The sequence below is a fragment of the Buttiauxella massiliensis genome, from assembly GCF_902500225.1.
GTDB lineage: Bacteria > Pseudomonadota > Gammaproteobacteria > Enterobacterales > Enterobacteriaceae > Buttiauxella > Buttiauxella massiliensis.
In genome coordinates this window covers 1-115343 of record NZ_LR722658.1, presented here as the reverse complement: position 1 = coordinate 115343, position 115343 = coordinate 1, and the positions used below count along the sequence as shown (strand labels likewise).

Here is a 115343-nt window from a genome sequence, read left to right as displayed (position 1 = left end):
AACATGTCTGCGGGCGTTGCGGTGGTTACCGCACCGAGAGGGCGTGGTAAATCTGCGCTGGCGGGAATGTTACTGCAAAGGATTCCAGGCAAAGGGCTGGTAACCGCTCCCGGAAAAGCGGCGACAGATGTGCTCGCTGAGCATGCTGGCGATCGCTTTAACTTTGTTGCGCCTGACGCACTGCTTGCCAACCCCGATGCATTTCAGGCCGACTGGCTCATCATTGATGAAGCCGCAGCTCTTCCGGCCCCCCAGCTACGCCAGCTAATTTCCCATTTTCCACGGGCTTTACTCACCACCACGGTTCAGGGTTACGAAGGAACAGGACGCGGGTTTGTACTCAAGTTCTGCGCAAGTCTCGACGAACTGACGCGCTACACCCTTTCAACTCCCATCCGTTGGGCTGCAAATGATCCGCTGGAAAAGTTAATTGACGCTGTTTTGCTATTTGATGAAATCGACATAACGACAGCCCCGCAAGGTATGATTTCTTTGCAGGTCATTGAACGAGCCAGCGAGTTACAACCATCGCAACAACTACAACAGATGTACCGCTTACTGTCTGGCGCACATTATCGTACTTCACCACTGGACTGGCGTCGGATGCTGGATGCTCCGGGGCAGCACTTTATTGCGGCAATCAGCCGTGGGGAAACGATTGGGGCGACCTGGCTTGTGGAGGAGGGTGGGCTTCATGAGGATCTCAGTCGGGCGGTGTGGGCTGGATTTCGGCGCCCACGTGGAAATTTAGTGGCGCAATCGCTGGCAGCCCATGGCGGTAGTCCATTAGCCGCAACGCTTAAAGGATTGCGCGTCAGCCGTATTGCTGTGCATCCACTACGCCAGCGTCAGCAAATCGGCCAACAGATGATTGCCAAAGTGAAAGCTCACGCAACGTTTGCTGCTGATTATCTTTCGGTGAGTTTTGGTTTTACCAACGAGTTATGGCGCTTTTGGGAAAGCTGTGGCTTTCGGTTGGTGCGCGTAGGAAGTCACCGGGAGGCCAGCAGTGGCTGCTATACGGCGATGGCGTTATTGCCGTTAACTAAGCAAGGTGAGGCTTTGACTGGTCACGAGCAGCAGCGGCTACAGCGCGATATTAGGTGGTTGCAACCGTGGATTGACCAATCCTTACCTGTTATCCCTGATGAAAAGGCTGCGCTAAACAGTGATGATTGGCTGGAGTTGGCAGGCTTCGCCTTTGGGCATCGCCCTGTGGAGGCCTGCCTGGGCTCTTTGAATCGTTTGTTGCTCACCAGTGATTTACCCCTTAACGCGCTACGTGGCCGAGTACAACAATGTCTAAGTGTGGAGTCACTTTGCCTGCAATTACGTATTTCCGGACGTAAAGCATTGTTAATTGTGATGCGGCAGGAAGTGCAAAAGGCGCTGGAAAAACTCGATGAGCAACAGTGTATTGAGCTGAAAAATACGCTTATGCAATTGCAATTTTTCCACTAACTCATTCAGTCAAACGGTATGGTCATCATGGAATCCCGGCGTATAGTCATCTCCAGAAACTAAAGGAGAACACCATGAAACACGACCATTTTGTAGTTCAAAGCCCAGCCAGCCCGGCTAAGCAACTGATTTTGTTATTTCATGGTGTTGGCGATAACCCGGTAGCAATGGGGGAAATTGGTAGCTGGTTTGCGCCACATTTCCCGGAAGCGCTGGTGGTCAGCATTGGTGGCCCGGCACCCAGCGGCCCGTATCAAGGCCGTGAGTGGTTTTCCGTTGCGGGAGTCACGGAAGAAAACCGCCAGGCACGAGTTGATGCCATCATGCCAATATTTGTCCAGGTGGTGCGTGACTTGCAAAAAGACAGTGGCGTGCCTGCGAATGCCACAGCTCTGATCGGTTTCTCGCAAGGGGCAATCATGGCGCTTGAGGGTGTGAAAGCACAGTCAGAACTGGCCTCTCGCGTGGTGGCTTTTAATGGCCGTTATGCGCAACTTCCGCAAAATGCCTCAACTTCAACCACTATTCATTTGATTCATGGCGACGTTGATAAAGTGATTGATGTGAAGCATGCCTTTGATGCTCATGAACAGTTAACGCAACTGGGTGGTGATGTGACGCTGGATGTGATTGACGATTTGGGCCATGCGATAGATGACCGCAGTATTCAGATTGCGCTCGATCACCTGCGTTATACCGTGCCGAAGCACTACTTCGATGAGGCGCTCAGCGGCGGTAAGCCAAACAACGATGATATTGTTGAGTTTCTTTGAAAACCCGGTCTTAGTGAAGTCCCTCCTGCCTATAGACTTCTTCTGGATTTTGAACACAGGGGGAGTCTAAAGGCACACCAGAACGTCACGTTCCTGCTGAGATAATTTATCCATGTTATGCTTCATGCAATGTTGTGTTTGATTGAGGTTTTTCGTGATCGATTATGATGCTTTCCCTGAGCAGCGGCAGGATCTTATTCATCAAATGCTTACTGAAACTGGCAGGGTGATTGGTGCCGATATTGCCCGCCAACTCGGTGTTTCAGAACATACCATTCGCCGTGATCTTCAGGTTCTGGCCCGCAAAGGTTTATGTAAAAAAGTCTACGGAGGGGCTGTCTGTCAGCTTCAGCAATCAGCGAGCTTTGAAACCCGTGTGGCACAGAGTGTTTCTGAGAAGTCAGATGTTGCCAGACGATGCGCTGAATTGATAAAGCCGGATACCTGTATTTTCATCGACGCTGGTTCAACGTATCTGGCGATGGTGGATTTTATCCCTGAGACTTTTGAACTCACCATCGTGACAAATTCGCCACAAATTGCCTCTGCATTAAGCAGTAGACAGTCAGGGGAGTTGATTCTGTTGGGAGGAAAGGTGAGTCCCAAAACAGGGAGCACTTTAGGTTTAGATACCGTAAACCAGGTCCGTAATATGATTTTTGACCAGACATTTATCGGTGTTTGTGGCCTCGACCCACAGGCTGGGCTCACAGCCGTATACTACGAAGATGCCTGTTTTAAAAAAGAAGTCATCGCTCAGAGTAATGAAGTTATTGCTGCGGTCATTGCAGATAAAATGTGTCAGGTGGCGAGATACAAAGTTGCTACCTGTGATGCTATTGATATTGTCGTGGTGAGCCGTGAAACCCGAGTGCAGGATTTCAGTAGCGAAAATCTTCGCATCGAGATTGTTGATTAGCCTCAAATCCACATCAGTGAAGGCTGGAGTGAACCTTCACTGATGGCTTGCGCAAGCAGATGTTAGGACTGAAGAGCCAACATTCGTTTGATCGTTTCCTGGACTGCATTTGCGTCATTATATCCAGTGATAAAATTTGCAACCGCCTTGGTTTCCTCGAAGGCATTGCGCATTGCAAAACTGTATTCGGCCATTGCGAGCAACTCAATATCGTTGTAGCCATCGCCGAAAGCCATGGTTTCGTGCTTACTGACACCAAGCAGTTCCTGGAGCTTTTGTATGGTGGTTCCTTTGTGAACACCATAGTCCGCAATATCAATCCACGCCGCTTCTGACACCACAATGTAAACTTCATTTTCGAAAGTGGACAGGTGAGGTCGAGTCTGTGGGCAATGACCTTCCTCGTCATACACTGTAATTTTAACAAAATCAGATGTCAGCGCACTCAGGTCGTCTACTTCAATCATACTGGAATACGAATTTCGTACCTTATCCTTCAGCCTTTGCGCAAGGTCGGCGCGGATCACTGCCCCCTCTGAAGTACAGGCGATGATGACATGTTGAGAATTAACTTCCTGAAGGGTATTAATGATGCGTAAGCCCATCAGTGACTGATAAACAAATTTCCCGTCATGTTTGATTCGGGTTGCGCTGTCTCCCACAATCCACAGGTTTCTGCTGTAGTCTCCAAACAACTCCTCAACCCTGTCGCACTGTTTTCCGGTACAGGCTGCGAAGTGAACACCCTTTTCGGCCATTAGTTCGCTGACCTCCATGAATAACGCCCTGTCATAATCGCCGTTACTATTCAGAAATGTGCCATCCAGGTCAGTAATAATAAGTTTAATCATTAGGTCAGAGCCTCTATGTGTTGGAGTTTTTGACGACGTCAGGTGATATTCGAATCTAACAAAGCATGGTGGGTTGTGCGACATTACGCACATGTTATGGTGGTTTAATTATGCTCGATGATGCTCGTTAGTGTATTTTTGTGCAATATTTAGATCTAAAAAATCGCCTCGGTGATAGTTTATGATAGATTTATTTTCAGAACATATGCTGTTAGAGGTATGCGCGGCAGGAGCTTGCCGGGGGTGACGAGTCTGGCCAGTAAGGGTTTTAACGAATTCTGAATCTGTTGATTACTCTGATAACTAAAGAGAAATTTCTATGAAACATGAACATGTTGGTGAAATCATAATTAGTGAATCGGCTATTGCTGAGGGCGTGACGAAGGTTGCTGCACAACTCAACCAGCATTTTAATGACGCTGTCATTATTACGGTTGTACCGGGCGGGATCCTCTTCACTGCGGACCTGACCCGGCAGTTAGAGTTTGATATTAATATGGATTATATTGCCTGCCCGCATACTCCAGGCGACAGAAATAATAATTCAGCGATAGTTTTCCATCAGAATATCGATATCAGCGGTCGGGATGTCATCATCATTGATGATGCCATTGAGTCAGGCGGAACGATGAAGCGCCTTGTTCAATTTATCTTAGAAAACTACACGCCAAAATCGGTCTGTGTTGCTGTTCTTTTTGTCAAACCGGGTCGGGTAGATATCCCCGTCAGACAATATTATGCATATGAGATGGAAAATGATGACTTATTAATTGGATATGGCATGCCATGGGAAAATAAGTACAGAAATCTGCCTTATGTAGCCAAATTAAAACGTTAAGTTTTGACTGCTTGCCTGTAGATACTGGCCTGAATGCCAGAAACGCGAAGGGTTCGGTAGTCTGAAAAGCGGGGATTTCCCCGCTCATTTGTTAATTAAGGCTTTTTCTTTGGGAAATCGTCTTCGTCATCCCACTTATCGTTAAAGTCACGATGAGGAGGAAGCTCAGGTTTATTCGCCATATATTTCTTCGGATCAATACGCTTCAGATCCTTAATCACATTAAGGAAAATGCCCAGAAGCAGCACCAGTACGATGATCCACCAATAATGCGATAGCCATTCCATGCGTATAACCTCTTTCGCCTTGTTACTTGACGTTGTGGCGGCGCTTGCTGCACTCATTTCCCCGAATCACTTACTCAAGTAAGCGCATCGGGAGAAGCTCCCTGGCTGCCTTGCCACAACGCCAATTAATCTGGCTATGATTGATGTTTATTGCGGCCTGTCAGGCGACAAGCTGCTCCATAATGCGTTGATACATACGGGCCAACATTTGCAGGTCAGCGGCGTTAACACACTCATTAATTTTATGAATAGTCGCGTTCACTGGTCCAAGTTCCACCACCTGCGCCCCCATCCGTGCGATAAAGCGCCCATCGGATGTGCCACCGGTGGTCAACAGTTGCGGTCTGATCTCATTATAGTGCTCAACTGCATTCACTACCGCATCGACCAGCTTCCCGCGTGACGTAAGGAACGGTTGGCCGGAAAGCCACCAGTCGAGGGTATAACGCAATTCATACTTATCGAGCAGGGCAATAACGCGTTGCTTGATGTCTTCATCAGTCAGTTCGGTGCTGAAGCGGAAGTTGAACTGTACATACAGATCGCCTGGAATTACGTTATTGCTGCCGGTGCCGGCCTGAACGTTGGCAATCTGCATGCTGGTGGCAGGGAAGAACTCGTTACCTTTGTCCCACTCAATATTGACCAGCTCATTCAGCATTGGTGCTGCACGATGAACAGGGTTATCAGCCAGATGCGGGTAAGCAACGTGCCCTTGCACACCGTGGACGGTCAGGTTACAGGTCAACGAGCCACGGCGGCCGTTTTTCACCACATCGCCTACAACTTCAGTGCTGGAAGGTTCACCAACCAGGCAGTAATCGAGCCTTTCATGGCGTGCCATTAATGTTTCGACTACTTTCACAGTGCCATTTTTGGCACTGGCTTCTTCATCAGACGTGATGAGAAATGCAAGGCGGCCTTTATGGCGCGGGTTCTGTGCCACAAAACGTTCTGCAGCAACCACCATCGCGGCAAGCGACCCTTTCATATCTGCAGCACCACGACCAAATAGCATGCCATCACGGATAGTCGGTTCAAACGGTGGGTTAATCCAACGGTCGGCATCACCTGAAGGCACGACGTCGGTATGGCCAGCAAACGCCAGCGTTTCGCCTTTTCCTCGCCATGCCCAGAAGTTTTGCGTGTCGCCAAAATCCATGTGCTCGATAGTAAAACCAATGGCACGTAGTCGCTCAATCATCAGCGCCTGGCAGCCAGCGTCGTCAGGGCTCAGAGAAGGGCGGCGGATAAGCTGTTGCGTCAGCTCAATAACCGGGCAAGACATAGCTCTATACCTCGTTGATAAATTTATTATAGTTCGATTCATTGAAACCCAGCAGCATAGGCTGACCGGGCACGTAGAGCAATGGGCGTTTGATGATTGCTGGCATTTTGAGCATTAGCGCTGCTGCAGTTTGGGCGTCAGTAATACTTGCGCGATGTGCTTCGTCGAGTTTGCGCCAGGTCGTTCCTCGCGTATTCAGCAGTGCTTCCCAACCTAATTCGGCAATAAAACTATTCAATAATTCGGCATCTAACCCATCTACACGATAGTCATGGAATTGATATTCCACGCCTTGAGTATCCAACCAGCGGCGCGCTTTCTTGATGGTGTCGCAGTTTTTAATACCGTAGAGAATTATCACGGGTTAAATCCTTATTTTTGGCAGTGATTATTTATGCAGGAATTTAGAATAAATAAAATGATAAAAAAGTTGCAAGGAAAAATATAACTCAATTGCTAATCTAAAAGTTAGGTAATAGAGATTTTTTTCTGCTTTGATTAATTTATCGCCGTTTGGCGTGTAGAGAGTTCAGAGTCTTTGGTTGCTACGAAAAGTCCGATTTTCGCGGCTTGCAGAGCTGCTGAGTAACTGAAACATTTTATTTCAAGTGTTTCGTCACATTATTAAATACCTATTGAGCTAATAATTAAGTCCATACGCAGTCGACTCTCAATATTTGATGATAGATAGCCAGTGAAGCTGCAAAGTAATGCCGCTTCACTCCATGGAAGGGATTACGTATAATTAAAGCAATTATAAGAGAGGCGGTTATGATTGAGCACGAACTAGGGAACTGGAAAGATTTCATTGAAGATATGCTTCGTAAATGATCTAACCGGGTAAAAAATACAATGGGAACATGATGTTCTTATTCTCAATATCCTTTGAGCCATACAAAAAGCGACCACTTAAGGTCGCTTTTTTGTTGGTTAGCTATCTGAATGTTCTTTGAGCGGGAATCGTCTGCGCACCAGCACGAAGAACAATGGCACGAAGAATATCGCCAGCACGGTCGCTGAAATCATCCCGCCCATCACCCCGGTACCCACTGCATGCTGGCTACCGGAACCCGCACCGCTGCTGGTTGCCATTGGCAACACGCCGAAGATAAACGCCAGGGATGTCATCAGTATCGGGCGTAAACGTTGGCGGCAGGCGTCAAGCGCTGCGGCAACCAGTTCGCGGCCCTGGGCATTCATATCGTTGGCGAACTCAACAATCAGAATGGCGTTCTTGGCCGCCAATCCTATAACCGTTAACAGCCCCACCTGGAAGTACACATCGTTTTCCAGCCCACGCATCCAGGTTGCCAGCAGTGCACCAACTACCCCCAACGGAACAACCAGCATCACCGAGAATGGCACTGACCAGCTTTCATAAAGTGCCGCCAGGCACAGGAACACCACTAATAGCGAGATGGCGTACAGCGCTGGAGCCTGCGCCCCTGATAGCCGTTCCTGATAAGACATACCGGTCCATTCCAGGCCAAAACCTGTTGGCAGCTTTTGCACCAAGGTTTCCATCACCTGCATCGCGGTCCCGGTACTTACACCAGGTGCTGCTTCACCGACAATTTCCAAAGCTGAATAACCGTTATAACGTTCGAGACGTGGTGACCCTGTTTCCCAGTGCGAGCTGGCAAAAGCAGAGAAAGGCACCATTCCACCGTCTTTGTTACGCACATACCACTGGTTAATGTCTTCCGGCAGCATGCGATATTTCGCTCCTGCCTGCACATATACCTTTTTCACACGGCCACGATCCATAAAATCGTTCACGTAGCTGGAACCCCAGGCGGTTTGCAGCGTGTTATTGATATCGTCAATGGATACGCCCAATGCTTGCGCTTTTCGTTGGTCGATATCGATCTGCATTTGCGGGCTATCGTCTAAACCGTTGTGACGCACGCGAGTCAGCAGTTTTTCATCGCTCGCCATATCCAGTAACTGATCGCGCGCCTGCATGAGCGCATCGTGCCCGGCACCTGCGTGGTCTTGCAATTCCATATCAAACCCAGCTGCGTTACCTAAACCGCTGATGGCCGGTGGGCTGCTGGCTATCACACGTGCTTCTTTAATATCACGGAAGGCTTTTGTTGCCCGCTCGATAATGGCAAAAGAACTGGCGGTATTCGGGTCACGTACATCCCAGTCTTTCAGGCGTACAAACATGCGCGCCACGTTTTGCCCGTTACCGCCGGGGCCGGAGCCTATAGTGGCAAACACCGACAGTACGTTATCTTTCTCTTTGGTCAGATAATACTGCTCAAGCTTTTCCACCACTTTGGTAGTTTGCTGCTGCGTAGAGCCGCTCGGCAATTGTATTGAAGTGGTGAATACACCCTGATCTTCCAGCGGCAGGAAAGAGGTTGGCAGGCGCAGGAACAGGAACACCATGCCGCCAATCAGCAGCACATAAATCAGGATCCAGCGCAGACTGTGCGCCAGAATTTTGCCGACAGCAGATTCATAGCGCAGTGCATTGCGGTTAAACATGCGGTTAAACCAGCCAAAGAAACCTTTCTGGCCGTGATGTTCACCTTTATGCAATGGCTTGAGAATGGTGGCACACAACGCGGGCGTCAGAATCATTGCCACTAATACTGATAGCACCATCGCGGAAACGATGGTTATCGAGAACTGGCGGTATATCGCCCCTGTGGTGCCGCCAAAAAATGCCATCGGTACAAACACCGCTGACAGCACCATTGCAATCCCAACCAACGCGCCTTGGATCTGGCCCATTGATTTTCGGGTCGCTTCTTTGGGTGATAACCCTTCCTCACTCATGATGCGTTCAACGTTTTCGACCACCACGATGGCGTCGTCAACTAACAAACCGATAGCCAGAACCATGGCAAACATCGTCAGGGTGTTAATGCTGTAGCCAAACGCATACAGGACGGAGAAGGTACCCAATAATACTACCGGCACGGCGATAGTCGGAATTAACGTCGCTCTGAAGTTCTGTAAGAAAAGATACATGACGAGGAATACCAGTAGGATGGCTTCCAGCAGAGTTTTCACTACATCAGTAATCGAGGCTTTCACAAAAGGCGTGGTTTCGTAAGCAATCTTCGCTTCCAGGCCATGAGGGAAGTACTGCGATAATTCTTCAATTTTTGCGCGGGCGAGTTTATCAGTTTCCATCTCGTTAGCGCCCGAGGCGAGTTTAATTCCCAGGCCTGACGCTGCTTGCCCGTTATAACGGCTCAGGAAGTCGTACTTCTCGGCACCTAGTTCAACTTCTGCAACATCGCCCAGCGAAACCAGAGATCCATCCTGATTTACACGCAGCGTAATGTCTTTGAATTGCTGCGGCGTTTGCAGCAGTGACTGAGAATTAACGGTGGCGTTCAGCGCCTGCATATCGACAGAAGGCGTTCCACCTAGCTGCCCGACCGCAATTTGTGCATTCTGCGATTTAATCGCATCCACCACATCCTGCGTGGTCATCTGGAAACTGGTGAGTTTGGTCGGGTCGAGCCAGATACGCATTGAATATTGCGAACCGTAGGCATCCACATCACCGACGCCGTTAATACGGCTTATAGGATCCTGAATATTACTGGCGACGTAGTCCGCGATATCTTGCTTATCCATGCTGCCGTCGGTAGACACAAACGCCACCATTAGAATGTTGGTATCGCCGGTTTTTCTAACCGTTACGCCCTGGGTTTGCACGGCCTGCGGCAATTTACGTAATGCAGATTGCAACTGGTTTTGCACCTGCTGCACGGCTTCATCTGGGTCGGTTCCGGCTTTAAAGCTCAGCGTGATCGTCGCCTGGCCTGCGCTGCTACTTTGGGACGACATATACATCATGTTGTCCAGCCCGGTCATATTCTGCTCGATAACCTGAGTGACCGTGTTTTCCAGCGTTTGTGCTGACGCACCAGGGTAGTTCGCAGTGATTCGCACATTTGGCGGAGCGAGGTCGGGATATTGCTCTACGGGCAATGAAAAAATAGCCAGTGCGCCGGTCAGGCACAAAATAATGGCCAGCACCCAGGCAAAAATGGGGCGATTAATAAAGAAATTCGCCATTCAGTCAGGACCTCGTCAGTACTTCAGATTGTGATTATTGATATCAGTTGTCACTGTAGCCTTAACAGCAAGCCCAAACGTGGAGGAAATAAGGAGATAATGTAAATTATTTTCGTGCTATGTAGGTGTTTTACCTGTTGAAATAGGGCTTAGAAGCCCCGATTTTCAAGGAAAAGTACTGTTGCCGCGACTCGCGAACGCACCTGAAGTTTGCGCAGCAAATTGCGTATATGCACTTTCACAGTCTCTTCTGATATATGCAGGCCAGAGGCAATCTGCTTGTTTGACAATCCTTTGGCAACTTCTTGCAACACATCTAGCTCACGTTCGGTTAATACTGCAAAAGGGTCATCACTGCGTTTATCTGTGCTGCGGGTTCGTAAGTATTCAGCAACTTGCTCACTGTAAGCTTCGCCTTCAGTTGCACCACGGTGTATATCTTCCAGCAGTACGTCCGGGTCGCTGTCTTTAAGCAAATAACCGTCTGCTCCGGCATCTATCAGGGTGAAAATATCGCTGCGCGAATCAGAAACTGTCAGCACGACGATACGGGCACTGACGCCATCACGGCGCAGGGCGTTTAACGTGTCCAACCCGCTCAAGCCTTTCATATTCAGATCGAGCAAAATCAGATCAGGGGTCAGGCGATTCGCAAGGCTAATGGCTTCTGCGCCGCTGCTTGCTTCACCCACCACACTAAAACTGTCATCCATTTCCAGCAACTGGCGGATGCCACGGCGCATTAACGGATGATCATCGACGATTAATACCTGGCAGACATTTTTCTCACTCATCACAACTCCCAATATTGTTCACATTATTATCGTTATAGGTTCACCGGCGTTTCGTTCGTTGCCTGGTCTGACGGCGGCGAACGAAAAGTCATCGTAATCAACGTCCCACCCTCTGCGGGGCGGGAAATAGCCAGCTCGCCACCTAAACGAGCTGCGCGTTCGTGCATAATGTTCAATCCGTAATGCCCTTCAGGCTCCGTCAGACTGGCAATTCCAGAACCATCATCAAGAATACTCACAGTATGAATCCCATTAGGGGATGTATTACAGCTTACGGATATTTTTTGTGCGTGCGCATGTTTAATAGCATTCAGCACACCCTCACGAATAATCTGCAGTAAATGTACCTGTTGCGAGGCATCCAGCGCCTGAGTGGGTATGTCGCAATCCATGGTAATAACGGCTTCAGTCTGGTTGCGCAGCGGGGCAATCATCTCCTGCAATGCGGAAGGTAAATCGGCTTGCTGAAGTGTCAGGCGGAAGGTCGTTAACAGTTCACGTAGCTGGCGGTAGGCGTCGTTCAGCGCTTGGGAAAAATCACCAATAATGCGCTGTGCAGGCTGGTTTTCTGCCGGTACCGCACGTTTGAGTAACGTGAGTTGGATACGTAAATAAGAGAGCACTTGCGCCAGCGAGTCGTGTAATTCCCGGGCAATTGTCGCGCGCTCTTCCATCAGCAGCAATTGTTGATAGTGCTTTTGCGCCTGGTTGAAGTAGAGACCACGGCCCAACATATTTGCCAGACTTTGCATTAATGGCAGTGGCGGAACACCTTCTGGAGCCTGCCAGCGGAGCAAACCTAATTCTTTATTCTCAAGCACAATCGGCAATATTTGCCATGCATCATTATCATGCTTAACACCTTCCTGTATTTTCCAGTTTTCACCCGTTTTCATCTCTAGATAATTGACCGGTGTTTTCTGACGTACCTGCTGCAATACTCTTTCAAAACAGTACTGGTCTATGGTGCTGACGGTCAGTGCCTGTGAGCAGGCATATAGCACTTCCAGCGTCTGATTGGCTTCCTGCAGGTGCAGCGTTTTTTCCTGCACGCTTTCTTCAAGTGAACGATAAAGTTTATGTAACTCGCCCGACATGCGCGTGAAAGTATGTGACAACAAGCCCAGCTCATTGGGTAGCTGTGTGTTTAGTGGTGGGTAATCAAACTCACCGCGTTCAATAGTGCGACTTGCTTCCATTAGTTTGTTCAGAGGTGCCACAACCTGGTGGCGAAAGCGGCGTAGGGTGAAAAAGACCAGCGTGAAAATGGCAATAAAGCCCACCACTGAAGCTATCACCACCTGCATCATTTTGCGTTCGGCATAATGTTGAAGGGCCAGGACAAACAGGTCAATTTGTGCCACATAGCCGGTAATGTTGGCCTTGTACCACTGCAAATCGCCCTGGCGAATATGGTTTTCCATATCGGACCAGGCATGGTTAATCACCGCGAAACGGTTACGGACTTCAGCAGGAACCCAGAATTTTTCAATTTTAAGCAGGGCTGGAGAGCGCAGCGACTGGCTGTACTGCTCAAGATGTTTGTCCAGATTGATGCGGTCGCCTTGCAAATCATATCCCAGGCGATAGCTCTGCATACGTAACGAACCTGCGACGTTAATCGCTTCGGCATCTCGCAAACTGCTGGCAAGGGTTAACATCGCGATGCCTGTGGAAAGCAGCGATAGCAGAATAATGTAAAAGAAAGCTCGGGCAAGGCTTGTGGAGAGCGAGCGTTTTACTATCACTTATAATAACCCATCGAAATAGTTGAGAGCGAAACGTATCAGAAACGTAAGATGTCAGAAATTCTTGTTGGCTATATTTCGGCATACCTTCCAAAACAAACTTACAGAATTAACCAGCACCCACCAGAAGCATAACCGTTGTATAACAAACCGGTGCAAAACGATGTTTCATTAAACACGAAAATAAATTGATCCTTACCAGGTTATTAGCAGATTTCGCATCAAACTGGGCAAATGACCATTGCCAGCGAAGACTTTGCCAGGTCATAACATACCCCCATAAAAAATAGCCTCCTGTTTGTGATAACGGGCAAAGGGGTAAAAATGAATCGTTTTGTTCTTGCCAATGCACAGCAATGTATCGGTTGTCATGCATGCGAAATCGCCTGCGTAATGGCTCACAATGATGAAAAGCATGTTCTGACCACCCAACAATTTCAGCCACGGATCTCTGTTATTAAACATCAGGGAAGGCGCAATGCGGTAACTTGCCGTCATTGCGAAGATGCTCCGTGTGCAAGCAGTTGCCCCAACGAAGCTATTTCACGCATTAATGACAGTGTTCAGGTTAATCAACACAAGTGTATTGGCTGTAAATCCTGTGTGGTAGCGTGCCCGTTTGGTGCGATGCAGGTTCTTACCACTCCGATTAATGATGGGCGCTCTGTTAAAGCGAATGCCCATAAATGCGACTTATGCCATGACCGTAAAAATGGCCCGGCTTGCGTGGAAAATTGTCCCAGCAAGGCGCTGAAATTAATTAATAGCGAGACGCTTGCCGCCCTGGCAAAAAACCGGCGTTTACGCTCGGCGGCTCAGGAATCTCAGCCGTGGCATACCACCGCGCAGCAAACAGCACCGCAGCTTTCTCTGAGTGCTGATTTAAGTAAAGTAGAAAAAATGCGCGCCACTCCTGCACGGCAGGACCCTGATAAAATTGACCTGGTTTTGCGCAAAACAGGTTTTGATGAAATCTATCTCACCTTTGATAAAAACCAGGCTGAAAACCAGGCTGACCGCTGCATGAAATGTGGCGAGCACAGCATTTGCGAGTGGACTTGCCCGCTGCATAACCATATCCCGCATTGGATTGAACTGGTCAAAGAGGGGCGCATTCTTGAAGCTGTGGAGCTTTCGCACCAGACAAACTGCCTGCCAGAAGTGACTGGGCGTGTGTGTCCACAAGACCGTTTATGTGAAAGTGCCTGTACCCTCAAAGATGAGTATGGTGCGGTCACTATCGGCAATATCGAGCGTTATATTTCCGATAAAGCCTTTGCCAGCGGCTGGACGCCGGATCTTTCTTATGTCAAACCAACTAGTCGCCGCGTGGCCGTGATTGGTGCTGGGCCTGCCGGCCTTGCCTGCGCGGATATTCTGGCGCGCAATGGGATTAAAGCCACAGTGTTCGACCGCCATCCTGAAATCGGCGGGCTGCTCACGTTTGGTATTCCCGCATTCAAGCTGGATAAATCGCTGTTAAGTCGTCGCCGTGAAATCTTCAGTTCGATGGGTATTGAATTCAAACTCAATACCGAGATTGGCCGCGACATTTCTCTACAACAGGTGTTGGCTGATTTTGACGCGGTGTTTGTTGGCGTTGGGACTTATCGTTCAATGAAAGCTGGATTGCCGAACGAAGATGCGCCGGGTGTTTACGATGCGCTGCCGTTCCTGATTGCTAACACTAAACAGGTGATGGGATTACCAGAGTTGTCTGACGAGCCGTATATCAATATGGCGGATAAACAAGTGGTGGTGCTCGGCGGCGGTGATACTGCGATGGACTGCGTGCGCACTTCTTTGCGACATGGCGCGCAGCAAGTCACTTGTGCCTATCGCCGTGATGAAGCCAACATGCCGGGTTCAAAAAAAGAGGTCAAAAACGCGCGGGAAGAAGGGGCGATGTTTGAGTTCAATGTGCAGCCGCTGAATATTGAACTGGATGACAGTGGGCAAGTGATGGGCATCCGTATGCTGCGCACCCAAATGGGCGAGCCAGACGAGCAAGGTCGCCGTCGTCCCGAACCGATTGAAGGCTCTGAATTTATCATGCCAGCCGATGCTGTAATTATGGCATTTGGCTTCCACCCTCATGGTATGCCATGGCTTGAAGAGCACGGTGTGAAGCTTGATAGCTGGGGGAGGATCCTTGCCAGAGTTGAAGATAAATTACGCTATCAGACCAGCAACTCAAAAATCTTTGCTGGTGGTGATGCGGTTCGTGGTGCAGATCTGGTTGTCACGGCGATGGCGGAAGGGCGTCATGCTGCTGCAGGGATCATGGAATATCTTGAAGTCCAACCCCAACGCCTTAATTAGACGTTAATCTCACCCCGTCTGTGAGTCGGGGTGAGTGTTTGTTTTACAAACCGAATTCCTTTTTGATCCTACCCCTGTATTTACCCCTAAAGGGTGATGCCTCTACTCCCCCTTTGTCACATAACGTATCACTCTATAAAAACCCGTAGAAAATTACGGAGATAACACAGGTGTGTTTGCCGGCTTCAGCACTGCTAAGGCGGCATTTGTGATGCAAGGATGTGCCTGATGGCTGATTTTTCCCGACGTGGATTATTGACCGGGAGCTTTCGACGCTCCGCAACTGCTTTCCGCCCACCCTGGAGCGGAGATGAAAACCATTTCCTTGTGGATTGCACTCGCTGCGATACCTGTTTGTCGGCCTGCGAAACTCGCGTTCTGAAACGCGGCCAGGGCGGCTATCCCGAAGTTAACTTTGATCACGGTGAATGCACTTTTTGCTACGCCTGCGCACAAGCTTGCCCGGAACAACTCTTCCTGGCGCGTGACGTTTCCCCGTGGGAACACACGCTGTCGATTGGCGATAACTGCCTGGCTAAAAACAGCATCGAATGCCGTAGCTGCCAGGACACCTGCGACATGCAGGCTATTTCATTTCACCCTTCTTTGCAGGGTATCGCACAACCTCTGCTCAATCACACCGATTGCACCGCTTGCGGGGCATGTATATCGGGTTGTCCGGTTTCAGCCATCAAGATGAGGCACGCAAATGCGAGCTAACTGGCATGTCGTAGGCCTGGTCGTTCAGGCGCAACCACACAATATTCTCGCGGTCAGTGCCGCATTAAACGAATTACCTGGCAGCGAAGTCGCGGCAAGTGATGCTGAACACGGCAAATTGGTCGTAGTTATGGAAGCAGAACGTAGTGACGTGCTGCTGAATCAAATCGAGTCGGCACGCAATATTGCGGGCGTGCTGGCGGTGTCGCTGGTTTATCACCAGCAGGATGAGCAAGGTGAGGAAACACCATGAAACTCAGTCGTCGTAGCTTTATGAAAGCGAACGCTATTGCAGCCGCGGCGGCCGCCGCTGGCCTTAGCGTACCGAGCGTTGCCCGTGCGGTTGTCGGGAAACAAGATGCTATCAAATGGGACAAAGCCCCATGCCGTTTCTGCGGCACCGGTTGTGGCGTATTAGTCGGTACCCAGGACGGGCGAGTTGTTGCAAGCCAGGGCGACCCGGATGCGCCGGTTAACCGTGGCCTGAACTGCATCAAAGGCTACTTCCTGCCAAAAATCATGTACGGAAAAGACCGCCTTACGCAGCCGCTGTTGCGCATGAAAGACGGGCAGTATGATAAAGAAGGTGAGTTCGCTCCCATCACCTGGGATCAGGCCTTCGACATCATGGAGCAAAAATTCAAGACCAGCCTGAAAGAGAAAGGGCCGGAAGCGGTCGGTATGTTTGGCTCCGGCCAGTGGACGGTATGGGAAGGTTATGCCGCCTCTAAATTATTCAAAGCCGGTTTCCGTTCCAACAACCTTGACCCGAACGCACGCCACTGCATGGCTTCAGCTGTTGTGGGTTTCATGCGTACTTTCGGCATGGACGAGCCGATGGGCTGCTACGACGATATCGAGCAGGGCGACGCGTTCGTGCTGTGGGGTTCGAACATGGCCGAGATGCACCCGGTTTTATGGTCGCGCATCACCAACCGCCGCCTGTCGAATGAAAACGTTGAAGTCGCCGTTCTTTCTACCTTCCAGCATCGTAGTTTTGAGTTGGCAGATAACGGCATGGTGTTCACGCCACAAACTGACCTGGCGATTTTGAACTATATCGCCAATTACATTATTCAGAACAACGCGATAAACGAATCCTTCTTTAAGCAGCATGTGAATCTGCGTAAAGGCGTGACGGATATTGGTTACGGTTTGCGCCCGACGCATCCACTGGAAAAAGCAGCGAAAAACCCAGGTTCAGATGCCTCTGAGCCAATGAGTTTTGAAGATTACAAAGCGTTCGTTGCCGAGTACACGTTGGAAAAAACCGCTGAGATGAGCGGTGTTCCGCAAGACCAGCTTGAAGCGCTGGCGAAGCTGTACGCCGACCCGAACAAAAAAGTGATCTCTTACTGGACAATGGGCTTCAACCAGCACTCGCGTGGTGTGTGGGCCAACAACCTGGTTTACAACATCCATTTGCTCACCGGAAAAATCTCTCAGCCGGGCTGCGGGCCATTCTCCTTAACCGGCCAACCATCGGCATGCGGTACAGCGCGTGAAGTCGGCACTTTCTCCCATCGTTTGCCAGCAGACATGGTGGTGACGAACGAGAAGCATCGCCAAATCACCGAAAACATGTGGCAGTTGCCGGCAGGCACCATCCCGGCAAAAGTGGGTTTACATGCCGTGGCCCAGGACCGCGCGCTGAAAGATGGCAAGCTCAATGTCTACTGGGTGATGTGTAACAACAACATGCAGGCCGGGCCGAACATTACCGAAGAGCGTATGCCGGGCTGGCGCGATCCGCGCAACTTCATCATCGTTTCCGATCCATATCCTACGATCAGTGCCCTGAGCGCGGATCTGATCCTGCCAACCGCAATGTGGGTGGAAAAAGAGGGCGCTTACGGCAACGCCGAACGCCGCACCCAGTTCTGGCGCCAGCAGGTCAAGGCACCGGGTGAGGCAAAATCGGATCTCTGGCAGCTCGTCCAGTTTGCGAAGCGCTTCAAAGTTGAAGAAGTGTGGCCTGTGGAACTTATCGATCAGAAACCAGAATACCGGGGCAAAACGCTATTTGACGTGCTGTTTGCTAACTCGAACGTCAGCAAATTCCCGGTCACTGAACTGGCTGAAGGGCAGTTGAATGACGAATCCCACGAGTTAGGTTTCTACCTGCAAAAAGGGTTGTTCGAGGAGTACGCCGCATTTGGCCGTGGTCACGGGCACGATCTCGCTCCGTTTGATGATTACCACAAAGCGCGCGGTTTGCGCTGGCCGGTGGTCGATGGCAAAGAAACACTCTGGCGTTACAGCGAAGGTCATGACCCTTACGTGAAAGCGGGCGAAGGCTTCAAGTTCTACGGCAAGCCGGACGGCAAAGCGGTGATTTTCGCACTGCCATTTGAGCCAGCGGCAGAATCCCCGGATGCAGAATACGACCTGTGGTTATCCACCGGACGCGTGCTGGAACACTGGCACACCGGCAGTATGACGCGCCGCGTACCGGAACTGCACCGTGCCTTCCCGGAAGCGCTGTTGTTTATCCATCCGCTTGATGCCAAAAAGCGTGATTTGCGCCGTGGCGACAAAGTGAAAGTGGTATCGCGCCGTGGCGAAGTGATTTCGATTGTTGAAACTCGCGGGCGCAACCGCCCACCGCAGGGTCTGGTGTACATGCCGTTCTTTGATGCCGCGCAACTGGTGAATAACCTGACGCTGGATGCGACCGATCCGCTCTCCAAAGAGACGGATTACAAGAAATGCGCAGTAAAACTGGCGAAGGTTTAAGGGGGATATCATGAACAAGAAAATGTTATTCAAATGGATGACGGCGTTGGTGTTTTTGGTCAGTGGCGCATTGTGGGCGGCGAACAGCGTTGATCTCACGCAGTCGCCAGAGGTTTCCGGCACGCCGGAAGGCTCTGTCAAAATGCCGAAACAGCAGGGGCGTATGGCGCTGAATTACGTAAACCAGCCGCCGATGATCCCACATAGCGTCGACGGCTATCAGGTTTCCAAAAACACCAACCGTTGTCTGCAATGCCACGGTGTCGAACATTACCGCACCACGGGAGCGCCGCGCGTTAGCCCGACGCACTTTATGGACAGCGACGGCAACGTGCTTTCTAATGTGGCACCGCGTCGTTACTTCTGCCTGCAATGCCATGTCCCTCAAACCGATGCAGCGCCGATTGTTGAAAACACATTCACGCCGTCTAAAGGTTTTGGGAACTAGAGGCCATTATGGATAAATCAACCCGTAAGCCCGGCATCATCCGCCGCATATGGCAGTGGTGGCGTCGCCCGAGCCGCCTGGCGCTCGGCACGTTGCTCCTGATTGGTTTCGCTGGTGGGATTATTTTCTGGGGCGGTTTTAACACCGGCATGGAGATGACCAACCGCGAAGAGTTTTGTATCGGTTGCCACGAAATGCGCGCCAACGTCTACGAAGAATATATGCAGACGGTGCACTACAATAACCGCAGCGGCGTGCGGGCTACCTGCCCGGACTGTCACGTTCCCCACGAATGGGGGCCCAAAATTTTACGTAAAATTCAGGCCAGCAAAGAGTTGTATGCCAAAGTGTTTGGCTTAATCGACACGCCGCAAAAGTTTGATGACCACCGCCTGGCGATGGCGCAAAACGAGTGGCGGCGAATGAAAAACAACAATTCGCAAGAGTGCCGAAACTGTCATAACTTTGATTTCATGGATTTCACCGCGCAGAAAACCGTCGCGGCAAAGATGCATGATAAAGCGGTCAAAGATGGGCAAACCTGCGTGGATTGCCACAAGGGGATTGCGCATAAGTTGCCCGACATGAGTGAAGTAAAAAACGGTTTTTGATTACCCGTCATACTTCGAGGTGCAGGTGTGTTGGCTGCACCCGTGCGTCCCAGTCACATAGTTATCTATGCTCCTGGGGACTTACGGCCTTGCCGCCTGCCTGCACCTCGAATTATTTAGGGTAATCTCGTTTCATAACCAGAAGACAAAAAGTATTTAGCGGAATATTATAATCGGCTCCCCTAACTCACTGTGGAGACGGTATGTCGATTAAAATCGAAGTCATCAAAGATAAAGTCCTCTCAGATAATTACTTCATCCTGCGCAATATCACCTACGATCTATACCGTAACGAAGCCGAAGCTATTCGCCACAAACGTGAAGTCTATGACCGGGGTAACGGCGCAACCATGCTGCTGTATAACCGCGATAAAAACACCGTGGTGCTGACGCGTCAGTTCCGCGTGGCTACGTGGGTTAACGGTAATGCTGACGGCATGTTGATTGAAACCTGTGCCGGTTTGCTGGATGCCGATGAACCGGAAGTTTGCGCCCGCAAAGAAGCTATCGAAGAAACCGGCTACGAAGTAGGGGAAGTCGAAAAAGTCTTTGAGCTATATATGTCGCCGGGCGGCGTGACGGAGCTGATTCACTTTTACATGGCCGAATACAGCGATGCCCAACGTGAAAACGCCGGTGGCGGCATTGATGATGAAGATATCGACGTGCTCGAATTGCCGTTTAGCCGCGCACTGGAAATGGTATCAACAGGTGAAATTCGTGACGGAAAAACAGTGATTCTGTTACAGCAGTTGCAGCTGCGCGGAATTATGGGCTAAAGGCGTTTGAGGGCATAACGCTATCCGACAAATCCGATTGAGCGTAAACGTTAACCAGACGAAGATATCGCCACATTTTGTATATCCGTCATACTTCAAGTTGCCTCTTTGTTGGCTGCGTGACCTCCCCCAGGTCACTTACTTATGTAAGCTCCCTGGGACTCGCTCCCTTGCCGCCGCGACGCAACTCGAATTATTTTGGGTATACGTTAGCTTATGTCTTCGTCTTATCAGGGTATGTGTCGCCAATGGGTCTCCGGATTACGTCGCTGTTTCTCTTTTTATTCTTTATAGCGAGCTCTGTTTTCGCGGCACCTGCACAAAAGTCTTTCTCCGACTGGCAAGTTACCTGCAACAACCAAAATTTTTGTGCGGCCCGTAACACTGGGCTGCATCAAGGATTAGTCATGACGCTGACCCGCAGTGCGGGTGCGCGTACTGATGCAACTCTGAGAATTGATTTCGGTAATATGACCATCGCAGAACCTAAAGCGCCGCCAATTGCGCCACGCCTGCTGGTTGATGGTGAACCGTTGACGCTGGACTTAGCGAAATGGCAGGAAACACCGCACCATCTCAAAACCAGTGATGCCGACGCGATTAACACTTTCCTCGAAAAAGTCGCCAACGCCGATGCGATTACGCTGGCGAAAGGGCAGGGAAATATTTCGCTTGCGGGCCTAAAAGCCTCAATGCTGTTTATTGATAGTCAACAGCAGCGCGTCGGGAGCGAAACCGCCTGGATTAAGAAAGGTGACGATCCGCCGCTGAGCGTGCCGCCAGCGCCAGCGCTTAAAGAAGTCGCGCTGACTAACCCTACCCCGACGCCACTCACGCAAATAGAACTCAGCGACCTGCTCGATTACGGCACCTGGCGCATGAACAACAGCCAGTGTTCGCTCGATCCCGCTCGCCGCGAAGTACGTGTGTTTGCGCTCAGTGATGACAAAGCCTTGCTGATGACCGGTTGTGAAGCGGGCGCTTACAACGTGGTGGATCTCGCCTGGGTTGTGTCGCGCCAGAAGCCCTTTGCCGCCCGGCAGATTCGCTTAAAACTGCCGTTTACACCGGGAAGCGGAACTACCGAACTTGAGCTGATGAACGCGGGTTATGACGAAACCAATAAAGAGCTGACGACGCTGGCCAAAGGGCGTGGAGTGGGCGATTGCGGCGTGGCGACGCGTTGGCGTTTTGACGGGCAGCGCTTCCGCCTGGTGCGTTATGCCGAGGAACCGACGTGTGATGCGTGGAATGGAAATGCGTCGTGGCCCACACTCTGGGTCACCAAATAATCCCCGTCATACTTCAAGCTGCAAAGGCGTTGGCTGCTTTCGTTCACCCCAGCCACTTACTTGTGTAAGCTCCTGGGGATTCACTCCTTTGCCGCCTTTCTGCAACTCGAATTATTTAGGGGATTACCGTCAATTTTCTCTAAGAAGATTAAACGCCCATCACCTTTTTCGCTTTCGCCACCACATTCTCGGTGGTAAAGCCAAAGAACGGGAATAGCTTGTCAGCAGGTGCCGATTCACCGTAAGTCGTCATGCCGACAATCGCGCCTTTCAAGCCGACATATTTGTACCAGTAATCCGCAATACCTGCCTCCACCGCTACACGTGCAGCAATATCTGAAGGTAATACTGACTCGCGATACTCTTCGTCCTGAGCATCAAAAATGTCGGTAGAAGGTAGTGAAACCACGCGTACTTTGTGGCCTTCGGCTGTGAGTTTATCTGCCGCCAGCACAGTGATTTCCATCTCCGAACCTGTGGCTATCAGAATCACATCCGGCGTACCGCCGCTGTCTTTCAGAATATACCCGCCACGGCTGATGGCGCTGACCTGTTCGGCAGTACGATCCATTTGCGCCAGGTTCTGCCGTGAAAGAATCAGCGCTGTTGGGCCGTTGTGTCGCTCGATTGCCGCTTTCCAGGCTACAGCAGCTTCAACCTGATCGCACGGGCGCCAGGTACTGAAGTTCGGTGTCATACGCAGGCTGGCGAGTTGTTCCACGGCCTGGTGTGTAGGGCCGTCTTCGCCAAGGCCGATAGAATCATGTGTATAGACCATGATTTGACGCGCTTTCATCAATGCTGCCATACGCGCCGCGTTACGGGCATATTCGACAAACATCAGGAAGGTCGCGGTATAGGGCACAAATCCGCCGTGATGGGCGATGCCATTGGCGATGGCCGTCATACCAAATTCGCGCACGCCGTAGTGAATATAATTCCCGGCGAGATCTTCTTTGATGGATTTAGACTCTTTCCAGATGGTCAGGTTACTTGGCGCTAAGTCAGCCGAGCCGCCGAGCAATTCAGGCAGACTTGGGCCATAGGCATTTAACGTGTTTTGTGAGGCCTTACGGGTGGCAATTTTCTCTGGGTTGGCCTGCAATTTTTCAATGTACTGCTGAGTGAGATCCTGCCAATCCTCCGGCATTTCACCGTGCATACGGCGGTTAAATTCAGCGGCGAGATCAGGGTGAGCTTTAGCGTAGGCGGCAAACTTATCGTTCCACGCCGTTTCTGCGTGCTCGCCTTTTTCTCTGGCATCCCAGGCCTGGTAAATGTCTCTTGGGATTTCAAATGCAGGGTATTTCCAGCCCAGTTGTTTACGGGCGAGAGCCACTTCCTGCTCGCCGAGTGCCGCGCCATGGGCCTCTTCTTTGCCCGCTTTGTTTGGCGAGCCAAAGCCAATGATGGTGCGGCAGATAATCAGTGACGGTTTATCTTTCACACTTTGCGCTTCTTGAATCGCTTTCTTCACTGCTTCCGGGTCGTGGCCATCAATTTCATGCACCACATGCCAGTGATAAGCCTCAAAACGTTTTGCTGTGTCGTCGGTAAACCAGCCTTTAGTTTCACCATCAATTGAGATGCCGTTGTGGTCGTAGAAGCCGATAAGCTTGCCAAGACCGAGGGTACCAGCAAGCGAGCAAACTTCATGAGAGATGCCTTCCATCAGGCAACCATCCCCCATAAATACGTAGGTAAAATGATCGACAATTTCATGGTCGGGACGGTTAAATTGCGCCCCTAACGTGCGTTCAGCAATCGCCATGCCGACCGCATTAGCTAACCCCTGGCCAAGCGGCCCGGTGGTGGTTTCAACTCCGGGTGTATAACCAATTTCCGGGTGGCCGGGGGTTTTGGAGTGAAGCTGACGGAAGTTTTTTAACTCTTCCATCGGCAAGTCATACCCGCTCAGATGCAACAGGCTGTATAGCAGCATCGAGGCGTGGCCGTTAGAGAGAATAAAGCGGTCACGGTCAGCCCATGTGGGGTTCGTCGGGTTATGGTGCAGGAATTCATTCCATAACACTTCGGCGATATCCGCCATCCCCATCGGTGCGCCAGGGTGGCCCGAATTCGCTTTTTGTACCGCGTCCATACTCAGGGCACGAATGGCATTAGCAAGCTCTTTACGAGATGACATGTTTCACTCCGTGGTTGTCGTTCAAAGTTTCGCGGCGAGTAAATCTTCCAGTTTTCGTTGATCAATGGCGAACAGGCGGATGCCTTCTGCCAGTTTTTCTACTGCCATTGGATCCTGGTTATGTTCCCAACGGAAATCCGCTTCGCTAATCGGTTCCGGACGGCGGAAGCCCTGTGACAGCGGCACTAGTTTGCGAACCACCGGCTCTTCGCTTTCCTGCAACTGTTGCAGCAGGTTAGGGGCGATAGTCAGGCGATCACAGCCTACCAGCGCAAGAATCTGTTCGGTGCGGCGGAAGCTCGCGCCCATCACGATGGTGCTGTAGTTGTGCTGCTTAAAGTAATCATAGATATTGCGCACCGATTTGACGCCCGGATCTTCTTCAACCACATACGGGTCCATCGGTTTGCGGGCCTGATACCAGTCGTAGATACGCCCGACGAACGGTGAGATCAGGAACACGCCAGCTTCCGCACAGGCTCGTGCCTGAGCAAAAGAGAACAGCAGCGTCAGGTTACAATCGATACCCTCTTTTTGCAGTTCTTCGGCGGCACGAATACCTTCCCAGGTTGAAGCAAGCTTGATAAGAACTCGCGACTTATCAATGCCCAGCTCTTCATAAAGAGCGATCAAATGGCGGGCTTTCGCTATGCTTTTTTCTTTATCAAACGAGAGACGGGCGTCCACTTCTGTTGAGACGCGTCCAGGAATGCTTTTCAGAATTTCCGCACCGAAATTGACCGCAAGTTTGTCACAGGCTTGAGCGACCTGGGCTTCTCGCGTGTCGCCGCGTTGTTTACCGTAAGCAATGGCATCATCAATGAGCGTTTGATAGTGCGCTAAACCTGCTGCCTTCAGTAATAGCGAGGGGTTGGTCGTCGCATCGATAGGCTGGTAATTGCGGATAGATTCAATATCACCGCTGTCTGCAACAACGGTGGTAAATTTCTTGATGCTATCTAACTGATTCATGACTATCTCCTTGAAATGCAAAGTCTAATTTGAGTGTTCCATGTCACTCGCGATGAAAGTTCATCGTTGGCATAACTAAAAAGCATAGCAGATAGGCATGGCATTGTTGTTAATGCCAGGTAACATAATGGCTCTGATTTTCTAACATTTTTGCAAGACGTTGCTGATAGTATGGCGATGTTCAAAGTTTAGAACGCGCGCAAGCGTGATACTACGTGGCCCTAAAGCGATCTTAACGTGACCTTACGACCCTTGAGAGTGATAAAAAAGGAACGAAGAAATGGACGAACAACTAAGACAAAGTGCCCTCGATTTTCATGAATTCCCAGTCCCCGGTAAAATTCAGGTTTCGCCAACCAAACCGCTGGCGACCCAGCGTGACTTAGCATTGGCCTACTCTCCGGGCGTTGCGGCACCTTGTCTTGAGATTGAAAAAGACCCACTTGCTGCTTACAAATACACCGCGCGTGGCAACCTGGTCGGCGTGATTTCCAACGGCACCGCGGTGCTGGGTCTGGGTAATATTGGCGCACTGGCGGGCAAGCCAGTGATGGAAGGTAAGGGCGTTCTATTTAAGAAATTTGCAGGTATTGATGTTTTCGATATCGAAATCGATGAAATGGACCCGGACAAACTGATTGAGGTGATTGCTGCACTTGAACCAACGTTTGGCGGCATTAACCTGGAAGACATCAAAGCGCCAGAGTGCTTCTACATCGAGAAAAAACTACGCGAGCGCATGAACATTCCTGTGTTCCATGACGATCAGCATGGTACGGCCATCATCTGTACTGCGGCGGTGCTTAACGGCCTGCGTGTAGTTGAGAAGAATATCTCTGATGTGCGTTTAGTGGTTTCTGGCGCGGGCGCATCGGCTATCGCCTGTATGAACCTGCTGGTACAACTGGGCATCCAGAAACACAACATCGTTGTGTGCGATTCGAAAGGCGTTATCTACAAGGGCCGTGAAGAGAACATGGCTGAAACCAAAGCGGCTTACGCGGTGGAAGATAACGGTAAGCGCACGCTCGACGAAGTGATTGAAGGCGCGGATATTTTCCTCGGCTGTTCTGGCCCGAAAGCCATGAGCCAGGAAATGGTCAAGAAGATGGCGCGAGCGCCCCTGATTCTTGCGCTGGCAAACCCTGAGCCGGAAATTCTGCCTCCGCTGGCAAAAGAAGTGCGCCCGGATGCAATTATCTGCACCGGTCGTTCTGACTTCCCTAACCAGGTTAACAACGTGCTGTGCTTCCCGTTCATCTTCCGCGGCGCGCTGGATGTTGGCGCAACGGCGATTAACGAAGAGATGAAACTGGCTGCGGTTCACGCGATTGCCGAACTGGCTCACGCCGAGCAGAGCGATGTTGTGGCTTCCGCCTACGGCGAAGAAGAGCTGACTTTCGGCCCTGATTACCTGATTCCAAAACCATTCGACCCGCGTCTGATCGTGCAAATCGCACCAGCTGTGGCGAAAGCGGCAATGGAAACCGGTGTGGCAACGCGTCCGATTCAGGATTTCGACGCTTATCGCGAAAAACTGACCGAGTTCGTCTACAAAACGAACCTGTTTATGAAGCCAATCTTCTCCCAGGCCCGCAAAGATCCAAAACGTGTGGTGCTGACGGAAGGTGAAGAGGCGCGTGTGCTACATGCGACTCAGGAGCTGATTACACTTGGTTTGGCGAAACCGATTCTGATTGGTCGCCCGGCGGTTATCGAAATGCGCCTGAAGAAACTCGGCCTGCAAATGCAAGCCGGGCGCGATTTTGAGATCGTGAATAACGAATCCGATCCGCGTTTCAAAGAGTACTGGAATGAGTACTACAACATCATGAAACGCCGTGGTATTACGCAAGAGCAGGCGCAACGTGCCGTGATCAGCAACACCACGGTGATCGGTGCAATTATGGTGCACCGTGGTGAAGCGGATGCCATGATTTGCGGTACCATCGGTGAGTATCACGAGCACTTCTCCGTAGTGGAAAAGTTGTTCGGGTATCGTGAAGGCGTGAAAGCGGCTGGGGCAATGAATGCGCTGTTGTTGCCAAGCGGTAACACCTTCATTGCTGATACCTATGTGAATGACGATCCGTCGCCGGAAGAGCTGACAGAAATAACCTTGTTAGCTGCGGAAACTGTGCGTCGCTTTGGTATCGAGCCAAAAGTCGCGTTGTTGTCGCATTCCAACTATGGTTCCTCCGATTCGAAAGCGGCATGCAAGATGCGTAAAACGCTGGAGATGGTACGCGAACGTGCACCAGAGCTGGAAATTGACGGTGAAATGCATGGTGATGCGGCGCTGGTGGAAAGCATTCGTAACGAGCGTATGCCTGACAGCCCACTGAAAGGTTCTGCAAATATCTTGATCATGCCAAACGTCGAAGCGGCACGCATTAGCTACAACTTGTTACGTGTTTCCAGTTCCGAAGGGGTGACAGTCGGGCCAGTATTGATGGGCGTGGCAAAACCGGTGCATGTGTTAACACCGATTGCGTCTGTTCGTCGTATTGTGAATATGGTGGCGCTGGCAGTGGTTGAGGCGCAGACCGTTCCGCTGTGATTTAAACCCAATCCTTAACTGGTAAGAAATCACGATACAAGGCAGCCTCCGGGCTGCCTTCTTCTGGCTGATAGTTATATTCAAAGCGAACCAATGGTGGCATCGACATTAAAATCGACTCTGTACGCCCGCCGGTCTGCAAACCAAACAGCGTTCCGCGATCCCACACCAGGTTAAATTCCACATAACGGCCACGGCGATAAAGCTGGAAGTCGCGCTCACGCTCGCCCCATGGCAGCGCTTTACGGCGTTCGACAATCGGCAGATATGCATCCAGGTAACCATTACCCACAGCTTGCATAAAGCTGAAGGAATGGTCGAAATCTGGGGTGTTCAGATCGTCGAAGAACAGGCCGCCAATACCACGTTGTTCATTCCGATGTTTAATAAAGAAATAATCATCACACCACTTTTTGTATCGTGGGAACACGTCATCGCCAAACGGCTGGCACAGCTCCTGCGCGGTTTTATGCCAGTGAACGGCATCTTCTTCAAAACCGTAAAACGGCGTTAGGTCAAAACCGCCGCCAAACCACCATACCGGGTCACAACCTGGCTTTTGCGCAATGAAAAAGCGCACGTTGGCATGGCTGGTGGGAATGTACGGGCTGAGCGGATGCACCACCAGAGAGACGCCCATTGCTTCAAAGCTACGCCCGGCGAGTTCCGGGCGATGCGCTGTAGCAGATGCAGGCATCGCATCGCCATGAACGTGGGAGAAGTTAACGCCCGCTTGCTCAAAGATATTCCCACCGCGTAACACCCGGCTGCGGCCGCCGCCACCGCCTTCGCGTTGCCAGCTGTCTTCTTCAAACGCAGCGCCATCAATATTGCTGAGCTGCTGGCAGATGGTGTCCTGCAATTGCAGCAGGAATTGTTTTACGGACTGAATATCTGGCAAGTTCATAGGGTTCAACGTTTCTTACTGTGGGCTTTTTGGTTATCAAACCAATTGAAGTAGCTAATGATGCCAGAGGCAATAGCATTAGCAATTTTCTGGCGAAACGCGGGAGTGCCCAGCAACTTCTCTTCACCAGGGTTGGTGATAAATGACGTTTCAACCAGTACGGAAGGAATCGACGGCGACTTCAACACCACAAACGCAGCTTGTTCCGTGTTACGGCTGTGCAGTTTGTGCACTGGCTTGATTTGCTTAAGAATGTGCGAGCCGAGCGTCAGGCTGTTTTTGATGGTGTCAGTTTGCACCAGGTCGAACAGTACCTGTTGTAGATACTGGTCTTTATGTTTGACCTTGCTACCTGCGACATCATCGGCGGCGTTTTCTTTATCCGAAAGGTATTTCGCCATCGCACTACTTGCGCCGCGATTGGAAAGGGCAAACACCGACGCACCGGCAGCAGACGGGTTCGTAAAACCATCAGCATGAATCGACATAAAGAGATCGGCCCCGTGTTTGTGGGCGATTTCTACGCGATCATACAGCGGAATAAATTCATCGCTGGTACGTGTGAGTTTGGCCTCTATCCCATTGCTTTTTAGGATGTTTCGTACATTTTTAGCAATGGCCAGTACGACATGTTTCTCTTTAGAACCATTATGGCCAATCGCGCCGGTATCAATACCGCCGTGGCCTGGGTCGAGCATCACTACCCGACGGCCACCCGATTTTTTGCTCGGTTTGCTGTGGTTTGTGGTGGTTTTAAGAGGTTTAGTCTCCGAGCTGGCCAAAGCCTTATTTACGCCCGTTAACGTTAAAGCAGCCAACCCAGTAAGCAGTAACTGGCGGCGGGTAGTCAGATGCGTCAGTGATTTAATTTTGCTCATGCGGCTAATATTTTTATCTTTAAAATTGCAGATAGGCATTTATAGCGTATCGGCAAAGGGTAAACGACAAGCATTTCTGGGATTTTCATTACCAAAAATGAATGAGTGGCTAGTATGTCATTTTTTGCCTCGTTTTGCGGCAGATATTGGCTAAACAGAAACTTAACGCCATAATCACTGTTTTAGACTTTCAGGTGGCTAATACCATGGAAATACGTGTTTTTCGCCAGGATGATTTCGAAGAAGTCATTACGCTTTGGGAACGTTGCGACTTACTGCGTCCATGGAACGATCCTGAGATGGACATTGAACGCAAACTCAATCATGACGCGGATCTGTTCTTAGTGGCAGAAGTGGGCGGCGAAGTCGTAGGCTCGCTGATGGGCGGTTACGACGGCCACCGTGGCTCAGCTTATTACCTTGGCGTGCACCCGGAATATCGTGGTCGCGGCATTGCTAATGCGCTACTTAGCCGACTGGAAAAGAAGCTAATCGCACGCGGTTGCCCAAAAATTCAAATCATGGTGCGTGAAGAAAACGACCTTGTGATTGGCATGTACGAGCGGCTCGAGTATGAGCAGCAAGATGTGATGCTACTCGGCAAGCGATTGATTGAAGACCAGGAATATTAATGCCTGTGCTGTATCCACCTTCGGATTACGATACCCACGGTAATCTGAAAACACCTTTTTTGTTCTGGTGTACCCTTCTTTTACAGGCGCGAACCTGGTTTGTCCTGGTGCTGGCGGCAGCGTCCCGTCAACAGGGTGATGCCATCCTTGGCGTCTTCTATCCTGACCGCGACAATTTCTGGTTCGGGCTATTGCCTGGCGTTCCTGCGGCTCTGGCATTTATGATTAGCGGCCGCCGCCATTTATACCCTCGATTATGGGCCGCCTGGCGCTGGATATTGATTGCCGCACAGCTCGTCGTTTTGGCCTGGCAACTCATATTGCTTTGGCAGGGCGAAGTGCTGACGGGCGTCACTTTAGCGCTGCTGGTTGCCGATATTTTTGCCCTCTGGTGGCTGTGTACCAGCCGCCGTTTACGGGATTACTTCACTATCAATCGTGAATAACCGGGCACTTTTGGGAAAGTTTGCACTCCAAAGCGCGTATCCATGCTTAATAAAGGAATTTCTGATGAAAAAACTGCGCCTGATGTTATTAGGGCTGCCGCTGGTATTAGCAGGCTGTTCGACGTTGTCATCCGTCAATTGGTCTGCGGCAAATCCGTGGAACTGGTTTGGTTCGTCAATTGAAGTCAGCGAGAAGGGCGTCGGGGAGCTAAATGCCAGTACGCCGATGGATGAAAAGGCCGTCAGCAGCGCGTTGAATGATAACTACCGTTTACGCAGCGGCATGAAAACCGATAACGGCGAGATTGTTCGCTTCTATGAAGCGATGGATGACAAAACCGTGATGGTTGCCGTCAACGGCGAAAAAGGCACAGTAAGCCGCGTTGATGTTATGGATAGCGACATCGAAACTGATAGCGGCGTGAAGATTGGCACCGCCTTCAGCGACCTGTACGACAAAGCATTTGGCGCGTGTGTCAAAGGGACTGGAGATGATAGTGACGGTGTCGAGTGTAAGGCCAAAGACAGCCAGCACATCAGCTACATTTTTAGCGGTGAATGGCATGGAGGGCAGGAGTTGATGCCGTCTGACGATACGCTCAAAGCCTGGAAGATCAGTAAAATTATCTGGCGTCGATAAAAATTAGCCTGGCCTTGCGCCTTCTCAAGAAGGTGTTGCCGGAATTGGGTATCATAAGGGAATAAACGCCACGTAGAGTGGCGTGTGTTTTTTAGGAGGATTCATGTCTCGTGTTCAAACTGGCATTTTGCCAGAACATTGTCGCGCCGCCGTTTGGCTGGAAGCGAGTATTCAGGGCGATTTCGATGCTATTCGCCAGGGCTGCAAAATCTTTAATCAATCGCTAACTGAGTTGCAGGGTAAATTCCCGGACGCAAACTTAGGCGCGGTGGTGGCGTTTGGTCACGATCTATGGCGTGATCTCAGCGGCGGTGTGGGTGCGACCGAGTTGAAAAACTTTGCTCCATTGGGCAAGGGTCTTGCTCCAGCAACGCAGCATGATGTGATGATCCATATTCTTTCTCTGCGCCATGACGTGAATTTCTCTGTGGCACAGGCGGCACTGGCGGCGTTCGGTGACGCGCTGAAAATTGAAGAAGAAATCCACGGTTTCCGTTGGGTTGAAGATCGCGATCTGAGCGGCTTTATTGATGGCACCGAAAACCCGCAGGGCGAAGAGACTCGCCGTGAAGTGGCGGTCATTAATGATGGCATCGATGCAGGTGGTAGCTACGTGTTCGTGCAGCGTTGGGAGCATAATCTCAAGCAGCTAAACCGCATGAGCGTTAACGAGCAGGAGATGATCATTGGCCGTACCAAAGAAGCCAATGAAGAGATTGACGGTGACGAGCGCCCGGACACATCTCACCTGACCCGTGTTGATTTAAAAGAAAACGGCAAAGGCCTGAAGATTGTGCGCCAGAGCCTGCCATACGGTACTGCCAGCGGGGCACACGGCCTGTATTTCATCGCTTATTGCGCGCGTTTGCATAACATCGAGCAGCAGTTGTTGAGCATGTTTGGCGAAACCGACGGCAAGCGTGATGGGATGCTGCGTTTTACCAAACCGGTTACGGGTGGTTATTATTTCGCGCCGTCTTTAGACAAGTTACTGAACCTGTAGAATTAAATGGTGGATGGCGCTGCGCTTATCCACCCTAAAAAGGCTTAAACCCTTCATATATCAAAACGATACCCTAAATAATTCGAGTTGCCCAAAGGCGACAAGTCTGTAAGTCCCCAGGAGCATAGATAACTATGTGACTGGGGCGAACGGACGCAGTCAACGCATGTGCAACTTGAAGTATGACGGGTATATATCCCTTTCTTATTGCAAATCACCAAACGATATATAAAACCGTTACAGCTTTGACACTCGTTATAAATACACTGGTCACAATTAAGCAGACCGTAATACCCAAAATATTTCAAGATGCAGGAAGGCGGCAAACGAGCGAATCCCGATGAGCTTACACAAGTAAGTGATTCGGGTGAACGAGAGCAGCCAACGCATCTGCAACTTGAAAGATGATGGGTATATAACATTTATAAGGGTGCCCAATGGCAATGACATCGGTTAAAAAAGTCTGGAGTGCTTTGGTTGTTTCTGCGTTGCTGGCAGGTTCAGCTCATGCCACGGAACTGCTGAACAGCTCTTATGATGTGTCTCGCGAGCTTTTTGCCGCGCTCAATCCTGCCTTCCAGAAGCAGTGGGCTGAGGAAAATAACGGCGACAAGCTGGTGATTAAACAATCTCATGCCGGGTCATCAAAACAGGCACTGGCGATTTTGCAGGGCTTAAAAGCAGACGTTGTAACTTATAACCAGGTTTCTGATGTGCAGATCCTGCATGACAAAGGCAACCTGATTCCCGCCGACTGGCAGACCCGTTTGCCAAACAACAGTTCGCCGTTCTATTCCACCATGGCGTTCCTGGTACGCAAGGGCAACCCTAAAAATATTCACGACTGGAGCGACCTGGTTCGCCCGGACGTAAAACTCATTTTCCCTAACCCAAAAACTTCCGGTAACGCCCGTTACACCTACTTAGGCGCATGGGGTGCGGCAAACAAAGCTGACGGTGGCGATAAAGCCAAAACCGAACAGTATATGACGCAGTTCCTGAAAAACGTCGAAGTGTTTGATACCGGTGGCCGTGGCGCAACCACGACATTTGTTGAGCGTAACCTGGGTGATGTGCTGATTAGCTTTGAGTCTGAAGTTAACAACATTAGCAAACAGTACGAGAAAGATGGCTACGAAGTGGTGGTGCCTAAGGTCAACATTCTTGCTGAATTCCCGGTGGCCTGGGTGGATAAAAACGTTAAAGCCAACGGCACTGAAAAAGCGGTGAAAGAGTACCTGAACTTCTTGTATAGCCCTGCGGCGCAAACCATCATTACTGACTATTACTACCGCGTGAATAACCCGGAAGTGATGGCGAAACTGAAAGATAAATTCCCGCAGACCGAACTGTTCCGCGTCGAAGACGAATTTGGCGGTTGGCCAGAAGCGATGAAAACCCACTTTGCCAGTGGCGGTGAGTTCGACAAGTTGCTCGGCAAGGGGCGTGAGTAATGTTTGCTGTTGCTTCTAAACGGGTGCTGCCGGGCTTTACCTTAAGCCTCGGCACCAGTTTGCTGTTTGTTTGCCTGATTTTGCTGCTGCCTTTAAGCGCGCTGGTAATGCAGCTTTCCGAGATGACGCTGGCTCAGTATTGGGAAGTGATCACCAACCCGCAGGTAGTGGCGGCATATAAAGTCACACTGCTGTCGGCGGGGGTTGCCTCAATCTTTAACGGCGCGTTTGGTATGTTGATGGCGTGGATTTTAACGCGTTATCAATTTCCCGGCCGCAGCCTGCTCGATGCTTTGATGGACTTGCCGTTTGCACTGCCAACCGCCGTTGCAGGTTTAACGCTGGCGGGGCTGTTTTCCGTTAACGGTTGGTACGGCGAATGGCTGGCGCAGTTTGGCATCAAAGTGACTTACACCTGGCTGGGTATCGCGGTGGCGATGGCATTTACCAGCATCCCGTTTGTGGTGCGTACTATCCAACCGGTGCTTGAAGAACTTGGCCCGGAATATGAAGAAGCGGCTGAAACCCTCGGTGCGACGCGCTGGCAGAGTTTTCGCCGTGTGATTTTACCGGAGCTTTCCCCCGCATTGATGGCGGGCGTGGCGCTGTCATTCACGCGCAGCCTCGGCGAGTTTGGTGCGGTGATATTTATCGCCGGCAACATCGCCTGGAAAACCGAAGTGACATCGCTGATGATTTTCGTGCGTTTGCAGGAGTTCGATTACCCGGCAGCCAGTGCGATTGCCTCGGTGATCCTTGCTGCTTCACTGCTGCTGCTGTTTACCATTAACACGTTGCAAAGTCGCTTTGGTCGGCGCGTGGTAGGTCACTGATGACGGACGTAACTGAATTGAAAAGCTATCGCCGCACGGGATTTAACTGGGGCAAATGGACACTGATTGGCCTCGGCGTGCTGATTTCATTTTTGCTGCTGGTGGTACCGGTGGCCTCTATTTTCGCTCAGGCTTTCTCGAAAGGGCTGATGCCTGCGCTACAGAATATTGTCGACCCGGATATGCTTCATGCCATCTGGCTGACGGTGATGATTGCGCTGATTACCGTGCCGGTGAACCTGGTGTTCGGTATTTTGCTGGCGTGGCTGGTAACGCGTTTTGATTTCCCAGGACGCCAGTTATTGCTGACGCTGCTGGACATTCCCTTTGCGGTTTCGCCAGTGGTCGCCGGTTTAGTTTACCTGCTGTTTTACGGCTCCAACGGCCCGCTGGCGGGTTTTATGGACGAGCACAACATTCAGATTATGTTCGCCTGGCCGGGCATGGTTTTAGTGACAATTTTCGTGACGTGCCCGTTTGTGGTGCGCGAACTGGTGCCGGTGATGTTGAGCCAGGGCAGCCAGGAGGACGAAGCGGCTATTTTACTCGGCGCATCCGGTTGGCAGATGTTCCGCCGCGTCACATTACCCAATATCCGTTGGGCTCTGCTCTACGGCGTGGTGTTGACCAACGCCCGCGCCATTGGCGAGTTTGGTGCGGTATCGGTGGTTTCCGGTTCGATTCGCGGCGAGACATTCTCGCTGCCGTTACAGATTGAATTGCTACAGCAGGACTACAACACAGTCGGCTCGTTTACCGCCGCTGCGTTATTAACCCTGATGGCAATCGTTACGTTGTTCTTAAAGAGTGCGGTGCAGTGGCGTTTGAATAGCCAGGAAAAACGCCTGCAACAGGAGGGGAATCATGAGCATTGATATTACCAATATTAAGAAATCTTTTGGTCGCACCCAGGTGCTGAATGATATCTCTCTGGATATCCCTTCTGGTCAAATGGTAGCGCTGTTAGGCCCATCGGGTTCGGGCAAAACCACGCTGCTGCGTATTATTGCCGGGCTTGAGCACCAGAACAGCGGGCGCATTAGTTTCCATGGCACTGATGTCAGTCGCATTCACGCGCGTGAACGTAAAGTGGGCTTCGTGTTCCAGCATTACGCGCTGTTCCGCCATATGACTGTTTTCGACAATATCGCCTTCGGCCTGACGGTTTTACCGCGCCGTGAGCGTCCATCGTCTGCGGCTATTAAACAGAAAGTGACTCGTTTGCTGGAGATGGTGCAGTTATCACATCTGGCAGATCGTTTCCCGGCACAGCTTTCTGGTGGGCAGAAGCAACGTGTCGCTCTGGCACGCGCGCTGGCGGTTGAGCCGCAAATCCTGCTGCTTGATGAGCCGTTTGGCGCACTGGATGCTCAGGTGCGTAAAGAGTTACGTCGCTGGTTGCGCCAGTTGCATGAAGAGCTGAAATTCACCAGCGTATTCGTGACCCACGATCAGGAAGAAGCGATGGAAGTTGCGGATAGGGTTGTCGTAATGAGCCAGGGGAATATCGAGCAGGTTGATACGCCAGAAGCGGTATGGCGCGAACCAGCGACTCGTTTTGTGCTGGAGTTCCTCGGCGAAGTGAACCGTATGAAAGGCACTATTCGCGGCAGCCAGTTCCATGTAGGCGCACACCGCTGGCCGCTGGGCTTCACTCCTGCATATCAGGGGGCTGTTGATTTATTCTTACGCCCATGGGAAGTAGATGTCAGTCGCCGTACTAATCTCGACTCTCCACTCCCGGTACAGGTGCTGGAAATCAGCCCACGTGGACATTATATGCAGTTGGTTGTGCAGCCGATCGGCTGGTATGACGAACCATTAACCGTTGTTCTACGTGAAAATCATGTCCCGGTACGTGGCGAGCGTCTGTTCGTTGGCTTGCAACATGCGCGCTTGTATGAAGGCAACAACCGAATTCAGGGTGTAGACCTGGCTCAATCAGCCTGATAAGTTTACTGAACAACACGACACGCAAAGGCGGCCCACGTGGCCGCTTTTCTTATTTTTTGGACAGGCAAGTGAACACCTTAGAAAGCACGATTGGCAATACACCTCTGGTTAAATTGCAGCGCACCGGCCTTGATAACGGCAGTGAAATTTGGGTGAAGCTTGAGGGGAATAACCCGGCAGGCTCGGTAAAAGATCGCGCGGCACTTTCTATGATTGTGCGCGCAGAAGCTCGCGGTGAAATCTCCCCAGGAGATACGCTCATTGAAGCGACCAGCGGCAATACCGGTATTGCGCTGGCGATGATTGCAGCGCTTAAAGGCTATCGAATGAAGCTTTTAATGCCCGATAACATGAGCATGGAACGCAAAGCGGCGATGCAGGCTTATGGCGCAGAACTGATTTTGGTGACCAAAGAGCAGGGCATGGAAGGCGCGCGTGAAATGGCCCGTTTGATGGATGAACGTGGCGAAGGGAAAGTTCTCGACCAGTTTAACAATCCTGATAATCCCTATGCGCACTACAGCACCACCGGGCCAGAAATCTGGCAGCAAACCCAGGGGCGAATCACGCACTTCGTTTCCAGCATGGGCACGACCGGAACAGTAACCGGCGTCAGCCAGTTTATGCGCGAGCAGGAAAAATCGGTGAAAATCGTCGGCCTGCAGCCGGAAGATGGCAGCAGTATTCCAGGCATTCGCCGTTGGCCCGAAGAGTGGCTGCCGAAGATCTTCAACCCAAGTCTGGTTGATGAAGTGATTGATATGTCGCAGGTCGACGCCGAAAGAACCATGCGCAAACTTGCGCGTGAAGAGGGGATTTTCTGCGGCGTGAGTTCCGGCGGTGCGGTTGCTGGTGCATTACGTGTTGCACAGGCAAACCCAGGGTCTGTGGTTGTGGCGATTATCTGCGATCGCGGTGACCGTTATTTATCGACCGGCGTGTTTGGCGAAGAGAGTTATTCGCAAGGCTCTGGAATCTGATCCTGGAGTTTGCCAAAAAAAACGGCACCTCAGGGGTGCCGTTTTCCATTGTGCGGATAGCTTACTTCTTGATGCGGATTACCGGGGTTTCGCCCACAGTCACGCTACCAGTCAGTTTGATCAGCTCTTTGATTTCGTCCATGTTGGAGATAACAACCGGAGTCAGGGTAGACTTCGCTTTCTCTTCCAGCAGGGCCAAATCGAACTCGATAACTACGTCGCCTTTCTTAACACGCTGGCCTTCTTCTGCGATGCGTTTGAAGCCTTCGCCTTTCAGTTCAACAGTGTCGATACCGAAGTGGACGAACAACTCAATGCCGCTATCGGATTCGATAGAGAAAGCATGGTTAGTTTCGAAGATTTTACCGATGGTGCCGTCAACCGGAGCAACCATTTTGTTGCCAGTCGGTTTAATTGCAATGCCATCACCAACAATCTTCTCGGCGAAAACCACATCTGGAACATCTTCAATGTTAACGATTTCGCCAGAAAGTGGGGCAACAATCTCAATGGTTCCGGTGTCTTTTTTATCATCAGAAACCAGAGATTTCAGTTTATCAAACAAACCCATGATCTTCTCCTAAGCAGTAAATTGGGCCGCATCCGGTGGATTAGCAGATTGTTTTTTCTTCAATGAACTTGTTAACCAGCATCATTAACTCGTCCGTTGTCGGTTGAGCAAGTGCTTGCTCTGCTAACACCTTCGCATCTTCGAAGTTCGTGTTACGAATAATCTTCTTAATGCGCGGGATAGAAATGGAGCTCATACTAAATTCGTCCAGACCCATTCCCAGCAACAGAAGTGTAGCACGTTCGTCGCCTGCAAGCTCACCACACATACCGGTCCATTTACCTTCTGCATGAGAAGCATCAATAACTTGCTTAATCAGAGTTAGTACAGACGGTGACATTGGCTGGTAAAGATGTGAAATCATATCATTACCACGGTCAACTGCCAGGGTGTACTGCGTCAGATCATTGGTACCGATACTGAAGAAGTCGACTTCTTTAGCCAAATGGCGAGCAATCGTGGCCGCAGCCGGAGTCTCAACCATCACGCCAACTTCGATAGTTTCGTCAAACGCTTTGCCTTCTTCACGCAGTTGCGCCTTCATGATTTCGATCTCAGCTTTCAGTGCACGCACTTCTTCAACAGAGATGATCATTGGGAACATGATACGTAATTTACCGAATACAGAAGCACGCAGGATAGCGCGAACCTGAGCGTACAGGATCTCTTTACGATCCATAGCGATACGCACTGCACGCCAGCCCAGGAACGGGTTCTCTTCTTTCGGGAAGTTCATGTACGGCAGCTCTTTGTCGCCACCGATATCCATGGTACGTACGATAACTGCTTGTGAGCCACAGGCTTCAGCAACAGCTTTGTACGCCGCGAACTGCTCATCTTCAGTTGGCAGTGAATCGCGGTCCATGAACAGGAATTCTGTACGATACAGACCTACACCTTCTGCACCATTACGCTCAGCACCGTCGACATCACGAACAGTACCGATGTTTGCGCATACTTCTACCTGATGACCATCGAGAGTGATTGCTGGCAGATCTTTCAGTTTCGCCAGTTCAGCTTTCTCAGAAGCTTCTTGCTGCTGTACAGCACGCAGAGCTTCGATCTCTTCGTTGGTTGGGTTAACGTAAACTTTATTGTTAACAGCATCGAGGATCAGGTAATCGCCATTCTTCACCTGGCTGGTCACGCTACCGGTACCAACAATCGCAGGCAGTTCAAGAGAACGCGCCATGATGGAGGTGTGGGAGGTACGGCCACCGATATCGGTGATGAAACCCAGAACCTTTTGCAGGTTAAGCTGTGCGGTTTCTGACGGAGTCAAATCTTTAGCGACAAGGATAACTTCATCCTGGATGGCGCTAAGGTCAATAATTGCCAGACCAAGGATATTGCGCAGCAGACGCTTACCGATATCACGTACGTCAGCCGCACGTTCTTTCAGGTATTCATCGTCTAATTCTTCCAGCGCGATCGCTTGGCCTTCGATAATTTCGTGAGCAGCTGCATCAGCAGTCACTAACTTATCGGTGATAAGGGCTATGATTTCCTGCTCAAGCTCTTCGTCTTCCAGCAACATAATGTGGCCTTCGAAGATAGCTTCCTTTTCTTCACCGAAGGTCTCGCCAGCTTTAATTTTGATCGCTTCTAACTGTGCTGACGCTTTAGCGCGCCCGCTTAAGAAACGTTCAACTTCCTGCGCAACTTTGTCGGCAGAAATTTTCTTCCGGTCGATGACAATTTCATCTTCCTTCAGCAAAAGTGCCTTGCCGAAAGCGATACCCGGGGATGCTAAAATGCCTGAAATCATAACCCTACCTTACTTGTGACTGATATTTACGAAGAACCCAGAACTTACTCGAGTTCAGCCATCAGTTTTACCAGATGCTCAACTGCTTTCTGATCATCTTCACCTTCAGCGGAGATGGTCACAACAGTACCTTGGGTCAGACCCAGAGTTTGCAGTTTGAACAGGCTTTTCGCGCTTGCGCTTTTGCCGTTGGAGGTCACAGTGATCTCAGAAGTGAAGCCTTTAGCTTCTTTAACAAACTGAGCAGCAGGGCGGGTATGCAGACCGTTTGGAGCGGTAATGGTAACTTCTTGCTGGAACATTGTATTTCCCCAACTTATAGGTTTAGTGTTGTGGAACTAAAGTCTAGCCTGGTGGCAAAACTTTAGCCTGTATAGTTAGCGCCGTGTTAATTGTAACTCTACGCGACACAGGATGCTTTCGGGAACCACGAAATGTGCTTTGGTATCGACCATGCGCTTTGCGGCTCGCTCGTCATTAATCATTATGCCGTGAAATATGATTTTGCACCAAATCGTTAAATCGATTCAGCAGATGCACATCACATTTTTCGATTAATTTCGCGCATCAAAATAATTTGCTGGATAGATACCAGACCTGGCGAAGTGACGCAATGGCAGGGTGGCCAAAAGTTTGACGTATGCCACAAAAAAGCACCCATTCGGGTGCTTTTTTACACTGATTTACCTGCCTGGCATCACTGTTGGAGTTCTTTTTCAGTGAAAAGATCAGCAAACAGGGCGGTACTCAGGTAACGCTCACCGGAAGAAGGCAGTATAACCACAATATTTTTATTGGTAAATGCTTCATCTTCCTGAAGTTTTAACGCTGCAGCTACTGCTGCACCCGACGAAATTCCTGCCAGAATACCTTCTTCTTCCATCAAACGACGTGCAGTAGAAATAGCTTCGTCGTTAGTGATTGCGATGACTCTGTCGATAAGTTTCAGATCGAGGTTTCCAGGGATAAAACCAGCACCGATACCTTGAATTTTATGTGGACCAGGTTTGAGTTCTTCGCCCGCCAATGCCTGAGCAATAACCGGGGAGTCAGTTGGCTCAACGGCCACACTGATAAGGTCCGTTTTGCCCTTGGTGTTTTTAATATAGCGGCTCACACCAGTCAACGTACCACCGGTGCCAACACCAGCGATGAACACGTCCACTTCACCATCTGTATCTTCCCAGATTTCTGGGCCAGTAGTTTTTTCATGGATTTCAGGGTTTGCTGGATTGCTAAACTGTTGCAGTAACAGGAATTTCTCAGGATTACTGGCAACAATTTCTTCTGCTTTCTGAATCGCGCCTTTCATGCCTTTCGCGCCTTCAGTCAATACCAGGTTAGCACCCAGGGCTTTGAGCAGCTTACGGCGTTCAATACTCATGGTTTCAGGCATGGTTAGCGTTAGCTTATAACCACGTGCTGCGGCGACATATGCCAGTGCAATGCCGGTGTTACCACTGGTTGGCTCAACTAACTCTATACCGGGCTTCAGCACACCGCGTTTTTCGGCATCCCAAATCATATTGGCCCCGATACGGCATTTTACGCTAAAGCTCGGGTTACGGGACTCTACCTTGGCCAGGATGCGTCCATTACCGATGCGGTTCAGTCGAACCAGCGGCGTATGACCGATAGTCAGAGAGTTGTCTTCATAGATCTTGCTCATAACCCGTCCTTAACTGTATGAAATTTGGGAAACCTCTCCAGCATACCTGCTTAGAAGTTATGCGGAAGTAAAGAAATCGCATATCTATATGTAGAAGGGAAATAAGCAGAAGCCAGAAGGAATAAGGAGCGGCATAAGCCGCTCCTGCAGATTTACTTCCACATGGCGTGTTTAGGGCGATAGCAGTCGACCCACATGGCAGTAGCACCACATACAGCGACTGGCATGATAACCAGATTCAGGAATGGGATAAGCGTAAACATACTGACTAGTGAGCCAAACTGCATGTTAATGATTTTCTTCTCACGCAGTGAGATGCGCATTTCTTTAAATGGCACTTTATGGTTATCAAATGGGTAATCGCAATACTGGATAGCCAGCATCCAGGCGCTAAATAAGAACCATAAAACTGGCGCGACGGTTTGGCCAATACCAGGGATAAAGTAGAGAACCAGCAATACAAGCGCTCGCGGTAGATACCAGGAGAGCTTTTGCCATTCGCGTTTCATAATACGTGGAACATCTTTCATGATACCTAACACGCCGGTATCCGGAGGTGTTGCGCCAGTCAGACGAGCTTCGAGTTGTTCTGCCAGTAAGCCGTTAAAGGGGGCAGCAATCCAGTTTGCGATGGTTGAGAAGAAGTAGCCAAATACCAGCAAGATAGACACGACTGCCAGTGGCCAAATGAGATAGCTCAACCACTGTAACCAATCTGGAACGTAAGAAAGAAGTGTGGGAACCCAAACATCCAGGCGAGTAAACAACCACCAAAATGCTCCACCCATCAATAAAATATTGACCAACAATGGCATGAGTACGAAGCGCCTGATTCCAGGCTGATGTACCAGCTTCCAGCCTTGCGAAAAGTAATAAACGCCACTACGTGGCCCGGCTCCTGAAGTTGAAACCATATCTGAACGAACTCCTTTTTGGTCATTACAATGACGTGCAGAGCTATCATAACTGAGTGCCAGGAGAAAAACTTATTAAGAAATGGTCGAAAAAACAGCGAAAAATCGATTTTGGTACATCTTTATGCTGAGAAAACAGTGTGCGGACTTGCACTTGAGCAGATGGGCAAATACTCTTAGTGAGTAAATGTTTGCCGTGGTGGCAAGGTGTTAGAACAACAGAGAATATAATGATGCAGGATTTGCGTCTGATATTAATCATTGTTGGCGCGATCGCCATAATAGCCTTACTGGTTCACGGCCTGTGGACAAGTCGTAAGGAGCGTTCTTCCATTTTTCGTGATCGTCCAATGAAGCGTTTGAAGTCTAAGCGTGACGAATACGAATCGGATGACGCCGAGGCTGACGATGAGCAAGATGATGGAGTAGGTGAGGTGCGTGTGCGTCGGGCTAACCCTGCGCCAGAAAGCGTGAGTCGCGAGACAGAAATGCCTCGTCAGCCGCAAGCTCCTCAACATCAGTATGAGCCACCTTACGCCTCTGCGGAGCCGCGTCAGAGTGCGCCAGTGCGTCAGCCTGAACCGGTTATTCCACGTCAGGAAGTTCCTGTTGCGCCTGCATATCAGCCTGCGCCACAGCAACCAGCTGTCCATCAACCGGTACAACAGCCTGTTCAACCGCCTCAGCCAGTGGCACCGCAAGCGCCGGTCCAACCGGTGCAGCATTCTGAACCTGCGCCTGAGCCAGTTGCGGTACAACCTGCTCCGATACCGGAACCTCCGGCACGTCGTAAAGAGACGGTGATTGTGCTGAACGTTTCGGCTCATGCTGGCAGCATGATTAACGGCGATGTGCTGTTAAATAGTATTCAGCAAGCGGGCTTTATCTTTGGCGAAATGAACATTTTCCACCGTCATCTCAGCCCTGATGGCAGCGGCCCGGTTCTCTTTAGTCTTGCTAATATGGTTAAGCCTGGTTCATTTGACCCAGAAAGCATGACGAATTTTGCAACGCCAGGTGTGACAATCTTCATGCAGGTACCGTCATATGGCGACCCAACGCAAAACTTTAAGTTGATGCTGCAGTCTGCTCAGCACATTGCCGATGAAGTCGGTGGTGTGGTGCTGGATGACCAACGTCGTATGATGACACCGCAAAAAATGCGTGAGTACCAGGACCGTATCCGCGAAGTGGTTGAAGCTAACATCAGCCATTGATACGCGCTCTGAACATGTTTTTCTTTGAACCCTCGGATTCCGGGGGTTTTTTATATTGATGGTGCGATATGGACACACTCGAACAAAAAATTACTCAACTGCGAACCACGCTTCGCCATCATGAATACCTTTACCATGTGCTTGATACTCCAGAAGTCCCGGATGCGGAGTATGATCGCCTGATGGCTGAATTGCGTTCTCTGGAAGACGTGCATCCTGAACTCATCACCCCTGATTCACCGACACAGCGCGTAGGTGCTGCACCTTTAAGCGAATTTACCCAGGTTCGTCATGAAGTACCGATGCTGTCGCTCGATAACGCCTTTGATGAAGCTAGCTACCTGGCGTTTAACAAGCGAGTCCAGGACCGTTTAAAAAGCGCAGATGCGATTACTTTTTGCTGCGAGTTGAAACTCGATGGCCTCGCGGTGAGCCTGCTTTACGAAGATGGAGTGCTGGTTCGCGCCGCCACTCGTGGCGATGGTACGACGGGCGAAAATATCACTGCCAACGTGCGAACTATTCGTTCTATCCCTCTGAAACTGCGAGGCGAGAACATCCCCCGCCGCCTGGAAGTTCGTGGTGAAGTGTTCTTGCCGCAGGCTGGTTTTGAAAAGATTAACGAAGAGGCGCGCCGTACAGGCGGTAAAATCTTTGCTAACCCTCGTAATGCAGCAGCCGGATCTTTGCGTCAACTTGATCCACGTATTACTGCAAAACGCCCGTTAACCTTCTTCTGCTACGGCGTTGGTTTACTTGAAGGCGGTGAATTGCCAGCCAGCCATCATGCACGTTTGCAGCAGTTTAAAGAGTGGGGGCTGCCGGTGAGCGACCGCATTCGCCTGTGCAACACACCAGAAGAAGTGCTGGCGTTTTATCACCAGGTTGAAGCCGATCGTCCGAAATTAGGTTTTGATATCGACGGTGTGGTTATCAAAGTAGATTCACTTGCGCTGCAAGAAACGCTCGGCTTTGTTGCCCGTGCTCCGCGCTGGGCGGTGGCGTTTAAATTCCCAGCTCAAGAGCAGATGACCTTTGTTCGTGATGTTGAGTTCCAGGTAGGGCGCACGGGTGCAATTACCCCTGTTGCTCGTCTGGAGCCGGTTCAGGTTGCAGGTGTGCTGGTTAGCAATGCCACATTGCATAATGCTGATGAAATTGAGCGCCTGGGTTTAAGAATTGGCGATCGCGTGGTTATTCGCCGCGCGGGCGATGTAATCCCGCAAGTCGTAGGTGTGGTTGAGTCTGAACGCCCGGAGAATACTTCCGAGATTGTCTTCCCAACTCATTGTCCGGTATGCGGTTCTGACGTTGAACGCGTTGAAGGCGAAGCGGTTGCGCGTTGTACCGGCGGCCTGATTTGTGGCGCACAGCGCAAAGAAGCGCTTAAGCATTTTGTCTCTCGTCGCGCGCTGGATGTAGACGGCATGGGCGATAAGATAATCGACCAACTGGTTGAGAAAGAATACGTTCACACCCCTGCGGATCTTTTCCGCCTGACAGCCGGTAAACTTACCGGGCTTGACCGTATGGGGCCTAAGTCTGCTCAAAACGTAGTTGATGCGCTTGAGAAAGCTAAAGAGACCACGTTTGCACGCTTTCTCTATGCACTCGGCATCCGCGAAGTGGGCGAAGCGACAGCAGCAGGTTTAGCGACGCACTTTGGCACGCTGGATGCGCTGATTGCGGCAAGTATCGAAGATCTGCAAAAAGTGCCTGATGTGGGAATTGTGGTCGCCACTCACACGTTCAACTTCTTCGCTGAAGAGAGCAACCGGGAAGTGATTCGCCAGTTGACGGAAGAAGCGGGCGTTCACTGGCCTGCGCCGGTTATTATCAAAGCGGAAGAGATCGACAGCCCATTCGCCGGTAAAACTGTGGTGCTCACGGGTTCACTGAGCATTATGTCGCGTGATGATGCCAAAGCGCGCCTGGTCGAACTAGGCGCGAAAGTTGCGGGCAGCGTATCGAAGAAAACTGACCTGGTGATTGCGGGCGAGGCGGCTGGTTCTAAGCTCGTCAAAGCACAGGAATTGGGTATCAACGTGATTGATGAAGCTGAAATGATTCGCTTGTTAGGTGAATGAGATGGATAAAGAGCAGCTTATTGAGATAGCTAATACCATTATGCCGTTCGGCAAGTATAAAGGTCGCGTATTGATTGATGTACCGGAAGAGTACTTGCTGTGGTTTGCGCGTAAAGATGAATTTCCTCAAGGGCATCTTGGTGAACTGATGAGGCTTACTTTACTGATTAAGACCGAAGGGTTGGAGGGACTGGTGAAGCCCCTCAAACGGCATTAACTATGTGTTATCGGTGGCGGCTTTGGCTGCCACCTGAGTCTCTTTCTGATAACGGCGGGCTAGCACCGCGCATATCATCAACTGCAGCTGGTGGAAGATCATAAGCGGCAGCACCATCATCCCGACGGTTGCGACCGGGAATAAGATATTTGCCATCGGAATACCATTCGCCAAACTCTTCTTCGAACCGCAAAACACAATGGTAATTTCATCAGCTTTGCTAAAGCCCAGTCGTCTTGCCACAAACATGTTGATGGTGATGACAATAGCCAGCAACACCAGACTGACCACTACAATAAACAGCAGTGAGCCCAGGCCGACTTTGTGCCAAATTCCATGCCTGACCGCTTCGCTAAATGCCGTGTAAATGACGAGCAGAATGGAAGTCTGATCCGTTTTACCAATCCATTTTTTATGTTTTGCGACCCAATTACCAATCCACGGGCGAGAAAGATGACCCGCCACAAACGGCACCAGTAGCTGCATCATAATGCTGCCTACCTGCTGCAAGCTGCCACTCGCGCCATGAACATGCATCACCATGCCCACTAAAAGTGGCGACAGGAATATACCAAGCAGACTAGAGGCCGATGCGGCGCACACGGCAGCAGCCACGTTGCCTCCTGCAAGCGAGGTGAACGCAATAGCGGACTGCACTGTGGCAGGCAAAATACAGAGGTACAAGAATCCTGTATAAATCTCAGGGCTGACATTGACTGGTGCCCACCAGGCGAACAACACGCCTAGCACCGGGAATAGCACGAACGTGCTGCACATGACCCACAGGTGTAAACGCCAGTGGCTGCTGCCAGCAATAATCGCTTCGCGAGAAAGTTTTGCTCCGTGCATAAAGAATAAAAGTGCGATTGCGGCGGTCGTTAGCCCTTCAAAGAAGCCAACAAAGCTGCCTTGAGCGGGGAAGAAAGACGCCAGTAATACCGTCACAATTAGCGTCAGCGTGAAGGGGTCGAGTACGCGAAAGAGTTTCATCATCATTCCTCAAACTGTTGTAGAGCTATTGTGCTTTCATTAGTTTTAGAAATAAAATTGATTTATTGAATGCATTAATGAATTAAATAGATGAATTATTCACTGCGTCAGTTAAAAGTGTTTGTCGCCGTGGCTCATGCCGGGAGTTTTAGCCGGGCAGGGGAGCAAATTGGTTTGAGCCAATCGGCGGTTAGCCATAGCGTAAAAGAGTTAGAGAGTGAGCTAGGCGTAAAGCTACTGGACCGCACAACGCGAGAAGTCGTGCTGACCGATGCAGGCCAACAACTGGCGTCCAGGCTCGAACGGCTTCTGGAAGAATTGAACAGCACACTTTTGGATACACGTAGCGTTGGCCATCAGCTAAGCGGAATTGTGCGTGTCGCGGCGAGCCAGACTATCTCCGCCCATTTAATGCCGCAATCTATCGCTGCTGCAGCTATTGAGTTTCCCGCGATCCGTTTTGTGCTTCATGACCGCCCGCAACAATGGGTGCTGCAAAGCATTCGTCAGGGGGAGGTCGATTTCGGCATGGTTATCGACCCTATTCAGGCCAACGATCTGGATTGTGAAGTCGTGCTTTCCGAGCCGTTTTTATTGCTTTGCCGTAATGACCATCAGTTTGCCGCTCAGTCGCGTGTTTCGTGGCAGGCATTACAAGGTCAAAACCTGGTGCTACAGGATTACGCATCAGGTAGCCGCCCGTTGATCGATGATGCGTTAATGCGTCAGGGAATTGAAGCAAATATAGTTCAGCAGATTGGCCACCCGGCAACACTGTTTCCAATGGTCGAGGCGGGAATTGGCATTAGCGTTCTTCCGGCACTGGCGTTGCCGTTACCTAAAGAGCGTCCTCTGGTTGTCAGGCCCTTGATGCCGGTTGTCGATCGGCAATTAATGTTGGTGCGGCGGAAAAATCGCTCGCTTTCTCGTGCTGCTGAGGCTATCTGGCAGGTTGTTCGTCAACAGGCGCAGCAGTTAACCACTGCTCGCCTGAGCGACCCACTGTTTAATAAAGATTAGACGTAGATATCAATCTGATGATCTTCGGACGGTTTATTCACACCTTCTACTCGGGATTGTTGCTGTTCCTGTTTTTGCTGGGCCTGTTCAGCTTGCTCACGCTGGAGTTGCGCCAGTTGCGCCTGTAACATTTTAATTTGCGCCTGAATGAGCTCTTGTTGCTTCTGCTTTTCTTCTGTTGTGCCGCTGCCATTGGCAATATCTTTCGCTTGCTGAGTGAGTTTAGTGATTTGCTGGGTGATACGGCTGATTTGTGACGTTAGATCGTTACCCGAGTTTGATGAAGAAGTGTTCGCAGTAGTTTGCAGCGAAGGCGTGGACGTTGTTATGGTGTTGCTCATAATAATTCCCTAAAAGGAGCCGATAAAAGGTTATCGGCTAAGCAAGGAATAATCTTGAGTGAATTGGGCTGAACCTACCATTCGTGGCAGGGCTGTATTCATCAGAAGTTATATTTTACCGAATAGATAAACCCTTCTTGCAGGAAGCTTTCGCCCAGTTTGTTGTCGGCATAACGATATTGTATGCCTGTGGTAATGCTCAGAATGGGTGTCCACCACAAAGCGATAGCACCGTTTATGCCATCTTTGCCACCGTTGCCGGCAGCGTAATTGTCGGCGCGGTCAAATTCATATTCATTCCAGTTGGTGAGCATCAGTTTCTCGCCCCAAAGCGAGAAGCTATATCCCGCAACCCAACCCGCGATATAACCGTTATTTCCGGTGTAGTAAGTCTGGTCGGTGTAGCGTTTAGCAATGAACGGTTTAAACCAGAAGCCATTAGCCGCATAGTTATAACCCAGACCGTAAAGTCCCATCACGTCATGGAAATTATTGGCGTTAGGGTAACCGTAAGTGCCATAGACGTGCAGATATATCGCCCAGATAAATACGGTTAGTATTTTTGAAGGTATAGCGTTGTTCTGAATCCGGTTTATCGTGGCGGCTATTCAACGGGTTTTCAAGATCGAAGAAGCCATACATTTCACCCCTGGTGAAGTTGGCACCGCCTTCGAGTTCCAGATACGCGAAATCGTCTTTGTGGGATTTTTCACTGGTGCGATGCGTGGTTCGAGATGTCCAGTCGAGATAATGTAAGCCGATGTCAGCGAATCCTCCTTTAAATTCGGCTTGAGTGGCAGGAACAGCCATTAACGAGGACAATAAAGCGAGTGTAGCGGTGAGGTGTTTTTTAATTTTTTATTTTCCCTGAGCCTTAAATCCGAGATTTCCGTCCGGAAAGATGCTGACAACAAGTAGTGTGTCGGCCGATGGCATATTGCGAGGGAAGAATGGGAAACACCAATATTGTATTCGGTGCGATTGATACAATTTCAGTATTGATTGGGTGGGGAAGACGAGTAGAGTTTTGTATGGGGAATACGTGCAAAATTCTGCTGAATCGCACATAGCAAAAAGGCGCCTTTAGGGCGCCTTTCTACATTGGTGGGGCGTGCAGGATTCGAACCTGCGACCAATTGATTAAAAGTCAACTGCTCTACCAACTGAGCTAACGCCCCGAATGGTGGGTGATGACGGGCTCGAACCGCCGACCCCCTCCGTGTAAAGGAGGTGCTCTACCAACTGAGCTAATCACCCAAACTTCGGTACTTCTATTGCAAGAGTAGGTAATGGTGGGTGATGACGGGCTCGAACCGCCGACCCCCTCCGTGTAAAGGAGGTGCTCTACCAACTGAGCTAATCACCCAAATCTTATCTCTTGCTACACTGCGGAATCACTCACTAATGAATGGTGGGTGATGACGGGCTCGAACCGCCGACCCCCTCCGTGTAAAGGAGGTGCTCTACCAACTGAGCTAATCACCCCCGCTGTGTGGAGTCGCATTATAGGGAGAGTTGAAAATGAGTCAACGCCTTTTCTAAAGATTTTGTTCGTTCGTCGTAAAAATAAACAATGCGATCGCGAATTACGCATTGGTGATTGATTTGTCATCAAAATATGTGGATTGAAGACAAGAAAGGGTATCGACATTGAGGAATCAGTACACAGTGTTAGAATGTTGCCCACTCTATATTCCCTGGCATTTGCCGGTTCCCCGGTACTTTTGCGTAATTAAGGCCGTTTAATGAAAATCAAAACTCGCTTCGCGCCAAGCCCAACAGGCTATTTGCACGTTGGTGGTGCTCGTACTGCTCTCTATTCATGGCTTTTTGCTCGTAACCACGACGGTGAGTTCGTGCTTCGTATAGAAGACACAGACCTTGAGCGTTCAACACCAGAAGCTATCGAAGCTATTATGGATGGCATGAACTGGCTGAGCCTTGAGTGGGATGAAGGCCCGTATTATCAGACCAAGCGTTTTGATCGCTATAACGCGGTTATCGACGAGATGCTGGAAGCTGGTACAGCGTACAAATGCTACTGCTCTAAAGAACGCCTTGAAGCTTTGCGTGAAGAACAAATGGCGAACGGCGACAAGCCGCGTTATGACGGGCGCTGCCGTCATGGCCATGAGCATCATACTGCTGATGAACCATGTGTTGTGCGTTTTGCCAACCCACAAGAAGGTTCTGTTATTTTCGATGACCAGATCCGTGGCCCAATCGAATTTAGCAACCAGGAGTTGGATGATCTGATCATTCGCCGTACCGATGGATCCCCAACCTACAACTTCTGTGTTGTAGTGGATGACTGGGATATGGAAATCACCCACGTTGTTCGTGGCGAAGACCATATCAACAACACTCCGCGTCAGATCAACATCCTGAAAGCGTTGAATGCGCCAGTACCGGTTTATGCGCACGTTTCTATGATTAATGGCGACGACGGTAAAAAACTGTCCAAACGTCATGGCGCAGTGAGTGTCATGCAGTATCGCGATGACGGCTATCTGCCAGAAGCGCTGCTCAACTACCTGGTGCGTTTGGGCTGGTCTCATGGCGATCAGGAAATCTTCACTCGTGAAGAGATGATCAAATTGTTCACACTGGACTCCGTTAGCAAATCGGCCAGTGCATTCAATACTGAAAAATTGCAGTGGCTGAACCACCACTACATTAACCACCTTGCTCCTGAATATGTTGCGACCCATCTGCAATGGCACATCGAGCAGCAAAACATTGATACTCGCAACGGCCCACAACTGGCTGAGTTGGTTAAATTGCTTGGCGACCGCTGCAAAACTCTGAAAGAGATGGCTGAAACTTGCCGCTACTTCTATGAAGACTTCAGTGAGTTTGACGCAGATGCTGCGAAGAAACACCTTCGTCCGGTTGCCCGTCAGCCGCTGGAAGTTGTGCGCGACAAACTGGCAGCATTGACCGACTGGACTGCAGAGAATGTGCATACTGCAATTCAGGCAACAGCTGATGAATTGGAAGTAGGCATGGGTAAAGTTGGTATGCCGCTGCGTGTTGCTGTTACAGGGGCAGGGCAGTCACCTGGTCTTGATGTCACTGTTCACGCGATTGGTAAGCAACGTTCGATTGCTCGTATTAATCAGGCTCTGGAATTCATTGCTGCGCGCGAAGCACAACAGTAACGCCTGACGTTATAAAGTGTTGTGACTAAAAAGCCGGCTTATGCCGGCTTTTTGATACTCGTTTTACTCATCACGAATACCTAAACGTTTTAACACCCCAGCAATGCCTTCTCGCAGAATCAATGCAGACATCTTTTCTTGTTCCGAGATAGACATCTGTTTCATCGAATTGAGCAAAAGCCCTTCCAGTGAAGTGTCATTAACGTGGTAGCTGCTGAGTTTCTCCGAAACGCGTTTTGCACTATTAATAAAATCGCGAACACGTTCATCCACATGAATCAGGCGAGCTTTACCTCCCTGAACACCGGGTTTTTGAGTGGTGAGCCAACTTTCTTTACGTACCCATTTGTTGATTGTTTGGCGACTATAACCAGTAATCATCGCCAGCTCTTCCGGGGTCATACGTTCCTTGAGCACAGTTTTTTCCTTAAATCCAAAGGGGTTATTAGTGGTTCATTTTAGGGGATCATTTTACTGGAAACTGTGACAGGATTAACTACAGGAAGACGAGATGCATTTGCTTTTACTTGTATTGTTTGCTTTTTCGGCGATTAATCGCAGAAGCTGAATTTGACGTTGACACTCTCGAATGGGTTTCATATGATGCCGCCCGTCGATACGACACGGTTTCACGGTACGGGGCTATAGCTCAGCTGGGAGAGCGCTTGCATGGCATGCAAGAGGTCAGCGGTTCGATCCCGCTTAGCTCCACCAAATCTTTACCAGCAAGATTTGAATCGTTTAAACCAAACCCATTCGTGGGGCTATAGCTCAGCTGGGAGAGCGCTTGCATGGCATGCAAGAGGTCAGCGGTTCGATCCCGCTTAGCTCCACCAAAATATGAAACCCTCGCCTAATGGCGGGGGTTTTTTCGTTTCTGCGCCAGAATAACGTCACAAAATAGTGATCTGAGCTCGACTTTCCTCAATTTAGTGAATATATAAATACGATGCATTCTCAGTATGAATATATCAAACTATTTCTCTTTGTTGGGTTGTATAAAAAACCAATAAATTTAACCACATGCAATAATTAACAAACTTGATTTGCGCAACAAATAAACGTATTATTTATCACCGAATAATGCTGCAAAGCCATTAAAGAATACTCAGACCAGGGCTTATGATTTTTCAAAAATCTCTCAAGAAATTCGTCACAGCACTGGTTTTATCTCTCTTGCTTGTCCCTTTTTCTCGCTACATTTCACCGTTAACGACAATTGATGGTGTTCAGGTTTATCTCGCTTATCTCCCAATGGGTTTGTTGATAGCCATGGTGTTTATCTATGGTCGGACTGCGATTATTCCTCTAATAATTTCATCAGTAGTCACATTCTCATGCGTACTTCATCTGTCATTTGTAGCATTAGCGTCTTTTGTTTTTTGCCTGATATTTCCAATAATAGTTTGTAGCATAATTGCTCGTCATTACCTTGGGTCGAGATGGCGCTATGCTTTGACCGATAAAGGAATGGGGACTCGGATATTCTGGCTAGGGTTTGTCGCACCTTTCAGCACTAAATTATTGATGTATCTGGCGGGTCACTATATTCAATTTCCAGAAGCAGTGGCTGCGTACTTTGGTGACAATTCACTCATGTTTATGGTGGTGGATTTTCAAAATTTAATTGCCGCCTCGCTGATATTTACTTTCCTGTTTTACTATCCGCTTAGAATGATCCTGAATCCAAATTACGTCCGAGCCTTCTGGCGTCGTTGCGTGATGCGTGATTTCGTTGGCCCACGTCGTTTTTATTCTTTCACCTGGTTGTTATGCCTGATAACTCTGCTGGTGGTGCTGTGCTCATCGTGGGGCTTGTTGCAGGTTTCAGGTTACCTTGTGCCCGCTATCTTTGTGCTATTTACGCTGGGTATCCGCCATTTTGGCCCGCGTTTAATGGGGCTGTTATGGGCTATATCTGTATGGCTACTACTGACATATAACAATGGTTTCCTTTACGGGGTTAATACAGAATTTGCCCTGTCATTCATACTTTCTGTTTTCATCTCTTTTTCCGTCTGTATGTTGTATATGACGATGATGTTTAAGAAAAACGAATGGATGAAACGCATTTATCATTCGCAGGCATTAACCGATCCATTAACACAATTACCAAATTTACGTGCCCTGGAACATCATGTGCAATGTTACCCGGAAGGGACGCTTTGCTGCCTAAGGATGTCGAACCTGGAATTTTTAAGCCGCCATTACGGCATGATGATGCGAATTCATTGTAAGCGTATAGTTACCAGCCAGATAACGCCTTTCCTGCATGAAGGTGAACAAGTATTTCAGTTGCCCGGAAGCGAATTATTAATTTTCCTCCGTGGACAACATACCGATGCGCGACTCGAACATATTGTGGATTTACTCAATAGCAAAAAAATAACATGGCATAATACCATGCTGGAAATTGAGTACGGCGCATCCTATAGCGTTATCGACAACAGCCTTGAAGAATTACACCGCACTTTAGGGCAATTAAGTTTTCTCTCCGATCAGGCGAGTGAATCGTTACGCGTACTCAGCTTGAATACCCGAGTTGAATATGTCTCTGACAAAACGACAGAGCGTGTTTTGTTACTGCAAAAAATCAAACGTGCTTTGAATGAAGAAGAGCCTGTCACTCTCTATGCACAACCTATTGTGAATAAGATGGGGCATGGATATCACGAAATACTGAGTCGTATCACTTTTGATGATGAATTAATTACCCCGGATAAATTTATTCCTGTTATCGCCGAGTTTAACCTCAGTACGCGCTTCGATATGTTAGTGGTGAAAAAGCTGGTGAATTATTTGTATCTTCACCCTGAGAAGGGCGAGCAGTCGCGTTTCTCGGTAAATCTTATGCCGTTGACGTTGATGCAAAAGGATATTGCGCAGAATATTATTTCATTGTTCACGCAATTCCAGGTGCCAACCAGCAGCGTGATTATTGAAGTCACCGAGGAACAGGCTTTTTCAGAGTCAGAAACTTCAATGCAGAACATTACGTTACTGCGTGATTATGGGTTTAAAATTGCCATTGATGACTTTGGTACCGGTTATGCGAACTACGAGCGGTTGAAAAGGTTGCATGCGGACATTATTAAGATTGATGGTTGCTTCATTAAAGATATCACCACCGACTCGCTTGACCCACTGATTGTTAAATCTATTTGTGATATGGCTCGAGCGAAGCAATTGATTGTTGTGGCTGAGTTTGTTGAAACGGAAGAGCAGCGCAGGCTGTTATGCGAACTCGGCGTACAGTTTTTACAAGGGTATCTGATAGGCAAGCCAGAGCCTCTGGCCTTAGTCCATACATTAAGGTAGCAGTATGTTGCGAACATATAATCAAGGGGCTGATTTGTGAGCACTTCTTTAGCGAATAGATTTCGCCTGCCAATGGCAAAAACACTCCGGGTTATCCATCTGGTTTTCATTTTTGTTTTTGCGCTGACTACTTTTTTATTCTGGCAGCAAGGACAGCTATTTAGCCATGGCTACCGTACAAGCCAGCTTAGCCACCTTGAAAGTGTAATTGCCAGAATCGAAAGCAAAGCACAGTACAAAGTTGACAACCTTCGCTATCTAAAACGAATTTTTATTGAAGCGATGGACGATCCGTTGTTCCCTGGTGTGGCAACTGTTCCTTCGGAAATTACAGGCGATGTTGGCGATTCACCATTGTGGGTCCGCGAGCTGCCTTTGCCCGATACGCTTACCGAGGACAGCGCGTTTCACGGCGAGGACGCGCTACAAGTCCGCCAGCAACTCTACGCATTGCGGAAGATTCAGGGTCTTTTCCCGTTGGCGACAGGGGCCAATGAACTGACTGCTGATTTGTATTACATCTCACGTGATGGCGAGTTTATTGTCTCTCTATCCCAGGAGATGAACTCGCTATTGGTGAGCAGCTACAACCCGCATGTAGAACAGGGCAGTTTCGTGCTGGCATCGCCATTGCTCAATCCACAGCGAGAACCTTTCTGGACACGGCAGAATATCGCTAAAACTGATGACACTCTGGTTAATGCCGCCATTCCTGTCGATTTTCGTGGCGAATGGATAGGCCTTCTGGGGATAGCGTTTGAAAATGATGCAGTGCAAAAATTCCTTGCGGCGTCATTACCTGAAGATACGCAGAGTGCTTATCAATTGTTTGATGAACGGCTAATTCCACTCACCGGTACCGTAGGGTCGGCCAATCAATTTCAACTCACTGCTAAGCATCTACAAACTATTCGCCAGATGCTTGAAGTCTCATCGCGCGGCACGATGCGCGATGGGTCGGTATTCATCACTTTTGGCAGAGTTGTTGGCACGCGCTCGGTACTGATCAGTACCCAGACCCTCAGCCAGGGTTTACATGAAGACTTTGGCCGTTTCAGTATCCTGTTGATCGCGATGTGGGGGATATTCGTGCTTTTCCTTTGGGGATCGCACCGAGTGATTTGCCGCCTGGTGCGCAATATGGGGAGCTTGCAGCGTGAAATGCAGCATCATGCGCTTCACGATGACTTGACCGGTGCACTTAACCGCCGTGGCTTCTTTGAGAAAACATCACAAATTAGCCCTGATTATGTAGATTACACACTTGTGCAATTAGATCTCGACCACTTCAAGAAAGTGAACGATGTTTACGGGCATCAGGTCGGTGACAATGTGCTGATGCATGCGACTCAGCGCATTCAGCGTGCGATACGCAGCCAGGATATTCTTGGGCGTATTGGTGGTGAGGAGTTCTGTATTTATCTGCCTAACTCCGATCTCAAGGCGGGGATTATGGTGGCTACAAGAGTTAAATGGGAGTTGGAGTCTTCGGCACTGGTTCTGGATGACGGCCGAAAATTACCTGTTACCGCATCGCTAGGTGTGGCTTCGCACAGTGAGTATCCTGAGTACACGCTTGATCAAATCCAGTCGCTTGCAGATATGCGGATGTATACCGCTAAAGAACGAGGCAGAAACCAGGTCTGCTGGCAGGATGACGATGCTATTCAGGCGTAGATAAATCCGCCAGCAATTTCAGGCATAAAAAAAGCCGGAGCAAATTGCCCCGGCTTTTTATTGTGAGAATTACAAGAACAGACCAGCGATAGATGCTGACAGAATACTCACCAGAGTTGCACCGTAAACCAGTTTCAGGCCAAAGCGAGAAACCACGTTACCTTGCTCTTCGTTCAGGCCTTTAATCGCACCTGCGATAATCCCGATAGAAGAGAAGTTAGCAAACGAAACCAGGAACACAGACAGGATACCTTCCGCACGTGGGGAAAGCGTACCAGCCAGTTTTTGCAGATCCAACATCGCAACAAATTCGTTGGAAACCAGTTTGGTGGCCATGATGCTACCAACCTGCAATGCTTCATGCGACGGAACACCCATCACCCAGGCTACCGGGTAGAAGATGTAACCCAGAATGCCCTGGAAGGAGATGCCGAAGATTGCTGCAAACAGTGCGTTAAGTGCCGCGATCAGGGCAATGAAGCCAATCAGCATCGCTGCAACAATAATCGCAACTTTAAAACCTGCCAGAATGTATTCACCGAGCATTTCGAAGAAGCTTTGGCCTTCGTGCAGGTTAGACATCTGGATATTTTCTTCGCTCTCGTCAACGCGGTAAGGGTTAATCAGCGACAGTACGATAAAGGTACTGAACATGTTCAACACCAGCGCTGCGACCACATATTTTGGCTCGAGCATCGTCATATATGCACCGACAATCGACATGGACACGGTAGACATGGCCGTAGCGGACATGGTGTACATGCGGTTGCGAGACATCTTGCCGAGAATATCCTTATAGGCGATAAAGTTTTCTGATTGTCCCAGAATCAGCGAGCTTACGGCGTTAAAGGATTCCAGTTTACCCATACCATTCACTTTAGACAGAACGGTACCGATAAAGCGGATAACAATCGGCAGAACACGGATGTGCTGCAATATCCCGATCAGCGCGGAGATAAAGACGATTGGGCAGAGTACTTTCAGGAAGAAGAAGGCGAGTCCTTCGTCATTCATCTTACCGAATACAAAGTTTGTCCCTTCGTTAGCGAACGACAGCAGTTTCTCAAACATTTCTGAGAAACCTCTCACAAAGCCCAGACCGATTTCTGAGTTCAGGAAGAACCAGGCGAGAATGAGTTCAATCACTAACAGTTGAACGATAAAGCGAATACGAATCTGCTTACGGTTGCTACTCAGCAATAAAGCAAGTAGCGCAACCACGGCAAGCGCTAAGACAAAGTGAAGAACGCGGGACATATTTGCTCCAAACATGAGGCAGGTTTAATTTCGTTGCACATTCTATGAAACAAGCAATAAGAAAACGAGACTAATCGCACACTATAGTGATGTCGTGTGACGAATCTCAAAATTAGTGATCAACCATACATTTCTGCTATGTTAAGTAAAGAAGATAAAAGTTGCGTCAACGCACATATCCTTAACATAGTGGTTGTCGTATTTTTTTTAATTAACGGACGATGCTAAATCGTCACCCCAAATCCCTCATTGTTTTCATCTATCAGAGCAATTAGTTTATCTCACTTAAATGAATTTGATAATCATTCTCATTTTTGATAGCTTGAAACATAGCAAAGGCTATATCTCAGAGGCAGATGATGACAAACAGTCGCGTTGACAACAGTGGTACCCGCACAGCGCGCAGATTACGCCTGGCGTTGATGGGGCCGGCTTTTATCGCTGCTATCGGGTATATCGATCCTGGTAACTTTGCTACCAACATTCAGGCCGGGGCCAGCTTTGGCTATAAATTGCTATGGGTAGTGGTGTGGGCGAACCTGATGGCGATGCTCATCCAAATTCTATCGGCAAAACTAGGGATTGCCACCGGCAAGAACCTCGCTGAACAAATTCGTGACCACTATCCGCGTCCGGTTGTGTGGCTGTACTGGATACAAGCCGAAATCATTGCCATGGCGACCGATCTGGCCGAATTCATCGGTGCTGCGATTGGTTTTAAATTAATCCTCGGTGTCTCATTGCTGCAAGGTGCGGTACTTACCGGTATTGCAACGTTCCTGATACTGATGTTGCAACGGCGCGGGCAAAAACCGCTCGAAAAAGTGATCGGTGGACTGCTGTTATTTGTGGCCGCGGCTTACATTGTTGAACTGATTTTCTCACAGCCTAAATTGGCTGAATTGGGCAAAGGGATGTTGATCCCAAGCTTACCGACCAGCGAAGCGGTATTTTTAGCCGCCGGGGTGCTGGGTGCGACTATTATGCCGCACGTTATCTATCTTCACTCATCGCTGACCCAGCATATGCACGAAGGCAATCGCGCCGAGCGTTACAGCGCGACAAAATGGGATGTGGGTATCGCAATGACGATTGCCGGATTTGTTAATCTGGCGATGATGGCAACGGCCGCCGCTGCGTTTCACTTCTCTGGCCATACAGGTGTTGCCGATCTCGAAAAGGCATATCTCACGCTTGAGCCACTTTTGAGCCATTCTGCGGCGACTATCTTCGGATTGAGCTTGGTTGCGGCGGGATTGTCATCAACTGTTGTCGGCACGCTGGCAGGGCAGGTCGTGATGCAAGGGTTCGTGCGCTTTTATATACCGCTGTGGGTTCGCCGCTCAGTCACCATGGCACCTTCTTTTATTGTCATCCTGATGGGGCTTGACCCAACGCGCGTTCTTGTTATGAGCCAGGTTCTGCTCAGTTTCGGTATCGCACTGGCTCTGGTGCCACTGCTGATTTTCACCAGCAATGAAAAATTGATGGGGGATTTAGTCAATACCCGGCTGGTAAAACAAGTGGGGTGGGTGATTGTAGCTGTAGTGGTGGCGCTTAACCTGTGGCTGCTAGTTGGTACGGCTTTGGGGTTGTAGATTTATAGCGCTCTGCGGCCACAGTCTTGTGGTCGCGGGTTACATCTTTATAAGTTCATTCATGCATTTGCGTTTATTTATATCCCTTCCCCTGGTGAGTTAGCAGAATATATGCCTGCTAACTCGAACCATAAACATTCCCTGAATCGCAAATGCGATTGCCAATACACCGACAATCATAAAATTGTGATGCCCTAACGCAATAGCACCTAAGAAAATGTCAATAATCGTATTGAGCAATAATATTCCAAAAAGCGGAATGCTCAGCAGTTTTCGATTCGCTATCGAGGTCCACATTATTTATAAATCACCCTGTGTATATTGGTGCGAACACAGGCAATCATACCTATTAAGACTCTGTTGATTAGTTACTACTTTCAGAACAAATGGGTGTGATTTGTTGAACAATCAGCTCTATCCATCCCACATTATGTTATGTATGATTTATGCTGACGTTTAGAAATATCAGGGTTTTGTCATGTTCAAGCACTTTAATCATATGGCTCTTTTTGCCGCGCTGGTAAAAAACGGCAATTTTACAAGAACCGCTGAAGAATTGAATATGACGAAATCTCGCGTCAGCCAGCAAATAAGTGAACTCGAAGAATATCTTGGTTTGCGTTTGCTCAATCGAACAACGCGAAAGATCTCGCTGACATATGCAGGTGAAAGTTATTTGCGATACTGTCAGGAAGTGATAGATGTTGCATTCAGAGCTGATGAGCTCATTCAGTTATTACGTGAAAGCCCAAATGGGAAATTAAGAATAATAGCGCCTCCGGGGTTCATGTACAGTGCCTTACCTGCACCTCACCATGAGTTTTTGAAAGCAAATCCTCAGGTTGAACTTGAACTGGTTACGGCTGACTCATTCTTTGGTTCGGTTAACGATACTTTTGATGTCGCTTACAGAATAGGTAAGCCTTCCGATGACTCTTTCATTGGGCGTTTCCTGGGAACCTTTAATCGATTTATTGTTGCGACGCCGGAGTATGCAGAAAAGCATAATGTCAGTTCACCTGATGAATTGCTTACATGTGATTTAATTACTCATAAAACATGGAAAAGCGTCACTCTTTCTCAAGAAGCTAGCAGCTATAAATTGGTCATGAATTCTCGGCATACCAGCGATAATCTGACTTATATATTGCAACAAGCTTTACAAGGTACAGGGATGGCAATTTTGCCCGAGTACATTGTGGATCCCTATCTAAAAAATGGTCAGCTTAAAATTGCTCTTCCCGACTGGAGTGTGCAGAAAATAGAATTGTGGATGATTTATCCCAGTAATAAAAATAACACTTTGACATTGCGTAATTACATTGATTTTATTCTTCATAGTGATGCCATCAAAGCACTGAGCAAAAATGGAAATACTGACTAGTTAATTCATCATTCATTACTTTTCTGTTTTTTATTATCTATATTTAATCTCAATTTTAAGTGGGAGAGATTTTTGTATGCCGCAATACCTATCTTTAAAAGAGTACGCTTCTGATATTCATAGTAAAAAAACAAGTATGGATAGTTTATGGAATAACTACACATTGGTTTTGCTAAAGAATATTACATTAACTGAACGTTTATACCATCACCAGGTAGCAATTTGCCAAAGTAATAATTTGTCTATAAAGCTTTTTGGTTCAATGCAGCTAAACATTATCCGCACCGGTTTTTTAGGCCCTATTATGATTAGCTATCATCCTCTTATACAAGGAGAGAGCATTATAGACATACCCTCTTCATATATTAATCAACAGGGCCTCCTTGACGGAGTGATACCTCTTTCTGATAAAAAACAGGTTTTTGAGCATTACTTACATAAATTGGTTCCCGTTTATGCACATATGGCAAATTTATGTGTAAAGGATAAAGAATGATAGTCAGGCCTGAGCAACACTGGTTTAGAAGATTGTTCTCATGGAGAGGGTCTATTATGAGGAAGATTTCTCGCCAGTTGCTCTTTTTCGCTATGTTGAATATGGCTTATCTATTTCTACTCCCGCTTTTGCATTTGCATGGTATTGAAGCAAAAGAAAATCCAATTGGTTTTATTGGGATATCCATTTCGATATTTCTTGGCTTCCGTAACAATGCAGCGTGGCTCCGCTATTCTGAGGCCAGAAAGCTTTGGGGAGACTTGTTGATTACCACTCGATCTTTAATGCGGGAAATAAAAAGCACAACAGAAGCTAGTCAGGATGAGATGAAAGTCGTGCTCAATTTTATCGTATGTTATTGCAACATATTAAAATCGATGCTGCGGCATGAAAAAATGCCTGTGGAGGTCACATCGCAAGCCCCATTTATGCTTGAGAGGCTAAATGTTGCCACTCCATGTAATGCTTTGCTTCAGGAGATTGGCAAATGGCTTTTTCGCTATAAGCGAAATTCCCTGGATTACCAGAACTTTAATCATTACCTCAATAATATCAGTACCATTCAGGGTGGGTGTGAACGTATCAGTAATACGCCAATTCCGTTTGCATATTCTTTAATTTTACATCGCACTATTTATATCTATTGTGCGATTTATCCATTGCTGATCATCGACAGCTTTGGGTTTCTTTCTCTGTTGTTTTCATTATTTACCACATATGCATTGCTTGCGCTTGATGCGATTGCTACTGAGCTTGAGGATCCCTTTGGTCGTGAAGATAATGATTTACCCTTGAATGCTATCTGCAACACCATTGAAATTGATTTACGGGAAATGATCCATGATGGGAGGCTTCCTGGAAAAATCACCCCGGATAAGAACTATCGATTGCTGTAATAAAAATGGGAGCCTTAGCTCCCATTTTTAAATCATTAGCCTCAATGGCGATGACCACCGCCGTGCCCACGTCCGTGATCACCACGGCCTCGACCACGATGATCGTCACGATCGTTCCAGCCCGCGCGATAACCTTTCTCAAAGCTGCTACGGCCACGGTCTTTATACCAGCCACGATGGTAGCCGTTATCATGGCGGTGCCAGCCACGGTCACGCCATTCATAATTACGATGCCAGTAATCACGGTCGCGCCAGCCGCCGCCATCCCAGTAATTACCGCGATAATCCTGATCGCCAATTTGAAGCTTAACTGACGGCAGCAGGGTGATTTCGCCCGCATTCGCCATCATTGGTGCAGATGCCAGTAATGCAATCGCAAGAATCAGTGTCCTGAACATACTCTCTCCCCTTACACGGTAACCGCCAGAGCGGCTTGTTAGCGGTATAGTAAGTTGTGGTAACTAAGTGTTTCATCGCCACAACTCCTAATTCGCAGAAGAGAGCACTTTTTGCTAATTTAGTTCGTAATTAAACCAGTTGGTGATAGCGATTACACTAAAATAGCTTCAATTTCTGCCAGTTCTTCTGCCGTAAAGTGGCGATTGGCTAACATGCCGACTGCATCATCAATCTGGCTGGTTTTACTGGCGCCAATCAGCACTGATGTAACTTTGTCACCACGCAGCACCCATGCCAATGCCATTTGGGAAAGTTTCTGCCCGCGACGTTGCGCTATGGCATTCAATTTACGAACTTTTTGCAGTTTTTCCTCTGTGAGCTGTTCAGCATTAAGGAACTTGCTGCCGCTTGCTGCACGGGAATCAGCAGGAATACCATCAAGATAGCGATCGGTTAGTTGGCCGCCAGCCAGTGGTGAAAAGGCAATGCTACCTACGCCTTTTTCTTGCAGAACGTCCAGTAAACCGCCTTCAACCCAACGCTCAAACATCGAGTAACGTGGCTGGTGGATAAGGCATGGAGTACCAAGGTCATTCAAAATATCAATGGCTTGAGCGGCGAGTTCGGCTGGGTAATTTGAGACGCCAACGTACAGTGCTTTACCTTGACGGACCACGGTATCCAGTGCGCGCATAGTTTCTTCAAGGGGTGTTTCTGGATCCGGGCGATGGTGATAGAAGATGTCAACATACTCCAATCCCATACGCTTCAGGCTTTGATCAAGGCTTGAAATTAAATACTTACGCGATCCCCAATCACCATACGGCCCATCCCACATGGTGTAACCCGCTTTGGACGAAATAATCAGCTCATCACGATATGGAAGGAAATCTTCACGCAGGATACGGCCAAAGTTTTCTTCGGCAGAGCCCGGAGGTGGCCCATAATTATTGGCCAGATCCAGATGGGTAATCCCGGAATCAAATGCGCGGTGCAACAACTGACGGCTGTTGTCCAGTAACGTGCTGTCGCCAAAATTGTGCCATAAACCCAGAGAAATGGCGGGTAGTTTGAGTCCGCTACGCCCACAACGACGATATTCCATTGATTCATAACGCGCAGGATTTGCCTGATAGACCATATTAGTTTCCCGGTAAGTGAATAATGCCCAACTTAGTGTATACGTTTTCACAACATTTCGGGCTTCAGACTACACCGCAGTTACGTGTAAATCCCTCTTTCCACACCCTTATTCTCATTGATCCTCGACAGCGATCACATATGCCCAATACTCACAGTAAGCCCTCTGAGAAGGAATCAGTTATGTCTTACACTGTCGCAGACTATCTTCTGGACCGATTCACCGAGGCTGGAATTACCCATCTGTTTGGTGTTCCCGGTGACTACAACTTACAGTTTCTGGACAATGTGATTAATAACCCGACCCTTGCCTGGGTGGGGTGTGCCAACGAGCTGAATGCTGCATATGCTGCTGATGGTTATGCTCGCTGTAATGGAGCGGCTGCGGTGCTCACTACCTTTGGGGTTGGAGAGCTCAGTGCCATTAATGGCATCGCTGGGAGTTACGCTGAATATTTACCGGTTATCCATGTAGTCGGCGCACCATGCCTTGGGGCGCAACAGCGCGGCGAGTTAATGCACCACACATTAGGCGACGGTGATTTCCGGCACTTTGCGCGAATGGCACAGGAAGTAACAGTAGCCCAAGCTTCCCTCACTGTAGAAAATGCCTGTTATGAAATCGACCGCGTTTTGCTACAAGCTTTGACCCAACGCCGTCCCGGTTATTTGTTATTACCTGGCGACGTCTCTCAGGCCCCAGCTACTCGCCCAACAAAACCGTTACTTACTTCGCAACAGTCAACCGATCCCGCCTTACTGGCGGAATTTCGTGCCTGTGTACAAGAACGCCTGGCTGAAAGCCGCAGTGTGGCCTTATTGGCGGATTTTCTGGCGTTACGTTTTGGACAGCAAAAAGCGTTGCAACAGTGGATGGATGACACTCCGATGCCTCATGCAACGTTGCTAATGGGCAAAGGGTTATTTGATGAAGGTCAGCAGGGGTTTGTAGGCACTTACAGCGCCGCTGCCAGCGATGCAACGGTGATACAGGCGATTGAAATGGCCGAACTGGTTATCTGCGTGGGTGTTAAGTTTACCGATACGCTTACCGCAGGGTTCACGCAGCATCTTACTCTTCAGCAGACTATCGACATTCAACCGAATGCTACCCGAATCGGAGAACGCTGGTTCAGCGGTATTGCAATGGCGCAAGCCGTGTCGGTCTTGCATCAGTTGTGCAAACACCAGGTTTCCGGCTGGCCCGTGTCAGAGCAAAAGCCGCCAGCACTGCCCGAAGCGACTAGCGGAAAACTAGACCAGCATGCGTTCTGGCAATCCATTCAAAAATTCCTACGCCCGGGAGATATAGTTCTGGCAGACCAGGGAACCGCCGCTTTTGGCGCGGCGACACTGACCCTACCCGCCGGGGTGACTTTTATCAGCCAGCCGTTGTGGGGTTCGATAGGTTTTACCCTCCCGGCCGCGTTTGGGGCGCAAACCGCTTGCCCCAATCGTCGCGTGGTATTGCTGGTGGGGGATGGGTCGGCGCAGCTTACGATTCAGGAGATTGGCTCGATGATGCGCGATGGGCAACGCCCGGTGATCTTCTTGCTCAACAATGACGGTTACACCGTTGAGCGAGCCATTCATGGCGCCGAGCAGCGCTATAACGACATCGCATCCTGGAACTGGACGCAAATTCCGCAGGCGATGAATCTTCACAACCCTGCGCAATGCTGGCGAGTGACTGAGCAGGTCCAGCTTGAAGAAGTAATGCAGAAAGCGGCGTTGGCAGAACGACTTACGCTTGTGGAAGTCGTTCTACCGAAACAAGATATTCCCGAACTATTGCAGGCGGTTACGGCAGCGCTTGCTAAGCGCAATGCCGCTAAGGATTAAACCTTAGGCTTCTCCGCCATCATTACCGGTTTACCTGCAAGCATCAGCCAGGCTGGCAGCATCACGATGCACAGCAATGGGAGTAGTTTGATGTCGGGCACCACGGCCATTGCCATAAACAGGCTGAGCCAACCATCACGAGTAACGACTAACACCAGGCCAAGGATGGCGCAAGATAGCGTAATGGCAGCCGGAACTGCTTCAACATGCTGGTGGAGCATCATCCCAAGTGCGACCGCAACGAAAACCACTGGGAATATGCGTCCACCACGGAATCCACATGCAGAAGCAATCACCAATGCCGCCAGTTTTACCACCGCAAACATAAGCATTGTTGCAACAGAGTAATGCTGCCCAGCGGTGAGCTGGCGCATTTCATCTAAGCCCTTGAATAGCGTGATTTCGCCGCCAATCAGCCCTAACACGCCTAACAGGAAGCCACCAACACCAAGAATTAACACGGGATGTTTTAACTGGTGCATTAAACGATGCATACGTGGAAGACACCAGACGGCAACCATGCCCAATGCAATAGCGATAGCTGCCACTACGGCGCCACTGAAAATATCAACCAGGCGCAGTTCGGTATATTGCAAAGAAGGCAAAGAGAAATCAGGGTGGAAGAACAAGTCTGTGGTCATTGCTCCGGCTGCTGCTGCCATAAGTGGTGCAAAAAGTCGGTCCCACAAGGGGACATCATTGCTGCCGTTGAGGGTCTGGGAAAATACCAACGCAGCTGCCACCGGCGTGCCGAACAATGCGCCAATGGTTCCGGCTGCGGCAAGAATCGTCCAGTCGAGCGCCCCGACTTTTGGCAACAAGCGTGCGCCAATAGCCACAGCCAGCGCGATATTTACCGCCATAATAGGATGTTCAGGCCCGAGGCTTACACCACCAGCAAGCCCTAGCACTAGCGCAATAATCAAACCCGGCAACGCCATTACGTTGACTGGCGCACCAATCAACGGTTCGGTGGCAGGATCAGGGCCTGCATGGCCAGGCATATAGCGAACCACCAACCCAACCGCAATCCCGGTGAAGGTCAGCATCAATAAAATCCACATCGGGGAATTCATGTCGAGATCGAATCGGGCGGGCAGTGACACCCATAAATATTTTTGTAAGACAGCGGCAACTTTCATCACCACAATTAATACCAGGCTGGAACAGATCCCAATGACCAGTGCCGGAATGGAAAGAACCAGCATGGTTCTGGCTCGCGGATGGAGCATGATTTTTCCTTAACTAAAATTTTTTTAACGCAAAATCGTCACGGCATACAGTCTGCCAGATAACACATCTTGCCTTTCAGCAATAAGGGCTGAAACGCTCAAGCTAATCTGTGACGAAGATCTATAATCCCAAGGCACTTCTCATCTGGTCGTTGTTGTTTAGGCTAGCTAATTTTACAGTGTGGCGAGGACTTATTTTGACTTTAGCGGAGCAGTGGAAGAATGACAAAATATGCTTTGGTAGGAGATGTAGGCGGTACCAATGCACGTCTGGCACTGTGCAACGTAGAAAATGGCGACATCACTCAGGCGAAAACCTATTCGGGCCTCGATTTTCCAAGTCTTGAAGCGGTTGTGGTGCATTATCTCAAAGAGCACAGTGTTAGTGTGACTGACGGTTGTATCGCAATTGCTTGTCCGATTACCGGCGACTGGGTGGCGATGACCAACCATACCTGGGCATTCTCTACCGCTGAGATGAAAAAGAATCTTGGCTTTGAACATCTGGAAATCATTAACGACTTCACTGCTGTTTCGATGGCTATTCCGATGATCAAAGATGAGCACCTGATTAAGTTTGGTGGCGGTGAGCCAATCGAAGGCAAACCTGTTGCGGTATATGGTGCAGGTACCGGGCTTGGTGTGGCTCATCTCGTTCACGTTGATAAACGCTGGATTAGCCTACCGGGTGAGGGCGGTCATGTAGATTTTGCGCCAAACAGTGAAGAAGAGGGGATTATCCTCGAGGAACTGCGCACCGAAATCGGCCACGTTTCTGCTGAACGTGTGCTGTCAGGACCAGGTTTGGTGAATCTGTACCGCGCTATTGTTAAATCAGATGGTCGCGAACCGCAGGGCTATAAACCGAAAGATATTACTGAACGAGCGCTGGAAGATAGCTGCACCGACTGTCGTCGTGCGCTGTCTTTGTTCTGTGTGATCCTGGGGCGTTTTGGTGGCAACCTGGCTCTGACGCTGGGAACGTTTGGTGGTGTTTACATCGCAGGTGGGATTGTGCCGCGTTTCCTGGAATTCTTTAAAGCATCCGGTTTCCGTGGTGGTTTTGAAGACAAAGGGCGTTTTAAAGAGTACGTGCAAAGCATCCCCGTGTATCTGATTGTTCACGATAAGCCGGGGTTGCTGGGCGCTGGCGCACATCTGCGTCAAACGCTGGGACAAGTGCTTTAATCTCTTCGGGCGCAAATTCTTGCGCCCGTCTTACAAGCGCATCAACGCACGAAACTCTTTTACCTTGCTGCGACTCACCGGCACCTGAAAATCCAAATCCCGCAGGCGTAAAATATAAGTATTGTTAAACCAAGGCTCTATCTCGCGGATTTTACTCAGGTTTACGCAATATGAACGGTGGCAGCGGAAGAAGTGGCTTTCAGGCAACCTGTGGCAAAACTCGGTGATATTCATCGACATCACATAGGCTTCACGTCGCGTATAAACAAACGTCATTTTCTCGTGCGCTTCGGCGTAATAAATATCGTTGATATCGGTAACGATAATTCGTTCATCTTTAACCAGGTTAATGGTCAGCGCTTCACGGCTAGTAGTGCCGGATGTTGCGGGGGCATTATGTTGCTGGTAAGCCGCTTCCAGTTTTTGCAGCATGCCGATAATGCGCGATTCCTGGTAAGGCTTCAGAATGTAGTCGAACGCTTCCAGTTCAAACGCTTCTACCGCATGTTCTTTCCAGGCAGTGATAAACACAATAAATGGCTTGTGAGCAAATTTACTGATGTTTTGCGCCAATAACACGCCATCTAAAGAAGGGATGTTTATATCTAAAAAAATAGCGTCAACTTCATGATGTTGCAGGTATTTCAGTACATCCATACCATCGTCAAATGTACCAACCACTTCCATCTGACTATGTTCTTTTATCAGCCAGTTAAGCTCCTGCTGCGCCAGCACTTCATCTTCTACGATGAGAACTTTCATGCGTTTCCTCCTTGCTGCGACAATAACGGCGGAACGACAGTAGCGGCGTGAGGAATGTAAAACGCGATTTCCGTACCCGGCTCAAGACGGCGGATAACCAACCCCTCGCCATAGAGTAATTTTACGCGATGGTGCACATTTAACAGACCAATTTTATTGCCTGGCATCTCGTTGGCCTCTACACGTTCAATAACTTGCGGATCGATACCATGCCCGGTGTCACGTACCGCAATGCGCACCCGATTCCCGCTCTCTTCCACACTGATGGTGACAACACCTTTGCCTTTACATTGCTGAACGCCATGAACTATCGCGTTCTCAACCAGTGGCTGAATCAGCAGGCTTGGAATCAGGCAGTTAACCTCTTCATCAATGTTATAAATAACCGTTAGCTTATCGCCAAAACGCGCCTGCTCAATGGCGATGTAATCCTTAATTTGATACAGCTCTTTTTTAATGTCGATCTGCTCATCATCTTTTAATTCAATGTTGTAACGCAGATAGCGCGACAGGTTATAGATAAGCTGGCGGGCGGTATCTGGATTCATACGAATAGAGGATGAAATCGCATTTAGTGCGTTGAACAGAAAATGAGGGTTAATTTTGCTTTGCAGAGCGCGTAACTCAGCTTTATTTGCCATTTCACGTAGCTGCTCGGCGCGAGAAACTTCCAGTTGAGTGGAGATAATCTGCGAAAGCCCGACCGCCATTTCTTGTAATGTGGAAGTGATCTGGTGCGCATGACGGTAATAGATTTTAAGCGTGCCGGTGACGACACCTTTTTCCCATAACGGAATAATTATTAGCGAGTGAATTTCCGGTGTGCGATAAGCCTCATCATCATTACGAATAATGATTTTCCCTTCTCGAATCGCGAGCTGCGTTCTTGGGCTGATACCGTCGTCGTTTTGCTTATAATTGTCTTCGCCAAAGCCGACGTAAGCCAGCACTTTGTCGACATCGGTAATAGCTACGGCATCGGCATTAATATCGTCGCGAATAATATTGCAAACCTGGCGCAGCGATTCGCTGTTGACGTTACGAAATAAAGGTAGCGTTTTGTTGGCGATGTCCAGCGCCAACTTGGCCTGGCGAGCGGCACTCGCTTCTTTTTCGCTCTCAACGCTTTGCACCAGCACCACAATCAGGCCGATTGAAACGGTGCCGAGGATCATAGGAATACCGATTTTCGAGACGATATCGATTCCCAAATCCACCGACGGCGCCCACAGCACCACCAGAATCATGGTCATGGTTTCACATAACATCGCACCGAAAATACCGACCCGCCAGTGCTGCTCTTTCGGGACTTTGCGGTTGATTAACCCGGAGATAATCCCGGCAACAATACTGGTAATTAGGCAGGGGACGGCAGTAATCCCATCGACATCAATCAAATAGCGATGTAGCCCGGCGATAATCCCGGTAATGATACCCACCCAAGGGCCAAATAAAATCCCGCCCGCCATTACCGCGATAATACGCACGTTCACCAGCGAGCCTTCGACGTGTACACCAGACCAGGTGCTAAACAAGGCAAACATTGAGAAAATAGCGGTGACCGCTAGTAACTCTTTGGGCGTGTGGGCGTTTTTATGCAGCAGCTCGCGGAACAGACGGATGCGAATTAAAAAGAACAGGCAAATCAGCATCAGCGCCGCGCGGTCAAATACCGCCATCAGCATGTCAAAAGTTTCGTGCACGGTTAACTCGCGTGACTAAGAATGGAACGGCAATAATAAGGAAATTACTGAGTGGTTACCAGAAACGTGGGTTAATCCCCTCTCCCAGGGGAGAGGGTTAGGGTGAAGGGGTTACTTGCCGCCTAACTGCTCGCGTCCAGCCGCACTCAAATCTGCCGGAGTCGCACGCCCGTCAAAATCGATCTCAAAATCATCGGCCGCGAAATCTGGCGGTGATTTTCCTTCAACAAATGCTGACCACTGGCGCTCGAGGTATGCGGCGTTTTTCTCGCACCACGGAGCCGCAGCGATATACATCACGTTACTGTCGAATTCTCCAAGGTGTTCATTTTCAACGGCATGGATCACATCGCAGTGCCAGAACACGGTATCGCCTGCTTCCATATCCGGAATTGAGGAAATCCCTGTTAATAAAAGGGGATGCCACTGCTCGTTAATAGAAAGAGCGCGTCCCGGCTTCGCTTCGCACAGAGATTCTTCAGGCACATCGTCTTGCAAAGCGCGCAGTAAGATATAGGCCATCGCGTTCGCTACGGGCAGCAAAGTCAGCGTGCCACCGTGTTTGCGTTGCGGGCTAAGTGCCGTCCAACCCTGGAAAGTACGGAACATGGAGCACACTGCTGGGGATGGAAATTCACGTACTTCGGTTCGGCCTTCCGCAGCAAATGGATTGTAATTTTGCCAGTCACCTGCAAACACATGGCGGTAAACATGGCGGAAATTCTCATCCAGCCAGCGCTCAACGGAACCGCCATCGACATGTGGCGAGAGGCCCAAAGAGTTAGAGCGCGGCGGGCGGCGACGGGTACGGTCAGCGTAGCTCACCACACGATTCGGATCGAAGTGTTGCTTACCATTGCTTTCTGTTTCCCATAAATTATTCAGGAAAACCTGTACTGCTTTCATACGATCATGCTGGCGAGCTTCGACTTGTGGTTTAGACCAGTAAATACCGTAAATTTGCGGCTTACTGGCGGCAAGATTGCCGAAGTAGTTATCTTCTGCAGCATTCTTTAGTTTTTCGACAAAGTTATTCCGCTCCAGATAATTTCCTACTTCTTCATTCCAGGCTTGAGCCTGGGATTGTGGGAATACACCTTTTACAGTGCAGCAACCGCGCTGGCGAATCAGGGCTTTTTGTTGCTCACTGACACGATTGTTGACGATATCGTCGGCGTTGATTTGCGGCACTGGGTTTTCACCACGGGCCATCTCATCACGGATTGCGTCAATCTGGCGCTGCATATCGCCTTCGAGTTGTTCAAATACAGCTTTGTAGTCCGGCAATTCGTGGCGAAGCTTTTGTTTTATCTCACGGATTGCACGCGGTAAGTCATCAATTTGTAGGGTCATGGCAAAACTCCACGTCTATTAGAAATAGGTTATATGAATGTTGCGACATGGTTAATGTAATCGATGATTATCAAATAAAATAGGGATTGGCTTCAAATGAAACATCCTCTTTTATGCGTCGTAAAAATATTTCGCTTTCCCTCTCGACAGATGATTTTTATTCGGGCTATTTTCTAAGCAGGCCACATCGCGTGGCAGCGTCGCTCGGACGGTCCGGGCGCTAACGTTATTCAGAGGAATTTATGGCTGACTCCAGTCCAAAACGTCGTTTTTCGCGTATCGATCGTCTCCCTCCGTATGTATTCAACATCACCGCTGAGCTGAAAATGGCGGCGCGTCGTCGCGGCGAAGATATTATCGATTTCAGCATGGGCAATCCTGATGGCCCAACGCCGCCGCACATCGTTGAGAAACTTTGCACCGTCGCACAGCGTGAAGATACCCACGGTTACTCGACTTCCCGAGGCATACCGCGCTTACGCCGTGCGATTTCGCGCTGGTACAAAGACCGCTATGACGTCGAAATCGACCCTGAAAGCGAAGCGATTGTCACTATCGGCTCGAAAGAAGGGCTGGCGCACTTGATGCTGGCAACGCTCGATCATGGCGACATGGTGCTGGTGCCAAACCCAAGTTACCCCATTCATATTTACGGTGCGGTCATCGCCGGTGCGCAAGTTCGCTCGGTGCCGCTGGTGGAAGGCGTCGACTTCTTTGCCGAGCTGGAGCGAGCTATTCGCGAAAGCTATCCAAAACCGAAAATGATGATCCTCGGCTTCCCGTCGAACCCAACGGCACAGTGTGTTGAATTGGAATTTTTCGAAAAGGTTGTCGCTTTAGCAAAACGCTACGACGTGCTAGTGGTGCATGACCTGGCCTACGCCGATATCGTCTATGACGGCTGGAAAGCCCCGTCAATAATGGAAGTTCCAGGTGCACGGGATGTGGCCGTTGAATTTTTCACTCTGTCGAAAAGCTACAATATGGCGGGATGGCGCATTGGTTTTATGGTGGGCAATAAAGAGTTAGTCAACGCGCTTGCCCGGATCAAAAGCTACCATGACTACGGCACATTTACCCCGCTACAGGTTGCGGCAATTGCGGCGCTCGAAGGTGACCAGCAATGTGTACGTGATATCGCCGAGCAGTACAAACGCCGCCGCGATGTCTTAGTTAAGGGCTTGCATGAGGCTGGCTGGATGGTTGAGTGCCCAAAAGCGTCAATGTATGTGTGGGCGAAAATCCCTGAGCAGTACACGCAGATGGGTTCACTGGAGTTTGCTAAAAAGCTGCTTCAGGATGCTAAAGTGTGCGTTTCGCCAGGCGTTGGTTTTGGTGATTACGGCGACACGCATGTTCGTTTTGCTCTCATTGAAAACCGTGACCGCATTCGCCAGGCAGTTCGAGGCATTAAAGCGATGTTCCGTGCCGACGGCTTATTACCAACCACGCAGAAATCTTCTTCAGACTTAGCCGAATAAAAACGAAAACAGGAGCCTTATGGCTCCTGTCTCTCATTGTTTGATAGTTTGATATTCAGGTTATTCAACCATCATCACAAACGTACCCACCCACACTAACAAAATGAACGATAAGCCCATCATGAAATATTTCACGTTACATTGCTCCGCGCGTGTTTCCGCGCAATCTTGCTAAAAATTCAGTATAGAAAGATGAAACCGCAGTTCGGGTGTTTTGGGATTTACTTCACTCGATATAGCCGTTTCATATTGCATTTTGATGGCGATTCATCGATTCGCCGGCGCTAATGTACTCCCCCTATCAGGTTAAATACAAGCGTCAACAAACGGCTAAGACATTCATTTTTTAAACTTTACATTCCACATAAATAAGTGGTTATAAAGTCAACTAAATTCAATTGGTTATGCGAGTTGCTGTCTGGCGGGAATGAGATGAAGAACAGGCTCTTTCAAGCCTGTGTTAGCGATGATTATCAGACTTATTTTACTGCGTCGTGGGCATTTTCCATTGCCTGTTTCATCGCTGCGTTATTAATGGAGTTTTGTCGGTTCTGCTCTGAAAGATAACAGGTATCTTTACTGATCCCCTGAGCCTGGCAATCTGCCATACGCTGAGCAGGAGAACTACAACCAGCCAGTGCTGCGGCCATAACCAACATCAACATTACTTTTTTCATTGCTGTTTAACCCAAAATTGAGAAGAAGCCGCCGAAGCGAAACGCCATAATCTGGCGCGAGCATAATCCATCATTTTTAATATGGGTAAACTAAGAAAAAGCCTAATCATTGATGTGAGTGATGATTCATGGTGAAAGTATTTGATTATTAATCAATGGGTAGATTACCCACTCCAGATTTCAGCAGTGCGGCAATATGACGCGAAAGCCGTTCAGCACTCAGGCTGGTATCGCCTTTACGAATTTCCTGTTGTAAGCGGGCAACCGGCATTAGCGTTAAACCGAACAGAGAAATGAACAGAAACTCTGGGTCGAGATCGGGGTTTAAGCGGCCTTCATCCTGCCATTTGTGAATCCAGTTCACCGCTGACTGTTTCTCTTTTGAGCCAAAACGGGCATCAATTCGTTGTTTCAGTAACCCGGTTTCACTCAATACTTCTCTTATCCAAAGCGGCGCAAACCACGGGTACAGCAACGAGACATCAATGAATTTCTGCGTCAACGCGGTCAGCGCACCCACCGGGTCGTTTGGGTGTAGCTCAAAAGCGCCACCCATCGATGCCCGCGCTGGCATATAACGTTCATCAATTAATACATCCAGCAATTGTTCGCGGGTCTTGAAATAGTAATGCAGCATAGCAGGTGTCACACCCGCAGCCGCGGCAATGGCGCTCAGTGGAGTTTGTGCAATCCCCTGATTTGAAAATAGCTTCAGCGCGATATCAATCAAATACTCACGCTTATCGGTGTTCTTACTGGTACCCGCTGGGCGGCCAGGGCGGCGACGTTTTTGGCCATTATCAATATTATTTTCGGATTTATCATGGCCGTTTTCAGGTGACATTTTGTGCGCACTCCATTGACCGTGTGAAACTAATCCATCTATATTAATTACCCAGTTAATTAATTACAAGCCGGTAGATAAAATGACAGTCACCGAAACGCCCCAGACAGAAACGCAGCAGCAAACGACATCGATTCGTTTGCTGTTTTCCGCGCTGATGCTGGTCATGCTGCTTGCGGCACTCGACCAGACCATCGTGTCTACCGCCTTGCCGACGATCGTCAGCGAGTTAGGTGGGCTGGAAAAACTCTCCTGGGTGGTGACGGCTTATTTGCTCTCTTCAACAATTGTGGTGCCGCTATACGGTAAATTTGGCGACTTGCTTGGGCGAAAAATCGTTCTGCAAATCGCTATTGTGTTGTTTTTACTTGGCTCGGCATTGTGCGGCCTGGCGCAGAATATGACGCAGCTGATTCTAATGCGTGCGTTGCAGGGGCTGGGTGGCGGTGGCCTGATGGTCGTGACAATGGCGGCAGTGGGTGATGTCATCCCTCCGGCTGAGCGTGGGAAATATCAGGGCTTATTTGGTGGGGTGTTTGGGCTCGCTACGGTCATTGGCCCGTTGATTGGTGGGTTTCTGGTGGAGCATTTTTCCTGGCGCTGGATTTTTTACATCAACCTGCCGTTGGGTATTTTTGCACTACTGGTTATCGGTGCAGTGCTGAAGCCGCAAACTGCACGTATTCGCCACCAAATTGACTTCCTCGGTGCAGGTTATCTTGCGGCGTCGCTGACCTGTTTGATTCTGTTTACCAGCCAGGGCGGCACGGTAATGGCATGGTCCGATCCCCAATTGTGGTGCATATTTGCTTTCTTCGTGGTGACGCTTGGTGGCTTTATCTATGAAGAACAGCGGGCTTTTGAGCCAATCATTCCGCTCGGCCTGTTTCGCGACCGTACCTTCCTATTAAGTTGCCTGATTGGTTTTATCATCGGCATGTCGCTGTTTGGTTCGATGACTTTCCTGCCGCTCTATTTGCAGGTGGTGAAGTCTTCCACGCCAACGGAAGCGGGGATTCAGTTGCTACCGCTTATGGGGGGGCTAATGCTGACTTCGATTATCAGCGGGCGCATCATCAGCAAAATTGGGCGTTATCGTATCTTCCCCATTCTTGGCACTTTGGTGACGTTCATTGCCATGGCATTGCTCGGTACGCTGAAAATAGATACGTCGATTCACATTCTTTATCTCTATATCGCACTGCTGGGATTTGGCCTTGGGATGGTTATGCAGGTGCTGATACTGGCGGTACAAAATAGCGTTGAGCAGAAGCTGATTGGGGTTGCGACCTCCAGTACTACGCTGTTCCGCCAGATTGGCGGTTCGATAGGTGTCGCGGCTTTCGGTGCGATTTTTACTAACGTGCTGCAAAACAAACTTATTGAGCTGATCCCACCGGATGTCCAACTGCCACACCAACTGGGTGCGAAAGCGGTACATGAACTTCCGGCAGCTCTGCAGAATGACTATTTGCAGGCATTTGGTACGGCATTGCACTCGGTGTACATGATTTCGGCGTGTGTTGTAGTGCTCGCATTTTTGCTCTCATTGCTGATGAAAGATGTCCCGCTACGCAAATAATGTATGCTAATTATCAATAGATAAGTGTGTGGTCGAAGAGGGCAGCGATGGTCAAGGCGATAGATTTAAATAGTGATTTAGGCGAGAGTTTTGGCGCGTGGACGATGGGTGATGACGCCGCAATTCTGAAACTTGTCAGCAGTGCCAACGTTGCTTGCGGTTTCCATGCTGGTTCCCCGGTTGCACTGTTATCAACACTGCGAGAGGCCGCTCAGCAGGGCGTGGCAATTGGTGCGCACGTCTCCTATCCCGATTTAGTGGGGTTTGGTCGTCGTAATATGGACATTGCCCGTGATGAATTAATCGCTGATGTGATTTACCAGATTGGCGCACTGCAAGGCCTGGCGAAAGCGGCGGGCACCGAAGTGCGTTATGTAAAACCACATGGTGCGCTCTATAACACTATCGCCCAGGACGAGCGGCAGGCTTTGGCGGTCATCGACGCTATCCTTGCCATTGACCCTCGTTTACCGCTGGTGGGCCTCGCGGGTTCCCGTGTGCTGGATTTGGCACAGGAAAAAGGGCTGAGAACTATTGCTGAAGCCTTTGCCGACCGCACCTATCATGCTAATGGTACGCTGGTTTCTCGCCGTGAGGCTGGCTCCGTACTGCATGATGCGCAGCTCATCGCACAACGTATGCTGCAACTGATTAACGAAGGTGGCGTGACATCCATCGAAGGCCAGTTTACCCCAATCAAAGCCGACTCCATCTGTGTACATGGCGACAGCCCAGGCGCTATCGAAATGGCTCGTCAGATTCGTAACCTGCTGGAAGAGAAGGGCATTGCTATTCGAGCTTTCGCTGCCAGTTAATCAAAGCGCGACGGTGGCGCACCTTCAATGCGTTGACTAGACTTCAAAAAGTCGCAGTGAGCTTATTCTCGCGGCAGCCCCTTTCCTGCCGGATGAAAATAATGAAAACCGCACCCGCCGATAAATCTTCACCCGTTGTCGAAAAACCGTTCTGGCTGAACTTTGACTTTCAGGTGCGGCGCTATGGTTTTGTCCTGCTGTTGCTGATTGTTGTTGCCGCCTTGTGCGGGATATTTTCAAAGGGTTATCTGAGTGATTCTCACCTTTCCAATACCAATGGCACGCTTTCTCTTCATTATGAAAAATTCAATCGGCTGATGAGTGATGCTGACATGAAAATTGTTTCAGTCTCATCCCCTGGTGCTCACAATCGTATTATTTTTGGCGGTGATTTTATGGAGAGTTTTCGCGTTGATTCTCTGCAACCGCAGCCGGATAAAATGTACAGCCTCAATGGAGAAATGATCGTTGAATATGACAAACCTACAGCAGGTGCGCAGCAAACACTGTGGCTAAGTCTTACACCGATGAAAGCAGGCCTGATTAAAAGCACGATAGCGGTTGATGGCGGACCGGATATTACGTTCCGGCAAATTATCTATCCCTGAGGTGGCCAGACAATGGATATGGTATTAAGGGCACTCGCCATTTACTTGATATTGATGGTGGTTTTTAAGATTGCGGGCCGGCGTGCCTTGCTGCAAATGACCTCTTTTGACCTGATATTACTGCTCATTATTAGTGAGGCCACCCAACAGGCACTACTGGGAAATGATTTTTCAGTGACCGGAGCGATGATTACGATCGTCACTTTAATTGTGGTGGATATTCTGTTTGGCTTGATTAAAAAATATCTGCCGGGAGCGGATGATCTACTTGATGGAACGCCGGTTATTCTGGTGGAAAATGGCTACCTTTTTCAGGACAAAATGAAAAAAGCCGATATTTCCTGCGACGATATTTTGTTAATGGCGCGAGTTGATCACGGCATTACCCGGCTTGATGAAATTAAGTTTGCGATTCTGGAAACCAACGGCCATATCTCCATCGTCCCAGAATCCAAATAAAACTCCAGAACGGAGAAAGGCATCCCCGTTCTGTGGCCGCACTTTACAGCGTCCCGGTACCACCATCTGAACACCACACCTGGCCTGACGTAAAGCTCGACTCAGGCGAGGCCAGCGTCACATACATCCCGGCAATTTCCGCAGGCTGCCCCGGTCTGCCAAGCGGCGCGGACTCACCAAACTTTTCAATCTTCTCTTGTGGCTGTCCACCGCAACATTGCAAAACCGTCCAGTAAGGGCCGGGCGCGACTGCATTTACCCTGATGCCTTCTGGCCCAAGCTGTTTTGCCAGCGACTTAGTGAATGCCACGATGGCGGCTTTGGTTTGGGCGTAATCGAGCAGAATATCGCTGGGGAGATATGCCTGAACCGACGAGGTATTAATAATAGACGCACCGCGAGGCAGATAATCTAACGCGGCTTTAGTTATCCAGAACATGGCGTAAACATTGGTCTTGAACGTCGCGTCAAAGGCTTCTGTAGTGAGATCTTTAATCGACTCGCAATACTGTTGACGACCCGCATTGTTCACCAGCAGATCCAATCCCTCCAGTTCTTGCGCGGCCTGTTTCACCAGCTTCTGGCAAAACGACTCTTCACGAATATCTCCGGGAATGGCAACCGCTTTACGCCCGGCTGCGCGAATCAGTTCGATAACCTCTTTGGCATCTTCCTCTTCTTCAGGCAGATAGTTGATTGCAACATCCGCTCCTTCGCGCGCAAAGGCGATGGCCACCGCACGGCCAATCCCGGAATCGCCACCGGTTATCAGTGCCTTTTTCCCCGCCAGACGGCCGCTGCCTTTATAGGAGGTTTCGCCGTGATCGGGGCGCGGTGTCATTTTCCCGGCAATCCCCGGGAAAGGCTGTTTTTGATGGGGAAAGGGTGGCTTTGGGAATTTATCGGCGTGTGTCTCGTTACGGGTAGCGGGTATGTTTTTGTTATCACTCATACTTTTCTCCTGTTGGCATTTCAAACGCAGACAGTAAGCATAGGACAAACTCAGCAGGCTGGAGGGCAACCAGGATTTCCCCTGGCGTTAAATGTATTCATGAGTACGATTCATAATGGCTATCCGATTATCCAGGATTATCTTTTTGTGCGCAGTCGCTACTATAAGCGCCTCTCTTATTCGGGTACCAAATTCTATGATTGACTCTCAGGCGCGCGTGCAGACCGCAGCCAGTAAAACGGCCGGCCTCTCTTTCGTGATTATTCTTAGCGCGTTAATGGCGTTCACTTCTTTATCGACTGATATTTATTTGCCAGCCATGCCGTTAATGGCCCTGGACCTACACGGTAATGCGGAACTGACGATCACCGGGTTCTTAATGGGCTTTTGTGTCGCCCAGTTGATTTGGGGGCCGTTAAGCGATCACTTTGGCCGCCGCCTGCCGTTATTTATTGGTATGGCGCTGTTTATGATTGGCTCCGTAGGCTGCGCACTTTCCACCGATATTTCGCAAATAGTTTTCTGGCGCGTGTTCCAGGCTCTGGGCGCCTGCACCGGGCCGATGCTGGCGCGAGCGATGATCCGCGATTTGTTCAGCCGTACACGCGCTGCGCAAATGCTTTCTACATTAATGATAATTATGGCGATTGCACCCATTGCCGGGCCATTGCTCGGTGGGCAGATGATTAAAATCACCTCCTGGCACGCCATTTTTTGGCTGTTGGCGGTAATTGGTGGGTTGATGTTTGTTTCACTGTTCTGGTTGCCTGAAACATTGCCGCAAGAAAAGCGGGTAAAAGCCTCGTTACCCAGCGCATTTCGTAACTACTACGCGCTACTAACGAACACTACTTTCATGCGTTTTACCCTATGCCTGACCTTCTATTACGTCGCGGCCTATGCGTTTATTACCGGCTCGCCATTTGTCTATATCACTTACTTTGGCGTGGAGCCACAGCACTACGGCTGGCTATTTGCGTTGAACATTGTTGGGCTAATGGGCATGAGCGTGATAAATCGCCGTCTGGTGCAACACTATTCGCTCGAAGTGCTGCTGAAATTCGCAGTGGTGACTGCCGCCGTTGCCGCTTTGGTTCTGGCTGCTGCTGCGAAGCTGGAAATCGGTGGGTTGATTTTGATTGTGGCTGCGGTTTTTGTCTTCTTTTCAATGAACGGCATTATTGCGGCGACATCCACCGCTGCTGCACTCGACTCCGTACCTAACGTTGCCGGTTCAGCCTCAGCATTTATGGGTTCGCTGCAATACGGCAGCGGGATTATCTCTTCTTTGCTGCTGGCGCTGCTCAGTGATGGAACGCCGTGGACGATGGCCTGGATTATTGGCTTATTCACCGTGGCCAGTGCGGTAATGGCATTGAGCACGAGAAGCACCCAGTAAATATCAATACCTGGTGCTCCCTTCGGCGTTGAATAAATCATGCTGCAAACACGATGGATAATGCCATTTATTTGAGATGGCTAAGGTTTATAAAATATTATCAGCAACCGGGGATAATAAATTGCACGGTGTTGCTGAGTCAGTTTATTTATTAGAACCTGACTCAGCATATTTATCTCTACCAGATATAGCCGACGGCAAGGAGCCCATACAGCTCTCCGTTATGCTGAACGATTGGACTATCAGCGATATCTTTGTCATAAAATTCATAGTTGGCAGCAAACATTCCTAGCCATTTGGAATTGAAGCGATAGCTGGTAATTACTGCAGCCATTGGGGAGAAGGTAGTACCGGTATCCCATTTCGAGCGTTCAGGTGTTGCTTCGCTTTTCGAGACACCGCCGAAGTAATAGTTCGCCATCTTATCGCTGCGAATCATCATCCCCATGCCGGGCATAACCAACAAATTTCCCTTAATGATTGGAAAATCAGCCCACAGCAATAATTCCTGACCATTACTACGACCTGTTACATCTGAACTAATTCGCGCACTAAGCAGGGCGTAAGGGGTAATGATAGTTCCACCGACCCCAGCTTCTAACTCTGATTTTCGCTTATTCATCCCATCGAATGCATCTTCATCATCGGGGTCAAGGTTGCCAAAGCGGAACCTGCCATATGCATAAGCAGCTACTTTATCGTCCAGGTGAAAGTAGTAGCGCGCACGGTCGCCCAGATACATAAATTGTTCGCCAAAATAGACAGCGCCGGGGATGATATAAGTATCATTTTTCTGCGCCTCGTAACGTGGCGTGCCGCTAATGACAGCCCCGCCCAGGACCAGGCCTTTAGGGATGGGGCTGGTGACATTGTCCTTGGCGAATAAGTCTAAGGAGCCGAGATCAACTTCGGCTTTCGCGTATGTACTTAATAACAGCAGGGAGCAGAGTGCAGCAAAATGTCGGTCTGGTCTCATCGAGTTTCCCAAAAGTGGTGAGCGCGTGGGTATTCTCATTCTTGCCAAAATTTCTGTCCCGTTCGAATCTTTGCAGATGATTTCATTATGTAAATGATGGGGCTGCTGTCGTACGGGCTTCTTGCAAAGTTTAGTTCACCGGCAAGAGAGAGAATGAAATTATTTATACTGTAATCAAGGTTATGAGGTAGGTGTTGAAATAATCATCAATATTGGCAGTGAACGAAGCAATTTTAAATCAGATAATTACAGTATGAATATCCTATTGGTTATATTTTTGTAGGTTTTATAACTGCTGTTTAATTTATTGCCTACGATAAGTCTGGGTGATTTTGATTTGAAATGTAGAATAATGGACATTATTTGTTTGGTGATAATATCTTAACATCACGGATACAAATATATAATATCACTGTTTGTTATTTATGCAGTTAGAGCGATTTTGCATAATAAACGCCATGATTATTCAAAAGTGGATGTTTTGTTTTTTATTTTAATAGACCTGCATATGAATCAGCCTGATTTCTTTCTGGGAAATGAATTTTTTATTATTTGAGATGTTCCTCACTATATTTTTTAGTGTAAGTTATTATGTAGCTGGTTGTAGCGCGTATTTTATACAGAACTCATTGTAAATAATAAGTTAACACTAATATTTTAATTATAGAACGATGTTCATTTTTAGACAAAGTGAAACGTCGAAGTTCTTATTTTGTTGCATCTATACCCAAAATAGTTCGAGTTGTAGGAAGGCGGCGACGCAGTGACAAATTCGTTGGGAACGAATTTGACCAGCCAAAGGCTGGCCTCCAGTGAGAGGCAGGAGTCTCTCATTAATTCCCGGAAGCTTACTCAAGTAAGTGACTGGGGTGAGCGAGTATTGCCAACGCACATGCAACTTGAAGTATGACGGGTATATGTAATATCAATACTCAGGGGCAAGTGGTTTGCACAATATTCTCGGTATCGTCAAAGTAGTCATTGGACAGGTTTTTGCTATTGCTGTTGATGGAACGCAGCGTGAATTGCATGAAGGGGATCGAATCTTCGCTGGAGAAGAAATCGTAACCGGTGCTAACGGCGCATTAACGGTGAACTTATCCGATGGTCATACAATGGATATGGGGCGTAATAGCCACTGGAGTGATCAAAGCGGCGTAACTGCCGCAGCTAACACTGAGCACGCGACTGATGATGTTGTGGCACTCCAGCAGGCAATTACAGAGGGTGTTGACCCGACTAAAGCACTGGAAGCAACTGCTGCTGGTAATGAAGAGCCAATCGAAGCCGGTACTGGCGGCGGCGGGCATTTCATTGAGCGAGTGGAGCTGACTGGCGAAGTGGTTGACGCTACTTCAGGTTTTCCAACCAGCGGATTAGATTCTCCGGTACTGGCTCACAACGAATTTGATACATACACTGCGCCAACTCATTCCTCCCTGGGTGTAAATACCGCTCCCATCATAGCTGAAGCTGTTGTTTCGATAGTTACTACACCTGAAAGGCCGCACACCGACGCGCCACCCGTTAACGTAACTCCACCGGTAGACGTGACCCCGCCGGTAGATGTGACCCCACCGGTCGATGTGACTCCACCGGTCGATGTGATCCCACCGGTCGATGTGACTCCGCCGGTCGATGTGACTCCGCCGGTAGACGTGACTCCGCCGGTCGATGTGACTCCACCAGTAGACGTGACCCCGCCGGTAGACGTGACTCCGCCGGTAGACGTGACTCCGCCGGTAGACGTGACTCCGCCGGTCGATGTGACTCCACCGGTCGATGTGACCCCGCCGGTCGATGTGACTCCGCCGGTCGATGTGATCCCACCGGTCGATGTGACTCCGCCGGTAGACGTGATCCCGCCGGTCGATGTGACTCCGCCGGTCGATGTGATCCCACCGGTCGATGTGATCCCACCGGTCGATGTGACTCCACCGGTCGATGTGACTCCACCGGTCGATGTGACTCCACCAGTAGACGTGACCCCGCCGGTCGATGTGACTCCGCCGGTCGAAGTGACCCCGCCGGTTGACGTAACTCCACCGGTAGACGTGACTCCACCGGTTGATGTGATCCCACCAGTAGATGTGACTCCGCCGGTCGATGTGATCCCACCGGTCGATGTGACGCCACCAGTAGACGTGATCCCACCGGTCGATGTGACTCCACCGGTCGATGTGACTCCACCGGTAGACGTGACCCCGCCGGTCGATGTGACTCCGCCGGTCGATGTGACTCCACCGGTCGATGTGACTCCACCAGTAGACGTGACCCCGCCGGTCGATGTGACTCCGTCGGTCGATGTGACCCCGCCGGTCGATGTGACCCCGCCGGTCGATGTGATCCCACCGGTCGATGTGACTCCACCGGTCGATGTGATCCCACCGGTCGATGTGACCCCGCCGGTTGACGTAATTCCACCGGTAGAAGTGACCCCGCCGGTTGACGTAACTCCACCGGTAGACGTGACTCCACCGGTTGATGTGATCCCACCAGTAGATGTGACTCCACCGAATCAGAAAGGTGAAGTTAGGATCACCATCGATTCTGTCGAGACTGAATCTGTGCCGCAGACGGGTGAACCGCACGACACGATCACCCGTATTAATGGTGGCAGTGGAGCACCAGATGGTTTTGATGTTCAGGACGGGAAAATTGTCAGCATTGGTTCAAATGTGCGTATCTATTTGAGCGAGGGGGATGTCGAGCCGCAGTGTGCCGATCCTGTACACCAGATCCAGCATTACAACGACGGTAACCAGAACGGAGATGGGCATTATTCCGATATCTTTGTCGTGCATCCAGGCAGCCAATATAGGCAGGGAGATGGCACATTCCACGCACTGAACGCCATAAACGGTAATACGCAGGCTGAGCAGGGCGGGCATAAAGATTACGTCTTCGTGCAGGATGGCAAAGATACTGATTACCACGTCGAAAACGGTACCAATAACAATTCACAAACCAATGTGAATACGCAGGAAAGTGTTTCGATTACCGGCTCTGATGGTCAGGGGCACACTCTGGATCTTCATGGGATAAACCATATCGAAGGGGTGATTCTCGGCGATGGTACTGTTCATACGCAAAATGTGGGGAGTACATCGGTTGAAACCGATACACCAGCAGAGAAACCAACTGAGCAGCATTCCATTGTCACCGGCACAGTAACGGGCGACGTAGATTTGGGTGACATTGTTAAGCTGACCATCAACGACCATCACTATAAAGGCGTCGTCGTTGACCTGGGTGATGGGCACAAGGGCTACCATATTGATGTCGATCCCGCAGACCTGAAAACGGGGGAGTCCATTCACGTCAGCATCACTGTTAAAGATGAGACAGGGCACTACACCACCGCGACGGCCGATCATGATGTCAGTGATGATCAGCTCCCTGGCGCGCCTTCCAGTGATGCTCCTGCCGCCGCCGAGCCTGAGACTCATACTCCTGAACCACACAGCCAAATTACCCATATCAATGGTGGCAGTGAAACAGCTGATGGCTTCGATGTTCAGGATGGGAAAATTGTCAGCATTGGTTCAAATGTGCATGTCTGGTTGAGTGAAGGCGATTCCGAGCCGAAGTGTGCCGACCCCAAAACTCAGATAAACCATTACAAAGACGGTAACGTTAATGGTGATGGTAGCCATGCTGATGTATTCGTCGTGCATGACGGCAGCGGCTACACACGGGATGGCAACCACCAGGGCCTGAACGGGATCAACGGCACGACACAGTCAGTCGACGGTGGGCACAAAGACTACGTCTTCTTGCAGGATGGAAAAGAGTCCGATTTCGAATTCTCATTCAGCAGTAATAACAATGCGCAGACCAATGTGAACACGCTGGATAATGTAACGGTGACGGGCAATGGAGGGCAGGGGCTGCATCTACAGGGCATGAACCATCTTGAAGGGGTGATCTACGGTGATGGCACTGTCCATACACCAAACGAGGGTCGTACATTGATATCTCATTCCGATGCTCCGGTACCTGAAGCTGAGCATTCGTTACTTCCAGCCGCACCTCCTGCACCGTTGGCCGAAGAAAACGCTGTTCACGCTGTTGTTGAACATCACACTGAACAGTCCCATTCGCTTAATAACTTGCTGGAAAATAGTGATGATCTTTTCCTTCCTGCACCAGCTTCATCAGCGGATAGCGCCTCGCACCAATCCGGCAGTCCCGATCTGGTGGCTGAGAAGGGTCAACATGTTGACGACCGCATAAACCTGAGTGATTTGGCTCATGAACTTGAGCATGGCTCGGATATTACCAGCTTGATTAAAGGCACTGAGCAATCGGGTAATGAACCGACGATTATCGATCCTAAAGCGCATGCGGCTCCAGTAATGGTGTCTGAGTCTGCGGGAATGGACAGTATGCAGCACTCATCGTTTGATCATTTATTACATAAACCAGAACACCAGTATTAACGGTTAACACTGGTAATGAATAAGAGCCTGACCGCGAAAGTGAGCAGGCTCTTTTTTTGCAGCCCGCTATGTCATGTTTAAGAAAATGCCATTAAATTAGAATAAAAATCAGCAGGATAACCTGGTTTTTCTTATGAATTTGGGGTCGCTACGAACCCCTTTAACCTTGCTAAGGAGTCAGCATGCCACTGCATTTACGCCGTTTAGCTTTAATTCCTCTGTTTGTTCTTACTGCCTGTAATAGCCACAACACCACCGTTCCCCCAACCAGCACGCTTTCTGCCGCCGGATACCACCATCAGCAGCTGGTTGTTGATAACACGACGCTTGAAATCTCGCGCAGTGCGCTGGAATACAACGTACAAAAAGTACAAAAACTGCTGGGTAATAAATCGACCATGTGCGCCATTTTGAAAGGGGATGCCTACGGGCACGATCTGTCGCTGGTCACGCCGGTTATGCTGGCAAACAACGTGCAATGCATCGGCGTTGCCAGCAACGAAGAACTTAAAACGGTTCGTGATCTTGGCTTCAAAGGCCGCTTGCTGCGCGTGAGAAATGCGACCGAAGACGAGATGCGTCAGGCAACGGACTATGACACTGAAGAGTTAATCGGCAACCTGGATATGGCAAAACGTCTCGATGCGATTGCTCAACAACAGGGGAAAACGCTGCGTATTCATCTGGCGCTGAACTCCGGTGGCATGTCGCGTAACGGGCTGGAAGTCAGCAATCAGGAAGGGCTAAACGATGCGAAAGCTATCTCTGAACTGAGCCACTTGAAAATCGTCGGCATCATGTCGCATTACCCGGAAGAAGATGCGGCGGCAGTGCGCAAAGACCTCGCACGTTTTAAAGTTCAGTCGCAGCAGGTACTGGATATCACAGGCCTGAAACGTGAAGACGTAACAATGCATGTTGCTAACAGCTTTGCGACGCTGACAGTACCTGAATCCTGGCTCGATATGGTGCGTGTTGGCGGTGTGTTTTACGGCGATACCATTGCCAGCAATGATTACAAACGCGTAATGACGTTGAAATCCTCTATCGCCTCGGTGAACCGCTATCCGAAAGGCAACACTGTGGGTTACGACCGCACCTACACCCTAAAACGTAACTCTGTGCTGGCCAATATTCCGGTGGGTTATGCCGATGGCTATCGCCGCGTGTTCAGCAATGCGGGGCACGTACTAATTCGTGGCCAGCGTGTACCCATTCTTGGCAAAACATCGATGAATACCGTGGTAGTAGATGTGACCGATTTGAAAGGTGTTGCGCCTGGGGATGAAGTTGTTCTGTTTGGTAAGCAGGGGAATGGAGAGATTACCGCGACTGAAGTAGAAGATATCAGTGGTGCATTGTTTACCGAAATGTCGATTCTCTGGGGTGCTACGAACAAGCGCGTACTGGTTGATTGATATTCTTAGCCCAGCTCTAAGCTGGGCTTTTTCTATTAGCATCTCTTATTTTTATTGCCGCGAACTTAGAGCGTTGTAGTAAATCGTTGCATGACTTTACCAACAGATATCATTGATTCGGCATTTTGCTGGATCTAATGCCATATGCTTTGACGGTATCGCTGCATTTTTCCTGACCAGTGTGATGTCAGTTTGCACCGGCACATCATGGGGTTCGGCGGGCACGGTTGATTGCGGATGTACCTCGCCTGCTTAATCGCGGTAGCCTGTTCTCAATGATGAGTACAATCTTGCTGGTGTTCTGTGCTTTCTCTTTTGCTGGTGCACTGACACTGACAGGTGCACTGACTATCATTATCAACCACTTGCTCACCGTTATTCATAGCGTAGGTCAACTGATTGCGGCCACTATCGGCACGACTATTCTGGTTACGGCTGCTACCAGCAACGGCAAACTGGCGCTGCTGGTTCCGGCCGAGCTTTATCAGGATGCGTATCGCCGCATGGGTTTAGATACTAAAAATCTTTCCCGCACCATTGAAGATGCGGGAACTGTGATTGAGCCTCTTATTCCATGGACCGCAGCGGGCGTCTATATGGCGACAACACTGGGCGTAAGTACTCTGGATTTCTTCCCCTGGGCAGTACAGTGTTACTCCGCTATTTTCTTTGCTTTGATTTATGGTTTTACCGGGTTTGGAATCGCTAAAGCACCGATTAAAGTCACTACACCAATGGAGAATTCAAAGCAGGAGGCTACATCATGAAAAACAATTTTGACCAGGTGATTAATCGCCATGCTACGGGTTCAGTGAAATGGGATTTCATCGATCGTTATCAGAATATGCAAACTGACAATTTACTCCCAATGTGGGTTTCGGATTATGATTTTGCCTGCCCATCAAATGTGTTGGAGGCGCTTCATCGGCGTGTTGATCATGGTGTCTTTGGTTACAGCGAGCGTGATGAAAAATACTACACGGCGCTGACCAACTGGTTTGAGCGTCGCCATCAGCTCCTGATTCGCCCTGAATGGGTTTGCAGTATTGAAGGAGTAGTGCCGGGCCTTTCACTGTTGGTACAAATGCTAAGCCAGGTGGGTGATAGCGTTGTGGTTCAGGGGCCTTACTACGGTTCATTTGCCAAAATTATCAAGCTTAACCAGCGCAACCTTGTTGAGAATCCGCTGCAAGAAGATCCAGATGCGGGATATGTGATGGATCTTGAGCAGTTAGAGGAATTGTTTAGCAAATACCGCCCGCCACTGTTCATTCTGTGTAACCCGCATAACCCTACCGGGCGTTGCTGGAGCAAAGATGAGTTAACCAAACTTTTGACGCTATGTGAAAAATACGATGTGACGGTGCTTTCAGACGAAATCTGGGCTGATCTCCTGCTGCCAGGCTCAACGTTTACCTCTGTTTTGCATCTTGAGTCTCGCTGGCATTCAAGGGTAATTGCTGCCACATCAGCAAGTAAAACCTTTGGACTCTCATCGCTGCGGATCTCTAACTTCCTTATTCCCGATGCAGATTTAAAGGGGAGATTTATCGAGCGTTTAAATGCTCACGGTCTGGACGTATTCAATGCGCTTTCGATGGAAGCGGCTACTGCGGCATATAATGGTGCCGAACACTGGCTGGACGAATTGCTTGGTTATCTCGCGGCAAATCGTGATTGGTTTGTGTCGCAGGTAGAGAACTATATGCCGTGGTTACGTGTTATTCCGGCACAAGGTACCTATTTGATATGGATAGATTGCCGCGCATTGGGCTTGAACGATGATGAGTTAAAGAACGTGATGACTGAGATAGCCGGTATTGCTCCTTCTATGGGGAGTGGTTTTGGCCCATCAGGCTCGGGCTTTATTCGTCTGAATCTCGGTTGCCCGCGCAGTTATCTTGAGCAAGCCATTAAAGGGCTGCTGCGTATTGGCGCGCAGTAGCTTCAAACATAATAATACGCCCCTCAGACAGCCTTGGCTGAGGGGCGTATTTCAAAGGGACGCTGGAAACTTTCCCTACCACATCAAATCATCAGGCACGACAAAGTCAGCATACGGGTCTTCTTCGTCTTGAGCTTCCTGGCTCAGCGTACTGTTTAATACGATATAGCTCGCATCACGCTGCGCAATTTTATCGGCAACACTTGCTGGGATAATCGCGTATTCACCTTCAGGATTTTTATCTGTCATCAAACGAGCAATAGCGAGACGGCCATTGGTTAATTGAGTCTGAGTAACCTTATCCACATAGATTTTTTTAATTAAATTGTTATCTGTGAAGTTATAGCCAATATCGCCTTTTGAAATAACAATTCTATTCATTTCAATCAGCTGTTTAATTTGAGCTTTATATTCTTTAGATAAAGCAGCTTGCTTTTGTTGTTCAACCAGCTCTTTATCACGTTCAATTTGCGCCTTTTTATTCTCTTCTACAGCCTCGCGTGCCTCACGAGCCTGAACTCGTGATTTTTTGGCCGTTCTCTGAACTTTGGCCATTTTTTTGCTGCTGACTAAGCCAGCTTTCAGCATCTGCTCTTGTAATGTGAGTTTTGTCATGTTCGTGGTCTAAAAGATTCAAATAGTACCAGGGATTATACCTTGAATTTCCGAGTGTAGTGGATCGGTAATTCAGGACACCTCGAAATCCTGTTAATGTTAAAACAGTGAACATGAGGTGATGCATGATCAAAACTCGTCGGACTAAACGCACATTTTCCCCGGAGTTCAAACTCGAAGCTATCGAACAGGTTGTTAAATACCAGCGAGATGCACGGGAAGTTGCTCAGGCGCTCGAACTCAACCCTGACCATTTGCGCAAATGGATACGGCTTTATAAGCAGGAACTTCTGGGTATTGAGCCCGCCGGCAATGCTATTACTCCTGAACAGCGCGAAATTCAGCAGCTTAAAGCGCAGATAAAACGTCTTGAGATGGAAAAAGAAATACTAAAGCAGGCTGCCGTGCTGATGAGCGAAGCCCCTGGAAAGTTATCGCGCTAATCACACGGCTGAAAGCAAAGTGGCCTGTGCAGGTTCTTTGTCATTTATTCGGTATTCACCGTAGCGTTTATTACGCGCAGGCGAAGCATCCGGTTAATGTGCAAAGAATTGCATTACGAAGTCGGGTGAGAGCATTGCATGCTCTCAGTCGTGGTGCTGCAGGGAGTCGGGCAATCAGCCAGATGTTACGCCAGAGTGGCGTTGATGCAGGCAGGTGGCTGGCGCGACGACTGATGCAGGAGTGCGGGCTGACCAGTCGCCAGCCTGTTAAACATCGCTACCGAATAAATGAAGACAACAGTCCGGCATTGCCAAACTTATTGAACCGGCAGTTTAACCCCGCCGCACCAAACCGCGTCTGGTGTGGTGATATCAGCTTTATTCGCCTGCAGGACAGGTGGTGCTATCTCGCGCTTGTTGTTGATTTATATTCACGCCGGATTATTGGCTCAGCCCTCTCATTAACCGCTGATGCTGATTTGGTATGCAGGGCGTTGCGTAATGCCCTGGAAACACGACCGCGTAATGAACGTCTTCTGTTTCATTCAGATCAAGGGGTTCAATATAAAAGCAATAAATACAGAAAGTTACTCTGGCGCTATGGGGTAATGCAAAGTATGAGTCGCAGAGGGAATTGTCTGGATAATTCACCGATGGAAAGAGTCTTTCGCAGCCTTAAAAGTGAATGGTTACCGAAAGGTGGTTATGGTGATTTTAGTCATGCAGTACGCGATATAAACCAGTGGATAAATGGTTATTACAACGTTTACCGTCCTCATACGAACAATGGTGGATTATCGCCTTGCCTGCATGAATAAAAGTGGAAGCAGGTTATTCCGGTGTCCTGATTTTGTGATCCACTACACTTTTGTCACCGACACAGAGAACATGACCCGAAGAGTATTGCTTTCTTCTCACAACAACGAAATAAGAAAGCTTCACCTCTTCTTTCCTGCATTCTTTTTGACATTTGTCTCAATATGACAAGTTCATACCCACAAATAGCCTCTTTGATACGATGAGCAACCATTGAATACGAAAAAGCATTCACAAAATGAATAATAGAAATGTTTTGTATCGAAAACCTACATTTATTTATATTCAAATTTAAACATTCAAGTAACTTACATTCGTCCTATATATAAGACTATTCTTGTAATATATTTGCATACTTAGAATCACAAAGCCCCACCTCAAGCTGCTCTCTTAAAAACATTGATTCAGATCAACAAAAGATCATCCATATAACATGGCACTACCATTTTATTCACATTTGGTGGATTTCGCTCTCCTGTATGTTAAAAGCAGTCAACAAACCCCACTTTAACAGCATGTGCAGAGTTCTTTCTTGTTTGTCTATAGAGGAAAATTCTTAATAAATTTCTAATGGCAGATCATTTATCTGTAAAGTTGATCTAAGTTAGACATTTACTCTATCATCGCTTTGTTAAGAAATTCGTGGAATTCATCACTACAGTTCAAGCACAAAGGGAATGATATGGCTGAGTCGACCTTCCAAAGCGAGATACCAAAAGCACGTGTAAACATCCGACTTGACCTGCATACAGGCTCTGCTCAGAAGAAAGTTGAACTCCCCCTGAAGCTGCTGGCTGTCGGGGATTTTAGTAATGGTAAAGAAGATCTCCCTCTCTCTGAGCGAAGTAAAATCAATGTTAATAAAAACAACTTTAATAGCGTCCTTTCTGAGTTAAATCCCGAATTAAAATATTCAGTCCCAAATACACTTTCTGATGATGGTTCGGAAGAAAACGTCAGTCTTAGTTTCCAGGAAATGAAAGACTTCGAGCCTGAACAGGTTGCCCGGCAGATACCGCAGCTCCGCGCCATGCTTGCCATGCGTAATTTACTTCGCGATCTGAAATCTAATCTTCTCGACAATATTACTTTCCGAAAAGAGCTAGAGAAAATTCTTATCGACCCGGCTCTGACGCAGGAATTACGCGACGAATTAAGTGCCCTTGCTCCTGAATAAAACAGGGTGAGTCTTTTAATGGATTAACAGAGAGAATGCTGATGTCCGTAAATACCGAAACACATTCAGTACAAGGGCAAACTACTGTACTGGAAAAAACTCCGCATAATAGCGTTTACGCTTCACTGTTTGAAAAAATCAATCTGACTCCCGTTAAAAACCTGGGTGATATCACCGATTATCAGGACACCAGCATTATGGCTGAAGCGTCTGCTGATGAGCGAGTGACTGCTGGGATTCAGGTTTTCATGCAGGTGATTACTCAGTCAGGCCAGAAAGTCGAAAAGCTCGATAAAAATTTACTGGATCAGCACATTGCCGAACTGGACCGTCAGATCAGTCGCCAACTTGATGAAGTCATGCACCACCCGGAGTTTCAGCGCGTAGAAGGATTGTGGCGGGGGCTTAAGCATACTGTTGACCGCACTGATTTCCGCCAGAATGTGAAGGTGGAAATTTTGGACGTCTCGAAAGAAGACCTCCGCCAGGATTTTGAAGACTCCCCGGAAATTATTCAGAGCGGTCTTTACTATCACACATATACGATGGAATACGATCAGCCTGGCGGCGAGCCGATTGCCGCTATCATTTCTTCGTATGAATTCGACGCGTCTTCACAGGATGTTGCGCTGCTGCGTAATATCTCGAAAGTCTCCGCCGCTGCTCACATGCCGTTTATCGGTTCGGTCGGGCCTAAGTTCTTCCATAAAAATTCGATGGAGGAAGTGGCCGCGATTAAAGACATCGGTAACTACTTCGACCGTGCTGAATACATCAAATGGAAATCCTTCCGTGATTCAGAAGACTCCCGCTATATCGGCCTGACCATGCCGCGTGTGCTGGGCCGTCTGCCGTACGGCCCTGATACCGTGCCGGTGCGCAGCTTCAACTATGTTGAGGAAGTGAAGGGACCAGACCACGAAAAATACCTGTGGACCAACGCGTCATTTGCGTTTGCTGCCAACATGGTAAAAAGCTTTATCAATAACGGCTGGTGCGTCCAGATCCGTGGGCCACAGGCGGGTGGTGCGGTGCAGGATTTGCCTATCCATCTGTATGACCTGGGCACCGGCAATCAGGTGAAAATCCCGTCTGAGGTGATGATCCCCGAGACCCGTGAATTTGAATTCGCGAATCTGGGTTTCATCCCATTGTCCTATTACAAAAACCGCGACTACGCCTGCTTCTTCTCGGCTAACTCATCGCAGAAACCGGCGTTGTTTGATACAGCTGACGCGACGGCCAACAGTCGTATCAATGCCCGTCTGCCATACATCTTCCTGCTGTCACGCATCGCCCACTATCTGAAGCTTATCCAGCGTGAAAATATCGGCACCACTAAAGACCGTCGCCTGCTGGAGCTGGAGCTCAATACCTGGGTGCGCGGCCTGGTGACTGAAATGACCGATCCGGGCGATGACCTTCAGGCATCACACCCGTTGCGTGACGCGAAAGTGACGGTGGAAGATATCGAAGACAACCCGGGCTTCTTCCGCGTGAAACTCTTTGCGGTGCCGCATTTCCAGGTGGAAGGCATGGACATCAATTTGTCGCTGGTTTCCCAGATGCCAAAAGCAAAAGCCTAAGGTGGTCGCAGGGATGAAAATTTATCGTCCACTGTGGAACGAGGGGGCATTGCTGTCCCCTCAGCAGTTCCAGCAGCAGGCAGAATGGGAATCGTTTCGCAGTGCCGGGGTAGCGGCTCTGGCGTCTCCCTTCCCGTATGGCATAGAGAAAGTCGAGTTTGATGACAATCTGCTTTCATCGGGACTGATCCAGATTTCACAGCTGCGGTTGTGGCTGGAAGATGGTTCTCTTATTGACACTCAATGCAGTGAGTTACCCCCCGTACCTCGTGAACTCGATCCCGCACAACTTGTGGGTGCTGATGTGGTCACGGTCGTCATCGCGCTGCCGTTGATGCAGTCAGGTGCTACCAATGTTCAGCAGGAAAGCGTACTTTCCGACAGACCGCTTCGCTACCGTGAAGAATGGGTGACGGTTCAGGATGCCTTCGGTGCTGAAGAAGAGTCGATGGCCGTGGCCCGTTTCAATTATTCCATCCGTTTTGCTCATGAAAGTAATGAGTCCTGGAAAACCTGTCCGGTCGCCCGACTTATCCGGGACGGACAGGGTGGATGGCGTCAGGACCCGGCGTTTATCCCACCGCTGGCGCTGTTCTCCGCAAGCCCGACCCTTCGTGAACGTCTGGTATTGCTCAATCGCCAGCTTCGCTCCCGCCGCCAGCGTCTGATGTCCATGCGTCGTGAGAGCAACGAGCGACTGGCTGATTTTGCGGTCGCTGACGTATCGTTGTTCTGGCTCCTGAATGCCCTGAATTCCCATGCCCGGGTGCTGACAGAGTATGAACGTTTCCCGGCCCGTCATCCCGAGCAGGTCTGGGCTGAGCTTGCACGACTGGCTGGCAGCATGCTGACTTTTTCTCTGGAGCACGACCTGGATGCCATTCCTGGTTATGACCACGCAGAGCCGGTCAACGCATTCCCGCCTCTGTTTGAGCTCATCACCGGCCTGCTGGAAGCCAGTCTTCCTTCAAGAGTCATTGCGCTCGAAATGTCCCGGCCTGATGACCAGACCTGGAAAGCCAGCCTGCATGATATTCGTTTACGTGAAGAAGCCGACCTGTATCTGTCTGTCCGTTCCGATATTCCCGCGTGGCAGATTGCTGATCGCTTCCCGGCACTTTGCCAGGCAGGGTCACCTGATGACGTGAATGAAATTTACAGTGCTGCTCTGAAAGGGATTCCGCTTATCCCGGTTAGTCGAGTGCCTGCGGCATTGCCTGTGAGAATGGAAAACCAGTACTTCGCGCTTGATATGGAAAGTGCTGCGGCCCGTGAGATGCAGGAGCAGGGTGTATGCATGTTCTATGTGCCTGCATTGCTCGGGAAACTGGAGCTTGAACTCTTTGCGGTGCTGCGCTCATGAGACAGGACATCGATATCGACCAGCTGATGGCGGAAACCTGGCTGACCGTCACCATGCTGAAGAAGGGTGCGGTCACTCCCGATGGCACAGCGCTGTATGAAAAGTGCATCCGGCAGGTGGAAAGCGTTCGTGAAGCCCTGGAACGTGCCGGGTATGACGAGGCCAGCATTGACCATATCTCCTATGCCCAGTGTGCCCTGCTGGATGAAGCAGTAATGGCGAGAAAACCTGATAAACCTGAAGAGGGAGAAGAAATCACCCTTGATGCCGGTCAGATAGCCTGGCGTAAAGCACCGCTTCAGGCCCGTTTTTTTGGCTCGCTACGTGCTGGAGAAGCGTTATGGGATCGCATTGCCGAAGTCCTTCGCCAGCCAGCACCCATTAGCGCGGTTCTGATCTGCTATCACCGGGTTATTGCACTGGGTTTTCAGGGACTATACAGCCTGAAGGCCGTGAGCCAGACGCAGCGTGATGAAGTGATCAAAGCCCTGACTGAACGTGTTCCTCAGCCTGACGCGGGCTTGTCTCTGGTGGTTCACCGGACCGGTAAACATCGCTACAGTCTGATGCGCTCAGTCTGGTTCTGGATTGTGCTGGCGGTCATATTGACTGGCGTTGTCTGGTGGGGTGGGCATCTGTGGCTTCAGGCGCTGTTGTCTGCGCACATTCCGGAGCTGCCACGTTAATGCGTAAATCAGTCATCGTCCCGGTTGTCTTACATACCCTGGTAGGGTCTGCGGTGTTGCTGTGGCTACTCTGGTATTTCATTCCCGTTAGTCACGTCTCTAAAAGCCTGGCTACGGTGATACTTTTCATTGTTGCTGGCTGGATTGTCTGGAAAAACTGCCGATTTCGCGCACCGCAGGCTGATGGTTCAGAAGCATCAGTAGAATTGCCATTACTTGATACACAAGGACCAGTCGTACTGGTATGTGGTGATGGTCTTGACGAGATATTTCAGGGGCAACAACTCAGAAAAACCGCTCAGGGCTGGTGGTATAGGGCGGGAGATGTCAGCCGGTTAACGGATATTGTGCGCAGCATTCTGGTGCAGCAACCCCGTCAGGCTGGACAGCTTTCCGTGATGTATGCCTGTCTGCCGGACCAGCATCAGGATGAGGCTGTCTTACGCTCGGCACTGAAGACACTCCGTCAGCAGGTCAGACAGATGAAAGCGCTGACCGGATTTTCGCTGCCGGTGGTGGTGTGTTGTGAGCTCTCAGGGCCAGCCACACCCTGGGTGATCGTGCGCGGAGACAGTCCGGTCGTGTGTCCGCCTGATGCATCCCCTCAGGCACTCGTTGACTGGCAGCAGATGGAAAATAATCTGATGGTACTGCCGGTTCTCAGCCAGGCATTCGTGTTTATTCGGGAAACCTTGCTGGATGAACTGGAGAAAGCAGATCGGTTGACGCCCCCCGTCCGCCCATTTGCCGTGACCCTGCGCTCTGGTGCCGCCAGGCCGGAGCCCCAGTCTGTCTGGTCACAGTGGCTGTATCTGCGTTCCTGTTTGCAGTTCCCTTCTGTGGTCGTCGTCAATGACGCTGCCAGCCGCTTTCCCGATGCGGTTCTGCCGTTGCTGGCTCCGTTTGCTTCCTCGATACAGGGAGGTCAGCGTACCCGCCGTGTTGTCCTGTTGATGTGGCTGTGTTCACTTGCCGCTCTGGGCTTTTCTGCGACGAATAACCGGGATCTGATCCGCCAGGTGAGTACCGATTTACAGCGCTGGTCCGCCATTCCGATGAATCATTACGTCCCGAAAGCACAGTCACTTGCAGCGCTGAAACAGGATGCACTCCTGCTTGAACGCTGGCAGCGGCAGGGTGAACCGCTGCGTTACAGTCTGGGCTATTACCCGGGGCAACGCCTGTGGCTGGCACTGCAACAGGCGATTGATACGTATGTTCCTCCCCCGGCTCCGAAACCGAAGCCTGTTCCAACAATTGTCCGTCTCGACAGCATGTCGCTGTTTGATTCCGGCAAAGCGTTACTTAAAGACGGCTCGACCAAAATCCTCGTCAATGCGCTGGTGGGCATCAAAGCCAAACCAGGCTGGCTGATTGTCGTCAGTGGACATACGGACAATACAGGCAGCGTGTCGCTTAACCAGAGTCTGTCACTGCAACGAGCCGAATCCGTTCGCAACTGGATGCGGGACACCGGTGATGTACCGGAAAGTTGTTTTGCGGTGCAGGGCTACGGCGACAACCGTCCGATTGCTTCAAACGATACGCCTGATGGCCGTGCGCATAACCGGCGTGTCGAGATCAGTCTGGTGCCACAGGCCGATGCCTGTCGCATACCGGGCGAAAAACCAGCGTCACCGGATGTACGTGACGTTTCAACTCAAGAAATGGAGAAGTAAAACATGGCAATTCCAGTCTATCTGTGGCTGAAAGATGACGGCGGCGCGGACATTAAAGGTTTTGTTGATGTTAAAGACCGTGAAGGCAGCATCGAAGTGGTTGCTCAGGAACACAACCTGTATATCCCGACCGACAATAACACCGGCAAACTGACGGGCACCCGTATCCACACTCCGTTCCTGTTTACCAAAGAGATCGACTCATCCAGCCCGTATCTGTACAAGGCGGTGACCACCGGCCAGACCCTGAAATCGGCTGAATTCAAGTGGTACAAAATCAATGACGCAGGCCAGGAAGTTGAATATTTCAACACCAAACTGGAAAACGTCAAGCTGGTGAAAGTTGCGCCAGAAATGTACGACATCAAAGATCCGGCGAAAGAGAAACATAACCACCTGGAGCGCATTGAACTGCGCTACGAAAAAATCACCTGGACCTACAAAGACGGCAACATCATTCATTCCGATTCGTGGAACGAACGTACCACCGCGTAATTACCCGTCATTCTTCGCACCGCAGGTGCGTTGGCTACGTTCGCTCACCCCAGTCGCATAGTTATCTATGCTACCGGGGATTCCCGAACTTGCCGCCTTCCTGCAGCACGAATTATTTAGGGTAATGTCCGATGCGGATGGGGCTACCTGTCCGCAGTTTTTGCTAAGCGCCTGCGAGCGGGTGCTCAGCAAAGCCACAATCTGCCTGCCAGCCTGACCTCGTGCGCTTTGGTCTCCTTATCAAAAGGAACAGCGATGGGCGGTAGCGTGTCCTGAATGATCAGAAAAGAGAGATAGAGATATGGAAAGTCAGTCCGCCGTTTTGCTTCGCCGCCTCAACCCGTACTGTGCCCGTGCGCTTGAGGGCGCGGCTTCGCTGTGTCAGACACGCGCCCATGCAGAAATCACCCCTGAGCACTGGCTGTTAAAGCTGCTGGAGCAGGGAGAAGGGGATCTGACCGTACTCGCCCGTCGCTATGAGTGGGATATGGATGCTGTCTGGCAGAGCCTGCTGACGCACCTTGACGCACAAACCCGCTCGGTACGCAGCCGTCCGGAACTGTCCGCCTCCCTTCAGTCGTTGCTGAAGCAATCATGGCTTGCCGCAACACTTGCCGGTGATGAACAGATCCGCAGTGTGCATCTGCTGACCGCCATGATTGAAACGCCAGGGCTTGCTCGTTGCGAAGGGCTGTGGCCGTTAATGACCCTGACCACCAGCCAACTGGAGCGGTTGCGTCCCATCCTGGAAGCGCAGTCGGATGAACGCCCGGAAGCGCTCATCCAGGAGCCTGTCGGTAATGTGAAATTCATCGGCAGGGCAACAGATATGGTCGAGGGAGCACACGATCAGGCGTCAGGTAAGCAAGCCGATTTAAGCCAGGAAGAAGCCGTGCTTAACCGGTTTACGGTGGATGTCACAGCCCTGGCGCGTGAAGGCAAAATTGATCCGGTTTTTGGCCGCGATAATGAAATTCGCCAGATGGTGGATATTCTGTCCCGCCGCCGTAAGAACAACCCGATTCTGGTCGGTGAACCGGGTGTCGGTAAAACCGCACTGGTTGAAGGGCTGGCGCTGCGTATTGCTGACGGTAATGTGCCGGAAAGTCTGAAATCGGTCATTGTCAGAACCCTCGACCTGGGCTTATTACAGGCGGGTGCTGGCGTAAAAGGTGAATTTGAACAACGGCTGAAAAACATTATCGACGCGGTGCAACATTCTCCGGTGCCGGTGCTGGTGTTTATTGATGAGGCCCATACGATCATCGGAGCCGGGAATCAGGCGGGGGGCGCGGATGCCGCTAACCTGCTGAAGCCTGCGCTGGCCCGTGGCGAACTGCGCACCATCGCCGCCACCACCTGGAGCGAGTACAAGCAATATTTTGAGCGTGACGCCGCACTCGAACGCCGCTTCCAGATGGTCAAGGTCGATGAGCCTGATGATGATACCGCCTGCCTGATGTTGCGTGGTCTCAAATCCCGCTACGCCGAACACCATGGTGTGCATATTACCGGCGAGGCAGTTCGTGCGGCCGTAACACTGTCCCGCCGTTATCTGACGGGGCGGCAGTTGCCCGATAAAGCGGTGGATTTGCTGGATACAGCAGCTGCCCGTGTGCGGATGAGCCTCGACACTCTACCGGAACAGCTTACCCGTTTGCAGGCTGAACTCACCTCGCTTGCAATGGAGCAACAGGAGTTGCTGGAAGATATTGCGCTGGGCAACGCCTTTGATTCCTCACGTCTGCCTCAGATCGAACAGCTTACGTCTGAGCTGAATCTACAACAGGAGTCCCTTCTGGATCAGTTTGAGATCGAAAAGCGGCTCACTGAACAACTGAAGGAATGTCGCGGTGATATCAGCCGCCAGGAAGAACTCGCCGCACTCCAGTCTGAACTGTCTCAGGTGCAAAATAACAGCCCGTTGCTGGGGTTAGATGTGGATGTCCGCACTGTAGCGACAGTGATTGCTGACTGGACGGGCGTCCCGCTTTCATCACTGATGAAAGATGAGCAGACCGAACTGCTGACACTGGAAGATCAACTGGCAACACGCGTGGTCGGCCAGGGCGCGGCACTGAATGCCATTGCTCAGCGTCTTCGTGCCTCGAAAACCGGACTCACGCCGGAAAACGGGCCGCAGGGTGTCTTTTTACTGGTGGGGCCAAGCGGTGTGGGGAAAACCGAAACCGCGCTGGCGCTGGCTGGCGTGATGTATGGAGGCGAAAAATCGCTGATCACCATTAACCTCTCTGAATACCAGGAACCACATACTGTCAGCCAGTTAAAAGGCTCGCCTCCGGGTTACGTGGGTTACGGTCAGGGCGGCATTCTGACCGAGGCGGTGCGTAAGCGCCCATACAGCGTGGTCCTGCTCGATGAGGTCGAAAAGGCCCACCGGGATGTGATGAACCTGTTTTACCAGGTGTTTGACCGTGGCTTTATGCGGGACGGGGAAGGGCGGGAAATTGATTTTCGCAATACCGTGATCCTGATGACCTCCAATCTCGGCAGCGACCCGTTGATGCAGCTGGTTGACGAACAACCGGACGCAACGGAAAGCGATCTGCACGAGCTGTTGCGGCCTGTCCTGCGTGACCATTTCCAGCCTGCACTGCTGGCCCGTTTCCAGACGGTGATTTTCCGTCCACTGGCTCAGGATGCGATGCGAACCATCGTTGGCATGAAACTCAATCAGGTCAGCCGCCGCCTGCAACGGCACTACGGCATTACCACGCATATTGATGACAGCCTCAGCGATATGCTGACGTCTGCCTGCCTGTTGCCGGATACGGGGGCCCGTAACGTTGACAGCCTCCTGAATCAACAAATCCTGCCGGTGCTGAGCCAGCAGTTACTGAGCCATATGGCCGCAAAACGCAAGCCGTCTTCCCTGTCGCTCAACTGGGACGAAGAAGAAGGCATCGTGCTGGAGTTTAACGGGCAGACCGAAGGAATTCCGTCATGAGCAGTTCTTTGATAAACGATGCGGCCAGTCTGGTGAAACAGCTACTGGGTCAGTCCCGTTACCGGATGGACGTGCATGGCTGTGGTGAATTTCTTGATGTGCTGAACTTCAGTTCGTTCGAGTCACTGAGCCAGCCCTGGCGTTATGATATATCCGTGACCTGCGCAACACCGGATATCGGCAGTGATACGGTACTGCTAAAACCAGCATCCTTCACCCTTCAGACCCCGATGTTTACCGGGGCTTCTGCGGTCCCGGTGCGCACAGTTTTTGGTGTGGTGGAGTCGTTTGAACGTGTCTCAACCTCTAAAGACGATACCGTTTACGCGCTGGCCCTTGTCCCGCGTATCGCTCTGTTGGCGCACACCAGGGGCTGCGAAATTTTCCTTAACCAGTCTGTTACCGAAGTCGTTGAGCAGGTATTGCGTAAGCACGGGCTTGAGGGTGCGGACTTTGAATTCCGCCTGTCCCGTGAGTACGCGGCCCGGGAGCTGATTACCCAGTGGCGGGAGACTGACCTGGAATTTATTCAGCGGCTGCTGGCTGAGGTAGGCATTTTCTGGCGCTTTGAAATGGATGCCCGTCTTGAACAGGATGTGGTGATTTTCCAGGACACCCAGGAGCAGTATCAGTTTGGCGTGACCCTGCCGCTACGTCACCAGTCCGGGATGAGCGACAGTGGGCAGGAAAGCATCTGGGATATCCATACGGCTTATCATGTTGTCAGTGGCGGGGTGGCGACACGGGATTACAACTACCGTGATGCACTGACACCTAAAGACAGCACGGAAAGCATCAGTGGCAAAGAAGGCATCACGACAGGTGAAACCTACCACTATGCGGAACCGTTCCTGACCGAGGGTGATAACGAAAGTACCGAGACCGGCGCTTACTTTGCCCGTCTGCGGCATGAACGTATCCTGAATGCGCAGTACACCGTCAGTGGAAGCTCTTCCAGCCCTCATCTGGCCCCGGGGCAGGTACTGGAAACCGATACCAGCCTGCCGGATGTGGTGAAAGAGGGCATTGTTATTACCACGGTTCGCGCCAGCGGCTCCCGCAAAGACAGCTTCCAGCTGACGTTTGAGGGTATCCCGTACAGCGAAACCGTCTGCTATCGACCAGTACTGCTTAAGCGGCCGGTGATTTCCGGCTCACTGTCTGCAAGAGTTGAAAGCACTCAGAAAGGTGACACGTATGCCTGGCTGGATGAGAAGGGGCGCTACCGGGTGAAACTGGACTTCGACCGCAACAGCAGCGAACAGGGCTATGCCTACCTGTGGCTGCGGATGGCAAAACCGTATGCCGGTGATACCTATGGCTGGCATGCGCCGCTGCTCGATGGCACCGAAGTGTCGGTGGTGTTTGACAGTGGCGACCCGGACAGGCCGTATATCGCTTACGCTCAGCATGATTCTGAACACCCTGACCACGTCACCAGCGACAACCACACACGCAACATCTGGCGTACTCCGGCGAACAACAAGCTGCGGATGGAGGATAAGCGGGGCGAGGAGCATATCAAGCTCGGGACCGAATACGGCAAAACCCAGCTCAATATGGGCCATCTGGTCAACGGCCAGCGTGAACAACGCGGTACCGGCTTTGAGCTACGAACGGATGAATTCGGCGCGGTCCGTGCCGCTAAAGGCATTTACCTGACGGCAGACGGGCAGTCAAAAGCCCAGGGGCCGGTGCTGGAAATGACGCCTGCGGTTAACCAGATAAACCAGGCCAACAGCCAGATGCAGGCGCTGAACAGTGCCGCTGATGCGGCCGGAGCGCTGGTGTCCGATATCAGCACCCAGATAAGCCTGGTAACAGACAAGCTCAAAGCGCTTCAGTCTGCCGTAATACTGGCAACTGCTCCCCAGGGCGTGGCGTTTACCTCGGGTGAACATCTCCAGATGAGCAGCACGAAGAACACGATGATTAACGCCGGTCAGCACCTCGATATGGGGGCCATGAAAAACCTGTCAGTGACGGTCGAAAAGGCACTGGGGCTGTTTGTGCATAAAGAAGGGGCAAAGCTTGTCGCCAATCAGGGGGATATCGACATTCAGGCCCAAAAAAACACCATGGCGTTATTGGCTAAACAACAGATAACGATAACCAACAGTGAGGATGAAATCCTTATAAGCACCCCAGAAACCCTGATGCTTAATGGTGGTGGTTCATACCTGAAGCTGAACCAGAATGGAATAGAGCATGGTTCGGAGGGTGACTTCATTATAAAGGCTGCGAACTATATGGTGACGGGAAATGCAGACTCACTGAAAGGGGTGTCTCAGGTATTTAGGAACACCACGCTGGAACTTACCCCACCTTCGCGGCGTGGAAAGATTTCACGATAAGGAGCCATTATGAAAATCTGTTACCCCTTCAGAGATACCACTGGGCAGGACTTCCGGTCACAGGATGAGGTCATGCGCCTAATCGATGGTGAGGCGCATGGCTCATGGCTACTGGGTGCGAATGGATTATGGCATGGTGGGATCCATATCAGTGATATTTCTAACCCTTTTTCAGCGCTGAACCCGGAAGCAGTGAACTCAGGCGATCCGGTTCCTCTGCAATTTATGGCTGACGGCGCGATTGTTGCGTACCGCCTGAACCGGGACTCTATGACGGCTCCCTATTGTGGGCTTCAGTTGCGTTACAGCAGCAGTTTTGTGCTGGTGAAATCGCTGTGTAAGCCTGAGGCGGAAAAGCAGGAAACCTGGCTGGAGTTTTACAGCCTGTATATGCATCTGGCTCCGGTAGCGGATTATCCGGTCTCTCCTTGTTATAAAGTCAGAACGGGGCACAGTGGAATACTGCTGCGTAAATACACCAAAGGACAGAACGGTTTGTCGGAGGGCGAGGAAGAGCATGGTGAATACGCCAGATACGCAGCGCCAGGAAAAAGCAGCAAAAGCCTGAATGCGGGTGACCGTTTTGTGACATCCCGCACCGGACGTTTTTATGTCACTAAAAACGGGCAAACATCACTGGTCACTTTTGGCCTGGTCCGGTTGTTGAACGGAAAGCAGCCAGGCGATAAGCAGTACTGGGTGACGCTGGACCCGGAACTGACAGAGCAGGATGGCGAGATGAAAAGCCTGATGCCCGCGTGGATGAGCAGAGCCGGGGAAAGAGGCGAGTTTGACGTTGTGGTACTGCCGGATGACACAGATGAGTGGAAGGTCAGTGCCGGAGCAGCAGTGGGTTTTATGGGATGTACAGAGTCACCGGGCACAAGAGGGGGGCTGGTTGATAAGGATTGGTTTGTGCACCTTGAGGTACTGAGTACAGACCCGAAGATGCCGGTATTTTTGTCAAACCCTGCGGGTGTGAAAGGGGATAAAAGGTCAATCAGAGCGCTGAAAGGTAAACCATTATATATCCGGCAGCAGACTGACCCGGAGGAGTTTGTGCCGATATCGGCCACGCTTGGGGCGCAGTGCTTTCTGAGTCGTGATGCTGCAACACCCGCGCAGGATGCGTCTAAAAAGTGGTGGTATAAAGTATCGGGCAGTGGCTGGTTACCGGAGGATGCGGTCGAAGAAGTCGGGCAGTACGATTTGCTGAAGCAAGGTTTTCAGACACTGGAGGAGAGCAGTAGTGGCGATATGATGGACAGCCCTTTTGAGGGCTGGGTGCCGGAAGCGTTTGGCTCGATAAGCCGAGCGGCGGAGCAGGGAAATTATCAGTACAACCTGGTGCCAAAATTTTACCGTGACCTGATTACGGAGATGGACAGTAATCGTGACGGTAAAGTGACGGCAGAAGAAATCAGACAGGCACTGGGCGTGCGTGATCCAGTGGTGAGGGATGTGGTGAACCGTCTGGTTATTAAGCACCACAGCGAATGGTCTGGCGGACGCTCTACAGGGCGCTGGGAAGGGTTTTATAAAGATCTGGATACGCTGGAAGTCAAATACTGCGAGAAATGGCAGGCAGACCTCGAATGGATGAGCCAGGTGCCAGCGTTTAATAAGGATGAGGCTGTGTGGCATTTTCATCCGGTGGCGTTTTTGGGGGCTCTGGGGGAGGCATCTGAGTTAATTAATGTTGATGCCTTTATTGCCCTATATGAGCAGGAACATACTTCCTTTGCCCCTGGTACGCCAGCATTGTCTCTAGTCTCAAAAAATAACTTGCGAGAGATTGTTGAAAGCATAAATGAATTTTACCCTAACCATTTGGAATATAAACCCAACTTATATAGGGTTTCGTATATGCTAGCCACGGCAAGACATGAGACATATAACTACCCAACTGCTGAGTATTTTAGTGAACAACCAGAGGTAGGGGGGATGACTTATTTTAATAAATACGATCCTGTCCTTGCTTCCACACAGGCATTGAAAAATAGAGCCATAGCGAACGGTAACACTCAACAGGGTGACGGATATAAATATCGGGGGCGAGGATGTGTCCATCTTACGTGGAAGAATAATTATCAGAAAGCAAAGGATAAATTTGGAACGAACTATGTAGATCAACCAGATCTTGCTGCTGATTTCAAGAGTGCTGTGCCGATTATGGTTTGGGGGATGGAAGAGGGTATTTTTACAGGTAAAAATCTTTCATCATATATTGGCAGTGGTGGAGTGGATTATGAGGGAGCCAGGAAGATTATTAATAGTAGTGATCAAAAAATATTAATTGCTTCCTACGCTAAGAAATTTCAATCCATTTTAGAAAGCACATCTTCCCTTTCTAAGGAATTCTAAATATGAACAAAAATTTTCTTATGTTGTTAATGGTTGTAATAGTCAGTCATTCAACGATTAGTCAGGCCAATGATGCCGTGATGTATGGATACGATAAATCAAACGATGAGATCTATGCACAAAAGGGAAACAATAAAATTATATTAAAATTTGAGGAGAATTATACAGAAAATCCATCTTACTCATTTGACTTTTTTTCTGGTACTCCTGCCATTATAGCAGATGGGCGATCACTGCATGATTCTACTGTTTATGCGACCTTAAAATACACAAATGATAAATTTATTATTGATTGTTTATATTCTAATGTTAAAAGCAAGAAAAATGGAGTGTTAGTAAAGGAGGGGGTTTGTGGGTTAGAGTTTTCACCCCCGGAAAAATATTCCGATTACATAGATAAAAAAGTAAACGAAATTGAAGTCAATATGGACTCTACGGATACCAGTTTAATATTAACTGGTAAGGTTAATTACCTTCCTATTGTTGTTTTTAATAGTAAAGAGAGATTGTTATACAAGCTGTACAATAACAAACAAGCATTGATGGACGATAATTACTCTATTTTATCTTTAACCAGTAAAGGTGAATGTGAGGTTTTTGTTGATAGTCCATGGGTGGTATACAATGCGCAGATTACAGGGCAGGAGGAAATCATGTCTGAAAAAATTTCAGACGGAAAAATAGAACTAAATAAAGCAATTCCATCTCTGTCAGATAAAAACATGTGTTCAAGATACCCAGCAATAAGTATCAATCAGTCTAAAGCGTATTTTTATGACTCAATGTATAATATGAAAGGTTCATATCTCATTAAAGGTGATAAAGTTAATTTATTGTCTGTTAGTGCTGATGGTAAATGGTGCAAAGCAAGATACATCAACAACAAAAACAAATCTACTGTTAGTAATATACTGTGTTCAGATTTGAATATTTAGTCTTCGATATTGAACTTGTTCTTTTAAATGGTGATGAAATAAATGATGTAAAAATAACTGCGAATTTGGAATCATATGATCAAAGTTCGCAGGATGTTTTAGTTGACTTGACTTTTAGAGGTTCCAATTCCACAAGAACACAAAATTCATTTCATTGGTGACTTATCTGGCTGAAAAGAAAAATTTCATGGAAAATACTTTCAATCTATATTTGAAGGAAATTCTTGGTGTTCCAGTGGTACTTTTAATGCCAGGTAAGGAGCATTATAATGAAGCATTTAATTAGCTTTGTAATCGTTTCGGGTATAACTTCACCAACTATTCACGCCGAATGTTTCGATGAGGATATAAATTTCAAGAACGTAGAAAACAACCGCGAGAAATAAGAAGTGATTTTTTTGGAGTGATGGTGAATAAGATAATACCTTATCAGTAAAAACAACTATCTTAATAAAATTATATAATCGCATGCTAAAGTTATAAGGTGGATTATTTTATCCCCACCTTTAGTTTTGCACGATATATTTTACCTTCTGTAGAAAAAATGACATGAGGGGATAGTGCTGGTATTTGATAAGCAGGTTAAAGGATTACCGCAATGAATGAATCCCTGATAAATAAGGCCACCAGCCTGGTGAAACAGCTGCTGGGCCAGTCCCGTTACCGGATGGACGTGCATGGCTGTAGTGAATTTCTTGATGTGCTGAACTTCAGTTCGGTCGAGTCACTGAGCCAGCCCTGGCGTTATGATATCTCCGTGACCTGCGCAACACCGGATATCGGCAGTGATGCGGTACTGCTAAAACCAGCATCCTTCACCCTTCAGACCCCGATGTTTACCGGGGCTCCTGCGGTCCCGGTGCGCACAGTTTTTGGTGTGGTGGAGTCGTTTGAACGTGTCTCAACCTCTAAAGACGATACCGTTTACGCGCTGGCCCTTGTCCCGCGTATCGCTCTGTTGGCGCACACCAGGGGCTGCGAAATTTTCCTTAACCAGTCTGTTACCGAAGTCGTTGAGCAGGTATTGCGTAAGCACGGGCTTGAGGGTGCGGACTTTGAATTCCGCCTGTCCCGTGAGTACGCGGCCCGGGAGCTGATTACCCAGTGGCGGGAGACTGACCTGGAATTTATTCAGCGGCTGCTGGCTGAGGTAGGCATTTTCTGGCGCTTTGAAATGGATGCCCGTCTTGAACAGGATGTGGTGATTTTCCAGGACACCCAGGAGCAGTATCAGTTTGGCGTGACCCTGCCGCTACGTCACCAGTCCGGGATGAGCGACAGTGGGCAGGAAAGCATCTGGGATATCCATACGGCTTATCATGTTGTCAGTGGCGGGGTGGCGACACGGGATTACAACTACCGTGATGCACTGACACCTAAAGACAGCACGGAAAGCATCAGTGGCAAAGAAGGCATCACGACAGGTGAAACCTACCACTATGCGGAACCGTTCCTGACCGAGGGTGATAACGAAAGTACCGAGACCGGCGCTTACTTTGCCCGTCTGCGGCATGAACGTATCCTGAATGCGCAGTACACCGTCAGTGGAAGCTCTTCCAGCCCTCATCTGGCCCCGGGGCAGGTACTGGAAACCGATACCAGCCTGCCGGATGTGGTGAAAGAGGGCATTGTTATTACCACGGTTCGCGCCAGCGGCTCCCGCAAAGACAGCTTCCAGCTGACGTTTGAGGGTATCCCGTACAGCGAAACCGTCTGCTATCGACCAGTACTGCTTAAGCGGCCGGTGATTTCCGGCTCACTGTCTGCAAGAGTTGAAAGCACTCAGAAAGGTGACACGTATGCCTGGCTGGATGAGAAGGGGCGCTACCGGGTGAAACTGGACTTCGACCGCAACAGCAGCGAACAGGGCTATGCCTACCTGTGGCTGCGGATGGCAAAACCGTATGCCGGTGATACCTATGGCTGGCATGCGCCGCTGCTCGATGGCACCGAAGTGTCGGTGGTGTTTGACAGTGGCGACCCGGACAGGCCGTATATCGCTTACGCTCAGCATGATTCTGAACACCCTGACCACGTCACCAGCGACAACCACACACGCAACATCTGGCGTACTCCGGCGAACAACAAGCTGCGGATGGAGGATAAGCGGGGCGAGGAGCATATCAAGCTCGGGACCGAATACGGCAAAACCCAGCTCAATATGGGCCATCTGGTCAACGGCCAGCGTGAACAACGTGGCACCGGTTTTGAGCTGAGAACGGACGAATTCGGCGCGGTCCGTGCCGCCAAAGGCATTTACCTGACGGCAGACGGGCAGTCAAAAGCCCAGGGGTCGGTGCTGGAAATGGCACCTGCGGTTAACCAGATAAACCAGGCCAACAGCCAGATGCAGTCCCTGAACAGTGCCGCTGATGCGGCCGGGGCGCTGGTATCAGATATCAGCACCCAGATTAGCCTGGTGACAGATAAGCTAAAAGAGCTTCAGTCTGCCGTGATACTGGCAACAGCCCCCCAGGGCGTGGCTTTTACCTCGGGTGAACATCTCCAGATGAGCAGCACGAAGAACACCATGATTAACGCAGGCCAGCACCTCGATATCGGTGCCATGAAAAACCTGTCAGTGACGGTTGAAAAGGCACTGGGGCTGTTTGTGCATAAAGAAGGGGCAAAGCTTGTCGCCAATCAGGGGGATATTGAAATCCAGGCCCAAAAAAACACCATGGCGTTGTTCTCGCAAAAGCAGCTCACGGTCACCAGTAGCGATGACGAAATCATTATCACCACCCCGAAAACACTGACGCTGAATGGCGGTGGCACCTATGTGAAGCTGAGTGCGAACGGGATAGAGCATGGTTCAACCGGGGATTTCATTATGAAGACCGCGAACTATCTGGTCCCGGGTGCGGGGGCCAACATTCCTGCTGAGGCCCCCAAATTTAATGTGACTGATATTACCCAGGCCAATCTGGTGACCAGTAAATCCTTTAACGACTGAGATGACGACATGTGCTCCTTAGTATCTAATATTCGAAACTCCATCATATTTATTTTCGTCTTAATGTTTTCACAGTTGGCTTTTGCAACTGGAAATACTGTTACTGAAAATACAGTCATTAATTTTTATAAAGCATACCTGAGTGATGACTCTGCAAATGACAGCTCCATAGTCAGTAAATATGCTTCTGATGAACTCATGAAAAGCATTAACGATTCAACCATGTGTAATTATGATTCTTACGATTCTGTTTCAGCCGCCGATTTAGAGAAATTGTGCGCAAAGAAACATGAATGCAAGGCATATAAAGGGAATTATCTTTGCGACTGGTACGGCGTCTGGGTGGAATCAGACGTGAATTACTTTACTAAATCACAAGATGTCTACCCTTCATGGAAATCCAGTATTAAAACCAGCACTGTTCGACAAAATGCCCAGCAATCTGTGATTGATGTCGTTTTGGGGGAGGGTAAGGAGACCTCGAACTCGCTCCAGGTCACGCTGAAGAAAGATGGCGATGACTGGAAAATCAGCAGCGTAACGGAGTAGGAAAGGTTGGATCTATATGGGGTAGTGCGCTGTTTTTTTTGTTGCAATGTTCAACCCACATGCCATTGACGAGGTGCTTATGTTGAAAAAAATAACTCTCCTTTGCTGTTTATTTTGTTTGCCATATATGGCCTTAGCCTCAAATGAGAAAAATTTATCGCCAGAGGAAGTTGTTAGCGAATTTTATCATGATTATTTAGTGGCGGCTGAAATGCCTGACATGGAGTCTGCTGATGATCTTACTATGAAGGCGATATTTAAATATACTACCGAACACCTCAGGGCCCTGCGAGATAATAATGATTCAGGTGCTGATTATTTTGTGGATGCTCAGGATTTTTGTGAAGAATGGAAAAGTAACATATATACAAAGTCTATTTCTGAGCGCGACCATGATGCACAAGTAAATCTAAAATTAGGTTATGGTAAGGGAGTGTCCATTTATACCATCAACGTAGTAAAAGATAAGGGCAAATGGTTAATGGACTCCGTTAAACCCACCCCCAGAAATAGTATTTATTGCCCACGGCAAGCTGAGGGAGAAGAGTAAATGATTGATAAGGAAATCGCAGTAGGAGTTCTAAACGCTCGAGCATTAGCCAGAGCGAAAATTAATGCTGATCATTTTAATAAAGGTATTGATAAAAAGCTTAAATATGGCGAGTCCAAATGTGCTCAGTATGTTAAGAAGGCATTGATTGCTGGTGGGGCTTCTGTAAAAAACTCAGGAATTGAATCAGCTAAAAACTATGGTCCCTGGCTTGTTGAAAATAATCTGAAGGCTGTTGAGGGCGTTACAACATTACATAGCGGAAATGTTTTTTCCATTTCAGGTCAACAGACCGGTGATGTAGTCGTCATACAAGACGCGCCAAATCATGTGCATGGTCATATGGCGATGTTTAATGGTACTCATTGGGTATCTGATTTTGTACAGGAAAAAGGATTTTATCCTGCTCAGATTTATCGTGACCAAAGTATTCCATATAAACTTTATCGTTATTCCGATAATAACAGTTCGGAGCAGAGCTCATCTGTCTCGAAAAAAGGGAAGATTAAAATAGTCTGGCCGATCCCGTCCAACAATCGGGGAAGTGAATTTGCTAACCAGGAAGAGATCCTTTCTCATATAGGAGGAGAATCTACCGGTTTATATATGATTGGTCGCAATGGTATGTGGCACGGCGGAATCCATATCACCAGCGCCACCACGCCATGGTGCGGCCTAAGCGGTAAGGCGACTTCCGAGATAATAGATTTCCCCGTACCCTTTAAAGGTGAGCAAGCCGTGCGGTGTATGGCTGACGGGGAAGTAGTCGCCTACCGTGTCTGCAAAGATTACATGCAGATAAAATGGGAAACCGGTCCGCTGAGTATTTCCGGCTCATTCGTACTGGTGAAGCACTATATTCAGCCTGGTGAGAAAGAAACCAGTGGTTTGCATTTCTACACGCTGTACATGCACCTGGCTCCCTACTCGGCCTACACAGTCAATCCCGCAGAAACCAAATGGACCGTAAAAGATACACTTTCGGCTTACGATCCAGAATGGGTGATGACGGCCAGCACAAATAACAAAGGCACCAGCGAAAGCTATAAAAAAGGAACCATGCCCAAAGGTGCCATTGTTGAATGGGACAAATCGGACAGCAGCCTCCATACCGTTGCCTTCAACAAGCGGGAATATGGCCTTGTCACCTATGTTGGCCTCACTGAGGATGCCCAACAGAGAGGCAAAAAAACAATACTGAAACCAGGCCAGCAGTACTGGATGTTGGTGGATAAAAATAACATTTCGCCAGGTACTGACGGTGTCGCCCAGCCTTCGTGGTGGCAGCAGTTGTTACCGCCAGCTAAAGAGACCATGAAGTTTGATCAGGTAGTGTGTCCAGCGCCCTATGCTATCAGTGCCGGTGATCCTGTAGGGCATATGGGTTACTATCAGGCGGCGAAAGATGGCGGTTATGAGCCCCGTTATCAGGTTCATATCGAGTGCATGAGCATGGATGATAATCTGGAGACCTTCCTGACGAATCCTGAAAAGGTTGGCGAGAAAAATCCTCTCTATCTGAAGTATTCTCCCGGGCTTGCCTTGTTTACAAAGGATGTCGCGGCCGGAACCTTCATTAAGGGGAAAATGACTGAACGGACGGGTATTTTGACGTTAAGTCAGGTGACAACAGAAGCTGACAAAACGACGAAACAGGAATACTGGCAGCTGCGACCAGAGAATGCCTATGCGTCAAAAGGACAGGCAGAACCTCAGCTGTTGTCTCAGTACGATCTGGCAAAACTGGGATTCAGAACGGAAACCGCAGAGCCGTCGAGTTTTGATTACCTGGATGGCAAAACCCAGCCGACTGGTTTTTTCCGCAGTGTTATAGATTCCCTGTACAGCGCAGCGAAGGACGATACCCGCGCCAGTCACGCACTGGTGAAGCATAATTATCAGCGACTTCTGGATAAAATTGACAGCGGAGCACCAGATTATTCAAGCCTGGAATACGCAAGTGCGTTTCACAATTCCGACTATCGTGATGTCACCCTGAAAACAATAGTCAAACACCCGAGTGACTGGTATTTCAAAAAGGACGATGCCATCTGGCAACCGTTCCTGAACGCCCTTAAGAAAGAAGCACCTGAATGGAAGAAATACAGCGAAACGTTTCTCGACAAGATGGCCTGGATGCAGGATGTGACGACAGAGAAACTGGGGCCATCGCTGTGGCATATGCACCCGGTGATTTTTTTGGGAGCGATGCTTCAAGTGAAAAAACAAGGATGGGCACATAGCAAGTTTGGATATTTTCTTGGTGAGGTGGAGTCTAAAAATGACTATAGTGCGTATAATGTACATGTTACCTACGCAGCACATTATAAAACTAACTTGGCTAAAATGACTATTAATCAAGTCAGGCAATCTCAGAGTGATAATTCATCGAATGGAATGTTTGCTACTGGTAGATTCCAAATTATACCGGATACTTTAAAAGCCGCAATTCTCAAATTAAATCTTGATGGTAATGCTTTGTTAGATGAGACAATTCAAGACAAAATATTTGAAGAGTACCTTATTAAGATAAAACGCCCAGCAATAATTGAATTCCTTGAAGGGGATGGCAGCGTTGAAGATGCCATATATGATTGGGCTAAAGAATTTGCTTCAGCTGGTGTTCGAAAAGGTAAAGAAATAAGTAGGTCTAAAACTGAGTTTGAAAAGGACGAGAACGGGGATTATAAAAGAGACAAAAATAATAAAAAAATTGGCATAAGGCGCTGGGCGCAAAGCGAAGGGGTTTCATATTATTCTGGTGATGGTGTAAATAAAGCGCACATTAGTCCAAGTGAAATGGTTAAGGTTCTTGAGGAGTCAAAGAATGAAAGGAATTAATCTATTAATTTGTTTGTTTTCAGTGATGATATTCACTGCCTATGCAGGCGTTAACAATAACCCACAATTTTCCAATTATCCAGTTACTGTTAGCACAGGACATTTTGTAAGTGAAATTGATGTCAGTGACGAGCAAGAAAATCACACTGACAAATGGAAACAATATATCCAAACAGAACTACTTAAACCTGTGAATTTTTCGGGCCATTATCGAATAATCATGAGTAGAAATGGTGAGTTGCCACAAGATTGTGGCAATGATGGTTGGGTGTGCGGGTGGATAGTAGATAAATTAACCGGAAAGGTTATTTCCGAGTTACCTGAATTCAATGGGAATACTAAATATTATTCTACTATTGATAATGGAACCCCTTCTCCTGATTCATTTGACGTAGAGCATCATTCGAATAGCAGTATGATATGGATTTCTGGTCAAAATACTCCTGCAAAAGGCAAACAAGGAGAAGCAAAATGCGCTAACACGGCTTATAACTTCAAAGATAACGAATTTATTAAGTTAGTTTCATCTCGCTGTGAGGTTGATGTAGGTGGTGATTCTAATGCTGACCCTTATCTACCTTAACCCGATGATCTTTTGTATTTTAAAATATTAGGGAGCACTTGTGGGTTTAGCTGGTGACCTAATGATGGAATGTTAAATAACATCGAGGTTAACATGCGTAAGTTTTTCTTTGTATTGCTGTCACTTTTTTCAGAGTATGCCTTGGCTAACAGTTTTGACCTACCAGTAGTTCATTCAATAAAAAATGGAAGTCAATGTGAAATCTCCTTTGATAGTAAAGTTGTTTCGAAACATGATTGTGAGTATGAATCTCCTTCCTATCTAACATCTTACTCGCTTCTTCCAGACACTTGGACTGGGGTGTGGGTATTTCAGGATGCCCCAATGGGGAATTCATGTCAGGCTGGTGCAATTAGAATAATATCTATAGATGCTGATAACAAAATTGAGGCTCACAATCCGATAGATTTTTGCGCAGGGAAAGTGATTGTTAATAATCATAGCAATCAGGTTGAGATACAAATTCGCGATGACGTGGATACCAAAAACACTGAAAAATGGATATTTAAAGATAATAAACTAACAAGGTTGAAATAGCTTCATTAAGTTTTATCCTGCGCTTTACCATTCCGCATCCTAACGTTCATTATAATAATTACAATTGAGGGGCCTGTGTTTTTGTTCATCTCAATAAAGATGTTGCTACAGGTACCTTCAAAAGAACATGAAGGTGATGACCCAGACGGGGATTCTGACATTGGGTCAGGTACCAACAGAAGCTTAAGTTTTGTTTGTGTTTCTGTCACTTTAGCCAGAGTATGGTCTGACTAACAGTTTTGGCCTACCAATAAATCATTAATAAAAAATGGGTTTTTAAATGATTTCTAAAATGACAAAAATCATCACAATGTTGGTATGTTTTTTCCCTGCCTTGGCTTTGGCGAATACTGGAGAAAGTGTTGGTTACTGGGCTGTGAAATGCGGTGGGTTTGGCGGCTCCATTGAAATAAGCGCTTCAAATGAGGCGAAAATAAACATCAATGATAATAATCTATATATTTCCGCAGGTTTAGTTAAAGATTCTAACAGTAAATTACAAGTATTTTATCGTGATGTCATTGAATCAACGAACGATAAAATTAATTGGGAGAAAATTTCCAAGAATAAACCTATTGCTGAGCTTTCAATTGAGGATGGCATTGTAAGTATCCCACCAAAATGGCCCATTCACTTTTAGAGATCTTCCGACATACTGATTATGTCCCCGAGGAGATCGCCATGCGTAAAATCCGGTTCACCGAGCACCAAATCATCGCCGTACTGAAAT

General features: G+C 49.2%; 95 protein-coding genes, 6 tRNA genes and 3 pseudogenes (1 of these 104 running past the window's edge). 67 read left to right on the top strand and 37 right to left on the bottom strand.

What is annotated here, in order from left to right; translation table 11 throughout:
• The 3 genes from GC128_RS16515 to GC128_RS16505 all read left to right on the top strand — a co-directional run.
• Positions 1-1461: the 3' portion of a tRNA(Met) cytidine acetyltransferase TmcA gene (locus GC128_RS16515; RefSeq protein ID WP_151995228.1), read on the top strand. It extends 555 nt beyond the left edge of the window; the window shows 1461 of its 2016 coding nt (coding positions 556-2016); the start codon falls outside the window, past its left edge; it ends in the stop codon at positions 1459-1461.
• Between the two features lie 74 nt (positions 1462-1535).
• Entirely contained in the window at positions 1536-2234 is a 699-nt protein-coding gene (ypfH, locus tag GC128_RS16510; protein WP_151995227.1) for an esterase, read from the top strand.
• Between the two features lie 154 nt (positions 2235-2388).
• The gene (locus GC128_RS16505) at positions 2389-3153 is read left to right on the top strand and encodes a DeoR/GlpR family DNA-binding transcription regulator (RefSeq protein WP_151995226.1); all 765 of its coding nucleotides are present in this window, start codon (positions 2389-2391) and stop codon (positions 3151-3153) included.
• 62 nt (positions 3154-3215) lie between these two features.
• Here GC128_RS16505 and GC128_RS16500 read toward each other — a convergent pair whose 3' ends face one another.
• Complete coding sequence (locus tag GC128_RS16500; protein ID WP_151995225.1) at positions 3216-4004, bottom strand: HAD-IIB family hydrolase; 789 nt, start codon at positions 4002-4004, stop codon at positions 3216-3218.
• 319 nt (positions 4005-4323) lie between these two features.
• Here GC128_RS16500 and GC128_RS16495 point away from each other — a divergent pair, with 319 nt between their 5' ends.
• On the top strand, positions 4324-4842 hold the full coding sequence (locus GC128_RS16495) for a phosphoribosyltransferase (RefSeq protein WP_154152421.1): 519 nt from the start codon (positions 4324-4326) through the stop codon (positions 4840-4842).
• Between the two features lie 95 nt (positions 4843-4937).
• Here GC128_RS16495 and GC128_RS16490 read toward each other — a convergent pair whose 3' ends face one another.
• From GC128_RS16490 to GC128_RS16480, 3 genes are all read right to left on the bottom strand, one after another.
• Entirely contained in the window at positions 4938-5129 is a 192-nt protein-coding gene (locus GC128_RS16490; RefSeq protein ID WP_034459091.1) for a YpfN family protein, read from the bottom strand.
• A gap of 160 nt (positions 5130-5289) precedes the next feature.
• Positions 5290-6417 carry a succinyl-diaminopimelate desuccinylase gene (gene dapE / locus GC128_RS16485; RefSeq protein ID WP_034459089.1) on the bottom strand — a complete coding sequence of 376 codons (1128 nt, stop codon included), beginning with the start codon at positions 6415-6417 and terminating at the stop codon, positions 5290-5292.
• 4 nt (positions 6418-6421) lie between these two features.
• On the bottom strand, positions 6422-6778 hold the full coding sequence (locus GC128_RS16480) for an ArsC family reductase (RefSeq protein ID WP_151995224.1): 357 nt from the start codon (positions 6776-6778) through the stop codon (positions 6422-6424).
• A 410-nt stretch (positions 6779-7188) separates the two neighbouring features.
• On the opposite strand from GC128_RS16480, the gene ypfM reads away from it, so the two are divergent.
• Positions 7189-7248 carry a protein YpfM gene (ypfM, locus tag GC128_RS16475; RefSeq protein WP_087867655.1) on the top strand — a complete coding sequence of 20 codons (60 nt, stop codon included), beginning with the start codon at positions 7189-7191 and terminating at the stop codon, positions 7246-7248.
• Between the two features lie 99 nt (positions 7249-7347).
• Here the strand turns inward: ypfM and acrD are convergent, their stop codons facing one another.
• The 3 genes from acrD to narQ form a co-directional block, all read right to left on the bottom strand.
• The gene (gene acrD, locus GC128_RS16470) at positions 7348-10464 is read right to left on the bottom strand and encodes a multidrug efflux RND transporter permease AcrD (RefSeq protein WP_151995223.1); all 3117 of its coding nucleotides are present in this window, start codon (positions 10462-10464) and stop codon (positions 7348-7350) included.
• Between the two features lie 149 nt (positions 10465-10613).
• Positions 10614-11258, bottom strand: a complete 645-nt coding sequence (gene narP, locus GC128_RS16465) for a nitrate/nitrite response regulator protein NarP (RefSeq protein ID WP_134185006.1) — start codon at positions 11256-11258, stop codon at positions 10614-10616.
• 32 nt (positions 11259-11290) lie between these two features.
• Positions 11291-13006: a nitrate/nitrite two-component system sensor histidine kinase NarQ gene (narQ, locus tag GC128_RS16460; RefSeq protein ID WP_151995222.1), complete on the bottom strand. Its 1716-nt coding sequence runs from the start codon at positions 13004-13006 to the stop codon at positions 11291-11293.
• Between the two features lie 324 nt (positions 13007-13330).
• On the opposite strand from narQ, the gene aegA reads away from it, so the two are divergent.
• From aegA to GC128_RS16420, 8 genes are all read left to right on the top strand, one after another.
• Positions 13331-15328, top strand: a complete 1998-nt coding sequence (gene aegA, locus GC128_RS16455) for a formate-dependent uric acid utilization protein AegA (RefSeq protein ID WP_151995221.1) — start codon at positions 13331-13333, stop codon at positions 15326-15328.
• Positions 15329-15556: 228 nt separating this feature from the next.
• Positions 15557-16048, top strand: coding sequence for a ferredoxin-type protein NapF (gene napF / locus GC128_RS16450; protein ID WP_151995220.1), 492 nt, complete (start codon positions 15557-15559; stop codon positions 16046-16048).
• On the top strand, positions 16038-16301 hold the full coding sequence (napD, locus tag GC128_RS16445) for a chaperone NapD (protein ID WP_151995219.1): 264 nt from the start codon (positions 16038-16040) through the stop codon (positions 16299-16301). The genes napF and napD overlap by 11 nt, the downstream gene beginning before the upstream one ends.
• Positions 16298-18784: a nitrate reductase catalytic subunit NapA gene (gene napA, locus GC128_RS16440; RefSeq protein ID WP_151995218.1), complete on the top strand. Its 2487-nt coding sequence runs from the start codon at positions 16298-16300 to the stop codon at positions 18782-18784. Before napD ends, napA begins: the two co-directional genes overlap by 4 nt.
• Positions 18785-18794: 10 nt before the next feature.
• Positions 18795-19232 (top strand): nitrate reductase cytochrome c-type subunit, encoded by a 438-nt coding sequence (napB, locus tag GC128_RS16435; RefSeq protein WP_151995217.1) that lies wholly within the window; start codon positions 18795-18797, stop codon positions 19230-19232.
• A gap of 8 nt (positions 19233-19240) precedes the next feature.
• A complete protein-coding gene (napC, locus tag GC128_RS16430; protein ID WP_151995216.1) occupies positions 19241-19843 on the top strand; it encodes a cytochrome c-type protein NapC in 603 nt (200 codons plus the stop codon).
• 203 nt (positions 19844-20046) lie between these two features.
• Positions 20047-20622, top strand: coding sequence for a GDP-mannose pyrophosphatase NudK (gene nudK / locus GC128_RS16425; protein ID WP_151995215.1), 576 nt, complete (start codon positions 20047-20049; stop codon positions 20620-20622).
• Positions 20623-20870: 248 nt separating this feature from the next.
• Positions 20871-21914: a DUF1176 domain-containing protein gene (locus GC128_RS16420; RefSeq protein WP_151995214.1), complete on the top strand. Its 1044-nt coding sequence runs from the start codon at positions 20871-20873 to the stop codon at positions 21912-21914.
• A 148-nt stretch (positions 21915-22062) separates the two neighbouring features.
• On the opposite strand, the gene tkt is transcribed toward GC128_RS16420, so the two are convergent.
• On the bottom strand, positions 22063-24060 hold the full coding sequence (gene tkt / locus GC128_RS16415; RefSeq protein ID WP_151995213.1) for a transketolase: 1998 nt from the start codon (positions 24058-24060) through the stop codon (positions 22063-22065).
• Between the two features lie 21 nt (positions 24061-24081).
• Positions 24082-25032 (bottom strand): transaldolase, encoded by a 951-nt coding sequence (tal, locus tag GC128_RS16410; protein ID WP_064512936.1) that lies wholly within the window; start codon positions 25030-25032, stop codon positions 24082-24084.
• 280 nt (positions 25033-25312) lie between these two features.
• Here tal and maeB point away from each other — a divergent pair, with 280 nt between their 5' ends.
• A complete protein-coding gene (maeB, locus tag GC128_RS16405; RefSeq protein ID WP_151995212.1) occupies positions 25313-27592 on the top strand; it encodes an NADP-dependent oxaloacetate-decarboxylating malate dehydrogenase in 2280 nt (759 codons plus the stop codon).
• A 1-nt stretch (position 27593) separates the two neighbouring features.
• Here the strand turns inward: maeB and hemF are convergent, their stop codons facing one another.
• Positions 27594-28499: an oxygen-dependent coproporphyrinogen oxidase gene (gene hemF, locus GC128_RS16400; RefSeq protein WP_151995211.1), complete on the bottom strand. Its 906-nt coding sequence runs from the start codon at positions 28497-28499 to the stop codon at positions 27594-27596.
• Positions 28500-28504: 5 nt separating this feature from the next.
• Positions 28505-29377 carry an N-acetylmuramoyl-L-alanine amidase AmiA gene (gene amiA, locus GC128_RS16395; protein ID WP_064513158.1) on the bottom strand — a complete coding sequence of 291 codons (873 nt, stop codon included), beginning with the start codon at positions 29375-29377 and terminating at the stop codon, positions 28505-28507.
• Between the two features lie 206 nt (positions 29378-29583).
• Between amiA and GC128_RS16390 the strand changes: the two genes are divergently transcribed.
• From GC128_RS16390 to cysM, 9 genes are all read left to right on the top strand, one after another.
• The gene (locus GC128_RS16390) at positions 29584-30009 is read left to right on the top strand and encodes a GNAT family acetyltransferase (RefSeq protein ID WP_034459050.1); all 426 of its coding nucleotides are present in this window, start codon (positions 29584-29586) and stop codon (positions 30007-30009) included.
• On the top strand, positions 30009-30455 hold the full coding sequence (locus tag GC128_RS16385; protein WP_151995209.1) for a DUF2919 domain-containing protein: 447 nt from the start codon (positions 30009-30011) through the stop codon (positions 30453-30455). Before GC128_RS16390 ends, GC128_RS16385 begins: the two co-directional genes overlap by 1 nt.
• A 64-nt stretch (positions 30456-30519) precedes the next feature.
• Complete coding sequence (locus GC128_RS16380; RefSeq protein ID WP_151995208.1) at positions 30520-31095, top strand: RpoE-regulated lipoprotein; 576 nt, start codon at positions 30520-30522, stop codon at positions 31093-31095.
• Positions 31096-31198: 103 nt separating this feature from the next.
• Positions 31199-32098, top strand: coding sequence for a Dyp-type peroxidase (locus tag GC128_RS16375; RefSeq protein WP_151995207.1), 900 nt, complete (start codon positions 31199-31201; stop codon positions 32096-32098).
• A gap of 437 nt (positions 32099-32535) precedes the next feature.
• Positions 32536-33552 carry a sulfate ABC transporter substrate-binding protein gene (locus GC128_RS16370; RefSeq protein WP_151995206.1) on the top strand — a complete coding sequence of 339 codons (1017 nt, stop codon included), beginning with the start codon at positions 32536-32538 and terminating at the stop codon, positions 33550-33552.
• The gene (gene cysT, locus GC128_RS16365; RefSeq protein WP_034497495.1) at positions 33552-34385 is read left to right on the top strand and encodes a sulfate/thiosulfate ABC transporter permease CysT; all 834 of its coding nucleotides are present in this window, start codon (positions 33552-33554) and stop codon (positions 34383-34385) included. Before GC128_RS16370 ends, cysT begins: the two co-directional genes overlap by 1 nt.
• Complete coding sequence (gene cysW, locus GC128_RS16360) at positions 34385-35260, top strand: sulfate/thiosulfate ABC transporter permease CysW (RefSeq protein WP_151995205.1); 876 nt, start codon at positions 34385-34387, stop codon at positions 35258-35260. The genes cysT and cysW overlap by 1 nt, the downstream gene beginning before the upstream one ends.
• A complete protein-coding gene (gene cysA / locus GC128_RS16355) occupies positions 35250-36335 on the top strand; it encodes a sulfate/thiosulfate ABC transporter ATP-binding protein CysA (RefSeq protein ID WP_151995204.1) in 1086 nt (361 codons plus the stop codon). The genes cysW and cysA overlap by 11 nt, the downstream gene beginning before the upstream one ends.
• Before the next feature lie 71 nt (positions 36336-36406).
• Complete coding sequence (gene cysM / locus GC128_RS16350) at positions 36407-37318, top strand: cysteine synthase CysM (protein WP_151995203.1); 912 nt, start codon at positions 36407-36409, stop codon at positions 37316-37318.
• A 61-nt stretch (positions 37319-37379) separates the two neighbouring features.
• On the opposite strand, the gene crr is transcribed toward cysM, so the two are convergent.
• From crr to cysZ, 5 genes are all read right to left on the bottom strand, one after another.
• Positions 37380-37889 (bottom strand): PTS glucose transporter subunit IIA, encoded by a 510-nt coding sequence (gene crr, locus GC128_RS16345; protein ID WP_034459029.1) that lies wholly within the window; start codon positions 37887-37889, stop codon positions 37380-37382.
• A gap of 40 nt (positions 37890-37929) precedes the next feature.
• On the bottom strand, positions 37930-39657 hold the full coding sequence (gene ptsI / locus GC128_RS16340) for a phosphoenolpyruvate-protein phosphotransferase PtsI (RefSeq protein ID WP_151995202.1): 1728 nt from the start codon (positions 39655-39657) through the stop codon (positions 37930-37932).
• 44 nt (positions 39658-39701) lie between these two features.
• A complete protein-coding gene (ptsH, locus tag GC128_RS16335) occupies positions 39702-39959 on the bottom strand; it encodes a phosphocarrier protein Hpr (protein ID WP_034459025.1) in 258 nt (85 codons plus the stop codon).
• A 395-nt stretch (positions 39960-40354) separates the two neighbouring features.
• A complete protein-coding gene (cysK, locus tag GC128_RS16330; protein WP_064560169.1) occupies positions 40355-41326 on the bottom strand; it encodes a cysteine synthase A in 972 nt (323 codons plus the stop codon).
• Positions 41327-41478: 152 nt separating this feature from the next.
• Positions 41479-42240, bottom strand: coding sequence for a sulfate transporter CysZ (cysZ, locus tag GC128_RS16320; protein WP_151995201.1), 762 nt, complete (start codon positions 42238-42240; stop codon positions 41479-41481).
• Positions 42241-42470: 230 nt separating this feature from the next.
• Here cysZ and zipA point away from each other — a divergent pair, with 230 nt between their 5' ends.
• The 3 genes from zipA (at position 42471) to GC128_RS16305 (ending at position 45761) form a co-directional block, all read left to right on the top strand.
• A complete protein-coding gene (gene zipA / locus GC128_RS16315; protein ID WP_226812153.1) occupies positions 42471-43457 on the top strand; it encodes a cell division protein ZipA in 987 nt (328 codons plus the stop codon).
• Positions 43458-43525: 68 nt separating this feature from the next.
• Positions 43526-45544 (top strand): NAD-dependent DNA ligase LigA, encoded by a 2019-nt coding sequence (gene ligA, locus GC128_RS16310; RefSeq protein WP_151995199.1) that lies wholly within the window; start codon positions 43526-43528, stop codon positions 45542-45544.
• Between the two features lies 1 nt (position 45545).
• Positions 45546-45761, top strand: a complete 216-nt coding sequence (locus GC128_RS16305; protein WP_151995198.1) for a DUF3820 family protein — start codon at positions 45546-45548, stop codon at positions 45759-45761.
• Here the strand turns inward: GC128_RS16305 and GC128_RS16300 are convergent, their stop codons facing one another.
• Positions 45762-46751, bottom strand: coding sequence for a bile acid:sodium symporter family protein (locus GC128_RS16300; protein WP_064512895.1), 990 nt, complete (start codon positions 46749-46751; stop codon positions 45762-45764).
• Between the two features lie 90 nt (positions 46752-46841).
• On the opposite strand from GC128_RS16300, the gene GC128_RS16295 reads away from it, so the two are divergent.
• Positions 46842-47771: a LysR family transcriptional regulator gene (locus GC128_RS16295; protein WP_151995197.1), complete on the top strand. Its 930-nt coding sequence runs from the start codon at positions 46842-46844 to the stop codon at positions 47769-47771.
• Here the strand turns inward: GC128_RS16295 and GC128_RS16290 are convergent.
• From GC128_RS16290 to GC128_RS16265, 6 genes and pseudogenes are all read right to left on the bottom strand, one after another.
• Positions 47768-48112, bottom strand: coding sequence for a FlxA-like family protein (locus tag GC128_RS16290; RefSeq protein ID WP_151995196.1), 345 nt, complete (start codon positions 48110-48112; stop codon positions 47768-47770). The two genes, GC128_RS16295 and GC128_RS16290, sit on opposite strands and share 4 nt — an antisense overlap.
• 101 nt (positions 48113-48213) lie before the next feature.
• Positions 48214-48967: pseudogene (locus GC128_RS16285) on the bottom strand (nucleoside-specific channel-forming Tsx family protein).
• 247 nt (positions 48968-49214) lie between these two features.
• Positions 49215-49290, bottom strand: a tRNA-Lys gene (locus GC128_RS16280).
• Positions 49291-49293: 3 nt separating this feature from the next.
• Positions 49294-49369 (bottom strand) — tRNA-Val (locus GC128_RS16275).
• Between the two features lie 33 nt (positions 49370-49402).
• Positions 49403-49478, bottom strand: a tRNA-Val gene (locus GC128_RS16270).
• 43 nt (positions 49479-49521) lie between these two features.
• Positions 49522-49597: transfer RNA gene (locus tag GC128_RS16265), tRNA-Val, on the bottom strand.
• A 260-nt stretch (positions 49598-49857) separates the two neighbouring features.
• Here GC128_RS16265 and gltX point away from each other — a divergent pair.
• Positions 49858-51273, top strand: a complete 1416-nt coding sequence (gltX, locus tag GC128_RS16260; protein WP_151995195.1) for a glutamate--tRNA ligase — start codon at positions 49858-49860, stop codon at positions 51271-51273.
• A gap of 63 nt (positions 51274-51336) precedes the next feature.
• Here gltX and GC128_RS16255 read toward each other — a convergent pair whose 3' ends face one another.
• Complete coding sequence (locus GC128_RS16255) at positions 51337-51690, bottom strand: YfeC-like transcriptional regulator (protein WP_064512886.1); 354 nt, start codon at positions 51688-51690, stop codon at positions 51337-51339.
• 221 nt (positions 51691-51911) lie between these two features.
• Here GC128_RS16255 and GC128_RS16250 point away from each other — a divergent pair.
• The 4 genes from GC128_RS16250 (at position 51912) to GC128_RS16235 (ending at position 56268) form a co-directional block, all read left to right on the top strand.
• Positions 51912-51987: transfer RNA gene (locus GC128_RS16250), tRNA-Ala, on the top strand.
• A gap of 46 nt (positions 51988-52033) precedes the next feature.
• A tRNA-Ala gene (locus tag GC128_RS16245) sits at positions 52034-52109 on the top strand.
• 286 nt (positions 52110-52395) lie between these two features.
• On the top strand, positions 52396-54591 hold the full coding sequence (locus GC128_RS16240) for an EAL domain-containing protein (protein ID WP_151995194.1): 2196 nt from the start codon (positions 52396-52398) through the stop codon (positions 54589-54591).
• Between the two features lie 36 nt (positions 54592-54627).
• Positions 54628-56268 (top strand): diguanylate cyclase, encoded by a 1641-nt coding sequence (locus tag GC128_RS16235; RefSeq protein WP_226812151.1) that lies wholly within the window; start codon positions 54628-54630, stop codon positions 56266-56268.
• A gap of 69 nt (positions 56269-56337) precedes the next feature.
• Here GC128_RS16235 and GC128_RS16230 read toward each other — a convergent pair whose 3' ends face one another.
• Positions 56338-57525, bottom strand: coding sequence for a NupC/NupG family nucleoside CNT transporter (locus GC128_RS16230; RefSeq protein WP_034458999.1), 1188 nt, complete (start codon positions 57523-57525; stop codon positions 56338-56340).
• A gap of 289 nt (positions 57526-57814) precedes the next feature.
• On the opposite strand from GC128_RS16230, the gene GC128_RS23380 reads away from it, so the two are divergent.
• From GC128_RS23380 to GC128_RS16210, 5 genes are all read left to right on the top strand, one after another.
• On the top strand, positions 57815-57904 hold the full coding sequence (locus GC128_RS23380) for a hypothetical protein (RefSeq protein ID WP_420535613.1): 90 nt from the start codon (positions 57815-57817) through the stop codon (positions 57902-57904).
• The gene (locus tag GC128_RS16225) at positions 57885-59123 is read left to right on the top strand and encodes an Nramp family divalent metal transporter (RefSeq protein ID WP_151995193.1); all 1239 of its coding nucleotides are present in this window, start codon (positions 57885-57887) and stop codon (positions 59121-59123) included. Before GC128_RS23380 ends, GC128_RS16225 begins: the two co-directional genes overlap by 20 nt.
• Positions 59124-59601: 478 nt before the next feature.
• The gene (locus GC128_RS16220) at positions 59602-60507 is read left to right on the top strand and encodes a LysR family transcriptional regulator (RefSeq protein WP_151995192.1); all 906 of its coding nucleotides are present in this window, start codon (positions 59602-59604) and stop codon (positions 60505-60507) included.
• A 76-nt stretch (positions 60508-60583) separates the two neighbouring features.
• Entirely contained in the window at positions 60584-61003 is a 420-nt protein-coding gene (locus GC128_RS16215) for a hypothetical protein (RefSeq protein WP_151995191.1), read from the top strand.
• Between the two features lie 56 nt (positions 61004-61059).
• On the top strand, positions 61060-61899 hold the full coding sequence (locus tag GC128_RS16210; RefSeq protein WP_232865913.1) for a bestrophin family protein: 840 nt from the start codon (positions 61060-61062) through the stop codon (positions 61897-61899).
• Between the two features lie 41 nt (positions 61900-61940).
• Here the strand turns inward: GC128_RS16210 and GC128_RS16205 are convergent, their stop codons facing one another.
• Both GC128_RS16205 and mgrA read right to left on the bottom strand, forming a co-directional pair.
• A complete protein-coding gene (locus GC128_RS16205) occupies positions 61941-62297 on the bottom strand; it encodes a DUF2502 domain-containing protein (protein ID WP_151995189.1) in 357 nt (118 codons plus the stop codon).
• Between the two features lie 152 nt (positions 62298-62449).
• Positions 62450-63439, bottom strand: coding sequence for an L-glyceraldehyde 3-phosphate reductase (gene mgrA, locus GC128_RS16200; RefSeq protein ID WP_151995188.1), 990 nt, complete (start codon positions 63437-63439; stop codon positions 62450-62452).
• A gap of 182 nt (positions 63440-63621) precedes the next feature.
• On the opposite strand from mgrA, the gene GC128_RS16195 reads away from it, so the two are divergent.
• Positions 63622-65280, top strand: coding sequence for an alpha-keto acid decarboxylase family protein (locus GC128_RS16195; RefSeq protein ID WP_151995187.1), 1659 nt, complete (start codon positions 63622-63624; stop codon positions 65278-65280).
• On the opposite strand, the gene GC128_RS16190 is transcribed toward GC128_RS16195, so the two are convergent.
• A complete protein-coding gene (locus tag GC128_RS16190) occupies positions 65277-66512 on the bottom strand; it encodes an ion channel protein (protein ID WP_151995186.1) in 1236 nt (411 codons plus the stop codon). The genes GC128_RS16195 and GC128_RS16190 overlap by 4 nt on opposite strands.
• Before the next feature lie 222 nt (positions 66513-66734).
• Between GC128_RS16190 and glk the strand changes: the two genes are divergently transcribed.
• Complete coding sequence (gene glk / locus GC128_RS16185) at positions 66735-67700, top strand: glucokinase (RefSeq protein ID WP_151995185.1); 966 nt, start codon at positions 66735-66737, stop codon at positions 67698-67700.
• Between the two features lie 30 nt (positions 67701-67730).
• Here glk and GC128_RS16180 read toward each other — a convergent pair whose 3' ends face one another.
• The 3 genes from GC128_RS16180 to GC128_RS16170 form a co-directional block, all read right to left on the bottom strand.
• Positions 67731-68462 carry a LytR/AlgR family response regulator transcription factor gene (locus GC128_RS16180; protein ID WP_151995184.1) on the bottom strand — a complete coding sequence of 244 codons (732 nt, stop codon included), beginning with the start codon at positions 68460-68462 and terminating at the stop codon, positions 67731-67733.
• Positions 68459-70165, bottom strand: a complete 1707-nt coding sequence (locus tag GC128_RS16175) for a sensor histidine kinase (protein WP_151995183.1) — start codon at positions 70163-70165, stop codon at positions 68459-68461. The genes GC128_RS16180 and GC128_RS16175 overlap by 4 nt, the downstream gene beginning before the upstream one ends.
• 111 nt (positions 70166-70276) lie before the next feature.
• Positions 70277-71518, bottom strand: coding sequence for a DUF1479 domain-containing protein (locus tag GC128_RS16170; RefSeq protein ID WP_151995182.1), 1242 nt, complete (start codon positions 71516-71518; stop codon positions 70277-70279).
• A gap of 242 nt (positions 71519-71760) precedes the next feature.
• On the opposite strand from GC128_RS16170, the gene alaC reads away from it, so the two are divergent.
• The gene (gene alaC / locus GC128_RS16165; RefSeq protein ID WP_151995181.1) at positions 71761-72999 is read left to right on the top strand and encodes an alanine transaminase; all 1239 of its coding nucleotides are present in this window, start codon (positions 71761-71763) and stop codon (positions 72997-72999) included.
• A 60-nt stretch (positions 73000-73059) separates the two neighbouring features.
• Here the strand turns inward: alaC and ypdK are convergent, their stop codons facing one another.
• The 3 genes and pseudogenes from ypdK to GC128_RS16150 all read right to left on the bottom strand — a co-directional run bounded on the left by ypdK (position 73060) and on the right by GC128_RS16150 (position 74520).
• Entirely contained in the window at positions 73060-73134 is a 75-nt protein-coding gene (ypdK, locus tag GC128_RS23305) for a membrane protein YpdK (protein ID WP_115631778.1), read from the bottom strand.
• Positions 73135-73496: 362 nt separating this feature from the next.
• Positions 73497-73676 (bottom strand): annotated as a pseudogene (locus tag GC128_RS16155) (hypothetical protein); the annotation flags it as partial.
• 148 nt (positions 73677-73824) lie between these two features.
• Positions 73825-74520 (bottom strand): TetR/AcrR family transcriptional regulator, encoded by a 696-nt coding sequence (locus GC128_RS16150; RefSeq protein ID WP_151995179.1) that lies wholly within the window; start codon positions 74518-74520, stop codon positions 73825-73827.
• Between the two features lie 82 nt (positions 74521-74602).
• Between GC128_RS16150 and GC128_RS16145 the strand changes: the two genes are divergently transcribed.
• From GC128_RS16145 to GC128_RS16130, 4 genes are all read left to right on the top strand, one after another.
• On the top strand, positions 74603-76102 hold the full coding sequence (locus tag GC128_RS16145) for an MDR family MFS transporter (RefSeq protein WP_151995178.1): 1500 nt from the start codon (positions 74603-74605) through the stop codon (positions 76100-76102).
• A gap of 47 nt (positions 76103-76149) precedes the next feature.
• A complete protein-coding gene (locus GC128_RS16140; protein WP_151995177.1) occupies positions 76150-76917 on the top strand; it encodes a LamB/YcsF family protein in 768 nt (255 codons plus the stop codon).
• A 101-nt stretch (positions 76918-77018) separates the two neighbouring features.
• Positions 77019-77525, top strand: a complete 507-nt coding sequence (locus GC128_RS16135) for a hypothetical protein (RefSeq protein WP_151995176.1) — start codon at positions 77019-77021, stop codon at positions 77523-77525.
• A 12-nt stretch (positions 77526-77537) separates the two neighbouring features.
• The gene (locus tag GC128_RS16130) at positions 77538-77984 is read left to right on the top strand and encodes a DUF421 domain-containing protein (protein ID WP_151995175.1); all 447 of its coding nucleotides are present in this window, start codon (positions 77538-77540) and stop codon (positions 77982-77984) included.
• Between the two features lie 43 nt (positions 77985-78027).
• Here the strand turns inward: GC128_RS16130 and GC128_RS16125 are convergent, their stop codons facing one another.
• A complete protein-coding gene (locus GC128_RS16125) occupies positions 78028-78936 on the bottom strand; it encodes an SDR family oxidoreductase (protein WP_151995174.1) in 909 nt (302 codons plus the stop codon).
• A gap of 196 nt (positions 78937-79132) precedes the next feature.
• Here GC128_RS16125 and GC128_RS16120 point away from each other — a divergent pair, with 196 nt between their 5' ends.
• Entirely contained in the window at positions 79133-80335 is a 1203-nt protein-coding gene (locus tag GC128_RS16120; protein WP_151995173.1) for a multidrug effflux MFS transporter, read from the top strand.
• A 178-nt stretch (positions 80336-80513) separates the two neighbouring features.
• On the opposite strand, the gene GC128_RS16115 is transcribed toward GC128_RS16120, so the two are convergent.
• On the bottom strand, positions 80514-81311 hold the full coding sequence (locus tag GC128_RS16115) for a MipA/OmpV family protein (protein ID WP_193216273.1): 798 nt from the start codon (positions 81309-81311) through the stop codon (positions 80514-80516).
• A 947-nt stretch (positions 81312-82258) separates the two neighbouring features.
• On the opposite strand from GC128_RS16115, the gene GC128_RS16110 reads away from it, so the two are divergent.
• From GC128_RS16110 to GC128_RS16095, 4 genes and pseudogenes are all read left to right on the top strand, one after another.
• A complete protein-coding gene (locus GC128_RS16110) occupies positions 82259-85753 on the top strand; it encodes a retention module-containing protein (protein ID WP_151995172.1) in 3495 nt (1164 codons plus the stop codon).
• 182 nt (positions 85754-85935) lie between these two features.
• Entirely contained in the window at positions 85936-87171 is a 1236-nt protein-coding gene (alr, locus tag GC128_RS16105; RefSeq protein WP_151995171.1) for an alanine racemase, read from the top strand.
• A gap of 227 nt (positions 87172-87398) precedes the next feature.
• Positions 87399-87938 (top strand): annotated as a pseudogene (locus tag GC128_RS16100) (Na+/H+ antiporter NhaC family protein); the annotation flags it as partial.
• The gene (locus tag GC128_RS16095) at positions 87935-89116 is read left to right on the top strand and encodes a MalY/PatB family protein (protein WP_151995170.1); all 1182 of its coding nucleotides are present in this window, start codon (positions 87935-87937) and stop codon (positions 89114-89116) included. The pseudogene GC128_RS16100 and the gene GC128_RS16095, both read left to right, overlap by 4 nt.
• Positions 89117-89191: 75 nt before the next feature.
• On the opposite strand, the gene GC128_RS16090 is transcribed toward GC128_RS16095, so the two are convergent.
• Positions 89192-89731: a DUF2058 domain-containing protein gene (locus GC128_RS16090; protein WP_064512831.1), complete on the bottom strand. Its 540-nt coding sequence runs from the start codon at positions 89729-89731 to the stop codon at positions 89192-89194.
• Positions 89732-89856: 125 nt separating this feature from the next.
• Between GC128_RS16090 and GC128_RS16085 the strand changes: the two genes are divergently transcribed.
• From GC128_RS16085 to GC128_RS15990, 18 genes are all read left to right on the top strand, one after another.
• Positions 89857-90992, top strand: a protein-coding gene (locus GC128_RS16085; protein ID WP_151995169.1) for an IS3 family transposase whose coding sequence is annotated in 2 segments (ribosomal slippage) — positions 89857-90121 and positions 90121-90992 — 1137 coding nt in all. Because the reading frame shifts where the segments join, the coding sequence is not laid out codon by codon here.
• 680 nt (positions 90993-91672) lie between these two features.
• Positions 91673-92167, top strand: a complete 495-nt coding sequence (gene tssB, locus GC128_RS16075) for a type VI secretion system contractile sheath small subunit (RefSeq protein WP_151995167.1) — start codon at positions 91673-91675, stop codon at positions 92165-92167.
• Positions 92168-92202: 35 nt separating this feature from the next.
• Complete coding sequence (tssC, locus tag GC128_RS16070; protein ID WP_193216272.1) at positions 92203-93753, top strand: type VI secretion system contractile sheath large subunit; 1551 nt, start codon at positions 92203-92205, stop codon at positions 93751-93753.
• A 13-nt stretch (positions 93754-93766) separates the two neighbouring features.
• A complete protein-coding gene (gene tssK / locus GC128_RS16065; protein WP_151995165.1) occupies positions 93767-95116 on the top strand; it encodes a type VI secretion system baseplate subunit TssK in 1350 nt (449 codons plus the stop codon).
• Complete coding sequence (tssL, locus tag GC128_RS16060) at positions 95113-95802, top strand: type VI secretion system protein TssL, short form (protein WP_115631984.1); 690 nt, start codon at positions 95113-95115, stop codon at positions 95800-95802. The genes tssK and tssL overlap by 4 nt, the downstream gene beginning before the upstream one ends.
• Positions 95802-97481, top strand: a complete 1680-nt coding sequence (locus tag GC128_RS16055; RefSeq protein WP_151995164.1) for an OmpA family protein — start codon at positions 95802-95804, stop codon at positions 97479-97481. Before tssL ends, GC128_RS16055 begins: the two co-directional genes overlap by 1 nt.
• A 3-nt stretch (positions 97482-97484) precedes the next feature.
• The gene (locus GC128_RS16050) at positions 97485-97976 is read left to right on the top strand and encodes an Hcp family type VI secretion system effector (protein WP_151995163.1); all 492 of its coding nucleotides are present in this window, start codon (positions 97485-97487) and stop codon (positions 97974-97976) included.
• A gap of 301 nt (positions 97977-98277) precedes the next feature.
• Positions 98278-100944, top strand: a complete 2667-nt coding sequence (gene tssH / locus GC128_RS16045) for a type VI secretion system ATPase TssH (protein ID WP_151995162.1) — start codon at positions 98278-98280, stop codon at positions 100942-100944.
• Positions 100941-103298: a type VI secretion system Vgr family protein gene (locus GC128_RS16040; protein ID WP_151995161.1), complete on the top strand. Its 2358-nt coding sequence runs from the start codon at positions 100941-100943 to the stop codon at positions 103296-103298. The genes tssH and GC128_RS16040 overlap by 4 nt, the downstream gene beginning before the upstream one ends.
• A 9-nt stretch (positions 103299-103307) precedes the next feature.
• On the top strand, positions 103308-105662 hold the full coding sequence (locus tag GC128_RS16035) for a hypothetical protein (RefSeq protein WP_151995160.1): 2355 nt from the start codon (positions 103308-103310) through the stop codon (positions 105660-105662).
• A 2-nt stretch (positions 105663-105664) separates the two neighbouring features.
• Positions 105665-106597: a hypothetical protein gene (locus GC128_RS16030; protein WP_151995159.1), complete on the top strand. Its 933-nt coding sequence runs from the start codon at positions 105665-105667 to the stop codon at positions 106595-106597.
• A 598-nt stretch (positions 106598-107195) separates the two neighbouring features.
• Entirely contained in the window at positions 107196-109553 is a 2358-nt protein-coding gene (locus tag GC128_RS16025) for a type VI secretion system Vgr family protein (RefSeq protein WP_151995158.1), read from the top strand.
• 75 nt (positions 109554-109628) lie between these two features.
• Positions 109629-110102, top strand: a complete 474-nt coding sequence (locus tag GC128_RS16020; protein ID WP_226812149.1) for a DUF3828 domain-containing protein — start codon at positions 109629-109631, stop codon at positions 110100-110102.
• 79 nt (positions 110103-110181) lie between these two features.
• Positions 110182-110652 carry a DUF3828 domain-containing protein gene (locus GC128_RS16015; protein WP_193216271.1) on the top strand — a complete coding sequence of 157 codons (471 nt, stop codon included), beginning with the start codon at positions 110182-110184 and terminating at the stop codon, positions 110650-110652.
• Positions 110653-113493, top strand: coding sequence for a hypothetical protein (locus GC128_RS23130; protein ID WP_226812147.1), 2841 nt, complete (start codon positions 110653-110655; stop codon positions 113491-113493).
• Entirely contained in the window at positions 113480-114076 is a 597-nt protein-coding gene (locus GC128_RS16000; protein ID WP_151995155.1) for a hypothetical protein, read from the top strand. The genes GC128_RS23130 and GC128_RS16000 overlap by 14 nt, the downstream gene beginning before the upstream one ends.
• 93 nt (positions 114077-114169) lie before the next feature.
• Positions 114170-114613 (top strand): hypothetical protein, encoded by a 444-nt coding sequence (locus tag GC128_RS15995; RefSeq protein WP_151995154.1) that lies wholly within the window; start codon positions 114170-114172, stop codon positions 114611-114613.
• Positions 114614-114905: 292 nt separating this feature from the next.
• On the top strand, positions 114906-115253 hold the full coding sequence (locus GC128_RS15990; RefSeq protein WP_151995153.1) for a hypothetical protein: 348 nt from the start codon (positions 114906-114908) through the stop codon (positions 115251-115253).
• Positions 115254-115343 lie beyond the last annotated feature (90 nt).

What these genes read in the sequence shown, in the direction of transcription:
- ypfH (WP_151995227.1), top strand. Translation starts at nt 1,536, where the DNA reads ATGAAACACGACCATTTTGTAGTTCAAAGCCCAGCCAGCCCGGCTAAG.
- GC128_RS16500 (WP_151995225.1), bottom strand. Translation starts at nt 4,004, where the DNA reads ATGATTAAACTTATTATTACTGACCTGGATGGCACATTTCTGAATAGT.
- GC128_RS16495 (WP_154152421.1), top strand. Translation starts at nt 4,324, where the DNA reads ATGAAACATGAACATGTTGGTGAAATCATAATTAGTGAATCGGCTATT.
- GC128_RS16490 (WP_034459091.1), bottom strand. Translation starts at nt 5,129, where the DNA reads ATGGAATGGCTATCGCATTATTGGTGGATCATCGTACTGGTGCTGCTT.
- dapE (WP_034459089.1), bottom strand. Translation starts at nt 6,417, where the DNA reads ATGTCTTGCCCGGTTATTGAGCTGACGCAACAGCTTATCCGCCGCCCT.
- acrD (WP_151995223.1), bottom strand. Translation starts at nt 10,464, where the DNA reads ATGGCGAATTTCTTTATTAATCGCCCCATTTTTGCCTGGGTGCTGGCC.
- narP (WP_134185006.1), bottom strand. Translation starts at nt 11,258, where the DNA reads ATGAGTGAGAAAAATGTCTGCCAGGTATTAATCGTCGATGATCATCCG.
- aegA (WP_151995221.1), top strand. Translation starts at nt 13,331, where the DNA reads ATGAATCGTTTTGTTCTTGCCAATGCACAGCAATGTATCGGTTGTCAT.
- napF (WP_151995220.1), top strand. Translation starts at nt 15,557, where the DNA reads ATGGCTGATTTTTCCCGACGTGGATTATTGACCGGGAGCTTTCGACGC.
- napD (WP_151995219.1), top strand. Translation starts at nt 16,038, where the DNA reads ATGCGAGCTAACTGGCATGTCGTAGGCCTGGTCGTTCAGGCGCAACCA.
- napA (WP_151995218.1), top strand. Translation starts at nt 16,298, where the DNA reads ATGAAACTCAGTCGTCGTAGCTTTATGAAAGCGAACGCTATTGCAGCC.
- napB (WP_151995217.1), top strand. Translation starts at nt 18,795, where the DNA reads ATGAACAAGAAAATGTTATTCAAATGGATGACGGCGTTGGTGTTTTTG.
- napC (WP_151995216.1), top strand. Translation starts at nt 19,241, where the DNA reads ATGGATAAATCAACCCGTAAGCCCGGCATCATCCGCCGCATATGGCAG.
- nudK (WP_151995215.1), top strand. Translation starts at nt 20,047, where the DNA reads ATGTCGATTAAAATCGAAGTCATCAAAGATAAAGTCCTCTCAGATAAT.
- GC128_RS16420 (WP_151995214.1), top strand. Translation starts at nt 20,871, where the DNA reads ATGGGTCTCCGGATTACGTCGCTGTTTCTCTTTTTATTCTTTATAGCG.
- tkt (WP_151995213.1), bottom strand. Translation starts at nt 24,060, where the DNA reads ATGTCATCTCGTAAAGAGCTTGCTAATGCCATTCGTGCCCTGAGTATG.
- tal (WP_064512936.1), bottom strand. Translation starts at nt 25,032, where the DNA reads ATGAATCAGTTAGATAGCATCAAGAAATTTACCACCGTTGTTGCAGAC.
- maeB (WP_151995212.1), top strand. Translation starts at nt 25,313, where the DNA reads ATGGACGAACAACTAAGACAAAGTGCCCTCGATTTTCATGAATTCCCA.
- hemF (WP_151995211.1), bottom strand. Translation starts at nt 28,499, where the DNA reads ATGAACTTGCCAGATATTCAGTCCGTAAAACAATTCCTGCTGCAATTG.
- amiA (WP_064513158.1), bottom strand. Translation starts at nt 29,377, where the DNA reads ATGAGCAAAATTAAATCACTGACGCATCTGACTACCCGCCGCCAGTTA.
- GC128_RS16390 (WP_034459050.1), top strand. Translation starts at nt 29,584, where the DNA reads ATGGAAATACGTGTTTTTCGCCAGGATGATTTCGAAGAAGTCATTACG.
- GC128_RS16385 (WP_151995209.1), top strand. Translation starts at nt 30,009, where the DNA reads ATGCCTGTGCTGTATCCACCTTCGGATTACGATACCCACGGTAATCTG.
- GC128_RS16380 (WP_151995208.1), top strand. Translation starts at nt 30,520, where the DNA reads ATGAAAAAACTGCGCCTGATGTTATTAGGGCTGCCGCTGGTATTAGCA.
- GC128_RS16375 (WP_151995207.1), top strand. Translation starts at nt 31,199, where the DNA reads ATGTCTCGTGTTCAAACTGGCATTTTGCCAGAACATTGTCGCGCCGCC.
- GC128_RS16370 (WP_151995206.1), top strand. Translation starts at nt 32,536, where the DNA reads ATGGCAATGACATCGGTTAAAAAAGTCTGGAGTGCTTTGGTTGTTTCT.
- cysT (WP_034497495.1), top strand. Translation starts at nt 33,552, where the DNA reads ATGTTTGCTGTTGCTTCTAAACGGGTGCTGCCGGGCTTTACCTTAAGC.
- cysW (WP_151995205.1), top strand. Translation starts at nt 34,385, where the DNA reads ATGACGGACGTAACTGAATTGAAAAGCTATCGCCGCACGGGATTTAAC.
- cysA (WP_151995204.1), top strand. Translation starts at nt 35,250, where the DNA reads ATGAGCATTGATATTACCAATATTAAGAAATCTTTTGGTCGCACCCAG.
- crr (WP_034459029.1), bottom strand. Translation starts at nt 37,889, where the DNA reads ATGGGTTTGTTTGATAAACTGAAATCTCTGGTTTCTGATGATAAAAAA.
- ptsI (WP_151995202.1), bottom strand. Translation starts at nt 39,657, where the DNA reads ATGATTTCAGGCATTTTAGCATCCCCGGGTATCGCTTTCGGCAAGGCA.
- ptsH (WP_034459025.1), bottom strand. Translation starts at nt 39,959, where the DNA reads ATGTTCCAGCAAGAAGTTACCATTACCGCTCCAAACGGTCTGCATACC.
- cysK (WP_064560169.1), bottom strand. Translation starts at nt 41,326, where the DNA reads ATGAGCAAGATCTATGAAGACAACTCTCTGACTATCGGTCATACGCCG.
- cysZ (WP_151995201.1), bottom strand. Translation starts at nt 42,240, where the DNA reads ATGGTTTCAACTTCAGGAGCCGGGCCACGTAGTGGCGTTTATTACTTT.
- zipA (WP_226812153.1), top strand. Translation starts at nt 42,471, where the DNA reads ATGATGCAGGATTTGCGTCTGATATTAATCATTGTTGGCGCGATCGCC.
- ligA (WP_151995199.1), top strand. Translation starts at nt 43,526, where the DNA reads ATGGACACACTCGAACAAAAAATTACTCAACTGCGAACCACGCTTCGC.
- GC128_RS16305 (WP_151995198.1), top strand. Translation starts at nt 45,546, where the DNA reads ATGGATAAAGAGCAGCTTATTGAGATAGCTAATACCATTATGCCGTTC.
- GC128_RS16300 (WP_064512895.1), bottom strand. Translation starts at nt 46,751, where the DNA reads ATGAAACTCTTTCGCGTACTCGACCCCTTCACGCTGACGCTAATTGTG.
- GC128_RS16295 (WP_151995197.1), top strand. Translation starts at nt 46,842, where the DNA reads ATGAATTATTCACTGCGTCAGTTAAAAGTGTTTGTCGCCGTGGCTCAT.
- GC128_RS16290 (WP_151995196.1), bottom strand. Translation starts at nt 48,112, where the DNA reads ATGAGCAACACCATAACAACGTCCACGCCTTCGCTGCAAACTACTGCG.
- gltX (WP_151995195.1), top strand. Translation starts at nt 49,858, where the DNA reads ATGAAAATCAAAACTCGCTTCGCGCCAAGCCCAACAGGCTATTTGCAC.
- GC128_RS16240 (WP_151995194.1), top strand. Translation starts at nt 52,396, where the DNA reads ATGATTTTTCAAAAATCTCTCAAGAAATTCGTCACAGCACTGGTTTTA.
- GC128_RS16230 (WP_034458999.1), bottom strand. Translation starts at nt 57,525, where the DNA reads ATGTCCCGCGTTCTTCACTTTGTCTTAGCGCTTGCCGTGGTTGCGCTA.
- GC128_RS23380 (WP_420535613.1), top strand. Translation starts at nt 57,815, where the DNA reads ATGAATTTGATAATCATTCTCATTTTTGATAGCTTGAAACATAGCAAA.
- GC128_RS16225 (WP_151995193.1), top strand. Translation starts at nt 57,885, where the DNA reads ATGACAAACAGTCGCGTTGACAACAGTGGTACCCGCACAGCGCGCAGA.
- GC128_RS16220 (WP_151995192.1), top strand. Translation starts at nt 59,602, where the DNA reads ATGTTCAAGCACTTTAATCATATGGCTCTTTTTGCCGCGCTGGTAAAA.
- GC128_RS16215 (WP_151995191.1), top strand. Translation starts at nt 60,584, where the DNA reads ATGCCGCAATACCTATCTTTAAAAGAGTACGCTTCTGATATTCATAGT.
- GC128_RS16210 (WP_232865913.1), top strand. Translation starts at nt 61,060, where the DNA reads ATGAGGAAGATTTCTCGCCAGTTGCTCTTTTTCGCTATGTTGAATATG.
- GC128_RS16205 (WP_151995189.1), bottom strand. Translation starts at nt 62,297, where the DNA reads ATGTTCAGGACACTGATTCTTGCGATTGCATTACTGGCATCTGCACCA.
- mgrA (WP_151995188.1), bottom strand. Translation starts at nt 63,439, where the DNA reads ATGGTCTATCAGGCAAATCCTGCGCGTTATGAATCAATGGAATATCGT.
- GC128_RS16195 (WP_151995187.1), top strand. Translation starts at nt 63,622, where the DNA reads ATGTCTTACACTGTCGCAGACTATCTTCTGGACCGATTCACCGAGGCT.
- GC128_RS16190 (WP_151995186.1), bottom strand. Translation starts at nt 66,512, where the DNA reads ATGCTCCATCCGCGAGCCAGAACCATGCTGGTTCTTTCCATTCCGGCA.
- glk (WP_151995185.1), top strand. Translation starts at nt 66,735, where the DNA reads ATGACAAAATATGCTTTGGTAGGAGATGTAGGCGGTACCAATGCACGT.
- GC128_RS16180 (WP_151995184.1), bottom strand. Translation starts at nt 68,462, where the DNA reads ATGAAAGTTCTCATCGTAGAAGATGAAGTGCTGGCGCAGCAGGAGCTT.
- GC128_RS16170 (WP_151995182.1), bottom strand. Translation starts at nt 71,518, where the DNA reads ATGACCCTACAAATTGATGACTTACCGCGTGCAATCCGTGAGATAAAA.
- alaC (WP_151995181.1), top strand. Translation starts at nt 71,761, where the DNA reads ATGGCTGACTCCAGTCCAAAACGTCGTTTTTCGCGTATCGATCGTCTC.
- GC128_RS16150 (WP_151995179.1), bottom strand. Translation starts at nt 74,520, where the DNA reads ATGTCACCTGAAAACGGCCATGATAAATCCGAAAATAATATTGATAAT.
- GC128_RS16145 (WP_151995178.1), top strand. Translation starts at nt 74,603, where the DNA reads ATGACAGTCACCGAAACGCCCCAGACAGAAACGCAGCAGCAAACGACA.
- GC128_RS16140 (WP_151995177.1), top strand. Translation starts at nt 76,150, where the DNA reads ATGGTCAAGGCGATAGATTTAAATAGTGATTTAGGCGAGAGTTTTGGC.
- GC128_RS16135 (WP_151995176.1), top strand. Translation starts at nt 77,019, where the DNA reads ATGAAAACCGCACCCGCCGATAAATCTTCACCCGTTGTCGAAAAACCG.
- GC128_RS16130 (WP_151995175.1), top strand. Translation starts at nt 77,538, where the DNA reads ATGGATATGGTATTAAGGGCACTCGCCATTTACTTGATATTGATGGTG.
- GC128_RS16125 (WP_151995174.1), bottom strand. Translation starts at nt 78,936, where the DNA reads ATGAGTGATAACAAAAACATACCCGCTACCCGTAACGAGACACACGCC.
- GC128_RS16120 (WP_151995173.1), top strand. Translation starts at nt 79,133, where the DNA reads ATGATTGACTCTCAGGCGCGCGTGCAGACCGCAGCCAGTAAAACGGCC.
- GC128_RS16115 (WP_193216273.1), bottom strand. Translation starts at nt 81,311, where the DNA reads ATGAGACCAGACCGACATTTTGCTGCACTCTGCTCCCTGCTGTTATTA.
- alr (WP_151995171.1), top strand. Translation starts at nt 85,936, where the DNA reads ATGCCACTGCATTTACGCCGTTTAGCTTTAATTCCTCTGTTTGTTCTT.
- GC128_RS16095 (WP_151995170.1), top strand. Translation starts at nt 87,935, where the DNA reads ATGAAAAACAATTTTGACCAGGTGATTAATCGCCATGCTACGGGTTCA.
- GC128_RS16090 (WP_064512831.1), bottom strand. Translation starts at nt 89,731, where the DNA reads ATGACAAAACTCACATTACAAGAGCAGATGCTGAAAGCTGGCTTAGTC.
- tssB (WP_151995167.1), top strand. Translation starts at nt 91,673, where the DNA reads ATGGCTGAGTCGACCTTCCAAAGCGAGATACCAAAAGCACGTGTAAAC.
- tssC (WP_193216272.1), top strand. Translation starts at nt 92,203, where the DNA reads ATGCTGATGTCCGTAAATACCGAAACACATTCAGTACAAGGGCAAACT.
- tssK (WP_151995165.1), top strand. Translation starts at nt 93,767, where the DNA reads ATGAAAATTTATCGTCCACTGTGGAACGAGGGGGCATTGCTGTCCCCT.
- tssL (WP_115631984.1), top strand. Translation starts at nt 95,113, where the DNA reads ATGAGACAGGACATCGATATCGACCAGCTGATGGCGGAAACCTGGCTG.
- GC128_RS16055 (WP_151995164.1), top strand. Translation starts at nt 95,802, where the DNA reads ATGCGTAAATCAGTCATCGTCCCGGTTGTCTTACATACCCTGGTAGGG.
- GC128_RS16050 (WP_151995163.1), top strand. Translation starts at nt 97,485, where the DNA reads ATGGCAATTCCAGTCTATCTGTGGCTGAAAGATGACGGCGGCGCGGAC.
- tssH (WP_151995162.1), top strand. Translation starts at nt 98,278, where the DNA reads ATGGAAAGTCAGTCCGCCGTTTTGCTTCGCCGCCTCAACCCGTACTGT.
- GC128_RS16040 (WP_151995161.1), top strand. Translation starts at nt 100,941, where the DNA reads ATGAGCAGTTCTTTGATAAACGATGCGGCCAGTCTGGTGAAACAGCTA.
- GC128_RS16035 (WP_151995160.1), top strand. Translation starts at nt 103,308, where the DNA reads ATGAAAATCTGTTACCCCTTCAGAGATACCACTGGGCAGGACTTCCGG.
- GC128_RS16030 (WP_151995159.1), top strand. Translation starts at nt 105,665, where the DNA reads ATGAACAAAAATTTTCTTATGTTGTTAATGGTTGTAATAGTCAGTCAT.
- GC128_RS16025 (WP_151995158.1), top strand. Translation starts at nt 107,196, where the DNA reads ATGAATGAATCCCTGATAAATAAGGCCACCAGCCTGGTGAAACAGCTG.
- GC128_RS16015 (WP_193216271.1), top strand. Translation starts at nt 110,182, where the DNA reads ATGTTGAAAAAAATAACTCTCCTTTGCTGTTTATTTTGTTTGCCATAT.
- GC128_RS23130 (WP_226812147.1), top strand. Translation starts at nt 110,653, where the DNA reads ATGATTGATAAGGAAATCGCAGTAGGAGTTCTAAACGCTCGAGCATTA.
- GC128_RS16000 (WP_151995155.1), top strand. Translation starts at nt 113,480, where the DNA reads ATGAAAGGAATTAATCTATTAATTTGTTTGTTTTCAGTGATGATATTC.
- GC128_RS15995 (WP_151995154.1), top strand. Translation starts at nt 114,170, where the DNA reads ATGCGTAAGTTTTTCTTTGTATTGCTGTCACTTTTTTCAGAGTATGCC.
- GC128_RS15990 (WP_151995153.1), top strand. Translation starts at nt 114,906, where the DNA reads ATGACAAAAATCATCACAATGTTGGTATGTTTTTTCCCTGCCTTGGCT.